At 39.4% G+C, this 115,343-nt stretch carries 85 protein-coding genes, 1 tRNA gene and 1 pseudogene (1 of these 87 only partly in view); 23 read left to right on the forward strand and 64 right to left on the reverse strand.

What is annotated here, in order from left to right; all coding sequences use genetic code 11:
- Positions 1 to 582, reverse strand: the 5' portion of a protein-coding gene (locus A3IA_RS0107205) for a carbohydrate ABC transporter permease (protein WP_018380653.1). Its footprint begins 306 nt before the window's first position; the window shows 582 of its 888 coding nt (coding positions 1-582); its start codon is at positions 580 to 582; the stop codon falls past the left edge of the window.
- A 100-nt stretch (positions 583 to 682) separates the two neighbouring features.
- A complete protein-coding gene (locus A3IA_RS0107210) occupies positions 683 to 1,951 on the reverse strand; it encodes an ABC transporter substrate-binding protein (RefSeq protein ID WP_018380654.1) in 1,269 nt (422 codons plus the stop codon).
- Positions 1,952 to 2,156: 205 nt separating this feature from the next.
- On the opposite strand from A3IA_RS0107210, the gene A3IA_RS0107215 reads away from it, so the two are divergent.
- Positions 2,157 to 3,071 carry an ArsR family transcriptional regulator gene (locus A3IA_RS0107215; protein ID WP_018380655.1) on the forward strand — a complete coding sequence of 305 codons (915 nt, stop codon included), beginning with the start codon at positions 2,157 to 2,159 and terminating at the stop codon, positions 3,069 to 3,071.
- Positions 3,072 to 3,084: 13 nt separating this feature from the next.
- Entirely contained in the window at positions 3,085 to 4,131 is a 1,047-nt protein-coding gene (locus A3IA_RS0107220; protein WP_018380656.1) for an aldose epimerase family protein, read from the forward strand.
- 261 nt (positions 4,132 to 4,392) lie between these two features.
- Here A3IA_RS0107220 and A3IA_RS0107225 read toward each other — a convergent pair whose 3' ends face one another.
- Positions 4,393 to 6,711, reverse strand: a complete 2,319-nt coding sequence (locus tag A3IA_RS0107225; protein WP_018380657.1) for a SpaA isopeptide-forming pilin-related protein — start codon at positions 6,709 to 6,711, stop codon at positions 4,393 to 4,395.
- Between the two features lie 348 nt (positions 6,712 to 7,059).
- Here A3IA_RS0107225 and A3IA_RS0107230 point away from each other — a divergent pair, with 348 nt between their 5' ends.
- Complete coding sequence (locus tag A3IA_RS0107230) at positions 7,060 to 7,506, forward strand: TetR/AcrR family transcriptional regulator (protein ID WP_156802421.1); 447 nt, start codon at positions 7,060 to 7,062, stop codon at positions 7,504 to 7,506.
- Positions 7,507 to 8,535: 1,029 nt separating this feature from the next.
- Here A3IA_RS0107230 and leuS read toward each other — a convergent pair.
- Entirely contained in the window at positions 8,536 to 11,037 is a 2,502-nt protein-coding gene (gene leuS, locus A3IA_RS0107235) for a leucine--tRNA ligase (protein ID WP_026217613.1), read from the reverse strand.
- Positions 11,038 to 11,183: 146 nt separating this feature from the next.
- Between leuS and A3IA_RS0107240 the strand changes: the two genes are divergently transcribed.
- Complete coding sequence (locus A3IA_RS0107240) at positions 11,184 to 11,546, forward strand: hypothetical protein (protein WP_018380660.1); 363 nt, start codon at positions 11,184 to 11,186, stop codon at positions 11,544 to 11,546.
- Entirely contained in the window at positions 11,543 to 11,884 is a 342-nt protein-coding gene (locus A3IA_RS0107245; RefSeq protein WP_018380661.1) for a hypothetical protein, read from the forward strand. The genes A3IA_RS0107240 and A3IA_RS0107245 overlap by 4 nt, the downstream gene beginning before the upstream one ends.
- Before the next feature lie 937 nt (positions 11,885 to 12,821).
- On the opposite strand, the gene A3IA_RS0107250 is transcribed toward A3IA_RS0107245, so the two are convergent.
- The 10 genes from A3IA_RS0107250 to A3IA_RS0107295 form a co-directional block, all read right to left on the reverse strand.
- Positions 12,822 to 13,718, reverse strand: a complete 897-nt coding sequence (locus tag A3IA_RS0107250; RefSeq protein ID WP_018380662.1) for an ROK family protein — start codon at positions 13,716 to 13,718, stop codon at positions 12,822 to 12,824.
- A gap of 111 nt (positions 13,719 to 13,829) precedes the next feature.
- Positions 13,830 to 14,267, reverse strand: a complete 438-nt coding sequence (locus tag A3IA_RS0107255) for a NanQ anomerase/TabA/YiaL family protein (protein WP_018380663.1) — start codon at positions 14,265 to 14,267, stop codon at positions 13,830 to 13,832.
- 17 nt (positions 14,268 to 14,284) lie between these two features.
- A complete protein-coding gene (locus A3IA_RS0107260) occupies positions 14,285 to 15,256 on the reverse strand; it encodes an acetylxylan esterase (protein WP_018380664.1) in 972 nt (323 codons plus the stop codon).
- A 19-nt stretch (positions 15,257 to 15,275) separates the two neighbouring features.
- Positions 15,276 to 16,781 (reverse strand): sodium:solute symporter family protein, encoded by a 1,506-nt coding sequence (locus tag A3IA_RS0107265; RefSeq protein ID WP_018380665.1) that lies wholly within the window; start codon positions 16,779 to 16,781, stop codon positions 15,276 to 15,278.
- Between the two features lie 14 nt (positions 16,782 to 16,795).
- Positions 16,796 to 17,716: a dihydrodipicolinate synthase family protein gene (locus A3IA_RS0107270; RefSeq protein ID WP_018380666.1), complete on the reverse strand. Its 921-nt coding sequence runs from the start codon at positions 17,714 to 17,716 to the stop codon at positions 16,796 to 16,798.
- 16 nt (positions 17,717 to 17,732) lie between these two features.
- A complete protein-coding gene (locus A3IA_RS0107275; RefSeq protein WP_018380667.1) occupies positions 17,733 to 18,440 on the reverse strand; it encodes an N-acetylmannosamine-6-phosphate 2-epimerase in 708 nt (235 codons plus the stop codon).
- On the reverse strand, positions 18,440 to 19,267 hold the full coding sequence (locus tag A3IA_RS0107280; RefSeq protein WP_018380668.1) for a MurR/RpiR family transcriptional regulator: 828 nt from the start codon (positions 19,265 to 19,267) through the stop codon (positions 18,440 to 18,442). The genes A3IA_RS0107275 and A3IA_RS0107280 overlap by 1 nt, the downstream gene beginning before the upstream one ends.
- Before the next feature lie 369 nt (positions 19,268 to 19,636).
- On the reverse strand, positions 19,637 to 20,596 hold the full coding sequence (mmuM, locus tag A3IA_RS0107285; RefSeq protein WP_018380669.1) for a homocysteine S-methyltransferase: 960 nt from the start codon (positions 20,594 to 20,596) through the stop codon (positions 19,637 to 19,639).
- Positions 20,597 to 20,608: 12 nt separating this feature from the next.
- The gene (locus A3IA_RS0107290; protein ID WP_026217615.1) at positions 20,609 to 21,985 is read right to left on the reverse strand and encodes an amino acid permease; all 1,377 of its coding nucleotides are present in this window, start codon (positions 21,983 to 21,985) and stop codon (positions 20,609 to 20,611) included.
- Positions 21,986 to 22,427: 442 nt separating this feature from the next.
- On the reverse strand, positions 22,428 to 23,279 hold the full coding sequence (locus tag A3IA_RS0107295; protein ID WP_018380671.1) for a hypothetical protein: 852 nt from the start codon (positions 23,277 to 23,279) through the stop codon (positions 22,428 to 22,430).
- A gap of 430 nt (positions 23,280 to 23,709) precedes the next feature.
- On the opposite strand from A3IA_RS0107295, the gene A3IA_RS0107300 reads away from it, so the two are divergent.
- The 3 genes from A3IA_RS0107300 to A3IA_RS0107310 all read left to right on the forward strand — a co-directional run bounded on the left by A3IA_RS0107300 (position 23,710) and on the right by A3IA_RS0107310 (position 32,659).
- A complete protein-coding gene (locus A3IA_RS0107300; RefSeq protein ID WP_018380672.1) occupies positions 23,710 to 27,369 on the forward strand; it encodes a S8 family serine peptidase in 3,660 nt (1,219 codons plus the stop codon).
- 548 nt (positions 27,370 to 27,917) lie between these two features.
- Entirely contained in the window at positions 27,918 to 29,918 is a 2,001-nt protein-coding gene (locus tag A3IA_RS0107305) for a site-specific DNA-methyltransferase (protein WP_018380673.1), read from the forward strand.
- A gap of 2 nt (positions 29,919 to 29,920) precedes the next feature.
- Positions 29,921 to 32,659, forward strand: coding sequence for a DEAD/DEAH box helicase family protein (locus tag A3IA_RS0107310; protein ID WP_018380674.1), 2,739 nt, complete (start codon positions 29,921 to 29,923; stop codon positions 32,657 to 32,659).
- Between the two features lie 668 nt (positions 32,660 to 33,327).
- On the opposite strand, the gene A3IA_RS0107315 is transcribed toward A3IA_RS0107310, so the two are convergent.
- From A3IA_RS0107315 to pbp2a, 5 genes are all read right to left on the reverse strand, one after another.
- Positions 33,328 to 34,323, reverse strand: a complete 996-nt coding sequence (locus A3IA_RS0107315) for an acrylyl-CoA reductase family protein (RefSeq protein WP_026217616.1) — start codon at positions 34,321 to 34,323, stop codon at positions 33,328 to 33,330.
- Positions 34,324 to 34,398: 75 nt separating this feature from the next.
- Entirely contained in the window at positions 34,399 to 34,941 is a 543-nt protein-coding gene (gene nusG, locus A3IA_RS0107320; protein ID WP_018380676.1) for a transcription termination/antitermination protein NusG, read from the reverse strand.
- A gap of 541 nt (positions 34,942 to 35,482) precedes the next feature.
- Positions 35,483 to 35,659 (reverse strand): preprotein translocase subunit SecE, encoded by a 177-nt coding sequence (secE, locus tag A3IA_RS0107325; protein ID WP_018380678.1) that lies wholly within the window; start codon positions 35,657 to 35,659, stop codon positions 35,483 to 35,485.
- An 11-nt stretch (positions 35,660 to 35,670) separates the two neighbouring features.
- The gene (rpmG, locus tag A3IA_RS12685) at positions 35,671 to 35,823 is read right to left on the reverse strand and encodes a 50S ribosomal protein L33 (protein ID WP_082785116.1); all 153 of its coding nucleotides are present in this window, start codon (positions 35,821 to 35,823) and stop codon (positions 35,671 to 35,673) included.
- A gap of 48 nt (positions 35,824 to 35,871) precedes the next feature.
- The gene (pbp2a, locus tag A3IA_RS0107330; protein WP_018380679.1) at positions 35,872 to 38,268 is read right to left on the reverse strand and encodes a penicillin-binding protein PBP2A; all 2,397 of its coding nucleotides are present in this window, start codon (positions 38,266 to 38,268) and stop codon (positions 35,872 to 35,874) included.
- Between the two features lie 109 nt (positions 38,269 to 38,377).
- Here pbp2a and A3IA_RS0107335 point away from each other — a divergent pair, with 109 nt between their 5' ends.
- Complete coding sequence (locus A3IA_RS0107335; RefSeq protein ID WP_018380680.1) at positions 38,378 to 39,265, forward strand: RluA family pseudouridine synthase; 888 nt, start codon at positions 38,378 to 38,380, stop codon at positions 39,263 to 39,265.
- Between the two features lie 506 nt (positions 39,266 to 39,771).
- On the opposite strand, the gene A3IA_RS0107340 is transcribed toward A3IA_RS0107335, so the two are convergent.
- The 5 genes from A3IA_RS0107340 to A3IA_RS0107360 all read right to left on the reverse strand — a co-directional run bounded on the left by A3IA_RS0107340 (position 39,772) and on the right by A3IA_RS0107360 (position 44,589).
- Positions 39,772 to 40,173 (reverse strand): PTS sugar transporter subunit IIA, encoded by a 402-nt coding sequence (locus tag A3IA_RS0107340; RefSeq protein WP_018380681.1) that lies wholly within the window; start codon positions 40,171 to 40,173, stop codon positions 39,772 to 39,774.
- Between the two features lie 12 nt (positions 40,174 to 40,185).
- Positions 40,186 to 40,995, reverse strand: coding sequence for a PTS system mannose/fructose/sorbose family transporter subunit IID (locus tag A3IA_RS0107345; RefSeq protein ID WP_018380682.1), 810 nt, complete (start codon positions 40,993 to 40,995; stop codon positions 40,186 to 40,188).
- Entirely contained in the window at positions 40,982 to 41,884 is a 903-nt protein-coding gene (locus A3IA_RS0107350) for a PTS mannose/fructose/sorbose/N-acetylgalactosamine transporter subunit IIC (RefSeq protein ID WP_018380683.1), read from the reverse strand. The genes A3IA_RS0107345 and A3IA_RS0107350 overlap by 14 nt, the downstream gene beginning before the upstream one ends.
- 438 nt (positions 41,885 to 42,322) lie before the next feature.
- On the reverse strand, positions 42,323 to 42,808 hold the full coding sequence (locus tag A3IA_RS0107355; protein WP_018380684.1) for a PTS sugar transporter subunit IIB: 486 nt from the start codon (positions 42,806 to 42,808) through the stop codon (positions 42,323 to 42,325).
- A complete protein-coding gene (locus tag A3IA_RS0107360; RefSeq protein WP_018380685.1) occupies positions 42,805 to 44,589 on the reverse strand; it encodes a glycoside hydrolase family 35 protein in 1,785 nt (594 codons plus the stop codon). Before A3IA_RS0107360 ends, A3IA_RS0107355 begins: the two co-directional genes overlap by 4 nt.
- Positions 44,590 to 44,731: 142 nt before the next feature.
- Here A3IA_RS0107360 and A3IA_RS0107365 point away from each other — a divergent pair, with 142 nt between their 5' ends.
- Positions 44,732 to 45,445, forward strand: a complete 714-nt coding sequence (locus A3IA_RS0107365) for a GntR family transcriptional regulator (protein WP_018380686.1) — start codon at positions 44,732 to 44,734, stop codon at positions 45,443 to 45,445.
- 59 nt (positions 45,446 to 45,504) lie between these two features.
- On the opposite strand, the gene lacD is transcribed toward A3IA_RS0107365, so the two are convergent.
- From lacD to A3IA_RS0107405, 8 genes and pseudogenes are all read right to left on the reverse strand, one after another.
- A complete protein-coding gene (gene lacD, locus A3IA_RS0107370; RefSeq protein ID WP_018380687.1) occupies positions 45,505 to 46,491 on the reverse strand; it encodes a tagatose-bisphosphate aldolase in 987 nt (328 codons plus the stop codon).
- Between the two features lie 8 nt (positions 46,492 to 46,499).
- Entirely contained in the window at positions 46,500 to 47,675 is a 1,176-nt protein-coding gene (locus tag A3IA_RS0107375) for an AgaS family sugar isomerase (RefSeq protein ID WP_018380688.1), read from the reverse strand.
- A 9-nt stretch (positions 47,676 to 47,684) separates the two neighbouring features.
- Positions 47,685 to 48,404: a GntR family transcriptional regulator gene (locus A3IA_RS0107380; RefSeq protein ID WP_018380689.1), complete on the reverse strand. Its 720-nt coding sequence runs from the start codon at positions 48,402 to 48,404 to the stop codon at positions 47,685 to 47,687.
- A 785-nt stretch (positions 48,405 to 49,189) separates the two neighbouring features.
- A pseudogene (locus tag A3IA_RS12690) lies at positions 49,190 to 49,422 on the reverse strand (IS110 family transposase); the annotation flags it as partial.
- 260 nt (positions 49,423 to 49,682) lie between these two features.
- Positions 49,683 to 50,975, reverse strand: a complete 1,293-nt coding sequence (locus A3IA_RS0107390; protein WP_026217617.1) for an adenylosuccinate synthase — start codon at positions 50,973 to 50,975, stop codon at positions 49,683 to 49,685.
- Positions 50,976 to 51,792: 817 nt separating this feature from the next.
- Positions 51,793 to 52,605, reverse strand: coding sequence for a hypothetical protein (locus A3IA_RS0107395; protein ID WP_018380692.1), 813 nt, complete (start codon positions 52,603 to 52,605; stop codon positions 51,793 to 51,795).
- Between the two features lie 7 nt (positions 52,606 to 52,612).
- The gene (locus tag A3IA_RS0107400) at positions 52,613 to 53,053 is read right to left on the reverse strand and encodes a hypothetical protein (RefSeq protein WP_156802422.1); all 441 of its coding nucleotides are present in this window, start codon (positions 53,051 to 53,053) and stop codon (positions 52,613 to 52,615) included.
- Positions 53,054 to 53,116: 63 nt separating this feature from the next.
- On the reverse strand, positions 53,117 to 53,449 hold the full coding sequence (locus A3IA_RS0107405; RefSeq protein ID WP_018380694.1) for a hypothetical protein: 333 nt from the start codon (positions 53,447 to 53,449) through the stop codon (positions 53,117 to 53,119).
- A 132-nt stretch (positions 53,450 to 53,581) separates the two neighbouring features.
- Here A3IA_RS0107405 and A3IA_RS0107410 point away from each other — a divergent pair, with 132 nt between their 5' ends.
- From A3IA_RS0107410 to dusB, 4 genes are all read left to right on the forward strand, one after another.
- The gene (locus A3IA_RS0107410) at positions 53,582 to 54,310 is read left to right on the forward strand and encodes a hypothetical protein (protein WP_018380695.1); all 729 of its coding nucleotides are present in this window, start codon (positions 53,582 to 53,584) and stop codon (positions 54,308 to 54,310) included.
- A 23-nt stretch (positions 54,311 to 54,333) separates the two neighbouring features.
- Complete coding sequence (locus A3IA_RS0107415; RefSeq protein ID WP_018380696.1) at positions 54,334 to 55,608, forward strand: toxic anion resistance protein; 1,275 nt, start codon at positions 54,334 to 54,336, stop codon at positions 55,606 to 55,608.
- Between the two features lie 87 nt (positions 55,609 to 55,695).
- Complete coding sequence (gene hslO / locus A3IA_RS0107420) at positions 55,696 to 56,568, forward strand: Hsp33 family molecular chaperone HslO (protein WP_026217618.1); 873 nt, start codon at positions 55,696 to 55,698, stop codon at positions 56,566 to 56,568.
- A complete protein-coding gene (dusB, locus tag A3IA_RS0107425) occupies positions 56,555 to 57,532 on the forward strand; it encodes a tRNA dihydrouridine synthase DusB (protein ID WP_018380698.1) in 978 nt (325 codons plus the stop codon). The genes hslO and dusB overlap by 14 nt, the downstream gene beginning before the upstream one ends.
- A gap of 176 nt (positions 57,533 to 57,708) precedes the next feature.
- Here dusB and A3IA_RS0107430 read toward each other — a convergent pair whose 3' ends face one another.
- From A3IA_RS0107430 to ahpC, 7 genes are all read right to left on the reverse strand, one after another.
- Positions 57,709 to 60,147: an ATP-dependent Clp protease ATP-binding subunit gene (locus tag A3IA_RS0107430; protein WP_018380699.1), complete on the reverse strand. Its 2,439-nt coding sequence runs from the start codon at positions 60,145 to 60,147 to the stop codon at positions 57,709 to 57,711.
- A complete protein-coding gene (locus A3IA_RS0107435; protein WP_018380700.1) occupies positions 60,147 to 60,608 on the reverse strand; it encodes a CtsR family transcriptional regulator in 462 nt (153 codons plus the stop codon). Before A3IA_RS0107435 ends, A3IA_RS0107430 begins: the two co-directional genes overlap by 1 nt.
- Before the next feature lie 246 nt (positions 60,609 to 60,854).
- Positions 60,855 to 61,997, reverse strand: coding sequence for an MFS transporter (locus A3IA_RS0107440; RefSeq protein WP_018380701.1), 1,143 nt, complete (start codon positions 61,995 to 61,997; stop codon positions 60,855 to 60,857).
- 92 nt (positions 61,998 to 62,089) lie between these two features.
- Entirely contained in the window at positions 62,090 to 63,130 is a 1,041-nt protein-coding gene (gene tsf / locus A3IA_RS0107445; RefSeq protein ID WP_018380702.1) for a translation elongation factor Ts, read from the reverse strand.
- Between the two features lie 181 nt (positions 63,131 to 63,311).
- The gene (gene rpsB / locus A3IA_RS0107450; RefSeq protein WP_018380703.1) at positions 63,312 to 64,079 is read right to left on the reverse strand and encodes a 30S ribosomal protein S2; all 768 of its coding nucleotides are present in this window, start codon (positions 64,077 to 64,079) and stop codon (positions 63,312 to 63,314) included.
- Positions 64,080 to 64,911: 832 nt separating this feature from the next.
- Entirely contained in the window at positions 64,912 to 66,456 is a 1,545-nt protein-coding gene (gene ahpF / locus A3IA_RS0107460) for an alkyl hydroperoxide reductase subunit F (protein WP_018380704.1), read from the reverse strand.
- Positions 66,457 to 66,478: 22 nt separating this feature from the next.
- A complete protein-coding gene (ahpC, locus tag A3IA_RS0107465) occupies positions 66,479 to 67,039 on the reverse strand; it encodes an alkyl hydroperoxide reductase subunit C (RefSeq protein ID WP_018380705.1) in 561 nt (186 codons plus the stop codon).
- A 419-nt stretch (positions 67,040 to 67,458) separates the two neighbouring features.
- Between ahpC and A3IA_RS0107470 the strand changes: the two genes are divergently transcribed.
- Complete coding sequence (locus A3IA_RS0107470; RefSeq protein WP_018380706.1) at positions 67,459 to 70,530, forward strand: ATP-binding protein; 3,072 nt, start codon at positions 67,459 to 67,461, stop codon at positions 70,528 to 70,530.
- A gap of 613 nt (positions 70,531 to 71,143) precedes the next feature.
- On the opposite strand, the gene A3IA_RS0107475 is transcribed toward A3IA_RS0107470, so the two are convergent.
- The 8 genes from A3IA_RS0107475 to A3IA_RS0107510 all read right to left on the reverse strand — a co-directional run bounded on the left by A3IA_RS0107475 (position 71,144) and on the right by A3IA_RS0107510 (position 81,790).
- Complete coding sequence (locus tag A3IA_RS0107475; RefSeq protein WP_018380707.1) at positions 71,144 to 72,133, reverse strand: arginase family protein; 990 nt, start codon at positions 72,131 to 72,133, stop codon at positions 71,144 to 71,146.
- 358 nt (positions 72,134 to 72,491) lie between these two features.
- Entirely contained in the window at positions 72,492 to 74,033 is a 1,542-nt protein-coding gene (hutH, locus tag A3IA_RS0107480; RefSeq protein WP_018380708.1) for a histidine ammonia-lyase, read from the reverse strand.
- A 22-nt stretch (positions 74,034 to 74,055) separates the two neighbouring features.
- A complete protein-coding gene (locus A3IA_RS0107485) occupies positions 74,056 to 75,387 on the reverse strand; it encodes an APC family permease (protein ID WP_018380709.1) in 1,332 nt (443 codons plus the stop codon).
- 265 nt (positions 75,388 to 75,652) lie between these two features.
- Complete coding sequence (locus tag A3IA_RS0107490; protein WP_018380710.1) at positions 75,653 to 76,246, reverse strand: HutD family protein; 594 nt, start codon at positions 76,244 to 76,246, stop codon at positions 75,653 to 75,655.
- Between the two features lie 21 nt (positions 76,247 to 76,267).
- Positions 76,268 to 77,941 carry a formate--tetrahydrofolate ligase gene (locus A3IA_RS0107495; RefSeq protein WP_018380711.1) on the reverse strand — a complete coding sequence of 558 codons (1,674 nt, stop codon included), beginning with the start codon at positions 77,939 to 77,941 and terminating at the stop codon, positions 76,268 to 76,270.
- Positions 77,942 to 77,958: 17 nt separating this feature from the next.
- On the reverse strand, positions 77,959 to 78,585 hold the full coding sequence (locus A3IA_RS0107500; RefSeq protein ID WP_018380712.1) for a cyclodeaminase/cyclohydrolase family protein: 627 nt from the start codon (positions 78,583 to 78,585) through the stop codon (positions 77,959 to 77,961).
- A 9-nt stretch (positions 78,586 to 78,594) separates the two neighbouring features.
- The gene (ftcD, locus tag A3IA_RS0107505) at positions 78,595 to 79,494 is read right to left on the reverse strand and encodes a glutamate formimidoyltransferase (RefSeq protein WP_018380713.1); all 900 of its coding nucleotides are present in this window, start codon (positions 79,492 to 79,494) and stop codon (positions 78,595 to 78,597) included.
- 265 nt (positions 79,495 to 79,759) lie between these two features.
- Positions 79,760 to 81,790, reverse strand: a complete 2,031-nt coding sequence (locus tag A3IA_RS0107510; RefSeq protein ID WP_018380714.1) for a urocanate hydratase — start codon at positions 81,788 to 81,790, stop codon at positions 79,760 to 79,762.
- A 401-nt stretch (positions 81,791 to 82,191) separates the two neighbouring features.
- Between A3IA_RS0107510 and hutI the strand changes: the two genes are divergently transcribed.
- The 3 genes from hutI (at position 82,192) to polA (ending at position 87,322) form a co-directional block, all read left to right on the forward strand.
- Positions 82,192 to 83,457, forward strand: a complete 1,266-nt coding sequence (gene hutI, locus A3IA_RS0107515; protein WP_018380715.1) for an imidazolonepropionase — start codon at positions 82,192 to 82,194, stop codon at positions 83,455 to 83,457.
- Between the two features lie 692 nt (positions 83,458 to 84,149).
- A tRNA-Cys gene (locus tag A3IA_RS0107520) sits at positions 84,150 to 84,220 on the forward strand.
- A 465-nt stretch (positions 84,221 to 84,685) separates the two neighbouring features.
- On the forward strand, positions 84,686 to 87,322 hold the full coding sequence (gene polA, locus A3IA_RS0107525; protein ID WP_018380716.1) for a DNA polymerase I: 2,637 nt from the start codon (positions 84,686 to 84,688) through the stop codon (positions 87,320 to 87,322).
- A 1,010-nt stretch (positions 87,323 to 88,332) separates the two neighbouring features.
- Here polA and A3IA_RS0107530 read toward each other — a convergent pair.
- Positions 88,333 to 89,286, reverse strand: a complete 954-nt coding sequence (locus A3IA_RS0107530; protein WP_018380717.1) for a S66 family peptidase — start codon at positions 89,284 to 89,286, stop codon at positions 88,333 to 88,335.
- A gap of 1,090 nt (positions 89,287 to 90,376) precedes the next feature.
- Between A3IA_RS0107530 and A3IA_RS0107535 the strand changes: the two genes are divergently transcribed.
- The 5 genes from A3IA_RS0107535 (at position 90,377) to A3IA_RS0107555 (ending at position 95,434) form a co-directional block, all read left to right on the forward strand.
- The gene (locus A3IA_RS0107535; protein WP_018380718.1) at positions 90,377 to 91,111 is read left to right on the forward strand and encodes a response regulator transcription factor; all 735 of its coding nucleotides are present in this window, start codon (positions 90,377 to 90,379) and stop codon (positions 91,109 to 91,111) included.
- The gene (locus tag A3IA_RS0107540) at positions 91,108 to 92,451 is read left to right on the forward strand and encodes a sensor histidine kinase (RefSeq protein ID WP_018380719.1); all 1,344 of its coding nucleotides are present in this window, start codon (positions 91,108 to 91,110) and stop codon (positions 92,449 to 92,451) included. The genes A3IA_RS0107535 and A3IA_RS0107540 overlap by 4 nt, the downstream gene beginning before the upstream one ends.
- Positions 92,452 to 92,992: 541 nt before the next feature.
- On the forward strand, positions 92,993 to 93,730 hold the full coding sequence (locus A3IA_RS0107545) for a hypothetical protein (protein WP_018380720.1): 738 nt from the start codon (positions 92,993 to 92,995) through the stop codon (positions 93,728 to 93,730).
- A 53-nt stretch (positions 93,731 to 93,783) separates the two neighbouring features.
- Positions 93,784 to 94,656 carry an ABC transporter ATP-binding protein gene (locus tag A3IA_RS0107550; RefSeq protein WP_018380721.1) on the forward strand — a complete coding sequence of 291 codons (873 nt, stop codon included), beginning with the start codon at positions 93,784 to 93,786 and terminating at the stop codon, positions 94,654 to 94,656.
- A 4-nt stretch (positions 94,657 to 94,660) separates the two neighbouring features.
- Positions 94,661 to 95,434, forward strand: a complete 774-nt coding sequence (locus tag A3IA_RS0107555) for a hypothetical protein (RefSeq protein ID WP_018380722.1) — start codon at positions 94,661 to 94,663, stop codon at positions 95,432 to 95,434.
- A gap of 698 nt (positions 95,435 to 96,132) precedes the next feature.
- Here the strand turns inward: A3IA_RS0107555 and groL are convergent.
- The 16 genes from groL to A3IA_RS0107640 form a co-directional block, all read right to left on the reverse strand.
- Complete coding sequence (gene groL, locus A3IA_RS0107560; protein ID WP_018380723.1) at positions 96,133 to 97,755, reverse strand: chaperonin GroEL; 1,623 nt, start codon at positions 97,753 to 97,755, stop codon at positions 96,133 to 96,135.
- A 155-nt stretch (positions 97,756 to 97,910) separates the two neighbouring features.
- Positions 97,911 to 98,195, reverse strand: coding sequence for a co-chaperone GroES (gene groES / locus A3IA_RS0107565; protein ID WP_018380724.1), 285 nt, complete (start codon positions 98,193 to 98,195; stop codon positions 97,911 to 97,913).
- 204 nt (positions 98,196 to 98,399) lie between these two features.
- On the reverse strand, positions 98,400 to 98,690 hold the full coding sequence (locus tag A3IA_RS0107570) for a DUF202 domain-containing protein (protein ID WP_018380725.1): 291 nt from the start codon (positions 98,688 to 98,690) through the stop codon (positions 98,400 to 98,402).
- Between the two features lie 19 nt (positions 98,691 to 98,709).
- The gene (locus A3IA_RS0107575; RefSeq protein ID WP_018380726.1) at positions 98,710 to 99,543 is read right to left on the reverse strand and encodes a PTS system mannose/fructose/sorbose family transporter subunit IID; all 834 of its coding nucleotides are present in this window, start codon (positions 99,541 to 99,543) and stop codon (positions 98,710 to 98,712) included.
- Between the two features lies 1 nt (position 99,544).
- On the reverse strand, positions 99,545 to 100,402 hold the full coding sequence (locus A3IA_RS0107580; RefSeq protein WP_018380727.1) for a PTS mannose/fructose/sorbose/N-acetylgalactosamine transporter subunit IIC: 858 nt from the start codon (positions 100,400 to 100,402) through the stop codon (positions 99,545 to 99,547).
- A 23-nt stretch (positions 100,403 to 100,425) separates the two neighbouring features.
- Positions 100,426 to 100,920, reverse strand: coding sequence for a PTS sugar transporter subunit IIB (locus A3IA_RS0107585; RefSeq protein WP_018380728.1), 495 nt, complete (start codon positions 100,918 to 100,920; stop codon positions 100,426 to 100,428).
- Positions 100,921 to 101,011: 91 nt separating this feature from the next.
- The gene (locus A3IA_RS0107590; protein ID WP_018380729.1) at positions 101,012 to 101,452 is read right to left on the reverse strand and encodes a PTS sugar transporter subunit IIA; all 441 of its coding nucleotides are present in this window, start codon (positions 101,450 to 101,452) and stop codon (positions 101,012 to 101,014) included.
- Positions 101,453 to 102,150: 698 nt separating this feature from the next.
- Positions 102,151 to 103,347: a protein kinase family protein gene (locus A3IA_RS0107595; RefSeq protein ID WP_018380730.1), complete on the reverse strand. Its 1,197-nt coding sequence runs from the start codon at positions 103,345 to 103,347 to the stop codon at positions 102,151 to 102,153.
- Between the two features lie 56 nt (positions 103,348 to 103,403).
- Entirely contained in the window at positions 103,404 to 104,213 is an 810-nt protein-coding gene (locus A3IA_RS0107600) for an Eco47II family restriction endonuclease (RefSeq protein WP_018380731.1), read from the reverse strand.
- Entirely contained in the window at positions 104,214 to 105,215 is a 1,002-nt protein-coding gene (locus A3IA_RS0107605) for a DNA cytosine methyltransferase (protein ID WP_018380732.1), read from the reverse strand.
- Positions 105,216 to 105,782: 567 nt separating this feature from the next.
- On the reverse strand, positions 105,783 to 107,084 hold the full coding sequence (locus A3IA_RS0107615) for an ABC transporter substrate-binding protein (RefSeq protein WP_026217620.1): 1,302 nt from the start codon (positions 107,082 to 107,084) through the stop codon (positions 105,783 to 105,785).
- Entirely contained in the window at positions 107,077 to 107,757 is a 681-nt protein-coding gene (locus A3IA_RS0107620) for a response regulator transcription factor (protein ID WP_018380735.1), read from the reverse strand. Before A3IA_RS0107620 ends, A3IA_RS0107615 begins: the two co-directional genes overlap by 8 nt.
- A 9-nt stretch (positions 107,758 to 107,766) precedes the next feature.
- The gene (locus tag A3IA_RS0107625) at positions 107,767 to 109,071 is read right to left on the reverse strand and encodes a sensor histidine kinase (RefSeq protein ID WP_018380736.1); all 1,305 of its coding nucleotides are present in this window, start codon (positions 109,069 to 109,071) and stop codon (positions 107,767 to 107,769) included.
- The gene (locus tag A3IA_RS0107630) at positions 109,071 to 110,036 is read right to left on the reverse strand and encodes a substrate-binding domain-containing protein (protein WP_018380737.1); all 966 of its coding nucleotides are present in this window, start codon (positions 110,034 to 110,036) and stop codon (positions 109,071 to 109,073) included. Before A3IA_RS0107630 ends, A3IA_RS0107625 begins: the two co-directional genes overlap by 1 nt.
- A 208-nt stretch (positions 110,037 to 110,244) precedes the next feature.
- Complete coding sequence (locus A3IA_RS0107635) at positions 110,245 to 111,039, reverse strand: Cof-type HAD-IIB family hydrolase (RefSeq protein WP_018380738.1); 795 nt, start codon at positions 111,037 to 111,039, stop codon at positions 110,245 to 110,247.
- 162 nt (positions 111,040 to 111,201) lie between these two features.
- A complete protein-coding gene (locus A3IA_RS0107640) occupies positions 111,202 to 115,125 on the reverse strand; it encodes a GH32 C-terminal domain-containing protein (RefSeq protein WP_018380739.1) in 3,924 nt (1,307 codons plus the stop codon).
- Positions 115,126 to 115,343 lie beyond the last annotated feature (218 nt).

A 115,343-nucleotide genomic window follows, 5' to 3' on the forward strand; every position in this document is an offset into this window, starting at 1 on the left:
TTGAGCGGCTTCAATCATTTCTGAGTTAACGCCATTGAGAGAGGCAACGTAAATGATAAGATTGCTCCCCATGGTCCACCAAACCGTCACCAAAGCTAGAGAAAACCAAGCCCAAGGTTGCTCACCAGTAAAGAAAATATCTAGTCCAAATAAACTTTGCGGCCCGTAAGAAATGCTGAGTAAGAAAGCCCAGATAATCATAACGGCAGAGATAGCAAACAGACTGGGCATATATAAGACAGCTTGGAAGAATCCCATAAATCTAGGTTTATTCATCAATAGCACTGCTAAAAATAGTGGTACAATGATACAAAATGGCACGGTTATCAAAGCAAATAAGAAGGTGTGTCGAAAGCCTTCTACAAACTGAGTATGCCAAATCGATGTCTTATCAAACAAGATTGTCTTAAAATTTTCTAACCCTACCCAGATGGGAGTTGAATAGATATCCCAATTAGTAAACGAAACATATAACCCCATTACTGCTGGCAGTAAGAAAAAAGTAATAAATAAAACTAGGAAAGGTGAGACAAACAACAAGGTCCACCAACTCCACTTTTTCTGAAGTTTATTTTTTTTCATAACTTTATTTCCTCATTTATAAATTAAAAGACAAGTTATTGCAGCTCATAGATTTCCAACAACTTGTCTTTCTATTAGAAGGAAAACTTTCTAATATTAATTATTTAGCAATTTGAGATTCAACGGTTTGTTGAATTTTGGTGAAGGTATCATTGATGTCTGCCTTGCCATCCAACATATCCATACCTTTTGGATCAAAGGCTGTCATAAATGGCGACATCCCTGGATCTGTATTGATTGTGATAGCTTTTTGTGCTTTCTCGTCAGTCACAAGGAATGATTGCGGAAGTTTGGTGTAGGCTTCATTATCTTGCATGGCAAGTGAGGTTGGGTTAGCTCCTGATTTTACAATTTCATCTTGATTGGATTGTAACCAAGTGAGGAAGTCAACCATCCCTTTTTCGAGATTTTTAGAACGACCGTCATTTGTTTTGAAAATAGCAAATTGTCCAGCTCCTGAAGCATTGACCACTTTGTTTTCGTCCCATTGTAACGTTAGCGTTTCGCCCCATTCAAAATCTTTAATTTCTTGATATTGACTTAACATCCAAGTTCCTTCTGGATTGAAGATAACTTTTCCGTTCATGAAGGCTTTAACAGCATCTTTTCCACTCGGTACGACATAGCCTTTGGAATAAAGGTTTTTCCATTCTCCCCAAGCCTTCTTAGCTGTTTTGTTATCAATGTTGAACTTGCCGTCACCATCACGCCATTTACCGCCCATTTGAAGGTAAATATTCATGAAGTTTTGAGATGCCCAGTCATTACTTGTTGCATAAATGCCATCTTTTTTAGCAGCTTCTCCAGCCTTTTCAACCTCTGCATAGGTAACAATGCCGTCATCCAAAGCTCCCGAAGCATATTTATCGACAAGATCCTTGTTGTAATACATTACCCAAGTATCCATCTTGTCTGGAACACCATATTGTTTTCCATCTAATGTCCCAATTTCCCAAGCTGCGGGCACGTATTGTTTGGCATTAATATCGGAATCTTTGATAAGAGAATCCCAGCTATCCAAAACGCCTAAATCTTTATAGTAAGGCAACTGTTCCGAAGCTAATTCTGCAATATCTGGCAAGCCCTTTCCTGATTTTCCAGCTGTTGTTAATTTTTGTTTCAAGGTATCAGCTTTCATTGGAACCATTTTTACTTTGTAAGCTGGATTTGTATCGTTGTAACGATTAATAGTCTTTTGATAATTTTCTAAGTCAGGTCCTGAAAAAGCAGACCAGACTGTAATAGTCCCCGTTTTATCACCTGTGGTTTGTTTAGTGTTGCTCCCTTTATCACCACCATTACCACATGCAGCCAGTAAGAATGCACTTGATAAAGCCACACCTGTCATTAACCATGTTTTTTTCTTCATTTTGATTTCCTTTCGTTTTCCATTTAAAGAAAATGATGTAATGTATTATTAGGTATTCAAAAAACGTTTTTTGTATGACCTTATTATATTTCTGAAAGAAAGCGCTGTCAACATAAAAACGTCGTTTTAAACTTTCTTTTTTTGGAAATTGACATTTAAAAGAAAGCGTTTTATAATAAAGTTATACTTCTTAAAGGAGATCCATATGGATATAGATATTAAACAGCAAAATGAAAAAGCATTATCTATCTTCCAAGCTTTATCACACGTTGATCGCTTAAAAATTATTGAACTGATTGAATTTCAAAATGTTCCTATCAATCGCTTAAAAGAGGAGTTGCAAATCAGTTCTTCGAGTCTTAGTAAACACCTCAAAGTTTTAGAAAACGCTGATTTGATTTCCTTGACTTATGGAAAAAATGAATTCTGGAAGCAAAAGTTTGTCAGTTTAAATACTGATACTATTAACATACATTTTCCGCAACGCGTTTTCCCCGAGCTCTCTAAAATCCGAGAAAGTGTCCGAATTGGACATTTCTTAGACTTTTCAGCTGCTCCCTCTTGTGGTTTAGCCACATCCCAAAAAGTAATTGGCCGCATTGATGATTCAAAATCTTTTCTCAATCAAAACAGAGTTGATGCCAGTCTTATCTGGCTTAGTCAAGGATTTTTGGAGTACAAGATTCCCAAACCTTTAAAAAACGGTGACAAAATAGAAATGCTCGACATCAGTTTAGAAGTCGCCTCAGAATTTCCCATTTCCAATAATACTTGGCCAACCAATTTAAAACTTATCTTAAACAATATCCCAATTGGTACGATGACCATCCCAGGTAATTTTTCAGATGTACGAGGTGTCTACACACCATCTTGGTGGGCAGATGAATTCAGTCAGTATGGTCTTTTAAAACATATTCGCATCAACCATTCCGATACTTCCATCGATGGTGTCAAAGTTTCTGACCACAATTTAACAGAAACTAAAATTGAAAACGAAGATTTTATCACTTTTAGAATCGAAGTGGAACAAATCGAAAACCGATATGGTGGATTAACTATTTTTGGTGAAAATTGGGGCAACCATCCTCAAGACATCAATTTTGATTTTTACGTATCATAGAAAGGAACTACAAATGTTACAAACACAACAAGTCAACACACCTAACGACACTATTAGCAAGATCACTTTATCAAATGGTAACGAAACCTCTATTGTCGTTTCAAATCTAGGTGCGACACTTCTCAATTTCAAAACGCCAGATAAAAACGGCAAATTGCAAGACATCGTCTTGGGATTTGATACTGTCGAAGAATACTTCCGTAACACTGACACCTATTTTGGGGCAACTATCGGACGTATTGCCAATCGGACAGAAACAGCTAGCTTTTCACTCGATGGAGAAACTTTCCAAATTGATAAAAATGAAGGAGAAAACAACCTTCATAGCGGTCCTAATGGCTATCAAATACGCATTTGGGAAGTCGAATCCCTTGATGAATCAAGTAATCAAGTCACTTTCAAGCTAGATAGTTCTGACGGTGATCAAGGTTATCCAGGAAATTTAACTTTAAAAATCACCTACCGACTTACTGATGACAACCAAGTCACTATCACTTATCAGGCTTTATCTGATAAAAATACCCCATTAAGTCCGACTAACCACTCTTACTTTAACTTAAACGGTCACGCTTCTGGTAGCATCGAAAATCATCTTCTTCAGCTAAATGCTAGTGCGTTTACACCTATCAAAGATTCTACATCAATCCCGACTGGACAAATCGCGGATGTCGAAGGCACGCCTTTTGATTTTAGAAAACCTAAAACCATTGGACAAGATATTGACCAGCCATTTGAGCAATTACAATTTGCCGGCGGATACGATCATAATCTTGTCCTAGATAATCCAAATTTACAAACTGCTTTTGCGACCGTTATTGGGGATAAATCTGGAATCAGGCTGGAAGCCTTTACTGATTTGCCAGGAGTCCAGTTCTATACAGGTAATTTTCTCAATAACCACCCGGGAAAAGCCCAAGCAAGTTATGGAAAGCGTCATGGTTTCTGCCTTGAAACACAATTTTTCCCAAATGCTATTAATGTCCCCAACTTCCCATCTCCTGTGTTAAAAGCTAATACACCAGCAACTTACCAGACCATTTATAAAGTAAGTATTCATTAACAAAGCATTTAAAATCAAATCGTTAACTGTAACTACAAAAAACGACTAACCATAGCATTTTAGCTCTATTATTCCTGTAGTGGGGTATCTACCGCAGAGATTGTAGGGCTTTTTCAGTGCAAAAGTGGGGCGAAAAACCGTATCATCCTTGACCAACAGTCGAAAAATGCAAAAACAAGGTTATCTCATTAATGAGATAACCTTGTCGTGAAATCGTATGGACACTAAATTGTTTTTTCTAAGGATAAACTAGAGGGAGGATTAGTCCTCTTTACGACGACGTGACACTGCAAAGCCTAATGAAGCAAGTGCAATAGCTGAACCTGCTACAACTGCTGTTGATGATGATTGTTCACCAGTACTTGGTAATTGATCGCCATTTGCAGATTTTGCTGCTTCTGGTTTTTCAGCAGAACGAGTTGCTTTGACAGATGAAGCTTTTACTTCTGATTTATCAGCAGCTTTTTGAGTGCCTTTATCTGATTTGTCAGTAGCTTTTTGGTCTCCCTTGTCTGATTTACCAGAATTATCTTTACCTTGTTCTTCTTTTGGTTGTTCTTGACTTGGTTTGTCAGCTTTTTGAACTTTATCAACAGCGATGAAGTCTTCATGGTGATCTGTGTTTGCTAGGTCAAACGCTGCTGTACGGTAGCTATTCAACTCGTAACCTTCTGGTACAGAAACTAGAGATGCTGTGTAGCCTTTACCTGGCTTCACATCTGTGAAGTTAGCGTTACCAAACTCATCTGTTGTTACTTGACGAGTTGAGCCATCTGCTGCTTTCAACTCAACAACTGCACCTACTACCGGATTGAAGCCATTATCAACAACCTTGATGGTTGCTGAAGCATTACCAACTTCTTCGTCTACTTTTGGTGCCACTTTTTGAACTTTATCAACAGAGATGAAGTCTTCATGGTGGTCTGTGTTTGCTAGGTCAAACGCTGCTGTACGGTAGCTATTCAACTCGTAACCTTCTGGTACAGAAGCTAGAGTTGCTGTGTAGCCTTTAGCTGGTTTTACATCTGTGAAGTTAGCGTTACCAAACTCATCTGTTGTTACTTGACGAGTTGAGCCATCTGCTGCTTTCAACTCAACAACTGCACCCACTACTGGGTTGAAGCCATTATCAACAACTTTAATAGCTGCTGAAGCATTACCAACTTCTTCGTCTACTTTTGGTGCCACTTTTTGAACTTTATCAACAGAGATGAAGTCTTCGTGGTGGTCTGTGTTTGCTAGGTCAAACGCTGCTGTACGGTAGCTGTTGTAATCATAACCTTCTGGAACCATGGCAAGCGCTGCTGTGTAACCTTTGCCTGGTTTTACATCTGTGAAGTTAGCGTTACCAAACTCATCAGTTTTAACTTGACGACCTGAACCATCTGCTGCCAACAATTCAACTGTTGCACCGACAACTGGGTTGAAGCCGTTATCAACAACTTTGATGGTTGCTGAAGCATTACCAACTTCTTTCTCTTCTTTTGGTGCTTCTTTTTGAGCTTTATCAACAGAGATGAAGTCTTCGTGGTGATCTGTGTTTGCTAGGTCAAACGCTGCTGTACGGTAGCTGTTCAATTCGTAGCCTTCTGGTACAGAAGCTAGGGCTGCTGTGTAACCTTTACCTGGTTTTACATCTGTGAAGTTAGCATTACCAAATTCATCAGTTTTGACTTGACGACCTGAACCATCTGCTGCTAACAATTCAACTGTTGCGCCAGCTACTGGGTTTGAAGCATTGTCTTTAACAGCAATAGTTGCTGAGGCGTTACCAACTTCTTTCTCTTCTTTTGGTGCTTCTTTTTGAGCTTTATCAACAGAGATGAAGTCTTCATGGTGATTAGCATTGTCTAAGTCGAAAGCTGCTGTACGGTAGCTGTTCAACTCATAACCTTCTGGAACAGAAGCTAGAGCTGCTGTGTAACCTTTACCTGGTTTTACATCTGTGAAGTTAGCGTTACCAAATTCATCAGTTTTAACTTGACGACCTGAACCATCTGCTGCCAACAATTCAACTGTTGCGCCAGCTACTGGGTTTGAAGCATTGTCTTTAACAGCGATAGTTGCTGAGGCGTTACCAACTACTTCATCTTCTTTTAGTGTTTCTACTACTGGCTCACTAGCTTTCTCAACTTTATTAACGTTGATGAAATCTTCATAATGGTCAGTGTTTTTCAATGAAAAGCTTGGACGGAAACCTGTTGCTTCATAGCCTTCTGGTACAGTTGCAACTGCTGCTGAATAGTTTCCTGGCTTCACATCTGTGAAGTTAGCATTACCAAATTCATCAGTCGCAACTTGACGACCTGAACCATCTGCTGCTAACAATTCAACTGTTGCGCCAGCTACTGGGTTTGAAGCATTGTCTTTAACAGCAATAGTTGCTGAGGCACTGCCGACAACGTCTTGATTAACAATTGAAGCTGCGTTGTCTGATGGAACTTGATCAGCAGATACTGCTTGAGTATTCATACCTAAAAAGGCAATACCTACCAAAACAGATGCTGTGCCTACGCTAAGTTTCTTGATTGAGTAGCGTTGTTGTGTTTGAGAACTATCATGTTTACCCTTATAAAACATATTTAATCCCATTCCTTTCTTTATGTAAAGCAAAATAATAGGTAACAGCTAAACATCATAATAACCGTTACTAGCAACTAGTTTATATTATTTAAAAATTTTAATATTTACATTTCTTTGTTTTTTGTCACCTTTAAAGAATTTTTTTCTTATATAATGTTTCGAAAATCTAAAAATATTCACAAACAAAGCAAATGTTGCCCTTTTTCCAACCTTTGTGTGTGACATCGGAGTGAAATAAAAGTGACAAAAAGTAGTTATCCGCATCATAATCAGATAACCGAACGAAGAATTATTAGGGGATTTTCTAATATTTTAAAACAGACCAAAACGATTAAATCGATTAAAGTGGCCCAAATTGCATTTGCCTCCCGCATCAGTCGACAAACCTTTTATAAATATTATGAGTCAAAAGAGGATTTTATTGAACAATCGATTACTATTATCCTCGATGATATTACTAAAATATTGACTAATGATCTCGAGTTTGGATTTGATGTCATTGTTGAAATGTTAACCTATATAAGAGATAATCATGACATCATACTCCCTTTTATTCATTATTATCCTAATATTGACAATATCTTAACAAACTATATCAGGACAACTGTCATGAACTCAAGGATTGATGATATAAAAGAACAATTAGAACAGGCTTATCAGCTTCCTTTTATTTATTCACTCGAAGTCTATATTACTACGATTAAAATTATCATTACAACTTGGATAATCAATGATGTGCAGACACCACCAGATAAAATTGCAACTTATATTCTCAAGTCTGTTAAGATTTAACGGTATTATCCCAACCCTCTAATGCAGTAGTTATAAAAAGAAACAAGCCCTGAAGGTATTCCCCACTTATTAGAGCTTGTTCCTTTTTATAACTATCTTATGTTACCAAGCTATCTGCGCTAATTGGTAATTATAGTCAAACGAATTAACTTTCAGAACAAGGAACAAACAAAGACGCAGACAGTGCTTGATACTCAATGAAAATCCAAAGCAGGCTAGCCGACACAGATAACAGATAGAACTGTCTTCATCAAATCAAGTTAACGACGTCTGCTTTTGATTTTAGAAGAGTATGAGTAGGACAAGTCGAAAGTGACCACGTATCACAGTTAATACAAAAGACTATACATAGAAACAGCTCCCCTAGCTACTTCATAAAGCAAAAAGAGGTTGTTATTATCAGAAATCAAATAGCGACAATATAGTCAAATGAATTAACTTTGAGACAAAGAACTGAGACGCGGGCAGCACTTGAGTAGGGCAAGGCGAAAGTAACGATGTCTCAACCTTAATTCAAAAGACTATAGTTTACTCGGTCATCTGCCCCAAGTTATAGCAGCTTCTATTGCTGCCTTATCCTTAAAAGCTAAAGTGGCGGTACAGCCTCTTTTAAGAACTATCCCTATGATAGCGTATGCTTATTTCGCTTTGCTAGAATGCATCAAACTATCCATATCCTTTTATAGCGTTTGGTTTACAAAAGTTATTATGACTTGTATTCAAAAATTCATTTCAGCTCAAAAATTTCTATCGCTCCACGATATGAAAAGAAAGTACGGTCAAAAAAGCATGTGTTTTTTCCCAACCTTCATAAAGCATTAGCCATAAACTAGCGATAGCCTTTTAACTCCTATAAAAACACGCCTCACTCTAAAAAGAATGAGGCGTGTTTTACGTTATGATTGCAACAATGCACAGCTTTCGCTATGTTCACCATATTGACTTTAGAAGAAGGTCAGTCAATCTATTTGTTGGGTTGAAAGGCTCACTTCTCCGACTGCTTCAGGTGAAAATGTGCGAGTGAATTGATTATTTGATAACAATATTGACTAGTTTATTCGGCACTGCGATAACCTTAATGATGTCCTTGCCTTCAATTTCAGCTTTGACTTTTTCATCTGCCATAGCTAGCGCTTCGAGTTCTTCACGGCTGGCGTCTTTTGGAACGACTAATTTAGCACGCACTTTCCCCTTGATTTGAACAACAATTTCGATTTCGTTTTCAACGAGTTTCTTTTCATCCCATGTTGGCCAAGCGACATGTGAAATTGATTGACCTGACTCGGTCAAGGATTGCCACAACTCTTCACCCAAGTGTGGTGCAAATGGTGCAATCAACTGAACGAATCCCTTGGCGTAGTCCACAAAGAGTTTGTCCTCTTTATTGGCTGCGTTCACAAAGATCATGAGTTGGGCGATAGCTGTGTTGAATTTTAGTTCTTCAATTTGTTCTGTCACAGCTTTAACGGTTTCATGATAAACCTTGTCCAAAGCTCCGCTATTTTCCGACGAAATATCTTTAGTCGTAATGAGACGGTAAACACGGTCGAGGAACTTGCGAGCTCCTTCTAAACCTTCTTCAGACCAGGCGATTGAAGCGTCAAGTGGTCCCATAAACATCTCATAGACGCGAAGTGTATCTGCACCGTACTGCTCAACCACATCATCAGGATTGACAACGTTTTTGAGAGATTTAGACATTTTAGCAGGTGCTTGTTCAAGCTCTTCCCCTGTTTCGATATTGAAGAATGACCCGTCACGTTTTTCCACCTTGTCCGTCGCAACGAGCGCTCCACGGCTATCACGATAACTTGTTCCCAAAATCATTCCTTGGTTAAAGAGTTTTTGGAATGGTTCTTTGGTCGGAACAACTCCCAAGTCATAGAGAACCTTGTGCCAGAAGCGAGCGTAAAGCAAGTGAAGAACGGCATGTTCAGCCCCACCAACATAGATATCAACTGGCAACCATTGTTTCAAAAGGTCTTCATCAGCTAATTTTTCATCGTTGTGTGGATCAATATAACGAAGATAGTACCAGCTTGAACCGGCCCATTGCGGCATGGTGTTGGTTTCACGACGCCCCTTGACACCATCTTCACGTGTCACTTCAAGCCAGTCAGTGATATTGGCAAGTGGTGACTCTCCAGTTCCTGAAGGGCGAATGTCTTTGGTTACAGGAAGGACAAGTGGCAATTCACTTTCTGGAACTGCTGTTGAAGTACCATCTTCCCAATGAATGATTGGGATTGGCTCGCCCCAGTAACGCTGACGACTAAAGAGCCAGTCACGCAAGCGGTAGTTGACTTGTTTCTTACCAAAATGATTTTCCTCAAGGAAGTCAACCATCTTATCAATAGCTTCTTCCTTGTTAAGCCCATCAAGAAATCCTGAATTAATGTGAAGTCCATCTTCGGTATAGGCTGCCTTGTCGACATTACCACCTTCTAAAACAGGAATGATGTCTAAGTCAAATTGTTTAGCAAACTCCCAGTCACGTTCATCATGAGCAGGTACAGCCATGATAGCACCAGTTCCGTAGCTTGCAAGAACGTAGTCAGAAATCCAGATTGGTATTTCTTTACCATTGGCAGGGTTGATAGCGTAAGCTCCGGTGAAAACTCCGGTTTTTTCTTTGGCTAAATCCGTACGTGCTAAATCTGATTTTAGGCTGGCAGTGCGTTTGTATTCGGCAATAACTTCAGCTTGTGCTTCTGTAGTAATGACGTCTACCAACTCATGCTCCGGTGCCATAACAGCATAAGTAGCACCAAAAAGTGTATCTGGACGCGTTGTAAAGACAGTAAATGCTTTATCTGTATCCTTGATTTTGAAAGTCACGTGAGCACCAGTTGATTTACCAATCCAGTTGCGCTGCATGTCCTTGATGGATTCTGGCCAGTCGACTTCTTCCAAATCTTCTAAAAGGCGTTCTGCATAGGCTGTGATTTTGAGCATCCATTGGCGCATTGGTTTTCTAACCACTGGATAGCCTCCACGTTCAGAAGTGCCGTCAGGCAAGACTTCTTCATTGGCGATCGCTGTACCAAGTTCTTCAACCCAGTTGACAGGAACTTCAGCTTCATAGGCTAGGCCTTTTTCATAGAGTTTGGTAAAAATCCACTGGGTCCACTTGTAATAGTTAGGGTCAGTCGTGTTGACTTCACGATCCCAGTCGTAGGAGAATCCTAACGCATTGATTTGGCGTTTGAAATTGGCGATATTTTCCGCAGTAAACTCCGCAGGGTCATTACCAGTATCCATCGCGTACTGCTCAGCAGGTAAACCAAAGGCATCCCACCCCATAGGGTGAAGGACGTTGTAGCCTTGCGCACGTTTGAAACGACTAAGAATATCAGTCGCTGTATACCCTTCGGGATGACCAACGTGAAGTCCTGCTCCACTTGGATAAGGAAACATGTCAAGGGCGTAAAAATTAGGTTTTTCGGTATCCGTACCTGTTTTGAAGGTGTGATGTTCCGCCCAGTATTTTTGCCACTTAGGCTCGATTATTCCATGATTATAGGTACTCATAGCTATTTCACTCCAATTTTTGTATGATGTCTCCATTATATCATGTTAATGGCATTTTAGCGGTCTATCTCCTTTAGAAAATTTAGAAAACCTTGATAATCATCCTTGAAAGCGCTATACTAAAGAAAAAAGCTGGAGCTACCACTATGGATATGAAAAAGAATTTCGCTTACTACTGGCAATCTTTTTGTGTCATCAATGCCACGCTCTGTCTGGTTACAGCCATTGCCAACCTATTATTTCCTGACCATCTAGCAATTTGGGATACTAATACCTTCTGCTACATGTTTTGGCTACCTTTTCTCATCAGCAATAAAATAAAACTCAAGACTCGCTATCTTTTGATTATTGCCCTTTTGCTGATCCTTGTTGTCAATCCTATTATCGAAACGCTTGTCCCCATCAGAATCTATCCAAGCACACAACAGATTTTTCTTCTTAGCTTATTCTTTGGCTTACTTACAATAGGGAATTATCGCTATCAAAAAAGAAAGAATACGTCACAATGAAAAAAGAATTCTTCTACTATTGGGAGGCTTTCTGCCTGCTCAATGCTAGCTTATGTGGAGCATTTGCCCTGACATTGCTACTCTTTCCTGATATTGTTCCAACATTCGGCTTTTCTCAGTTAAGTAACTTCTTTCTCCTTCCTCTTGTGCTTAACCATAAAATGAAAACCAAGTTTCGCTATCGCTTTTTAATCGCTATAGTTTTTATCATTATTTTATCACCCATTTGGGATTATTTTGTAACAGATAAGATTCCGCTATCGCTGTTTCCTTTATCCATAGCTAGCCTTACCCTTGGTATACTGGCTCTTATTAATCATCTTCGTGGTAAATTCTGATTGTTGACAGTATTTCTATCGATGATACAGCAAAACAATCGTAAGTGAGTTCACTAAGATTATTAACAATAGTTAACTGTCGAGTAAAAGAGCAACTAGATCATCATCTGACTAAAAAACCTCCATACCGCAGGAACTACCCATACATGCTTTCTTTTTAGACCGCCTCCAAGCTACGCGGCAAAACAGTGTCTTTATTGGTAGCTTTAATCATCATATTGAGACAAGTACCATTTAAATCTATCCCAAACGTATACTCAAGGAAAATCAAAATCAGACAAGGCAATTAGAAGCGAAGTTCATTAAATCAAGTCAACAAGCTATAAACTTGATTTTGAAGAGTCTTATCAGCTAAGAAATAGGTCATTCTTAGCAGTGTTTTCCTTTATCTAGCAGCCATAATCATCAACTTTACTATAGTCAAAGGAACTAACGTTCAGACAAGAAACTGTGACGAGGACAGTGCTTGAGTAGGGCAAGCCGAAAGTGACGAGGGGGCAAAAGGCATTCAAAAGACCATAATCTGTTTTTATCTGGCGGTAAAATAGCAAAATCACCTAAAATCAAAGGTTTAGTAGCCTTGATTTTAGGTGATTTCTGTTAGTCTGATGTCAGACGATTTTGAGTATTATAGTCAAATGAATTAACTTTCCGACAAGGCACTGAAATGCAGACAGTACTTGTGTAGGACAAGCCGAAAGTGACGAGGTATCAAAGGGAATTCAAAAGACTATAACCTCTATCAGCTGCAATCAACCTCACTCCAGCAAGGGACAGGTCAACCAAATAGGTGGAAGAGGAAGCGACGCTTTATGGATACTCAAGGAAAATCAAAATTAGAGAGGTGACCTCCATGCAGATAAAGCTGAAGTTGGGCAAATCAGGTCAGCAAGGTTTAAACTGGATTTTTTGAAGAGTTTGATAACTATTGATAGGGTCAGCCGAGTAGCTCTTTTTGTTGTAAGAGCCAGTAGATTGCTCCAATCCTACCTGCTTCGTTTCCCAACTTGGTACTTTCTAGCTCTTTTGGTAAAAACTGAGTCGCTTGCAGCGCACTTTCTAAACGCTGACTAATTCGAGGTAATAAAATCTCTGACCGAGCTAGAATACCACCTCCAATAAGTAATTTCTCAGGATTAATAAGATATAAAATTGGCAGTAAGCCCTCTACAAAATGATTGACAAATTGATCAATCACAGCACTGGCAATGTCATCGCCCCCATCATAGGCATCAAAAACAGCCTTTCCTGTAGCAGTTGGCAGGTCTTTTTGTTGACAATAATCCTTAATCATAGCTGTTGTAGAGGCTTTATTTTGCCAAGCATCATTTTGAACAGGGAGATAACCCACCTCCCCAGCCGAATGCGAAAACCCTCTCCAAACTTTTCCATTCAAAACGATGGCTCCGCCAATTCCCGTACCGACTGTTAAGCAGACCAAACTTGAAGCCCCTTTACCAGCACCTAACCAAGATTCCCCAAGAGCTGCACAGTTGACATCATTTTCGACCGCGCAGGGAAGATTGAACGTCTCTTCAACCAGTTGTTTCAGAGCTGTTCCTTTATAATCAGGAATCGTTGGACCTGCATAGACAACCTCTCCTAAAGTAGCATCAATGACACCTGCACTTGAAATACCCACTCCAGCTAATGCAATACCTCTATCAAGGTAGTCAGTAATAATATTTAAAATACAGTCGGCAATCTGATTGGTACCTTTTTCTAAGTCTACAGGCGTCTCTCTTTCTTGAAAGTATTTCTGAGAACATCCCTTTTCATCATAAATGTCACTCTTAATACTGGTACCACCAATATCAATCCCTAATAACAACATACCTTACTCCTTAGCCAAAAAAGGATGGGATAATCCCCCAAACCAAATTGAGTTTCTCATCTCATCCAAGCATTCTAGTCAATCTCTAGACAAGTATTGTCTAGAAATCTTTTACAATTTAATTTTAAAAACAATTTTTTTGATAGCGACTGAATCATTCACCATGAGACCTGTCTTATGCGCATCATTAGCATCAAGTATCAAAAGGTTTCCCGGAAATAGGACTATTTCACTAGCATGAGAACCTGTCATCTGTTGCCAGTCGCTTTCTGAATCATAATCGCCTAGCTCCATTTGATCTAGAAAATTGTGGTAAATGCGTTCTTCTCCTGAAATAATGTAGTGAACATCATATTCACGACGGTGACTCTCCCAAACGCGTTGGTCAGGAGTGGTTGAGGTGTACTCAATGACATTGTAGTAAAGGTCTTCATCCACCGCATGCATTCCTTTTTCAAGGGTCGCACCGTCTAAATCAGCAAGAATCGGTTTAATCAAATCTAGCAAGGCATGATTGTCAACGCTGTTAATTGATTGATAACATTCCATAACTTATCTCCTATTTCTTAAATTTCAAACGTAATGCGTGAACCTGTCAACCAATTAAAGACTGTATCATTTAATTGAACATTAACCGCATCATGTCCGTATTCTGGCAGTAAAAGATGTTCTTTTTCAGTTTCCAATCTATTGTAAATGGCATACTGCGTTGATGGGAAGCAAACATCATCATCTAGGCAGGTGACAAACTTCACTGGGCACTTAATCAAATGACTGAAATTTTTAATGTCAATGTAGGACAAGGTCTTCAAAATATTGTCCTCTGTTTGATGGAAAGGATCATGAAATTTGAAATAGCGGAACAATTCATCATAAGCCTCACTATGATTGCCCAACTCCAGCACACGTTTGAAATCACCTAAAAATGGATAAATGGTTACACAGTTTTTTATTCTTGGGTTGAGGGCTGCAGCCACTAAAGCTAGAGCACCACCTTGTGAACCACCATAACTAGAAAAGCGAGTTTCATCAACCTCATCAAATGTTGCTACAATTTCAATCAAACTATAAACATCTAAGTAAATATCTTTGTAAAATAGCGCGTCAGGACCATCTATCATCCCACGGATAATCTGCCCCTTGACCGTATTTCCATTAAAGACAGCATTGTCTAGGGAACGACCGGATTGCCCACGCACATCCATAGCCACGATACCGTAGCCTAAGGCTGCGTATGAAAATAAAACTGACCAGTCTGGATTTTGTCCCATATAGCCATGAAAGTGAAAAATAACAGGTACTTTTTCACTGGTTTTTGGCAAGATACAACGGGCATAGATATTCCCATCGTTCGTCCCCTTAAAGTACAGGTCAATGCAGCGAAGATTAGGTGTGTTAAAATCCTGCTCTTCAATCACATGATCAAACTGATCTGGTAGGGCTGCTATATTCTTCTGCCAAAACTCATCAAAATCATCTGGAACATCTTGCCTACCTTGGTAAGTCTGCATAGCAGTTAAGGTCATGGTATCTTTCATCTCTATATAACCTTCTTTCTTATTCGTCCATAAATTCGCCTGACAAGGTATGAATTGTTAAATCTTTGAGATCCTTGTCATCTTTGAATACCAAACTAAATAGATAACCAAAGACAACTGTTGCTACAAGAGCTATGACAGCTACAAGAAGTGCTGACATTTTCGCATTGTTGGCGAGGAAGCTAATCACTACACTGATTAAAAAGCCTAACAGAGCACCTTTTGCATTGGCTCTTGTTGTGAAAATTCCTAAAACAAAGAGTCCGACAACTGGTACACCGAACATACCTGATACGGCTAGGAAAATATCCCAAGTTGATGAAGAATTTCCTGCAATGAAGTAAAGGGTAATCAATGTACTTATTGTCCCTGCAACAATAATCACCAAGCGTGCCAACCAAACATCTGATAATGATTTGAAAGAATCGTTAAAGAAGCGTTGTTTGAAGTCAACCACCACACACGATGAAATGGCATTAAGACTAGATGAAATAGTTGATTGGGCAGCAGCAAAGATGGCAGCAATAACCAATCCTGCAAGACCAGCTGGTAGTTGTGTTACGATGAAATAAGGAACGATGGCACTGGTATTAAACCCTTCAGGTAGGGTGCCAGTATGCGTGTAGAAACTAAAGAGAACTGTCCCCATACCAAAGAAAAGTGGGATGGCAGACAAGGCTAACCAACCAGATGTCCATAATGATTGAACAGCGTCTTTGGTTGATTTAGTGGTCAAAAAGCGCTGAACGACATCCTGACTACCTGCATATTGATATAAACTGTTAGCAAATTGTCCAATAAAGATTAAAGGAATGAAATTAGCGAGGTCAGATGCCTTAAAGTTATTTCCCACTGAAATAAACTTATGATGTTCAACAGTGTCAGAAACTAAGGTTCCTAGACCACCATCAACTTTAGTGATTCCGATAACAATAACCAAGAAAGCACCGGCTAATAGAATAATGGCTTGGATGGCATCGCTCCAGATAACCCCTTCGATACCTCCTAAGAAGGTGTAAACAACACAGAGCAAACCAACAATAGCTGCAATTAAGAAAGGATTGATGTCAGTTACAGAGGTAATCGCAAGAACTGGCAGATAGATAACAACCGCCATACGTCCTAAGTGATAAACAACAAATAGAAAACTACTCATGGCACGCAATTTTGTACTGAAGCGTGACTCTAGATATTCATAAGCCGTTGTCACATCCAATTTTCTAAAAAAGGGAATGAAATATTTAGCCATTAGAGGAATAATCAAGAAAATCGTCAGCGTACCAACAGCATAAGACCAGTCTGTTAAGAAGGAACGTTCTGGTACTGCCATAAAGGTAATCGAACTTAGGGTTGTAGCATAGACACTAAGTCCTGCTGCCCAAGAAGGTACTTTACCATTTGCTTTGAAAAAAGCATCCGTACTCTCGCTAGATTTTTTTGTGAAATAGGCGCCTACTAGTAACATGATTCCTAGATATAAAAGAACCATGAACCAGTTTAAAGCTCCAAATGATACTTTATCCATAAGTTTATCCACCTTTAATTAATAAATGTCGCACGCGCTTTCGTAATCAATTCTGCTGCTTCTTTGGCAATTGCTAGATCGGCTTCTGCAAGTGGTTCTAATGGTCGTCTTACAGAACCCAAATCAAGATTTTCATTGATTCGAAGAACTTCTTTAATCACTGCATAGAGATTGGCATGACCTGAAACCATTTTATAAATGACATCGTTGATGGCATATTGTAAGGCTTTGGCTGTTTCTAAATCTTTTTCAGCAATTAGGTCATTGAGTTTCAAGAAGAGATCTGGCATGGCACCGTAGGTTCCTCCAATTCCAGCTTCTGCGCCCATAAGTCGGCCACCAAGAAACTGCTCATCTGGGCCATTAAAGACAATATAATCTGAACCACCTTCAGCAGCGAAAAGCTGAATGTCTTGTACTGGCATTGAAGAATTTTTAACCCCAATCACACGAGGATTTTTACGCATCTCAGCATATAAGCTACTTGTCAATGCTACGCCTGCCAGCTGCGGAATATTGTATATAATAAAATCTGTATTAGGAGCTGCCGCACTCATATCATTCCAATATGTCGCAATCGAATACTCTGGAAGTTTGAAATAAATAGGCGGAATAGCGGCAATAGCATCTACACCAAGCGCTTCAGAATGTTTCGCTAATTCAATACTATCGCGTGTATTGTTACAAGCTACATGGTTAATAACGGTTAACTTCCCTTTGGCAACTTCCATAACGGCTTCAATCACTTGTTTTCGATCTGAAACGCTTTGATAGATACATTCTCCAGAAGAGCCATTAACATAAATCCCCTTAACACCTTTATCAATGTGATATTGAACCAAGTCTTTCACACGCTCTGTACTAATATCGCCATTATCATCATAGCAAGCGTAAAATGCGGGAATAATACCTTTATATTTGTCTAAATTTGTCATTACAAACTCCTTTTTATTAATAATCTTTTGTTGCTTCAATAAATGGTTTAGCAATAATGAGCGGTCTTGTAATAGCCGATCCTACAACAACGCTATCAACACCTAATTGCAAAACACGTCTCACCTTATTTGGGGTGTTAATATTTCCTTCTGCAATAATGGGAGCACCCACCTTAGCTCTTGCTTGACGAATAAGGTCAAAATCACCACTTTCAATCACTAAGTGTTGACTTTGTTTCGTGTAACCAACTAAAGTAGTCCCTACAAAATCAAAGCCCAGCTGATCTGCTGTAACCATTTCATCCAAGGTCGAACAGTCTGCCATCAGTAATTGATTAGGATAGGTTTGCTTCACCTCCTTGATAAATGCTTCTAGAGATTGCCCACCAGGGCGAGTTGAAATCGTTGCATCAACGGCAATAACTTCGACACCAACTTCAACCAAGGACGCCACCTCGTCAAGAGTAGGTGTAATAAAGGCCTCTGCACCATCATAATCTTTCTTAACAATCCCAATAATCGGCAGATCTACAACTTCTTTAATCTCCTTAATATCTCTCACACTGTTAGCTCGAATGCCCACAGCACCAGCTTCCTGTGCTGCCTTTGCAAAAAGTGGCATGACACCTCCTTTTTCTGAATACATCGGCTCTCCAGGTAAGGCTTGGCAAGAAACAATCACACCTCCTTTTATTTTCTCCAAGATGTCTTGTGCGCTCTGCATTATATTTCCTCCTTATCGATAATCGTTTGTTGATAGCGCTCTTGTTTTTGCTGAACATCAATCTCAAGGTAATAGGCAAATAAGCAGTCAATCACTAGCAGCAATGGAAATTGTGGTGAAATTCGATTACCATACGCTAAATTATCCGTTGAAGCTAAGAGGACTAGCTCATCCCACGGGGAATCTTGACCAGCTTCTTTCTGCGTGGTTAATAAAATGGTCTTAGCCCCTCGATCTTTTGCTTGAAGCAAAGCATCAATAACAGCCTTCGTTTTCCCTGAAATTGAGGCACCAATCACCAAACAAGTCTCATCTGCCAACATACTCGCCCAAAGCAATTCATCATTGTCCGTCACAATATCACAAATCAATCCCAGTCGCATGAACCGCATCTTCATTTCTCTAAGAGCCTGACCTGAACTCCCTTTCCCATAAAGATAAATCCGTTTAGCGTTTTCAACAAGGCTTGTCACCCTAGCTAATTGGCTCTCATCTAAAATCGAATAGGTTTTTTGCAAGAGCTGATCATAATCAGCCAAAACTCTTTTAGTCACATCACGCTTTAAAATCAAAGAGGCGCTATCAGTATCCTCTTGTGATTCCTGATAGGAAAAAACAAATTCTCGATAGCCAGCAAAGCCACATTTTTGGGCAAAACGTGTCAAGCTAGCCTTCGAAACATGTAGCCGCTTGCAAACGCTGACGGCTGATAAATCCTTGATTTCCTGACCAGTGATAAAATATTGAGCAATGGTTTGTTCGGTTGATGTCATTGAATCTAGATAAGATTCAATCAAAGGTATTACGTTTTTTGTTAAATTTGCCATTTACTTACCTCACCTAAAAGTATAGCGCTTACAGAATTTTATTTCAACAAAATAAAAGAAATAGAAACTAGTTTCTATTTCTTTTCTCTTATCGTCCAAACAGCAAGGAAATTAAAACTAATTTCACTAGATATATCTTACTACAGTCAAATGAATTACCTGTCAGACAAGGAACAGAAAAAGACGCCGAACAGTACTTGATACTCAATGAACATCAAAAGCAGACCTTGTTGACTTACTTTGATGAACACCAGTTCTACCTGCATCGGCATGCCTAGTCTGCTTTTGATGTTCATTGAGTAGGCCTAGGGCAAGTCAAAAGTAGCGATGTATCAAAGTTAATTCAAAAGATTATATGACAGCTCATTTTTAGCTAATCGATAGACTTTCTCTTATCTTCTCAATGTCATCTGGACGCGTTCGGCAACAACCGCCAACTAAGGTTAACTGTTCGAACTTCTCCTGCCATCGCTTGTGATAAGATGCTATCTCATGCATCGCCGAATCACTCGCATGCCAGGTTTGCGTTTCACCATGGTAAACTTCACCTGAATTTGGGTAGGCTACAAGGGGCAAGGAGGTTAAATTAACGAGCTGACTCAAGACTTTTTCACAGACCGTCGGGGAGCTGCAATTCACTCCAAGCGCTACTATCTGTGGGCATTGTTGAACAAGTCTTACCATCTCCTTCAGATCTGTCCCATCTGATAGGCTTTCGCCATCTTGTGAGGTGATACTCAAGTAGACTTCTGTATCGGGAAATTCTTCTACTAACAATTCGATGAGCGCTTTTATTTCCAGAAGGTTGGGCATCGTTTCCAAAGCCAGCAAGTCCACGCCCGCTTTTAAAAATAAGGCAATTCTAGAACGATGAAAATCTTTCAATGTTTCCTTGCTAATTTGCCCGTAATCCCCTGTGTATTCAGACCCGTCTGCTAAATAGGCGGCGTACGGACCGACATCACCGGAGATTAGGGGGTAAATGCGTGTGCTTTTAGCCGTTTCTTCGATTTTTTCCCAGGCTGTCTTTCTAACTATTTTCGCCAATTCAACACTCTTAATAATCAGAGATTCCGCCTCTTTTTTGGAGATGCCAACCCCTTGCAGACTGGCTAGACTGGCCTGATAGGTAGATGTCGTGATAATATCAGCACCAGCCAAGACATAGGCTTCATGAATCTTTGTAATAGCGTCTGAACCATTAAGCAAATACTTTGCCGACCACAGCTCACCACTAATATCATAACCTCTAGCCTCTAGCTCTGTTCCCAAAGCGCCATGTAAGATAACAGCTCTTTGTTGAGATAATAATTCTTTAAACTGTCCCATTTAATACTCCTCCTACCAAGATTTAAATTTCCATTTGTGATAGCCATAACAAGCCAACATAAAAGGAATACCAAAATATAAGCCCGGTCTTTGCGCCTCATCCCAAGCAATACCAATCACTGAAATCACCAACAAGGTAATCGTTAACCACGGCAAAACAGGGGAAAAAGGAGTGCGATAAGATAATTCTGACAAAGAATGCTCTTTCAAGAATGCCTTTCTAAAACGTACCTGCGCTAGCGGAATAGATAGCCAAGTAACAACCACGGCAAATCCTGCAATGGATACTAAGGCTAAAAAGACTGTATCCGCAGCATAGACACTCGCTACTAAGGCAATCACCACTCCTACCATAGAAAGCCACATGGCTCTCATAGGAACGCCATGCTTGTTGATGCGAACGACATTTTTAGAAATCATCCCCTCATTGGCTAGAGACCAGAGCATACGGCTAGAAGCATAGAGCCCAGAAGTTGACGCCGATAAAATGGCTGATAGAATAATCACATTCATGATGTCTGCTGCGTAAGGGATACCAATCTTATCTAGAACAAGAACAAAAGGAGCTTCTGTCACACCGGCTTCTGCCATGGGCAAAAGAGAGGCTAAGACCAACATCGTTAACACAAAGAAAACAACCAACAAACCAATAGTAGACTTGATAGCCTTTGGTACAGCTTCCTTAGGATTATCCGTTTCACCGGCTGCAATCCCAATCATTTCAACCCCAGAAAAAGCATAGTTGACTGACAGCATGACAGAAACCAAGCCAACTAGACCATTGGGTAAGAAGCCGTCTGTAAAGACATTTTCAAAAAGAGGTGCTGAATGATACCCTTCAACTGGTAAAATACCAAAGATAGCCAACAAACCCAAAACAATGAACATCAAAATAGCGTAGGCTTTAATACTTGAAAAATAAGTCTCCGCTTTGGCAAACCAGCCCACACTGAGCATGTTAAGAGCAAAAACGAGGGTAGCAAAAATAGTCGCAAATACCCAGATGGGAACCTCAGGAAACCAACGTTGTGCCAAGAGGGCTGCTCCAACGAATTGCGATGCCAGGGCAACAACCCAGCAAAGCCAGTACATCCAAGCTACCATAAAACCTGTTCCAGGACTGATAAACTTAGTGGCATAGGTATGAAAAGACCCTGTGACCGGCATGGCTACGGATAATTCTCCTAAAGAAAACATCACCAAGTACACCATGACACCCCCAAATAAATAGGAAAAAATCGCCCCAAACGGTCCCGCCTGAGCAATCGTATAACCAGAACTTAAAAACAGACCTGTTCCAATCACACCTCCTATTGAAAGCATTTGAAGGTGACGGCTCGTCATTTCTCGTTTATACTGACCTTCATTTTCAAAGTGATGATTATCCATCGTCATCCTTTCTCCTTTTCCCCTTTTTGACGATTAAAAACCTTGACTAAAATTGACAGACATTTTTATCGTACTTATGATACTAACATGAATCTCATTATCTGAAACATAGTTATTTTTTAAAAAACGTTATAGGATAAACTTATAACACCTATTTTTTACTCTCCTACCCCTTTTAAATAAAAGCTTTATCTCAAATAACACATTCATACACAACCTTAACTCCTTATAAAAACTTAGGGATTTCTGGTACCGAAAGGTAGTGGTGTTTTTGAGGAATAATAAAAGACCCCCTGATGAAAAACAAAGGGGTACAGTAGGGTGTGCTTCTACACGCGCTTATTTCTATTCTTATAGTCTTTCGACTATAAGAGCCATCAACAACTTATCCCCAATGAAAATCCAAAGCATTAGCTACGAGCTCTTATTTTGGTATTTGCCTTCAATCGTCAGGGGTTATGTTTTCCCATTCCAACTTTTCATTCAGTAAATACTTTGAATAATATGAAGATTTATTTTCGTTAACAACATAATAACCTGGTTTTAACTTGCTTTTGTCAACCTTTTTAGCATAATCCACAAAATAAGAAATATCAGTATCTGTTGAAATATAGAGTGGTGTTACTCCTATTTTTAAATAGTTAAAAGGATCTAAAGTATTTATCCCTAAAAGAGGTTTTTCATCATTTTTATTGACAATATCAAGGTCATTTTTTAATTCCTTATTTAATAAACTATTATCCACATCAGAGAATTCAAAAGCTTCTTCACTCATCCCCACTTCCACATTTTTAAGACCTGTTTCTTCAAGAGACTTTTTTAATTGAGACTGGTATGAATTCATCTTTTTATTTTTAAATAAAGCAGTATCGAAAAATTCACTAAAAAGAGCACTGTCACGATTAATTTCATAGGATTCTGAATAATGACCTGTATACAAATCAACTATGTCATGAAGGCTATATTTAGGCTCTTTTTTACTCCTATCGATTCCAAAATAAAAATGATAGGTTTCTTTATTTTTCCCAGCACCTTCAGTATAAGTATAACTAATTCTTTGATTATGTGGATTCGAACGATTCTCTAAGTCACTTATTTTTCCCTTAAATCCTGCCTTTTTATAAATGGCTGGAATTCTTTTTGAATTTATTTCATAAGGGACTTCCATTGTGTCATTAAGTCCATAAAATATCAGTCCAATCACACCGAAAACAGTTAAAATGTTAACGACACCGAAACAAATCAAAAAAATCAAAAAATACTTCTCAATTTTTTTCCATACTTTTTTATTCATTTTTAAATCCTACTATGTTTTTATATATTTTTGATTGTAGCATATTCAATCATTGAATAACACCTTACCTAATACTCCCATAGCTTAACTAGCTGTCGTAGTCGTTCTGACACACCGTCTCTAATAGTGCAAATTTAATAAACACATGCAATTTTAATGAACACATCCGTATAAATACCTCCTACAAATATCAATAATATTACTCAAAAAATACACGGGTGCATCCTTCAATAGAAATGCAGATAAGCTCAAATGAACACTGTCACAATGCAGGTTTTTGCTACTTTATTCGGCAACTAACACATCGATTTCTGTACAAAAATACACCTAACGATTACTTAACTTCTTTCTAACATTGAACAATTTTATTATTTATTATACAATACTACATGGATATGAAAAAAATATTAAACAAAATTTGGAGGATGATGTGAAAAAACATAGTCAAAAAAAGCAGTTAGTTGCTGTAGCATTAATAACGACAGGTACACTAATGATGTACACAACACAAATAGAAGCTCAAGAGGAGACTCCGCTTAACACCTCAACGGAAATACCATTAAACACTGAAATAGACAACGAGCATGCTCTATCAACTGTCAATAAGCCTGAAACTGTGTCAGAAAGTTATTCTTCAGAATCAGAAATACCTTCCCAAAACCCAGAAACAACTCTTGATTCCGAGTTAGACAGCACTAATGTCACCAAAATTTGGGAAGAAAGTCAGCAGGGAGCAGGTACCATAACAGCGGTCCTTGACAGTGAACTAAATAGTAATCATGAGGCTTTCTCAAACACAGATCTTAAAACACCCAAAGTAACAAAAGAAGAAGATTTAAACAGATTGAAAGATGCCGCAAACATTGATTACGGTAAGTGGATTTCACCTAAAATTATTTTTGCCCATAACTACCTTAAAAACAATGATGACGTAGCAGGAACAGACACACATGGAAGCCATGTGTCTGGTATTGCCGTTGGGGAAAGTACACAACCTATGGAAAACGGGTTGAAAATGACCGGCGTCGCCCCTCAATCTCAACTCATTTTTATGAAGGTAATTGGAGGTGCTGATGAATTAAGAGCCAAAGCTATTATTGATGCCGTGCATTTGGGCGCTGACAGTATCAATATGAGTTTTGGAAAAGGCGCAGATTCTAAACATCATTTGCACCCTGATATGGTTAAAGCAATCCAACTAGCAAAAGATAAAGGGGTTTTCTTAGTTGCAAGTGCGGGCAACGATCATGCTTTTGGGGAGGTCTCAAAAAAACCTCTAGCAACAAATCCCGACTTTGGGGTCGTTTCTTCTCCAGGTTTATCAGAAGATGTCATCAGTGTAGCTGCTTATCAAAAACCTTACATATACAGCGAATATTTAACAACATCAACACATCAAAAAATTGCCCTCTCAACCAGTCAAGGCTTACTTACCGAATTTGATAAAACGAAACAATACCAGTTTGTTGACGCTAAATTTGGCAGAGAAGAAGATTTTAAAGCCATTGATGCAAAAAATAAAATTGTTTTAATTCAACGTGGAGAGATTGGATTTGCCGATAAAATTACTAATGCTATCACAAATGGAGCTGCAGGGATTCTCATTTATAATAATACGGCAGGAGAGAATCTAACACTACCATTGCCTAAAAATCTTGCTACGATACCTTCTGGCTTTATTAGTCAAAAAGACGGGCAAGCGCTATTAAACAATCAAAATCAGACATTAGCATTCACTAAGCATTATCACATTTTCAAAAATCCTGGTGGCAATCAGATAGGCGACTTCTCCAGTTGGGGGCTTACTGCGGATGGTCATTTAAAGCCAGACGTTGCAGCCCCAGGAGGATTCACCTACTCAGCTGCTTTCAAAGGAACTAATCACTATGAATTGATTAACGGTACTAGTGCCGCAGCTCCCCATGTAGCTGGCTTAGTAAATCTCTTAAAACCTATCTATCAAAAACGTTTTCCACAGAAAACACCTAAAGAGTTGGCACTATTCATAAAACAGATTATGATGAGTTCGGCAACTGCTATTTTTAATGAGCAAGAAAATGCTTATGTTTCACCACGACAGCAAGGGGCAGGGCTCGTAGATGCCAAAAAGGCTGCTTTTGCTACCGCCTATGTAACAGATCAGAACAATAATAGTAAAATACATCTTGGCGATATAACAGATACATTTCATCTAGTGGCAAAAGTTCATAATCTAAGCTCCTCTCCTACTAAATTTTATTATACAGCGCATGTAGGAACAGATAAGGTTGAAGATCAACACTTTGCACTAGCACCAAGACATTTGTTATCAACCGAAATTAAAACAGTTACTGTTCCAGCTAATACAACACTAGACATTAGCATACCAATTAATGTCACTCAGTTTCATAACCAGCTGAGCAAACTGATGCCTAACGGCTACTTTCTGGAAGGCTTTATTCGCTTTATGACGTCTCCAAATAATTCTGAAGTGATGAGCATTCCTTTCATTGGTTTTCGTGGAGCAGGTAAGTTTGCCGATTTAAATGCAGTAGAAAAATCTATCTATGAAAATCCAAATAAAACATTTTATTATGAACGTCCTAATCATTTACAAGATGGAGAATTTGAAGTAAATGAATTCAAAGAATTTAAAGCACAAAATTTCACAGCTCTCCTTAGCCAATATGGTTCATGGGGATATGTACAAGAATCTAAACGTCCAGATTTCAATGAAGAAGAAGCCTTAGAATTTCGCTCAACTACTGTTTTAGGTGCTTATGATAAAACAGGGGCTCAAAATATCAAAAAATTAGTCTTCAAAGATGGAAAACCTTACTTAGCACTTTCACCAAATGGAGATGGTGTTATGGATACAGTTGAGTTTAGAGGAACACTGTTACGAAATGTAAAAGATTTAAAAGCCAAGGTCTATCGACCATCTGACCTTACAAATGCGATTTGGGAAAGCTCCGAATCCTCAATAGCTGATAAACATTACAGCGAATCACTAGAAAAATCAGGGGCTGCAACTACCTTTGAAAAGACGAGATGGGACGGAAAAGATCAATCCGGTCATTATGTCGGTGATGGTCATTATATCTATCGTATCGTATTTACTCCTATTTCTGAGGGAGCAAAAGAACAACATATGGATTTTGATTTGACACTCAATACTACCCCACCTGTACTACCGCCATCAGCAAGCTACGATCACACTTCTCGACTTGTCAGAATAGTACCTACTCAACAATCAAAAGCTAACGCTCCTATTTTTCGAACACGTTTAGCCTACACTGATATGGAAGAGGGCTTCCCAGTTATTCGCTATATAGAACCTCATCAGGACGGAACTTTTACCATTCCAGACACTTTCCTCAACGAATCTGAAGAAACCACTGAACTGACACCCGAACAACTAACGTATGTTGTTGAAGATTTCGCGGGTAATTATTCTCATGTCAAACTTACCGAAATTCTAAATAAAGAAAATCAGCTACCTGATGTCCCTGAAAAAGAGGAGACTGGAAAAGACGCTACTGAAATAGAAGCCACTGAAAAAGAAGTTCCAGAAAAACAAGCGCCGAAAAACGAGAATCCTAAAAAGGAAAATACTGAAAAACAAGCACCGCAAAACGAGAATCCTAAAAAAGAGAATTCGGAAATAGAGGATACTGGAAAAGACGCTACTGAAATAGAAGCCACTGAAAAAGAAGTTCCAGAAAAACAAGCGCCGAAAAACGAGAACCCTAAAAAAGAGAATTCGGATAAACAAGCGCCAGAAAACGAGAATCCTAAAAAGGAGAATTCGGAAATAGAGGATATTAGGAAAGATGCTCTTGAAAAAAATATTCCAAAAAAAGAGGATAATCCAAGAACTCAGTTAGCAAGTGTAAATAAAACTTTAAAGAGAGCTCCTCACGTTTCTCCAGAAAATCCACTCAAGTCTAAAACAAATCAGCAAGACAAAGGTACAGAAAGTAAAACGTACTATCAAAACCCTAACCTTCCTAAAACAGGCGATTCAACTAAGCATACAACGCTATTGGGCATCTTAAGTTTATCATTCGGCTTTATACTAAATTTAGTATCTTATCGCAAAAAAAGATAGTCAATAATGCTGTGCTGCTTCCAAAAGTTGAATAAGAAATGATTGAAAGGATTTAGTTCTGTATTGTACAGGGCTAGGTCCTTTTCTATTATTCGTCAAGTATATAAAGATTTAAGAAATGGTAAATCTGCTGTCCTATTGTGTCATTAAATCCATAAAACATCCGTCTGAAAACAAGTAACCTGTTAACGACACCGAAACAAATCAAAAAATACTTCTCACTTTTTTGATATAATAGAACTATTAAAAAAGTAAAGGAAACGATTGGGATGAACGCAATCACAGCTCACAGCTCACAGCTCACAGCTCACAGCTCACAGCTCACAGCTCACAGCTCACAGCTCACAGCTCACAGCTCACAGCTCACAGCTCACAGCTCACAGCTCACAGCTCACAGCTCACAGCTCACAGCTCACAGCTCACAGCTCACAGCTCACAGCTCACGCTGATTATGTAATCGGACGTGTTTTTTGTCAAGCTCTAAAACTGGCTTTTTCACATTTTTGTGGAGGGGCCTTTTCTATTGATTTGGAGAGCGAGGTGTTGGCATGAGTCAATCGTATGAAACAAAGATTCAGAAAGCCTTGCGAGAAGTGGTTGAAAGATTTGATGACCGATATATTTTGGATGGATTGTTGAAAAAAGATGCTATTATCACAGCTTTAGATAATTACCAGCCTGAGCTAATCGAACAACTTCTAGTAAATCCAATTCTAAAAGATGCTTTCACAGAAGCAATTGCTGGTGCTACTATCTTAAAAATCAATGCCATTATCCAAGCGCTTGAAGTTGATGAGTATTGGTCAAACTCCTACACGCGTTACAGTAACAAAATCGGGCTGACGTCACACAATCGCTATCTTGATGAGATTTCTGATGTTGTCCTTGATTTTCCATACAAAGATACCGTTTTAAAAGCTGGTATGAGCAAAGAAGATGTAAAAAAAGAGGATGCTCAAGAAACATTCTTAAATGAAATCGTTGCTCGTGAGGAAATTGACGTTCTACTGGATCATAAGATTTTCAAAAATGCTAGGAAATATGATGAAACAGGAACTTCAGAAGTTTCAGAAATCAAGGATACAGATAATCTGATTATCAAGGGGAATAACCTACTAACACTTCATAGTTTGAAAGAACGGTATGCAGGAAAGGTAAAATTGATCTATATTGATCCACCATACTATTTCATCAAAGATAAAAAAGAAGACACATTCGCCTATAATTCCAATTTCAAACTATCAACCTGGTTGACATTTATGAAAAACAGGCTTGAAATCGCTAGAACCCTATTGGCTGACGATGGGGCTATCTTCATACAGATTAGCGATGATGGTGTTGGAGAGTTACATGTATTGATGAAGGAACTTTTTGGTAAAGAAAACTTTATCAATAAGATTACCTTGAAAACTAAGTCTCCTTCAGGTTTCGCAAGTGTCAATCCGGGAGTATTTGAGACAGCAGAATATATCTTATCATTTGCCAAAGATAAGTCTAAATGGAAATATAACCCTCAATATGTTCGTTCTGACTATGATACTAATTATAACCTCTATATTACCAACAAAAATGATGACCATTCAAAGTGGCAAATTGAAAATATCGGCGAACATATTGCCAAAAGACAGGGGTACGAAAACAAGCGAGTAGCTATTAAGGAATTGGGACGGTCTTTTTTTAACCATTTAGTTGCAGATTTTGCTTTGGAACATGCTGACTCCGTTTTTCGTTATACGCCTATCAACAATAATGCTAGTAAGGTCCTCATTGAACTAAGAGATAAGTCAAAAGAAAAGCCCGAAACAGTATTTTTTCAGACCAGAGACGAAAACTATGACGTTTATGTAAAAAATGGACAGGAAATCGCATTTTATTCCAAAAAGATTAGAAACATTGATGGTGAACGTGTTCCAAGCATTCAACTATCAAATATCTGGATGGATACTCCTTATGAAGGAATCGCTAAAGAAGGCGGTGTAACTTTAAAAGGTGGGAAAAAACCTGAAAAGCTCATTCGAAGAATTATTGAGCTAGCCACAGACAGAGGCGATTTAATTCTTGACTATCATCTAGGTTCAGGCACAACCGCAGCTGTTTCACATAAGTTAGAACGCCGATATATTGGACTTGAACAGTTAGACTATGGAGAAAACGATAGTGTGGCAAGGTTAAAAAGAGTTATTGAGGGTGATAAAACTGGTATCTCCAAGGCTGTCAACTGGTCTGGTGGTGGCTCATTCGTCTATGCTGAGTTGATGGACAAGAATTCAACCTTTATTGAGGCTGTCCTTAATTCTAAAAACTCGGATGACTTAAAAGCTGTCTATGATGAGATGAAAACCACGCTTGATTTTGATTTCAGAGTGGATTTACAAGAAGTATCAAAATCTCTTTGGGGTGAAGAGTTTGATGTTCAGAAGAAAATTCTGGTGAAGATTATTGATAAGAACCAGTTGTATCATAATTATTCTGAAATTGATGATGAGATGATTCAAGCTCAACTTGCTAAATCAGACATTGCTTTCAATAAGAGCTTTTATGGGGAGTGAACATGGCTAACAAAACAAAGAAAAAAGAACTAACTTTTGAACTCTATGATGAGCTAAAACAGCTGGATATGGATATTTTGCATGAGCAACATGGTTGGGAGTTACCGCAGTATATCGTGGAAAATCTCAAGCATCACCCACGTCCTTATCAAAATGAAGCTATTCGCTATTTTCACTATACACAGACTTCGGAAGCATTTAAGTTCCGAAAGCCTAGACAGCTCATGTTTAACATGGCGACTGGTTCAGGAAAAACGGATTTAATGGCTGGATTGATACTCTATCTCTTCAAGGAGAAAGGCTATCAAAATTTCCTCTTCACGGTAAATACCAATGGTGTTTTGAGTAAAACAGTTGACAACCTGACGGATACTCAATCCACCAAGTTTCTTTTCGATTCGCACTTGGAAATTGATGGAGAGCGCCTCTCTATCAATCAAATTTCTGGAAAATTTCCAGATTTTCCCAACAAAAACGACATCAATATCAAGTTTGTTTCTATCCAAACGTTGACAAATGAACTCTTTACTCAGGCAGAAAATGTGATGTCCTTAAAAGATTATCAAAAGGCGAAGCTGGTTATTCTGGCAGATGAAGCCCATCACTATTCTGCTTCCACAAGAAGGAAAAACAAGGTTGAATTGAAAAAAGCGTCGTGGGAAAAGAGCCTCCTATCTCTTCTTCACACACGTGCTGATAATCTTTTGCTAGAATTTACGGCAACGCTTGATTTTGATGATGAAACCATCTATGAAAAATATCGAGATAAGATTATTTATCGTTATACACTGGATTCATATATCAAAGACAGGTATTCGAAAAATGTTAGACGCATTCAAACAGGAAATTCCAATGAAGAAAACATGCTTAGCACCGTACTTCTAAGTGAGTATCGAAGAAAATTTGCTTTGGAAACATTTGGCATTGACCTCAAACCTGTTATCCTTTTCAAATCGCATAAGATTGACGCTTCACATGAAGCTAATAGACTATTCAACGAAATGATTGACAGTCTGAATGTTGACTACTTGCAACATTTCTTGCATTCTCAGACGAGAAACTTAACAGACGAGCAGAGTCATACCCTGCAACTGGCATACCAGTATTATCTTAAGCAGGACGACCTTTCCATTATTGTACGAGACATCAAGCGTGGTTTCTCACCAGCTAGGATTTTGAATGCGAACGATACAGATAGCAGTTCAAAAGGACTATTAGAAACGGGGCAGTATCAAGCACTCAATTCTCTCGAGTCGCCAAGTAACCTTTATCGTGTTGTCTTTGCCGTTGCTAAATTAACTGAAGGTTGGGATGTGCTCAACCTTTACGATATTGTAAGGATTAGCAGCCTAGGTAAGACCAATGATAAAAAAGATGCAAAAGCGACCAACTCGGAAGCTCAACTCATAGGGCGTGGTGCAAGGTATAATCCTTTTTCTCTAGGTAAAAAGATTTCCTATCAGAGACGATTTGATGACGACAATGAAAAAGCAAGCCTTTTATTGGAAACTCTGCATTATCATACTCTCAATGAACCACAATATCTAAAAAATCTCATGTCATCGCTTGATAAGATGAATCTAGCAACGGGTACGGATGGGAAAAATCCTCCAATTGATATTAGGCTAAAGACATCTTTCAAGAAAACTCAAATCTATAAAATGGGGAAACTTTATTATAATGAAACGAAAGAAATCCCTGATAGTCATTACGTCAATTTACGTGCCTATGGCATAGATATTTCTAAAATAGCAACCGTACCTTATTTCAAATCAAGTTATGAAGCCTCTTACCGTTCAACTGAAACAAGAGCGTTAAAAACTTCTCCATTAAAAGGAATCGATAGTCGTTATTTCAAAAAGGGAGTTAGCCGTTCAACTTTTTTCCGATTTAACAATCTCAAAAAATACCTTCCGAATCTCAAATCTATGAACGACTTTTGGGGAGAAGAGTGGCTCGATTTAAAAAATCTCATTTTATCCGTTGAAACCGAAAAAGAAACGGTGGTCGAAGATTTTTCAGCAGTTGAAAAGATGAAAATTGTAGATCGTTTTTTGGACATTCTTGCTGGTAAAATAAAGTCTGGGTATCGCAAAGAAAAAGGTACAAATCGCTTTGTGGGCTATCCTATTTCAGAATACCTTGCTGATTACCGAAAACGAGTCCCTAATTACGATACTGCCAAGCAGAGTGATTCATTCATCGAACAAAAAGTATCTAATATTCCTTTTGGTCAGTATGATTTCTTTGCTTATCAGTCCGCAATCATCAATAAAAACGAAGAGCATCTAGTTGATACCATAGCCAATCATGTAGATGAACTTAGAGAAGAATATGGCGAGGTTTTTCTAATCCGAATGGACGAAAACATGCTTAAAGGAACAGATAGAGTCGAGCGCTTAAAGCTACATCAGTTCGAAGAAAATCCGAGAGAAATCAACTTAGCAGGTTTTCAACCAGATTTCATTCTACTGCTTCAAAACCAAGAATTTTATCTACAAATATTCCTTGAGCCAAAAGGAAAGCAGCTAATGGAAAAAGATAGGTGGAAGGAAGAAATACTCACCTACATCAATGAACACCAAGAAGATTTAGTTTTTGAAGATGAGGTTGATGGTATCCTCATAAAAGGACTCAAGTTCTACAATAGAGAAAATAGCAAGGTGACGATTGACCAATTGGCAGAAATTGCCCTTGATAAACCAAGTTTTAGTGGGAATATCGAATTGAATCTGTTCTAATGCTCAAAGGGCAACTTCCGTTTGGAAGTTGCCCTTTTTGATAATTTCGCAAACGCTATACCTTATGATTGGTGACCGTTCCAGTTTAGCCGCACAAAAGAAGGAAAAAGGGTTAGCGACCATTTTCCAAAATGCGCTAAACATTCTCTAAAATTGAAAAAACTTGGTCATTGGTAATTGGAACGTGACCGAAGGCTTTAATATAGGCTTTTCAATTAACTTTGTGCATCATCACTTTCGACTTGCCCTACGCATACTCAATGACAAGCAAAAGCAAACTAGGCGACACAGATAGCAGATCGAACTGTCTTCACCACATCAAGTCAACAAGGTCTGCTTTTGATTTTCGAAGAGTATCATGTACTGTCCAGCGTCTTACCTTCCTCGTCTGAAAGTCAATTCATTTAACTAGATAAAGGGCTGAAGAGGCTTTGAGACATAACATAAACCCACGGCTCTTTCCAACATCAAAAAAGCTAGCCATGCTAGGCTAGCTTAGATGATACTAATGTTAAGTGAGATAGCTTGGTTACTTTCTTTCTCATTTTATAGTCTCTTGAATTAACTTTGCTACATGGTCATTTTCGACTTGCCGTACTCAAGTACTGTCCGCGTCTTAGTTCCTTGTCTGAAAGTTAATTCATTTGATTATATGATAAAAATGAGTGCTAATCTGTTAGTCTGACGATGGTTCGTCCTAAATGGCTGCCTGTTTTGAGCATTTCCAAATGCTTAGGAACCTCCTCTAAACCAATCGTATCTGTTTGTAGGTTATCAAGCGTCGTCCGATACTGTGCTAATTCTGCCCAGGCTGCTAGACGGTCTTGATGGCTGATGTTAACAGAGTCTATTCCTAACACATTAACCCCTCGTAAGATAAAGGGTAATACAGTCGTTTGTAAGCCGATTCCTCCCGCATTGCCACAGAGGGAAATCGCTCCTCCATAAGCGAGTTGGGGAATCAGGTGGCTTGCCACATCACCACCCACAGTATCTAGGACAAAATCGTATTGTTCTTTCAGTAGCAATGGCTTTTCTTTGATAAAAAGATCTTCTGGTCGAATGACTTGTTGAGCGCCTAAACGACTGACGAGTGCTTCTTGATAATCTTTACGAACTAGAGCTGTTACATTGCTGTAGCCACGTTCTTTTAAGAGTGCTAGAGCAATTGAGCCTACACCACCACTAGCTCCCGTTACTAAAACACGCGCCTCTTTCTTCTCAAACAGACCAGCATTTTCCAAAGCCAAGATAGACAACATGGCTGTTAAACCTGCTGTACCATATACCATTGCTTGCTCAGGCGATAGCTCTTGTGGCAGAGGAACAACCCACTCCTTAGGAACACGTGCGTACTCTGAAAAGCCTCCTGTATGCGACATGCCCATCTCGTAGCCTGTCACTAAAACTTTTTGACCAATCTCAAAGGCATCACTTTTTGAAGACACAACTGTCCCGGCTAAATCAATCCCTGGAATCATAGGATAATGGCGAATCACTCCACCCTTAGGCTGAATCGCCAACATATCCTTATAATTTAAAGACGAGTAAAGTACCTTGATGATTACATCGCCTTGGCTAAGGTCATTAAGCGTGATATTCTGAAGTCCAAAGACTAATTGTCCATTGACATCCTCTAAACGCATTGCTTTAAAAGTATCCATCATTTTCCCTCTTTGTATGCTATCCAAAAAGACCCCATCATAGGCGGAGTCTTTTTTGATTACTGTGTTCTTTGATTAAGACAACTCCGCAATTTGGTATAGTTCAAGATCGGCCTGTGTCTCCGTGCCAAACATGTTAATCATTAATTTGACCTTATTACCATCGATCTCAACAACGCGTCCTTCTTGCCCCATAAAGGCACCATCGACGATTTGTACAACATCACCAGCTTTGATGTTGGTATCAAACACATCAACAGTTTGTCCCATAGAGATAAGAATGGCACGAATTTCCTCTTCCAAAAGTGGCGTTGGTTTGGAACGGTTACCGTGTGAGCCCACAAAACCAGTAACGTTTGGAGTATTACGTACAACAAACCATGCTTCATCTGTCATTACCATTTCAACCAAGACATATCCCGGGAAACGATTTTCTTCGATTTCTTTGGTTTTACCATTTTTCTCAACGTTAACCGTTTGTGTTGGGATTTCAACGCGTAGAATGTTGTCTAACATGTTATAAGTTTGTGCGCGTTGCAAAAGGTTTTCTTTAACTTTATTTTCATAACCTGAATAAGTTTGAAGGACAAACCAGCCCTTATCAAATGAGTCTAACATGACTATTCTCCTTTTTGATTGATTGCTAATCCTGCTGTGAGCCTCTAGCTAGCTGACCGTTTTTAGTGATAACTTGTGACAAGAAACTGAGAACCAAAAAGAGCCCTTGATAAAGATACTATCAATTTCTTAAGACCTTTCTTCATCACAACAGCTAATCGCTTTTTAGTCACTTTATATCTCCTAAACTCTTGCAACGACTCCATAGAGAGTACTGCTATCACTTGTTAAGAGACGCATAGATAACACTGATATGCTGACAAACTAACGCAACGATTCTCCCCTGAGATGACTGACAAGTATCAACAAATCAGAATAAAAAAGATCTTAAGGTCTGGCAAACGGCTGCTCAACCTTCTGTCATAGCAAAACGGCATAATAAAAAGCCTCCATGGCTACGTCTACGACTTCATTATACCATACTAGAGAGCTCTATGACCACTGAAAATCAAAAAAACAAGTCAGTTTTCGCACTCCATTTCAATCGCTAGACGTCGTCTCTAGTTGTTGAAAATCCGTACATTTACTGACTTGTTTTTGATTAAAACATCTTCAAGATAGAAAGAATGCCTGTTGAAATCAACTTATCAAACAAGAAGATGACAAGCGTGAAAAAAACAGTGTATTCTAAAACAGCAAGAAAATCTTTCCATCGTTGTTTTCGATCTGGCCATGTTGTATCTTTTAAAACTTTAAAAATACCTGGAATAAATGTCACTGTTTTTTCTCCTATCTTGTTTCTTTGTGTAGTGTATATTTTTGACAATGTTTACAAAATTTATTAACTTCTAGTCGTGTTGGTTTTGGATTACTTGAAACTCCGATAGAGTAATTTCGACTTCCACACTCTGCACACGCTAGGCTTGCTTTTTTCTGTGCCATAACGCCTCCGTAACCTTTACTTTACCATAATTCAGAGATTGTGGCAAGCTAGTTCAACCAGCCTTCGATGGTATTCCACACTTGTCTAGCCTTGTCTTCTAGATTAGCATCTTGAACCGCCCGATCAAAGGTATCTTTTGCAGACTCTGCTCCTTTTTTAAGGTCATCAAAAATATTCGAAACTTTAGGTGCGGTGCTTTCTTCTGCTTCTTCTGGATTTGCCGTGTAGGTTGGTACAAGACCATCTGAAATATAGGCATTTTCCGCAGTAAAGCTTGTGCCAGCGGTATAAGGTAGGACATTGCTTGCAACGGCACTGAAGATGGTAGAAGCCGTTCCAGAACTTGCTCCAGTCAGATAGTGTGTTTCATCAGTCTTTTCAAAACCAATCCACTGACTCAAGACAACATCTGGCGTGTAGCCAATAACCCACTGGTCACTGGTTAAATCAGCATTAAACTCTGTTTCTGTTGTCCCAGTCTTACCAGCCATGGTATAACCATAGGCATTGGCATTAACCGCTGAACCATTGGAGAAAGTTCCCAACATCATGCTGGTCATTTTCTTGCTAACACTTTGGCTAATGACACGTTGATTCGATTCTTTAAACTGCTTGATGATTTTTCCACTAGCGGTTTCAATTCGGGTAATCAAGTGGGCTTTGGGCATGACGCCATCGTTAGCAAAAGCTGAATAGGCTTGAGCCATTTCAAGTGGGCTTGTCGTTACACTTCCCCCAAGAGCAACTCCAAGTTCATGATTGACACCTGACATTTTAAGACCGAATTTTTTACCATAGCTAAAGGCTTTAGACACACCCATTTTATCTACAAGATGAACTGCTGGAATGTTATAAGAATTCGCCAAGGCTTGGTACATGGGAACATCCTCAGATTCATAACCACCAAAGTTTTCAGGTCGATAACCGTCATAATCAATCGGCGTATTTGGCAATAATTTATTAATAGAATAACCATTAGCGACTGCTGGGGCATAGGCTACAAGCGGTTTTATCGCAGATCCTGGACTGCGTTTTGCTTGAGTCGCATAGTTGAAACTTCTAAAGGATTGACTGGTACTAGAAACACGCCCCACCAAACCTCTAACCGCACCTGTCTTAGGATCCATAGCAACACTTGCACCCTGTGATGATTCACCGTCTTCTGCAACTGGGAAATAGGATGGTTCGTCATAGACATACTGCATCCCTACCTGATAGTTCTGGTCTAATTCTGTGTAAACCCTGTAACCCTTATTAACAATATCATCTTCGGTTAAGCCGTATTTTTGCGTGGCTTCTTGAATAACGGCATCGAAATAGGATGGGTATTGGTAGGTGTCTGACGTTCCACTGTAATTATCGACAAGTTCGCTTGAAATATCAACGCTGGCAGCTTGTTCTGCTTCTGCTTGACTGATAGCCTTAGCATCTACCATAACGCCAAGAACTGTATTTCGACGGTTGGTCGCATTTTCAAGGGAATAAATCGGATTGTAAATTTCTGGTCCCTTGAGCATACCTGCTAAAATAGCCGACTGCTCCAAGGTCAACTCTGCCGCACTGACACCAAAATACTTGTGACTTGCATCTTCAACCCCCCAAACGCTATTTCCAAAATAAGCATTATTGAGATACATCGTGAGAATCTCATCCTTACTATATTGTTTGGTCAACTCTAACGCTAGGAAGAATTCTTTTGCTTTACGAGTGATAGTCTGCTCTTGAGACAAATAGGCATTTTTAGCTAACTGCTGAGTGATAGTCGAGCCACCCCCAAATTTCCCCATGGTAACAATCGCTAAGGCAAACCGAGAGAAGTTAATCCCATTGTTTTTATAAAAGCTCCTATCCTCTGTTGAAATGACTGCCTTTTTAAGGTTATCACTGATGGCATCTAGCTCCACATAAGTTCCCTTTTGCCCAGACAGACTACCTACCTGCTCTTCATTCTTGTCATAGATAAGAGTGGTCGCTTTCAAGGCTGACTGTAAATCTTCCACATCGGCTGTCTTAGACAAATAAAAAAGATAAGAACCGACAACCAAACTAAAAATCGCTCCCATCAAGAGGATAATCTTTCCAATGTGGTAACGGCGCCAAAAGCGTCGAATCCAGGAATCGCGCGCAGGGATAATCTTACGCAAGATTGCTAACTTAGGGTATCTCTTAACCAACCTATCCAAGAGACTCACCCTATGTCCTTGACCATGGTATCCTCGTTCTTTATGGCGGCTTGACCTATCAAATCGCCTTGATTTTTCTTTGTTCTTTTTAGAGCTACCCCTTGTAAACCCTTGATAAACTTGCGTTTCATCAGTGTTCTTATTGTTAGAATAATCCTCAAGATCATCCAAATCATAAACATCTGATTCAGGATTATCAATCTGTTTATCGGTCGAAAGAAGATTTTTTAAGCTCTTTTTCCATTTATCAAATATTGTCATAAGCCTATTATATCAATTTTCCAAGAAGATTTTCCTAAAAAAACTGTTACTGGAAGGTACAAGTAAGGTTCAGTTAAGCATTCCCTTGCTAAGATGTTATAATATCTCTATGACATTTACGGTAAGCATTCAAAACCCTTATTCCGAGACAACGGTTAAGGAACTCTTAGAAGAACATTTTTTAATCCCGCGTAAGATAAGACACTTCCTACGAACCAAAAAACACGTTCGTGTTAATCATGAATTGATCAATTGGCAAAGTCCAGTTGAACTGGGAGACACCGTTGAACTCACCTTCGATGAGGAGGATTATCCCACTAAAGAAATTCCTTTTGGGGAGGCTCAACTGGTTGATTGTCTCTATCAAGATGAGCATATCATCATTGTGAACAAGCCTGAGGGCATGAAAACACATGGCAATGAACCAACTGAGATTGCTCTTTTAAATCATGTTTCTGCCTTTGTAGAACAGACCTGCTATGTTGTTCATCGCCTAGATATGGAGACCAGTGGTGCCGTGCTTTTCGCTAAAAATCCTTTTATTCTTCCAATCCTAAACCGACTTTTGGAAAATAAGAAGATCAAGCGCCAGTACTGGGCATTGGTCCAAGGGCATTTTTCTGACAAAAAACTGACCTACCGCCAAGCAATCGGTCGTCATCGTCACGACCGGCGCAAGCGAGTGGTGGATAGACGAAAAGGGCAAAAGGCTGTCACTCACGTCCAAGTCCTCAAAGCTTTTGGCACAACGAGCCTCATCAACTGTCAGCTAGATACAGGACGCACCCATCAAATCCGAGTCCATCTCAGTCATGACGATCATCCCATCTTAGGTGATCCCCTCTACCACACAAAGTCAAAAGGACGGCTGATGTTGCATGCACACGAGCTATCTTTTACACATCCACTAACTCTTGAAACAGTCCGTGTTTCAGCTAAGTCAAAAACGTTTGAAGACTGCCTAGCAATAGCCAGTAAACATAGTCAAATGAATTAACTTCCAGACAAGGAACAGAAAGCCGCGGACAGTACTTGATACTCAATAAAAATCAAAAGCAGACTAGGCGACACAGATAGCAGATAGAACTGTCTTCATCACATCAAGTCAACAAGTCTGCTTTTGCTTTGCAAAGAGTATGGGCAAGTCGAAAGTGACAAGGTATCAAAGTTTATTCAAAAGACTATTCAAAGAAACCACCTAACCTCTCTGTTAGAAGCTCTATCATTTCTGTAGTGGTAACACCACTGCAAGGGTTATGGGGCTTTTTCAGTACGAGCAAAAGGTTTCATATGACTTCTAATGAAAAACGACAAAACTCACATCAGAAAGCCTCAATACTCCTTGCTGTGCATAGGCAAAATGAGAGAACCAATAGGATTCTCTCACACTTAACGATAAGTCACCCGCTACAGTTGACAAAAAGCCTAAAAGCCCTTCTCAGTTCAAGTTCACTAATCGCTTAGCTTTGTCGTCACTAAAACAGTCCCATAGAAGGGACTGGATTACTCATCTTCATCATCTGTCATAGCTAAGAGATCATTGACATGATGGATATTTTCAGCACCGAAGATTTTTAAATCAATGCTTTCACCAATAAGGTAGCTGTTAATGAAACCGACAACCATTGGCATATTCATGCCGGCGTACAAGTCATAATGATAGCCCTTCATCAGAAGTTGTCCTGCCACATTACAAGGAGTTCCTCCCATCAAATCTGCTAACATAACGAACTCATCAAGCCCCTCAATAGTTTGCAAAAGTTTTTGTTCAAACTCTTTTGGCCCCTCTTCTGGAAGCAAGCAAACAGTGTGGATATTTTCTTGCGGTCCCATAATCATCTCGGTGCTTTTTTTAAGTTCTTCACTAAAATGACCATGACTTATTAAAATTAAATCTTTTGCCAAATTTACCTCCTATTAAACACCTAAAATCTTGAAGTATGACATCAAAAGGGCAAAAATGATAATAATCAAAATAGCTTTTGTTGAACTCATACCTTTACGGCCTAGCAACCAGAAGACTAATCCTGTGAACAATGCTGGTACCAAACGTGGGAAGATTTGGTCGAATAGATCTTGGATATTGATGACCTTATCTCCAATGTGCGGCTCAGCAATGAATTTGAAATTAATCATCGTTGCAATTAAAGCACCAACCATGAATACCCCCATGACAGATGCCGCATCAACCAAGGCACTCAACTTGTCACGCATAGTCGTTACCAGCTTGGTACCTTCTTTATAAGCGAATTCCAGTTGTTTCCAACGAAAGACCATAATCGCAATGTTGACAGCTACCCAGAGGAATACCCCAATTGGGTTACCATTTGATGCTAGTGAAGCTGCAACAGATCCCATAATTGACGGAACAAGTGAAGCAAAAAGTGAGTCACCAATCGGAGCAAAAGGTCCCATCAAACCTGTTTTAACCCCATTAACCGCATCTTTAGACGACACCCCTTCATTTTCTTCCAAAGCTAGGTCGATACCAGTAATGATGGTATGGAAGAAATTTGACGTATTAAAGAATTGAACATGTGTTTTCATCATTTCTTTCAATTCTGGTGTGCCATCTCCATAAATTTTGCGCAGTTGAGGCAAAATAAGATAAAGATAACCTGACCCCTGCATACGCTCATAGTTCCATCCCCATTGGAAAGTAAAGAGACTACGTTTATTAATTTGATTAAAATCTGCTTTTGTTAATTTGTAATTAGATTTCGTCATCTTCGATTTCCCCACTTTCAGAAACTTGTGTTGTATGTTCAACAACTGTCACATTTTGTCCATTTTTATAGTGTATTGTCGCAAGAGCGGCACCGATAATAGCAATACCAATCATTGGAAGACCTTTGAATGGCGATGCATCGAAAACAGTTTCTTTAAGCCCTGATTCACCAATGATACCACCCAAAGTTGTAGAAACAGTTTGTAAGTTACCATAAATCGTTGTCAACATAGCAGTCAAGCCGAAACCAAGTACCAAATAGTGTAAGTTTTTCTTGACTGGCAAGTAATGAAGCAAAATAGCAAACCCAAGACCTGGAAGCATTTTACCAGCCAGTGTCAAACCGTCGGCAATCCATTGGTAATCAGCAATTGTATTTACCATAGTTTCAACAGCACGACCACCAAGAGCGAGAGCGAGGAAAACAGGAAGCGCACGAGAAAGAGCCCATGGCACTGCACCTAAAAGATAGTTGCGTTCAATAGCCTTGTAGTTGAAATTATCAACGTGTTTATCGATACGATGTGCGAAATAAGTTGTTGAAAAACGTCCTAGAATATCAGTGTAAACCAAGAGAGCTGCTACTGGAACGGCAATCGTTGAAACGGCCAGTTCCGGTTTAATTCCTTGTCCAACAGAGAAAGCCGTTGCCAAAACCGCACCTGATGTGGCATCAATACGTGAAGCCCCACCAAAAGTACCAACACCTAAAACTAATAACTGAAGACTACCACCGATAATCAGACCCGTTGTCATATCTCCCATAATCAATCCAGAAATAAATCCGGCAAAAACAGGGGACCCAGCAGAGGAGTTAATGGTCAGCTCGTCTAAGATTTGATAAGCTGAATATAAAGTAAGTAATAAAATTTGCCACCATTCAATCATGATGAAACCTCCTAAATAAAATGCCAAAGGCAGAAATAAGCACTGAAAACAAAAGGATAACCCTAAAAAAGATATTGTTGCCATCCAAGGCACGACAAACAACAGTTAGGCATTAACCAGTGATAGCAAAAAATCCTTCAAATCGCCCAAACGCCTACGATGAGAAGATGGGCAACAGGCGTTCACTTCAGTTTCAACTCATATTATAAGCCTGTGTTTGATGTCAAAGAGAAGCATTCCCCTGAAACGGAAAGAGAAGCAACAAGAACAATAAAAGTCTCTAGAGAGTTGAACCTTTAAAATCTTGCAAGACAGGCTCGTGAGGCATTGTCCTTGCTTCCCAGAAATGAATGAGCGTGTGCCACCTCAAAACCATTGACTTTTTTCATAATCCCTTTAGATGAATGCCTTTAGAAAAAACAATACTTCTACTAATCCCTATCTTACTTTTTCAAGCAAAATCATGAAATCCTGAGCACTGTCATTTGGAACCATTTGATGAATGATTTTCGTTCCTTTAGCATGAATCGCTTCAAAGATTTCGATATCCTCATCCACTACATTAACTGAACGAGAAACTGCACGTGTTTCTGGTGTTTGTGACATATTTCCAACATTGAGTTCCGGGATAGATACGCCTTTTTCCATCAGTGCTAAAAAGCGATCTGGTCGGCGCGCAACAATCAAGAGACGCTGTGAATCATAACGCCCTGCTAAAATATTGGCAGCCGCTTTTTCCTCTGTTAAAATTGATAATTTAACACCGGCTGGCGTTGCTAATTTCAAACCTGTTTTTTCCAAGTCATTATTAACAATATCATTATCAACAACCATAATTCGGCTGATATTTAATTTCGTTGTCCACAGATTAGCCACCTGACCGTGAATTAAACGACCATCAATACGAGCTGCAACAATTGTCATAAGTTTTCTCCTTCCATTTCCTTATAAATAGGGTGATTTTTTAAGGATAAGCGATTGTGATAGATGCCTTCTGTTTCGAAGACGGTAATAATATTTCGACCTTTTTTAATGAGAACACCCGGTAGATAGAGTGATAAGGTTGGACCAACTTGCCAAAACCTTCCCAAATGATAGCCATTGATAAATACGACACCCTTACCAAATGACGACAGATCAATGTAAGTATCTTTAGGACTTTGACAGTCAAATTCAAACTCATAGAAGCTTGGAAGCCCCTCCTGCCACTGTCCCTCATAGGAAATCTTTTCAATGTTATCAAGAGGTAGTGGATACTGCTCCCAACCACCTACAAAATGCAAATCCGCCATCAGACCACGACCAAGCCCCTTGCTCTGTGTTGAGGCTTCTAACTTGTGTCCGTAAGTCACACGCCCCATATTTTCCACTAAAATATCAATCCGACTGTCACTTGTTTCTTGCTTAATCATGATGTCAGCACCAATTTCGTCTTGATATTGAGTCGCCACTTTCTGATCATCTAAGAAAACATGGATTCGATCTCTAGCATCAATAACACGAAGTCTTTCCTCTTCATGGTCACGAGGTAAACGAGTTCGATAAAAGATATATCCTGTTGCCTGCCCCAATGCTTCCATGTTTTGAGGATAGAAGCTTTCCCGTGAAGTCGATAAGTGGGCTAAGGTATCTTTTAAAGTCACCTTTCGTTTTAAAGAAATATCAGCTAGTGCCATACTTTCTTTCACCAGAGGCTCTTTATAATCTAAATCAGGATAAGCCACTTTCAAGCGTTTTTGAAGCGCATAAAACTTGGGGCTAGGATTACCAGCTTCATCTAAAATAGCGTCATAATCGTAAGATGTTACCTGGGGTAAATCCCTATCTCGTCTCGCAGATGCGCCATTCATAAAACCAAAGTTGGTTCCGCCATGGAACATATAGAGATTAATGCTTCCCTCTTCCAAGACCTCCATAACCGAATCCGCCAATTCTTCTGGATCACGCCGTATCATTGGTTCTTTCCAACGATTGAACCAACCGTCCCAAAACTCCATACTCATTAAAGGCCATTTTTTCCCATGTTGCTGGAAAAACGAACGCATCCTAGCAAAGTTCAGTTTCGCTTTTGAGCCAAAATTTCCGGTAACAAGAACATCGTCATCGATCAAGCTGCCAGCTCTCATCGTCGCTTGCCAAGCACCGTCTGATGTGAAGAATGGAGCCGATAAACCATTTTCCTCCATTAGTTTCTTCAAAGCCCGAAGGTAGCGTTTATTCTCCCCATAGGAGCCATACTCATTTTCAACTTGGAACATCAAGATATTTCCGCCCTGTTCAAGTTGATGCTTTGCCAACTTCGGTAGCAACACCTTATAATATCTTTCAACATAAGCTAAAAATTTAGGATCATCTGAGCGCACTTTAACTTGTTTTTCAATCAGCCAAGCGGGTAACCCTCCAAATTCCCATTCTGCACAAATATAGGGACTTGGTCGGACAATGGCATACAACCCTAGTTCCTGCGCCATAGTTAAAAAAGCATCTAAATCTAAATTTTTTGAAAAATCATATTCGCCTTCTTTAGATTCGTGTCTATTCCATGGAACATAGGTTTCAACAGTGTTAAACCCTAGAGCCTTCAGGTTGTATAAGGAGTGGTACCAGCTAGCTTTTGGAACTCTAAAATAGTGTATTGCGCCAGATAGTATTTTAAAAGGACGACCATCTAGGTAAAAGTCTTCCCCAATCGTGAACTTACTCACCGAGCACCTCCTTGATTTGTAATCGCTTTCTTTTTATTGATATAATAGTACATCCAACTTGTCATATCAAGTTAGATGTACTATTTTTTTAGATTTTTTGCTATAATTGAACAGATTATTTGAAACACAGGATGAAAAGGATATGAAACTAAGCAAAGAACCTAAATATCTAAAGCTCAAAAAAAACTTACAGAACCAAATTTTATCTGGTAACTTTCAAGAAGGTGACAAATTTCATACCGAATCTGAATTAGTCTCTGCTTTTAACGTTAGCTCGATCACTGCTATCAGAGCCTTAAATGAGTTAGAAAAAGAGGGGTTGGTTAAACGCAAACAAGGGGTGGGAACCTTTGTTTCACGCTCTCGTTTAGAAACGCTGGTCAAGTTTTCTGATATTGAATTATTTCACCCATCGCAAGATGACACCATCGTTTTAAGTGTGACTAAAGGAAACCATCCCAAGTATTTAAGCCGGTTAGGTCTACATAAAACCGAATACTACTACCAAGTCATACGTCTAAGAACGGCTCAGGGAAATCCATATATCTACCACCACACCTACTTGCCTCATGATTTTGTTAAAGAGGCTCATGCAGACAAAGAGCAGTTTAAATCGATATACCAATTGTTCAAAAAGGATTTCAATATCATTATGAGTGACGAAGCTTTCGAAGAAACCAACGAAATTTGTCTGTCTTATCCAGAAGCAGTAGCGGAACAGTTAAAACTCAATGCGAAAGAGCCTGTTGTCTTACAAATTCGTACGACACGTCAAAAGAAAAGTAATCGCATCTTAGAATATATCGAAACCTATAAACGTTGGGATTATTATAAATTCAAAATTTCCTCTCATTAACTCGTCTAATGATGCGTCCTGTTCTATTATTATTCATCCATCAGAACATCAAGGTAGAACTACTTCACTTTATCTTCCCATGAGGTAGCCGTTTCTTGAAGAACTTTATTGAGTTCATTGATATTTTTTAAACCTTCAGTACGAAGCCATTCTCGAGCTGCCTCTGGACCATCTGTAATGTAAACAGGAACCGCTCCAGACCATGTAGCACGACCACAAAGAACGCCATTAAATTTAGCACCTGATTCCGCCGCAAACTTAAGGGTTTCTTGGAAGAGCTTAGCGGACACACCCGCACTCAAATAGATATAAGGAAGCTCACTAGCTGCCTCTTGTTCACGAAAGGCTTGCTCTGCCTCCTCTTTCGTATAGACAAACTCTCCCTCTGCAAATCCTTCCACAAAATTCATATTGACAGGAACTTCTACTTTTAACACATCAACACCAAAGCGTTCTTGTGAAAAGATTTTCATTGCACCGTTAACTTTATGTGCCTTCACTTTGGCAAAAGCTGCGCTATTATTGTCTGAAATTCCTTCATCATAAGTGAGAATTTCCAAGTAAAAAGGAATGTCTTCAGCCTTGCATTCTGAACCGATACGTTCAATATAAGCCTTCTTCTGCTCGTTAACAGCTTCGTCACCATCCACATCATAGTAAAGCAAAAATTTCACCGCATCAGCGCCAGCTTCTTTGATGCGTTTGGCTGACCAAACATCAAGGCAGTCTGGTAAACGGCTTGTTGTTGTCACATCATAACCTGTTTTTTCATAAGCTAGAAGCAATCCTGCATCTTCGTGACGGACTTTTATCGCAGGAAGTCCATATTCAGGATCAAGAAGGATTGAAGAAGCGTATTGTGTCAATTCTTCTGAAACCAGACTTTTAAGTTCTTCTATTTGTTCAATCGTTGGCTCCTGCGCTTGATGTTTTGCCATCATGCGTTTAAGAGCTCCCCGTTGGTCAAAAGCAAGAGCAGAAATGATACCATTATCACTCAGCTGCTTCATTGATTGGTATTTAGTTTCCGTTAATGTTAAAGCCATAAGACCTCCTACTGTTTATAATCATGAATCGTTACCCCTTTAACGACACGGTTAACTGTTCCTGTTGCAGATGGGGTATCAGGAAGATTGTTTACTTTGATAGAAGATAGTAGAGCAATCGTTTGAGCTACCAAAATATATGGCAAAGCTAGATAGGCATCTGGTAATATCTCATGAGCGGCAAATGTAAACGCATCCCCTGAAAAGGCTGACCCATCTCCTTGGATAAGCGCCAAGGTTTTAACGGCAATATTATCCGCATAGACTTCTTCTAAAATATCCAAATCATACTGACGAACATAAGGATGATTGTTGACAAACCCAATCACAATCGTCTTGTCATTGACAAAGGATTTTGGACCATGACGGAAGCCCATCGAAGAATCGAAAACGGTTACAATTTTCCCTGCTGTTAATTCTAGAAGCTTCAATTGAGCCTCCCTAGTTAAACCAGACAGGCTACCTGAACCGATATAAACGACACGATCAAAGTCTACGTCAACTAAAGCCTGTAATTCTGCTTCACGTTCAATGACAGATTCAGCCAAGATTGACGCTGTTTTAACATAACTTCCTTTAGCATCATCAGACAAGGACCGATCAAACACCAATAAAGCTGATAACATCATACAAGAAAAACTTCCTGTCATGGCAAAACCAGCATCATTGGAACGGCTCGGTTGTAATAAGAGGTAATGATTGTCCTGACTTTTAGCCGCTTTTGCTAATTCACCATCTTCGGCACAAGTAATGCTGAGGTGAAAAATATTGTCAATGAATTGATTTGCCAAATCTACTGCAGCCAAACTTTCAGGACTATTACCACTTCGAGCAAAGGATACTAATAAAACCGTATCTTCAGGATAAAAATAATAGTGCGGTGCTGCTACAATATCGGTTGTAGCGACACTTGAGAATAAAAAGTCTTCGCGATTTCCCTTAGTCTGCAAGTAGCTCACAATACTATTTCCAACGTATTCTGATGTGCCTGCTCCTGTAAAGATGACTTTAACTGGCTGACCATTGCTTGAAGCAAGGACGCTTTCTAAAAACTTATCAATAGCGTCTTTCTGATGCTTGTAATTTTCAAAGGCTTCTAGCCACAGTTCTGGCTGCTGCTTAATTTCACGAGTAGTGATAGCTGCACCTAATTTTTCTAATTCTTCTATGGATAATTGAAACATAAAAACCTCCTAAGATGGTTGATGAGTAATGTGATAACGAAATTGATCGGCGCGTGCGGTACTCAACGTAAACTCAATCATAATATTTTTATCATTGTAAGTTCTACGGGTTATCTGCAAAACAGCTGAACCTTTTTTGATGTCTAAAAGGTCAGCCTCGTAATCTAGTGCAATACTAGCTGAAAATTCCTCCTCTGCAACTCTAATGGTTTGCTTAAAATCTTGTGCAAAAATGTCATAAAGCGGTTTTTTCGGTAAATTTTCCTCAGACAAGCCTTTAAAGAGAGCCGCAGGCATATAAGTCCTTTCAAACATGAGAGGTAGCCCATCTGCCAACCTCAAGCGTTCTAACTCAAATACTTCGCTTCCCAATTCCATATTGAGATAGGTAGCTAGATAGGGGGTCACCTGCACTTTTTCAAAGGACAAAATTTTCGTTTCCGGCTTTTTCCCTAACTTTTTCATCTGTTCTGTAAAGCTGTAAGCTGATGATAAGTCTGTTTTGACATTCTCAATACTGGAAACGAAGGTTCCCTTACCCTGCTTCTTATATATAAAACCTCTAGCTTCCAATTCCTTCAAAGCTTGACGAACTGTAATACGACTAACATCAAAGGACTCGCTAAGTTCACGCTCAGATGGCAGTTTATCATGTGGCGCCATTGAATCTCTAATCATTAATTCAAGAGTATCTACCATCTTAAGATACAAAGGCTTATTAATAGTCATGAAAAGTTCCTTTCTAACTTGTTATAACCAGTTTAAGTATATAATATATTTTGTCGCCTTGTCAAGCCCAAAAATGGAATCACTAGGCATAGGATAAGCAGTGAAGCTACGCTTATTATCAGACCAGCTGTAAAGATAAACATCCATAAGGAAGACAAACCGGTCAAAATACAGTAACAATCTAGGGCTAAGCCTTACATAAAAGCATAGAATGCGCCCTTTTTTTTGAAGGGAAACTTATCGGTTGTCAGTGACTTATCACTAACTTTGAAAAATCAACTTGATGTTTTCTTAGATTGACGAAACTTGTTTAAAATAGAACTTGTCGTCAACCTTTTTCACTTTCTTGGAGAAAAGAAAACTGTCAGAACGTTTACTAATACTTTTCGAAAATCACGTTCCGACCTTATTGACTTGATGGCCTTCAGTTCTATTTGCATAGACGTCACCTGGTCTGATTTTCATTGCGTATCAATCACCATTTCTAAGAGTATGTTTTTCTTGCTTTGATAGTTTCAAAAGTGCCTGCAAAAACAAGACCCAGCTTGAAGAAAAAGTCTATTTTGGACATTTTCCTCCAATCTTTTTTCTTAGTAGCCAAAAACAAAAAGTCTCAAAAACGCTGTTATTTCAACGTTTTTGAGACTTCAATTATTCCCCATTTCCCTGCGAGATGTTCCGAAATATCAAAGTTTCAGGGGTTTGTCTACGTTCTGCACCTTATGTTGAATTTTTTTGATAGGTAACACAATAATATGGCATAAGTAAGTCTATTGATTTTTGGCTCATTTATAATCGTCGACTGGGTTATACGTAATGAGGTAATACATTGTCTTGATGAAACGATGCATAGAGGCGATCGTGTGTGGCTTGGTTGAAGGCATCTGCGATTGTCTTTTCCTTTCTCATAGAAATCTGCGATAGGGCAAGGCTTGGTGTCGTTAGCAGAAGCGATCTTATGAATACACTTGAAAAGAATCTTTCTGGCGTAAGGATTGCCACGCTTGTTGATGTGTTTATTTACACTTTTCAACTTCTCATCGTTTAGAAGTCTTGTCTATAGTCTGGAAAACCAACTTTGTTTTCTTTTTTATTTTACCACTGGCAAAATGTGACCACTAAAGAACTCCTCACTTTTGAGAACTAAAAAAGAGGCCTGAAACATTAGTTCCAGCCTCCAATATATGATTAATTTTAACACTTAAAAGCAACTATCCTTTAAAGAGGACAACGGTGTCCTACTCTAATATCTGCCTATTGTCTTCAGCAGATTAGGATTTAACTATTAGCCCAAACAGATTCCAAGATATTAGTTTGCTCACGTCCTGGACCTACTGAGAAAGTAGAAATACGAACACCTACCAATTCGCCAATTCGGCGAACATAGTGACGAGCATTTTCTGGAAGCTCTTCTAGGCTGCGTACGCCTGTAATATCTTCAGACCAGCCTGGAAGCTCCTCGTAAATTGGTTTGCAACGTTTGAGTTGTTCAAGACTTGCTGGATAGTGATCAATGCGTTCACCATCAAGGTCGTAAGCGACGCAGATTTTAACCGTGTCAAGTCCTGAAAGGACGTCAATTGAGTTAAGTGAGAGATTTGTAATTCCTGACACACGACGGCTATGACGCATAACAACAGAATCAAACCAGCCAACACGACGTGGGCGACCAGTTGTTGTGCCGTATTCTTTACCGACTTCACGAATACGGTCACCAACAGTATCAAAAAGCTCTGTTGGGAAGGGACCGTCACCAACACGACTTGTGTAGGCTTTACATACCCCAACAACTTTGTTGATTTTAGATGGACCTACACCAGAACCGATAGTCACACCACCAGCAACTGGGTTTGATGACGTTACAAATGGGTAAGTTCCTTGGTCAATATCCAGCATAACCCCTTGTGCACCTTCAAAAAGGACACGTTTCCCACCATCAAGTGCATCGTTAAGAATAACAGATGTGTCTGTGACATATTGCTTGATTTCTTGACCATATTGGTAGTATTCTTCGAAAATATCTTCAAATGCCAATGGATCTGATTCATACATTTTTTCAAAGAGACGATTTTTCTCTGCTAAGTTCGTCTTAAGGCGTTCCGCAAAGATGTCTCTGTCCAAAAGATCTGCGATACGAATACCAACACGCGCAGCCTTATCCATATAGGCCGGACCGATTCCTTTGATGGTTGTACCGATTTTGTTATCACCTTTAGCCTCTTCTTGAAGTTGATCAAGCTTGATGTGGTAAGGAAGAATAACATGGGCGCGGTCTGAGATACGAAGATTATCAGTTGTTACCCCTTCTTCGTGGAGATAGTTCAATTCTTTGACCAAAGATTTCGGATTAACAACCACACCGTTACCGATAACTGAGATTTTTTCCTTGAAGAAAATCCCTGACGGAATCAAGTGAAGCTTGAATTTCTTACCATCAATCACAATTGTGTGACCTGCATTGTCACCACCTTGATAGCGAGCGATGACTTCCGCATCTGATGATAAGAAATCCGTGATTTTACCTTTACCTTCGTCACCCCATTGGGTACCAACAACAACTACTGATGTCATATATTTGATTCGGATCTTGCTCAATAGCTGAGCTAAACCCTGCTCCTTTTCTGAAAAACTATTGGCAGGAATCTCACCTGCAAGTTTATCTTACACCCCATTATAGCAAAAACCGAAAACTTTTTCCACAAAACATAAAAAATCGAGTAATTTCTATTAAAGAATGCCTCATCCACTTAAAAAACAAGACAATTTCCGAATTTTATTAGACACAGGATTAGCTTTCAAGTCCCTAACTATAGCGGCTCCCTCCTAACATACAATTATAATGTTTTGAATTAACTGTGATACACCATCACTTCGACTTGCCGTACTCAAGTACTGTTCCGCGCCTTTCTGTTCCTTGTCCAAAAGTTAATTCATTTGACTATAAAATAGACAATGACTATTTAAAAAACCACAATGAGTTATGATTTGCACGCAGACAGACCCATGAAATGTGATATCTAGGGAGATATAGCAGGGAGGCAGATAATATCGTCTTTTGAATTAACGTTGATAGATCGGTACTTTCGACCTGCCCTACTCATGCTCAATGAAAATCAAGAGCAGACTAGGCGACACAGATAGCCGATAGAACTGTCTTCATCAAATCAAGTCAACAAGGTCTGCTTTTGATTTTTGAAGAGTATCAAGTACTGTTCTGCGTCTTTTCTATTCCTTGTTGTGAAAGTTAATTCATTTGACGATAATGAAAGGTTTAGAAACACTGTTATTTTAATGTTTTTAGTGTTTTTTTAGTTTTGGCTAAAAAGAAAAAAGATTGAAAAAAGTCTATTTTGGGTATTTTCTTCAAACTGTCCACAATGAGTTGTGGTCAATTTTTCTTTTCAACAGGCTGTATCGTCTTATACTCCAAACGATAAACACTGTCTTTTGCTTTTTTAAAATTAAGAGATATATTTTGCTGACCACCTTCAAAAGGGTAATGAAAGAAGATGCTATCCCCGTATCTGGACGGTATAAAGCGTGACCAGCTGGGTTTACCAAAACTTTGATAAACATCATCAACCGATACCCCTTTCACACTTTTAGAGCTATCTTCAACCCTTAGAGCTAAATAGTCTTGATGCGTCATAACATGTTTCGACCCTCTAGCGCCAGCTTCTGGATAATTTGGGTGTGGGAGCCTTGTTATCTGGTCATCTAGGTGATAAACACCATTTACTCTAGAAAAAAACAAGGCAATATCTGTCCGACTATGCTTATCTGTAAAGGCATCTTTGTCATAAATAACCAAGATACCATCTCTATCTGAAGCCCTATCATCAATAGTCACATCAGAAGGCTTGCCATGTTCTTTCAAGACCGCTTTGAGAGACGTTCCTAGATGACCATCCTTAGTGTAGACTAGCCGTTCAACATCTGATACTGTCCAATCAAACCGATAATCGAAGATTGACTTCGCCTTTAAAGAACTAACATAGGCTTTGAGTTCCTTTGGCGAGTAGTCCCTCCTCAGCCAGCTCTGATAAGCCAGATAGCCACTGCCAATCATCACAGCTAGCAGTAACATCGCTAAAAGGTAACGATAGGGAAAAAGAAGCGCTCCAATTTGTCGTTTCGTTTGATCTTTTTCCAAGTCACTAGCTAGCTGCTCAAAATCATGTCCTTTCCCATTTTCTGTCATGTTTCGCCTACTTTCTCACCTTGACACCGTCAAATACCGCTGTAATCATACTCAAATGGTAATCCTGATCTTCAGGGTACTTTTGAAACGCCATCACCACATAATCATCTGAATGCCATGTTTCAGCCTCAGGATGATAGTAATACCAGTGCATATCTGAATTCAGCTCAGACATGTTGTAATCAATACTATTTGGTTTACCAAATTGCGCTAGGATGCTCTGTGCTGTCGGATAATTTGAGGCATCAACGCCCATGTAGCCTGTCTTTAAATCAGCAATGTCTTCTTGGGTCAAGTCAAAAACATGTCCCCAATCTGACTGATAAGTCGTCATCTTCAATTGAGCTTTTTTAGCAAACAAGCGAAAATCCCCATCAATTTTTTTAAAGGACAACTCGACCATCTGATAAGGAAGGGATTGGTCAAAATAGTTCTCTTGATAAATCAACCTAAAACCATCAGCGCTAGCTTCTTCAGGAATGACTTTCGCATCTGTAGCTTTACCATATTTCTAATAAATGGTTGCCAAAGTTGTACTCTTTGGGCTATTTTTAGCCACTAACTTCTCAACTCTTTGTTCCGTCCACTGAAAACGAAAGTCAGAAGACCTAGACGCTACATACTCTTGTACATGCTTTCTCAAAGCCTGTTCAGACAAATCGCGATTCTTATAGAGCTTAAGCGCAAAAATTAACACTAGCACCCCCAAGACAAGAGTGACACTAGCGATCAACCATCGATAGCGCCTCTTACTGCTCCGCAATCGTCTCGTAAAATAATCTTGAGCTAATTGGGTCGCTAACTGGTCAAAACTGACCTGTGATGTCTTACTTTTCTCCCCCATTAAGTCCTCCTCATTTAACTATATCATATTTTCTAGCATCTTTTAACGCCGCTTTGAGTTTAGAATTGTATTCAAGGGCGCTTTGGAGTACAATATTATTACATTCAAAAGATTAGAAAGTGATTGGTATGCATGGAATTCCTTCTCATCCTTATCGTTTTAATTACTATTTCTGGACTTGGTACTTACTATATAACAAACCGTCCAACGGCTCTCCAAAGGCGAAATACAAACCTACGTTTGCAAGATTTAAAAGATACCATTCAGCAAGCCGACCGTCAAGTGAGGCTCTTGGATAATTACTTAGCCGATCAAGATTACACACAATATAGCATTGTTGCCCGCCAGTTATTACCCAAATTAGACCAGATTACAGCTGAATCAGAAGTTTTAAAAAATAACATGGATCTTAAAATCTATCGTCGGGTTACCAAAAAAGCCAACGATGTCAAGGCAGATGTCACCCTACAATTGGAACGCCTTCACATCGCCACTGACTTGGAACCGGCTAGTGAAGAAGAGACAAAACTTCTAAAACGTGCCCCAGAACTGACGACTATTTACCATAATATCCAACGTGATCACCGCACCATTATGGATAAAATCAAAGAAGCTGATAATCGAGCTGAACTGACTGCCCTGCATGAAAACAACATGCGACGTTTCGACGATATTCTCACAGGCTATCTTAAAATTAAAGAATCACCCAAAGATTATTACAACGCAGAAGAACGGTTAGCAGAAGCCAAAGAAGCACTGCAACAGTTTGACTTAGAATTAGATGAGACCCTGCGTCAACTCAACGAATCTGGACTCAAAGACTTTGACGTCAGTCTACGCATGATGCGTGATAAAGTATAAAATAAAAAGAAAAGGAAACTCACATGGCCGAATTTAACTTTGATATTGATAAAATTGCTAATAGTGCTGTCGCCAAAACAGACAAAACCACTGAAATTATCGCTTCTGAACCAGCAACAACCACAGGACAAATTGCCTTTTTAGAAAAATTATCACCCGAACAAAAATCAGCTATCGAAGCTAAAGCTCCTGCTCTTGTCGATGCCTTTATAGATGACCAAAACTACCTCTTGGACTTTGGAACTTCTGCTGTTGAAGAAGTCAACAAGACAGTGAATCACATTCTCTCTGAGCAGAAGAAATTAGAAATCCCACAAGTGGATGACCTACTTGCTGCTACTAATCGTGAGCTCAACGGTTTCATCGCTAAATACAAGGACGTCAAACCTGCTAAATTAGAGAAAAAACCAAACTTTATCGAAAAGATTTTTAACAAAAGCAAATCTAGCTTACAAGAATTCTACTTCGACTCAAAAAATATCGAGCAAAAAATGGATAGCATGGCCGCTACTGTAGTCAAGCAAGAAGAAACTTTAGCACGTAATATCGTGTCCGCTGAAATGCTCATTGAGGACAACACCGAATCTATCGAGAACTTAGTTGGTGTCATCGCCTTCCTAGAAGCCACCCAGAACGAGGGAGCCAAACGTGCGAGCGAGCTGCAAAAGCAAGTCGCTCTATTGGACAATGCTGACCCAGAATTTCACGCTAAGACTGAAGAATTGGCTCGCATGACTGAAGTTGTCAACACTTTGGAACAACAACACACTGAATATATGAGCCGTCTCTACGTAGCATGGACGACGACGCCCCAGATGCGTAATCTGGTCAAAGTATCATCTGACATGCGCCAAAAGCTCGGCATGCTCCGTCGCAATACCATTCCAACTATGAAGCTCTCAATCGCTCAATTGGGAATGTTGCAACAGTCTGTTAAATCTGGCGCAACTGCAGATGCCATTGTTAACGCTAATAATGCCGCTCTTGAAATGCTAGCACAAACCAGCAAGGAAGCTATTCCTGCACTTGAGCGCTCAGCACAGAGCCCGACCATGTCTATCGAGTCAGTCACTGCACTGGCTGAAAGTCTCGTTGAACAAAATAATGGCATCATTGCCGCCATTGACAACGGCCGTAAGCAGAGAGCTCAACTCGAAACAGCTATCGTCAAATCAGCTGAAACCATCAACGATTCTGTCAAACTCCGCGACCAAAAGATTGTCCAAGCCCTCCTTAATGAAGGAAAAGAAGTGCAAAAAGACGTGGAATCAGATGATGTTGCACCAGATAAGCCGTAAAAAACCATCTATTTCAAGACCTGAACTCCTCAATTGAGGAGTTTTCACTTGCCCAAAAATGCTGATAAATATGGTAAAATAAAGCCTATGGATAAATTAATCAAATCAATTTCAGAGTCAGGTGCCTTCAGGGCTTACGTCCTTGACAGCACTGAGACTGTTAGACAAGCACAAGCTAATCACCAAACCCTATCATCATCAACGGTTGCCCTTGGGCGTACCCTCATTGCCAACCAAATCTTAGCTGCTAACCAAAAAGGCGACAGTAAAATCACCGTCAAAGTCATTGGTAACAGCTCTTTTGGTCATATCATCTCCGTAGCAGATACTAAAGGAAATGTTAAAGGTTATATCCAAAATACCGGCGTTGATATTAAGAAAACAGCCACTGGCGAAGTTCTCGTCGGTCCTTTCATGGGCGCTGGTCAATTCGTTGTCATCGTTGATTATGGTACTGGAAATCCCTACACATCAACAACCCCTATCGTCTCAGGTGAAATCGGCGAAGACCTAGCCTTCTACCTAACAGAAAGTGAGCAAACCCCTTCTGCTGTAGGCCTTAACGTCCTCCTAGATGAAAATGACCAAGTCAAAGTCGCAGGTGGCTTCATGCTTCAGGTCCTTCCAGGTGCGACTGAGGAAGAAATCAGCCGCTACGAGAAGCGTATCCAAAACATGCCAGCCATTTCAACGCTCCTTGAATCGAAAGACCACATTGACGCCCTGCTATCAGCTATCTACGGTGATGAACCATATAAACGCCTTTCAGAAGAAAGCATCGGTTTCAACTGCGACTGCTCACGCCACCGCTTTGAATCAGCCCTCGCCACGCTACCAGTTGCTGATCTAGAAGACATGAAAGAAAAAGACCGAGGCGCTGAAATTGTTTGTCAGTTCTGTGGCACAAAATATCAATTTAACCAAGATGATTTGGAGGCTATTATCCGTGACAAAGCTTAATTCATCATTTATGATTGGAAACGTCGAAATCCCGCACCGTACGGTCTTAGCACCTATGGCAGGGGTTACTAATTCTGCCTTTCGTACCATCGCTAAGGAGTTTGGAGCAGGACTTGTTGTCATGGAGATGATTTCTGAAAAAGGATTGCTCTACAACAACGAAAAGACTCTCCACATGCTCCACATTGACGAAAATGAACACCCAATGTCAATCCAGCTCTTCGGTAGTGATGCCGAAGGCCTAAAACGTGCCGCTGACTTTATCCAAGCCAATACTAAAGCTGATATTGTTGACATCAATATGGGGTGTCCAGTTAACAAGGTCGTCAAAAACGAAGCCGGTGCCAAATGGCTCAAGGATCCAGACAAGATTTACCACATCGTTAGCGAAGTGACATCTGTCCTTGATATCCCCTTAACTGTGAAAATGCGTACAGGCTGGGCTGACAGCTCGCTTGCTGTGGAAAACGCCCTTGCTGCGGAGTCTGCTGGCGTCTCTGCCCTTGCCATGCACGGTCGTACGCGCGAGCAAATGTACCGCGGACATTGTGACCATGAAACACTGGCTCGCGTTTCCAAAGCTATCACAAAAATTCCATTTATCGGAAATGGTGATGTCAAAACTGTTCATGATGCAAAATTTATGATTGAAGAAATCGGCGTTGATGCCGTTATGGTTGGTCGTGCTGCCATGAACAACCCGTACATCTTTACACAAATCAATCACTTCTTCGAAACCGGCGAAGAATTACCAGAATTACCATTTGCTAAGAAATTAGACATCGCTGAAGACCACCTCAAACGCTTGGTTGAGCTCAAAGGTGAAATGATTGCTGTCCGTGAATTCCGTGGACTTGCCCCTCACTACTTGCGTGGTACAGCAGGCGCAGCTAAAGTCCGTGGCGCCGTTTCACGTGCAGAGAGCTTCCAAGAAGTTCAAGACTTATTCAATACGATTCGATAAAAATAAGGCTCCTTATCAACTGTAGTGGGTGACTTATATTAAGCACGAGAGAGAATCAGGTTGGTTCTCTTTTTTTGGGCTCATTGTCAACCCACTACAGTTGACAATGAGCCATTCTTTTGGCTATATAAGCATGCGAAAAGTCTCTGAATCAATCAGAGACTTATTAACAACAATTAAACAATATCAAATTTAAGTTTCCCTTGTTTGACACCGACTTTGAGAATATTACCAGCAGCTAGCTGTCCTGAAAGAACTAGTTCTGCCAAGTGATCTTCCACTTGTGTCTGAATGGTACGGCGTAGTGGACGCGCACCCATTTCAATATCATAGCCATCCTCAGCCAAGTGTTTAAGAGCTGACGGCTGAAATTTAAGAACAATATCTTTTTCAGCTAACTGTCTGATTAATGGTTGAACCATAATCTTAACCACTTCTCTCATATGCTCTTGTGTCAAGCTGTGGAAGACAACTTTTTCATCAATACGATTGATGAACTCAGGGCGATAAGCCTTTTTAAGTTCTTCCAAGATACGTTTTTCCATCGCCTCATGATCCTGCGATAAATCTTGCGCTCCAAAACCAACCGTCTTATCATCACGAAGTGCTGTCGCTCCAAGGTTTGATGTCATGATAATCAGGGTATTTGAAAAATCAACTTTGCGACCACGAGAATCTGTTAAAACACCATCATCAAGCACTTGTAGAAGCACATTGAAAATATCAGGATGCGCCTTCTCAACCTCATCAAACAAGAGGACCGAATAAGGCTTCTGACGAACTTTTTCTGTCAATTCGCCTCCCTCATCGTAACCGACATAGCCTGGAGGGGCACCGTTAAGACGCGAAGCAGCAAATTTCTCCATGTACTCAGACATATCAAAACGAATAAGGGCAGATTCATCATCGAAAAGAACTTCTGCCAATGCCTTAGCCAACTCTGTCTTACCAACCCCAGTTGGACCTAAGAACATGAAAGAGCCGATTGGACGTTTACCCGTCCGAATACCAGACTGATTACGACGGATGGCACGACTGATAGCCGAAATCGCCGTATCCTGACCAATAACACGCTTATGCAATTCTTTTTCCAGATTGAGGTATTTCTGATTATCTGCCTGCGTCATTTTTTCCACGGGAATCCCTGTCAGACGGCTAAGGGTAGCCATGATGTGGTCTTCACTTACCTTGACGACTTTTGGAGCAACAAGTGATTTTTCCTTCTTCAGTAAACGCGAAACGGTTTTAAAATCTCCGTCCAAAAGAGCTTCATCAATTGGGGAAAGTTCTGCTTGCGCTTCTTTCTTAACCATGGTCTGAACGGTCGCACTAGCTTCGTCTATCAAATCGATGGCTGAATCAGGAAGATTTTTACTAGTCATATAACGGTGAGCAGATTTAACAGCTGTCATAAGCGCTTCATCAGAAATCGTTACATGGTGATAGGCTTCGTAACTGGGACGAAGCCCTTTGAGAATCTCAAAGGCATCTGCAACCGAAGGCTCTTCAATAATAATTTTGGCAAATCGACGCGATAGAGCGGCATCTTTTTCAATATGCTTTTGATATTCTTCTTGAGTGGTTGCTCCAACCATATGGAGTGTTCCGCGTGAAAGAGCTGGTTTAAGAATATTAGCCGCATCTAAGGTGCTGTCCATCCCACTGCCAGACCCCATGATAGTGTGCATCTCATCTACAAAGAGAATGATATGACCATCCGCCTCAATATCATCAATGATTTGATTCATACGCTCTTCAAAATCACCACGAAAACGGGTTCCTGCAACCACGCTCATCATGTCCAGTTCAAGAACACGCATATCACGCAGTTCATAAGGAATTTCACCACTGACAATACGCTGGGCTAGCCCATATGCCAGAGCCGTTTTACCAACACCTGCATCACCAACTAGGACAGGATTGTTCTTAGTTTTACGACTGAGTACCTGCACCATGCGAGAGACTTCTCTGTCGCGTCCTACAACCGTCTCTAAAGCGCCAGCCTGTGCCATCGCCGTCAAGTCACGCGTAAAATCAGATAATTCACCAGCCGTTGATGGTGGTTTCATCATATCGGTAAAATTATTAGCCTTAGGGCGTTTTGGTTTTTTCAATTCATGGATAGCTTTTACATGATCCTTGGTAAAACCAGCATGTTTCTCCAAACTTTGACGAAGGCTAAAAATCGAAGAGCCTTCTCCGTCATTTTTAAGTTTGAAACCAGCTAATTCCAAGACACGAATGGGCATCATTTGTGGGTTTAGCAGCATAGCCATCAGGACATGCTCAGTACCCACCTCATCATCTCCTGTGATATGACTAATTTGCTCCGCAAAAGCAAGTATATCAGCTGTCGCCACCGATTGCTCGTGCAGGTCAAACTGATCAATGCTATCATCAAAAGTTTTGTCTGACGCTAAAATAGCGGCTGCAAAATAATCATTTTCACCAGTTTCATTATCGAATTCTCTGAAAGTTAATCCTGCAATGGTTTCATCACTGGAAATTAAGCCAAGTAAAAGATGCCAACTTTCTAACAATTGGCAAGAGAATCGTGTTGCAATAATTTGTGACAGGCCAAAAACTTCCTGCATTTTTTGTGAATACTTAACCATTATGATTCCTTTTTCCTATCCAAACGATGGAGGAGTTTCTTTAACATTCTAGTTCTAATAAAAGGGGCTTCTTGTCCCAATACTGCATCAGACGTCATTGATAGCAGCATGTTGCCTTCTCGCTCTGTGATTACCTTTTCTTCAAATAAGAGTTGAATAAGATCATCAAAAACCTGTTGGCTAACTCGTTCACCAATCGTTGCCATCAAAGAACCGAGTAGTTGGTGATTATCTGAAAACTTAACCTTAACAATGCGGATGTAGCCACCACCGCCACGCTTACTCTCAACTAAATAACCCCGACTCTCTGTGAAACGCGTCTTTATAACATAGTTAATCTGACTAGGAACAACCTGAAAAGACTCTGCCAGATGAGATCGCTTAATTTCGGTCATACCTGACTGAGCCAACAACTGTTTGATATACTCTTCAATCTGATCCGAAGTATTTTTTGACGACATTAAGGCCTCCCTTTCTTACTTTGACTATAACTGACTATAATTATATCAAATTTTCAGGACATTTTAAACTTTAAGCTTTAGACCTAAAGAATCCTTATACTCAATGAAAATCAACAGCAGACTAGGCGACACAGATAGCAGATAGAACTAAAGTTTATCAAATCAAGTCAACAACGTCTGCTTTTGATTTTCGAAGAGTATTAGACAGCTGAAAAACGCTAGACAATAGACTCAGCCCTTTTCAAGTTATTTTTTTAAGATTTGATAAATCCCCAAGGCAATCAGCATCAAACAGCTTGTTAGCATGAAGGGGGTTTGATACTGTTCTAAACCAAGACCTTGAATAGCTTTAGTTAACAGCAATGGTGTCACAATAACACCGATATTGCCTGCTGTGATAGCCATACTGGTGACAAAGGTGTGATAAGTCATGTCAAAAGATTTTGCAATGCTTTCAAAAATAGATGACATGCCACCCACAAAACTAGCACCAATCAAGAATGAACCTAGGTAATAGAAAACAAGATGATGACCAAAAGCGAAGAAAAGACTTCCCACCATCATACTAAAAAGCATGAGCGTCAAGGTATTTTCTTTGAAACGTTTATGCAATTGTCCAAAAATAAGTCCCATCAAAACACCAGAAAAAGCCATAATTGTCAATATCTGACTGCCTAGTAAATCAGAATAGCCTAAATGACTGACTAAGAGCGTTGGTACTTTTACCGTTGCTCCGATATAACTAATCCCAATGAAGAAGGTAATCAGCATCCATAAGATAACGTCTTTATTGAAAATAGTCATCTGAGATAAGGATTTAATCTCACGTTTGGTATCAGGAACATTTTTACTAAAAAGATAGAGAACAGGAAGAACCAAGAGGTAAACCAAGTAAATATACTGTGGGCCGATAAAAAGGGCGTATCCAACCAAAAAGGTGGTCAGCGTTTTACCAATGTTCAAGGTCGCCGTACGCCAGCCAATCATACTAGCGCGTTTATCCCCATCAAAGTATTCTGAAATAATGCTAATAGACAAAGAATTATAAAGTCCAATCCCTGCACCGAGAAGAAGGCGTGAAAACAGGGCTAAACCAAAGCTTTTGGAGAGGAATGAAAAAATACCTGACACTAAAATCAAAAGGAGACCGAGTTGAACCGTCTTTTTCTGACCAATCCTTCCCACAATAAAATTACTCAAAATTACAACAATGGTAATGGTCATGGCTGGAATCGTAACCAAGGTTTCCACAGAAGCCAAGCTAAGGTGTGGATTTTGAGCTTGGTAATATTGAGATAGTTTGGGAATGGCTGGTGCAATCGCTAGATGCGACATGAGAAATAACGAGATGGATAGTAAGGAAATTTTTAAAAAGGGTGATTTTGTCATTTTAGACTTTCTAATAGAATTCATCATCAAAAAAGCACCCCTATTTACCTAGGAAAAGGAAACAGAGGTGCCGTAGATTAGAGATTAATCAATTATTTACCAAGAGCTGCTGCCATTGTGGCTGCAACTTCGTTTTCAAAGTCATTTGAAGCTTTTTCGATACCTTCACCAACTTCGAAACGAGCAAATGCGACAACTTTAGCATTTACTGATTCTAAGTATTGCTCAACAGTTTTGCTGTCGTCCATGATGTAAACTTGTGCAAGAAGTGTGTACTGTTGGTCAACTTTAGTGTTGTCAAGCATGAAGCGATCCATTTTACCTGGAATGATTTTGTCCCAGATTTTTTCTGGTTTACCTTCAGCAGCAAGTTCTGCTTTGATGTCTTCTTCAGCTTTTGCAATCACTTCGTCAGTCAATTGAGCTTTTGATCCATACTCAAGGTGTGGAAGAGCTGGTTTGTTAACCATAGCACGTGATTCGTTGTCTTGATCGATAACGTGGTTCAATTGTGCTAGTTCATCTTTAACAAATTGCTCATCAAGTTCAGTGTATGAAAGAACTGATGGGTTCATTGCAGCGATGTGCATTGACAATTGTTTAGCAAGTGCTTCGTCGCCACCTTCGATAACTGAGATAACTCCGATACGTCCACCATTGTGTTGGTAAGCACCGAAAACTTGATCATCAGCTTTTTCGATAACAGCGAAACGACGGAATGAGATTTTTTCTCCGATTGTAGCTGTTGCGTTAACGTATGCTTCTTCAAGCGTTTCACCTGAAGCCAATTTAACTTTAACAGCTTCATCATTGCTAGCTGGTTTAGCTGCGGCAAGTGCTTTTGCAGTTTCGTTTACCAATTCAACAAATTGTGCGTTTTTAGCAACAAAGTCAGTTTCAGCGTTAACTTCAACAACTGCTGCAACGTTACCATCAACGTAAACGCCAGTCAATCCTTCAGCAGCTACGCGGTCAGCTTTTTTAGCTGCTTTAGCCATACCTTTTTCGCGAAGCAATTCAATCGCTTTGTCGATATCGCCATCAGTTTCAACAAGTGCTTTTTTAGCGTCCATAACACCAGCACCTGATTTTTCACGCAATTCTTTAACGAGTTTTGCAGTAATTTCTGCCATGAGTAGATCTCCTTAAAATATAATCTGAGAAAACAATTCCTGACTATCAGGCTTGTTACTCTTTAATAACTAAATAAAAACAAAAGGGACTAGGGCTTAGCCCTGCCCCCTTCGCAAGCAATAGCCATTCTTGCTAATCAAGCTCAAATGGTAAAGTGGACAACTGTCCTTGTTATTTTTCTTAGTTGTTGTCGCCTTCTACAACTTCAACGATTTCTTCGATTGATTCTGCACTAGCTTCTTCTTGGAAGTCAACGCCAGCATCTTCGCCTTGGTTACCTTCGATAACAGCATCAGCTAATTTAGAAGTAATCAATTTAACGGCGCGAATAGCATCGTCATTTGCTGGGATGATAACATCAATCTCATCTGGATCAGCGTTTGTATCAACCATAGCCACAACTGGGATACCAAGTTTTTTAGCTTCTTTAACAGCGATTTGTTCTTTATGTGGGTCAACAATGTACATCACATCTGGAATACGAGGCATGTCTTCGATACCACCCAAGAATTTTTCAAGACGTGCACGTTGTTTGTTAAGTAATGCAACTTCTTTCTTAGGAAGAACTTCGAAAGTTCCATCTTCTTCCATGCGTTTGATCTCTTTCAATTTAGCGATACGTTTTTGGATAGTATCCCAGTTTGTAAGAGTTCCACCCAACCAACGGTGGTTGATGTAGTATTGACCAGCACGCGTAGCTTCTTCTGCTACTGCTTCAGCTGCTTGTTTTTTAGTACCAACAAACAAGATAACTGCATCGTTTGCTGCTGCATCACGAACAAAGTCGTAAGCTTGATCAGCCAATTTTACAGTTTGTTGAAGGTCGATAACGTGGATACCGTTACGCTCAGTAAAGATATACTTAGCCATTTTAGGGTTCCAGCGACGAGTTTGGTGACCAAAGTGAACACCAGCCTCAAGAAGTTGTTTCATTGAAATTACTGCCATGAGTAGTTTCTCCTTTATGTTTTTTTCCTCTTCCAGCCGTCAACTTGCAAGACCACCACGAGGGCAACAGTCTCACAATGGAGCCAGAATGAGTATTTATTGCCTAAGCAACTAGTACATAGTATCAAAAATCATACCAAAAAGCAAGTCATTATGTACCGAATCATTCTCCTTGCCATGAATTTCTTCACCATTTTTAAACGTCACCTTGACTGTGCTATCAGCCTTTTTGTCTTGGAGATTGTGTGACTGTTTCTAAATAAGCATTTTTGCTTGAACACCTAAAAAGGAGTGTCATAGAACTTTGGATTTTCGGTTTATTTTTCTAATCATATCAGGCGTTTAAGCCTCTACGCTTATCTTGTTTTTTGTGTTTTGGCATAGGGTGTCGCATAGCTTTCAATGATTTGATAGTCTTTTGAATTAACTTTGATTCATGGTCACTTTCGACTTGCCTTACTCATACTCAATGAAAATCAAAAGCAGACTAGGCGACACAGATAGCAGATAGAGTTGAAGTTCATCACGTCAAGTCAACAAGGTCTGCTTTTGTTTTTCGAAGGGTATCAAGTACTGTTCTGCGTCTTTCTGTTCCTTGTTTCTGAAAGTTAATTCATTTGACGATACTAGATAAAGATTTATTGTTCCGATTATGTTTAGTGTTTTCTTTTTAATTCTAAAGAATGTCGCTTAATCCACGCTTTTTAAGTCGACTAATAACAATTATTCAAAATTAATAATATCACTTCCAAAATAACACAAAGAAGCAGGAAGTACCTTTTAAGAGGTATTTTTCCTACTTCTTAGAGCTATTTACATATCCTCAACTAACTTAGTTGGAGATGGGATTTCGAATAAGATAATCAAAGGCACCAATAGCTGCCGTGGCTCCAGATCCCATGGAAATAATGATTTGCTTGTAAGCAGAATCCGTACAGTCACCCGCCGCAAAAATGCCTGGGATGTTAGTTGCGCCTTGTTTATCCACAATAATTTCCCCTCGTTGGTTCAACTCAATATCACTATCGCTCAACCAAGAAGTGTTTGGAAGAAGGCCAATTTGTACAAAAACACCCTCCAAGGAAATGGTCTGCTCTTGACCAGACTCACGATCACTATATCGCAAACCTGTCACTTGAGTATCTCCAAGAATTTCCTGAGTAGCAACATTCTTAAAAACAGTTACATTGGAAGTTTGTGCTATTCGTTCTTGCAATACTTGATCTGCCTTAAGTTCTGGTAAAAACTCTAAAACATACACATGCTTAGCCAAACCTGCTAGGTCCAAAGCAGCTTCAAGTCCAGAATTTCCACCACCAATCACAGCAACATCCTTGCCCTCAAAAAGAGGTCCATCACAGTGCGGACAGTAAGTGACTCCTTTGTTGCGAAATTCAGCTTCACCCGGAACGTTAATATTGCGCCATTTTGCACCAAGGGCTAAAATGGCTGATTTCGTTTCTAAGACGGCACCATTTGACAAGGTTAAGGCAATGACATTATCTTTTTCAACAGAAACCACCTTTTGAGCTTTAATGATGTCAACATCGTAACTCTTGGTATGTTCCTCTATTTGCGCCATTAACTTAGGACCTTCTGTATAGAGATTTCCTATCATGTTTTCAATGCCGACAGTCTCCATCACTTGTCCACCAAATGTTTCAGCTACTAAGCCCGTTTTCAAACCTTTTCGTGCAGCATAGATGGCTGCACTGTTTCCAGCTGGACCGCCTCCGACTACTAGGACATCATAGACGCCTCTATCAGCAAAGGCTTCTTCTGACAATGGACCTGTCACTTTGTCTACCAATTGTTCAATGGTTGCGCGACCTGATGACCACTCCGAACCATTCAAATACACCGTTGGAACGGACATGATTCCTTTAGAGGTCACCTCATCTTGAAACATCCCTCCTTCAATCATAGTATGTGAGATGTTGTCATTTAGTACAGACATGATATTTAAGGCTTGAACAACATCTGGACAGTTGTGACACGTTAGGCTAACATAGGTTTCAAACTGAAGTTTTTCATCAATGGCTCTAATACGATCCGCAAGGTCTGGTTCAATTTTAGGAGCACGACCAGAGACTTGCAAAACAGCCAAAATAAACGATGAAAACTCATGCCCTAATGGAAGTCCTGAAAAAACGATACCACTAGTCTCTCCTTTTTTTGAAATCTGAAAACTGGGAGTTCTCTCCAAATTTATCGGCTCACGGCTGATACGATCTGACATATTCTCAATTTCCGTGATAAACTCATCCATCTTTTGAGAATTCGCATCATCGCCAAGACAAACTTGTAATACAATATCTGACTCCAGTAAACCTAAATAACTTTGAAGTTGGGATTTGATGTCATTAGATAAGGTCATAAACATCCTCCTCGTCTTTTGATTATATTTTTCCGACTAAATCTAAACTTGGTGTCAAGGTCTCAGCGCCTTCTTTCCACTTAGCAGGGCAAACTTCTCCTGGGTGCTTGCGAACATACTGAGCTGCATGAATTTTATCAATCAAGGTGCTGGCATCGCGTCCAATTCCATCAGCGTTTATTTCCATCATTTGAATGATGCCATCAGGATCTACAATAAATGTTCCTCGTTGGGCAAGTCCATCCTCTCCTAACACATCAAAACCTTGTGATAAAACGTGAGAAGGGTCACCAATCATTGGGAAAGTGATTGTTCCTACAACATCAGACTCATCATGCCACGCCTTGTGGACAAAATGCGTATCTGTTGATACTGAATAAACTTCCACACCTAGTGATGTCAACTCTTCATACTGATCTTGTAAATCCCCTAGTTCCGTCGGGCAAACAAATGAAAAATCAGCTGGGTAGAAGCAAAAGATAGCCCATTTACCTTTTATATCGTCACTGCTAACCGTGATAAATTCACCTTGATGATAGGCTTGTGCTTGAAAATCAACGATTTCTTTTCCGATTAAAGACATATTTGTGTCCTCCTTAGTTTTTGTAATTAGGGTCATTATATAATAATAATTCTAAATAAGCTTTCGAAAAGCTCAAAAATTGGTTGCGTTTCCATCTCTGTTATGATTGGTTTTTCGGCTCCATCATATTTAGGACAATATACATTAAAATGACAGAAAATTTGTAAGCAATTAATTGCTCTTTTGCTGACTGCTATACAACACTTATTATCCTGTTTCGTCCTAGATAAGCTAACTTCTACGCATGCGTTTATTAAAGATTACAAAAATCAACAATTTGATTAAAGCTGTCATTTTAGACAGAAATTGCTGATTCAAAAAAAGTAAGAACGCACAAAAGTTGTTTGCTAAAATTGCCTTGCTAAAAAGAAAAGATTACGTTATAGTGAAAGCGACTAGATTTTGGAGGCGTTTACAAAATGACGAAAATCAGATTAAAACTACTTGGCAGCCCAAAGATTTTTTTAAATGAACAAGAACAATTTTTCACATTTTCCAAAGTAAATGCGCTCCTTTACTACCTAGCGATAAATGGTCCTGTCAATCGCGAAACCATAGCTAGCTTACTCTGGGAACATAAGACTACCCAGACAGCTAAAAAGAATCTTCGAAATACGATTTATCAAGCCAATAAGGGCACGAAAACAGACATCATTATTTGTCCCAATAGGAACACTATTACTCTAAATCCTGATTTAAATATCAAAATTGATGTCGAGCTTTTTTTAAAGTCTCCTAAACACCATTTAAATCTTTATCAGGGAGATTTCTTACAGGGGTTTTATCTAAAAAACTGTGAGGAATTTGAGTTGTGGATGTCTAAGCTCCGCCTGCAGTATGAGCAAATCTTTTTGAAAGCCTCCTATCAAAAGGTTGAAGAAGGTCTCTCTCTTGGTAACGAAGAAGATAATGAACAATACTTAAAACAACTCATTGAACGTGACGAATTTGAGGAACGAAATTATCAGTTATTGATGCGTTTCTACCAGCAAAAAAAACGTCCTAGTAAGGCTATTGAAACCTACTATCAATTGACCAATCTCCTTGAGAAAGAACTTGGCATTCGACCGAGCAGCCAAAGCCAGCAGATTTATCAAGAAATTCTAGCAAATCATCGCAGCGAACGTACGGTTAGTCACTTTCTCCATACTAGTGATACCTTTTTAGGACGAATCAACGAAATTCGACAATTAGAAACATTTTTATCGAGTTGTTTGAGTAACCACGATGCAGAAATCTTGCTCTTAATTGGAGACACTGGAATAGGAAAAAGAACTTTGGCGAGACAGGTTCTAGCTACTCAAAATTCACGTTTTCAAATGATTACAACGGAGTGTTTCCGTGAAGAATACGAGAATCCTTTTCAACTATGGCGCAATCTGCTAAATCACCTTGGGGATTTGGTCATTCAACATCGGTTGTTAACTCCCAAAGCTTGGAAGATGTCCTTGAAGCAACACTTTACAGCTATTTTTATGCAGACAGAGGATTGTGATAACTCGATTTCGCCTAAGCAAATAAATGCCCTTATCAAGTTCCTTGTAGACATCTTACAACAACTGGCTACCATTAAACCAATGGTTATTCTGATTGAAGATATACATTGGATTGATAAAGGAAGTTTATCGATTCTCCAGCAGGTTGTGCATCAAGTCACGGCTAGCCCTTTAGCTTTTATCTTCACCAAACACCTTGGAACACCGCTTCATCTAGAGAATTATTTGAATACCTTAACGAGCCAGAAGAAATTACATACAATCTTATTAAAGCCGTTTACACGCCAAGAAAGTTTCGATTTTATCCATAACCAGCTGATTGAGCAGACAATCAATTCTGAAGAACTTGATCGGCTCTATCAAGTCAGTCAGGGTATCCCTTTCTTTTTATCGGAATACACCAAGCTCCTTGTTAATAAAGAAAAGTTTATTCCTCTCACACCAGCCATCAAAGCCAAGTTGGGGCTTAAACTAGCAAATCTAGATAGTTTAGCTAATGAACTATTAAATCTTTTAGCCTGCTGTCCTCAAGCCGTCCCACTTAATATCTTGGCACAGATGATGTCTGTTTCTTTAGAAGAAATCATAACTATCGTTGACAATCTTTGCAATTATTATATTTTAATTGAATCTAGTTGTGGCGATGATGTCGTTATCAATTTTCGAGAGCAGATTGTCCGACTTTATTGCTACGATAGATTATCCAAGTCTAGGAAACGACTTCTTCACGGACAAATTGCTAAACGCTTAGAAGAAAGCCTTACCATTTTGCCACCTACTCCACAACTTTTGCAAGAAATAGCCTACCATTTTGACAAATCCCATCAAGAGATCAAAGCCTTAGAATATAACCTAAATTATCTCGATAGTACCTTGGGGCATCAACACGAACTATTTCCGATTTATTCTAAATATTCAGCACGAAATGAACTTTCGACAGAAGATAATCAAAACATCATCGAAAAGCAGTTTAAAACTGTCCGACAACGTATTGACTCTTTGGAAATGACTTATAAAAATAATCGGGATTTTCAAGAATTGCTGGTTCGTTTTTCTTACTTAGAAGGACGCTATGATATTCGTATTGGTCGCTACCAAGAAGGGATTCGACATATTCAAAAAGTCATCACCTTGGCAACTGATCTGAATCATCCCTCTTTTTTATTAGAAGGTTATCGGCAACTCATCCATTATTGCATTCAAGTGGAAAATAAAGCCGAGATGAAATACTACTCCGAACTATCCTTAGAAGCTGCTGTCTCTGCCAATCATTTCGAAGCTATCGCTATTAGCTTGAGATTTAAAGGTCTCTACCATCTCATCATCGGAGACTTAGATGAGGCAAAACGACTTCTACTGCAATCCATTGACTTTTTCAAGGTCACTCCCTCTGTGGAATCTCAATACACGATTCAAATAGCCGCTGCTTTAGATTATTTAGCGGAGATTTATCAAATCAGACAAGAATTTGATAAGGCAATTCACTACCAAAAAATGGCTATAAAATTAACAGAAAAAATAGCTGCAGAAGTTCCTGCAAGCGTCTTTTATATCGGATTGGGTATCTCTTACTTCACAATCGGTCATCTTGACACTTCCTATCAGATGTTAACGATTGCTAAACAAGGACTTAAAAAACATCTGCGCCCTTGGAAGGAAATTCAGTTGGAAATTTACTTGGCGATCATTCAATGGAAAAAGGGTATCACTGCTCCTGTTATGGACCTACTAAGACAAAAAGATAAGCTCGAATCTAGATATGGCAATCCTAGAGATAAAGGCTTTATTTACTATGTTATGGCGGTTGTTAAATACCATTTGTTAACAGGTGAGCATTCTTTAAGTCAATCCGATGTCTGTTATTTAGAAGCGGCACTTGTCGAATCTTTTGACTCTTATTACGAAGTTGCTATAGTCAACCTCAATCCTTATCGTGATAGTCATCTATGTTCTGAATTAACAAACTTACGGCAAAAACTATCTTATCCTCAATGACAGGCAAAATCAGACGAGGTGACGGCTAATGCCAATAAAACTGACGTTCATCAAATCGGTCGCATGTGATTTTCAAAAAGTCTAAAACAAGCTAAGAACAGATTGTTGCCAACACCTAAAAAAGGCTCTATAGTTTCTGTAGTGGATAAACCACCACAGAAGTTATAGAGCTTTTTGTGAGTTTGGAAAAATGGTGAAACTGGGCTGAGAGATAGCAGGAATGATCCAAATGTAGTCAACTGAATTAACTTTCAGACAAGAAACAGAAAAGACGCAGACAGTACCTAAGTACGACAAGTCGAAAGCGGCGATGTATCATCGTTAATTCAAAAGACTATAAAAACCTAAAATACTCATCGCTTCAGACACAAAAGAGGGAATCACTCTGATTCTCTCGCTTAGCTATAAATCACCCTCTACAGTTGATCATAAAGCAAGATAAAACTCCCCATAGAGAAACTTATACTCTTCGAAAATCAAAAGCAGACCTTGTTGACTTGATGTGATGCACTTCTGTTCTGTCTGCTATCTGTGTCGCCTAGTCTGCTTGTGATTTCATTGAGTATTAATATGGGGAATTTTTTGTGATTCGGCTATGAAACCACTAAGTTTTTTAACTGTGCTGCTGTGCCATGATTTGAACCAAATAGAAAATAAAAGTTGCAGCGAGATTAGCTGTGTGCTTATCAATATCATGTGGCGGGGATACTTCAACAATGTCAAATCCCACTATTTTGCCACTGGCAGCAATATACTGTAACAACAAAACTGCTAGATTGGGATCAAGACCAAGTGACTGAATGGCACTCACCCCAGGGGCTGAACCAACCGCAAAGCAGTCCATATCAATGGTTAGATAGACTCTTGATTGATTTTCTAAAAAGTCATCAATCTTCTGGCACACTTGCTGATAACCCATTTTATAAATATCCTGACCGGTTAAAAAACGGATTCCTTTCGATTTTGCCACAAAGTCAAAGAGAAACAGATTATTATTATGTTCTTGAATACCTAATGCAAGGTAGTTGAATACCCTGTTGTCGAGCAGGGCATCATCGAACATTTGACGAAAACCTGTCCCAGAATTTGGACCCGTATGATTGTAAGGTCTCAGATCAAAGTGAGCATCCATATTGACTACAGCCAAATCATCGTTAATATCCAATGTTTGTCGCAATCCATGGTAGTGTCCATAAGCAGTTTCATGTCCACCGCCTAGTACAATCGGCGTGAGATTGAGATCACACATACGTTTGATAGCTTTGGATAAGCTCATTTGTAGTTGTTCCAAAGAACGGTTCGGGCCATCAATATCTCCCACATCATATACCATGACCTTATTTCCCAAATGCCACGGTAACTTAGCCAATTGACTACGAATAGACTGCGATCCTTCAACCGCGCCGACACGTCCATTGTTGATGTAAACGCCCTTATCGCTTTTAAAACCAATTATTGCAAAATGCCTTCCCTTAAAAGGGGTCAGGGAATCATCATTGAGATCAAGAAACGTCATGACCATCCCCCATTTAGCAGTGTAGAGATCATCTTCTATGGCTCTGTGGTAGTAACTTGTGTTTGATGGGTAGTAGTCTTCTAACACACCTATCACCTCCTTATCTTTTTGCAAGCAAGATGACTAACTAAGCAGACCCAACGACTATTTGTTATAGTCAAACGAATTAGCTTTCAGTCAAGGAACAGAAAAGACGCAGAACAGCACTTAATACTCTTCGAAAATCAAAAGCAGACCTTGTTGACTTGCTTTGATGACCTTCAGTTCTGTCTGCTATCTGTGTCGCCTAGCCTGCTTTTGATTTTTATTGAGTATAAATACGGCAGGTCGAAAGTGACGAGGGAGCAAAGTTAATTCAAAAAATTATACAAAGCTAACCATAAATCTTTTATAAGTATTGTGGCTAAAAAGGCTCTGACACTTGTCACAGCCTTTTATGAATAGCCTAGTATTGAATGGCGAGGTCAACGACATCTTCAATTTTTTCAAGGAATTTTGGATTCTCTATAATAGCGGAAGCCTTGTTTAGTTCCTCGTAAATTTCAATATCCTTATCATCTTCAATCAGCTTAACTTCTTGTCGGAAGAGATCATAAGCAATTTTGGTTCCCTTACCTAGTTCGTGATTTTCTGGTTTCAAATCAAGAGCCTGGCAAGCCGCCAAGATTTCGGTTGCCACAATGCGACGAGCATTTTTGAGGATTTCTCCAGCCTTTCGAGCGGCTATTGTTCCCATGCTGACAAAGTCTTCTTGATTTTCACAAGATGGGATGGAGTCCACACTGGCTGGATGAGATAGAACCTTGTTTTCAGATGCCAAGGCAGCGCAAGCATACTGTGTAATCATAAATCCAGAATTCAAGCCTGGATGCTTGACAAGGAAGGACGGCAATTTGCTGAGTTGACTGTTGACTAGACGCTCTACACGACGTTCAGAAACATTTCCGATTTCTGAAATGGCGATCCCTAAGAAATCAAACGGTTGAGCCATTGGTTCACCGTGGAAGTTTCCTCCTGAGATGACATGACCGTCTTTGCAGATGATTGGATTATCAGTCACAGAGTTGATTTCAATATCAACTTTGGTTTTAACATAGGCGATACTGTCTTTACTTGCTCCATGAATTTGAGGCATACAGCGAAGTGTGTAAGGATCTTGAACCCTGGATTGTGTAGCTACTGTTGTATTTCGGCTATCTTTCAAAAGATTGCGGATATTTCGTGCGGTTGCCAGCTGACCACTTTGCGGGCGAATGGTATGAAGATTTTCTTCAAATGGACTGGAAATACCATTGTGGACTTCAAGTGAGAGAGCCCCTGCTATATCTGATAATTTCAGTAACTGTATCGCATCGTAGGTTGCCAAAGCACCTATTGCCGTTAAGACCGTTGTCCCATTAATCAAAGCAAGGCCTTCTTTTGCGGCTAGGGAAATTTTGGAAATTCCAGCTTTATCAAGAGCTGCTTGCCCTGAGAGTAATTCTCCCTTGTAGTAGGCTTTCCCTAGACCCAGCATTGGTAAAACCATGTGAGAAAGTGGGGCAAGGTCTCCAGAAGCACCGAGTGAGCCTTTTTCAGGGATAAATGGGTGAACCCCCTTATTCAATAATTCTAACAATTTTTCGATGGTTGACAATCGAATACCTGAATAACCTTTTACCAAAGAGTTAATCCGGATAAGCATAATAGCTCTGACCGCATCTTCTGCCAAAGGATCTCCATAACCACTGGAATGCGTACGAATGAGATTTTCTTGAAGTTGTACGGTATCTTCTGTCGAAATGCTGACATTGCAAAGTGAGCCAAATCCTGTTGTAATGCCATAAACAACTCGCTCTTCTTTGACAATGTCGTCAACAATTTTCCGAGACGCCTTCACCGCTTCTGCGGCATGATCATCGATTTGGCAAGTCACGCCCTGACGCGCAACGGCAATCACATCTTCAAGGGTAAGGCTTTCGCCGTCTAGTTTTATAACTCTTGTCATATCTTTTCTCCTAGTTCTATTTTTAAATAACATGATGATCTGCGTGTTTCTTTCGTCCATGCATCACGTAATAAACGCTACTTGCAATGACAATTCCTATGGCACCACGAACGAAGTGCATTGGATTATCACCCCAAATCATTAAAAGACTAATCACTACCGCTAATACTGGGATAACTGGGCCAAATGGTACACGAAATACTACTTTTGCATCTGGTTCCATCTTCCGTAATTTCAAAACTGCTAGGGCAGTTGGGATGTATTGGAAGAAACGGAAGACTACGCTCAAACCTGCCAAGGTTTCAAAAGAGCCTGTTAGTAGCAGGGCAATCGCAATTGAACTAGAAATAACAACTGCTACAACAGGAGCTGCATTTTTATTTTCTTTGGCGATTGATGCTGGAAGCAAACCTTCTTTAGCAATCGCAGCACCAAACCGCGGTACCATGATAGATTCCCCCATATTTAATCCAGTAATTGAAATTAAAGCTCCAATTGAAACCATCCAAGCGCCAACAGGGCCAATCATTTTAACAAATGCATCTTGAACAGGGGCATTGGTATTCATAATACCACCACCAAGCATGGCAATGGTTCCACCAATAATCAACATGTATAAGACAGAAACAATACTAATTGATCCTAAAATAGCACGTGGAACATTTTTTTCTGGTTCTCTCATTTCACCTGCAACGATTGAGAGGGTTTCAAAACCAATAAAGCCATAGAAAATATAGACAGCAGTCTTTGATACGGCTCCTAGCAAATTCGTTCCTGGTTCCAATTGGACAAAAGGAGTGAAGTTGGGTAGACCATTTTTGATAAAGAATAGGGTACAAGCTGAGAAGGCAACGATTGGAATCAATTTAGCAATTGTTGCTGTAATGGTAAAAATTTTAGAAGTTTTCAAGCCTGCAATGTTCATCAGAGATAAAAGGATAACCAGAGTAATACTCAAGGGAATATTCCATCCTTCAAATGCTGGGAAGGTAATAATAAACATCTTAGCAAAACCTGCCGCCATGGCTGCCCAAGCAAAGATGGTAACTGCCCAACCAAGAAAACCAACATTGAACCCAATGAAGTCACCAAAAGCGCGTTTCGAGTATTGAAAAGCGCCACCGTTTTTACCAAAATAACCCGCAACTTCTGCAAAACAAACGGCTAACATGATGGTCAATATCGCTGTTCCAAACATGACAGCGATGGAAGCTGGACCAAGACCTTTATAAATTGACTGTGGCAAGAGAAAAATACCTGAACCAATAACGGCGTTTATCCCATAAAGAGTCGCACCACTCAAGCTAAACTTAGCTTTTTCTCTTTCTTGTTCATTCATATGATTTGACGCCATAATAATACTCTCCTTTTTTGTACATTTTGCGTTCAAATTGTAGCAATAAAGTCATCAGGTGATTCTCCAAATGGATGACTGGATTTCTCTACCTGACAAAAGGGATGCAATAAATAAGTAGCGATGAGAAACTAAGTAGTCATAGTAAAACGTTTAAACAGACTTCGCTAAAAGGAAATAATAACAAGGCTCACTCTTTAAAGCTAATCAATCATAGCTGAGAAAGAAATCTTAATGGGATGACTAGTACCATTTCAAAGCCAATTTACTTTTTCCACAATCCAGCCCAAACGGCAATAGGGCGTTGATATTCCTGTTTCTGATTGTGGTGGATTTGTAAGTCTAACACTGAAGAATTCGCTTCAATAATGGCTAAATGATTCTCTGCCAATCTTAGTTCTTCTTGCTTACCCAAATAAATCGTAAGCTCACTAAGTGCATAAATCAGCTGAATATCAGCTCCTGTCAGCTTAAAAGGAACATCTGACCCAATCGCTTGTAAATCGCCTTTATAGTGATCATCAAAAATGAGATTCATATCTCGACAGGTACCCTGACTAATGATTCGGCTATTTCCTTCAAATGCGTAAGGCTTGAAAGGAACCACAGTTGTTTCACGATTGTCGTGAATGTTACTGAGAGTTATCGGCTTATCCAAAGTCATGATAATGCGATGATACCCTTCTAGTGATGTAAAAGTTGTTTGTCTTATGGCTACTGTTGCGGTAGAAAGACGATAGGAAAACTGTCTTTTTCCATAATCGCCAGTTTCAGGATAAAGGTACAATTGTTGCGTTTTTCCACCTGACCAATCCGATAAAATATAGTCAGAAGGTTTTCTAACAGTTACGATTGTCATCTTTTATCTCCTAGTATTGTCTTAGAATAATCCGGTGATGTTGCCCTCCTTATCAATGTCAATTTTTTCGCTAGCTGGCACTTTAGGCAAGCCTGGCATGGTCATGATAGCTCCCGTCAGAGCGACTATAAAGCCTGCACCAGCAGATACCTTGAGGTTGCTGATTTTCACGGTAAAGTCCTTAGGAGCGCCAAGTTTTTTCGCATCATCGGAGAAAGAATACTGCGTCTTCGCCATACAAATTGGGTAATGTCCAAAACCTAGACGTTCTAACTCAGCCATTTCTCGCTTGGCAGCTGGCGTTAGGCTGATGCCTTTGCCTCCGTATACTTTGGTCACAATTTTAGTTAGTTTTGTTTCAATACTATCATCTTCATCGTAAACAAAGTTAAAATGATTGTCCTGTTCAGCTAATTCAACAACTTTTTGAGCTAATTCCTGGCCACCTTTACCTCCATTTGCCCAGACATCTGAAATGACTACATCGACACCGCGTTTAGCACAGGCATCGTAAACAGCTTGTAATTCACCATCTGTGTCCAGAGGGAATTTGTTAATAGCAACCACAGCGGGTAAACCATAGACCTCTTGAATCGTTTCCAAATGTTTGTCTAGATTTGGAAGACCATCGATAACTGCTTGAACATTTTCAGTTTCTAAATCTGCTTTGGCTACACCTCCGTGCATCTTCAAGGCTCGTATGGTCGCTACTAAAACTACCGCTGAAGGACGTAATCCTGACATGCGACATTTGATGTCAATAAATTTTTCAGCACCTAAATCGGCTCCAAAACCTGCTTCTGTGACAGCATAATCTCCGTATTTCAAAGCTAGCTTTGTCGCAAGAACACTATTACAGCCATGGGCGATATTGGCAAATGGACCTCCGTGAATAAGGGCTGGTGTGTGCTCCAAGGTCTGAACAAGGTTTGGATGAATGGCTTCTTTAAGCAGAGCTGCCATGGCTCCTCCAGCTTTCAAATCTTTAGCAGTAACTGGATTGCCCTCATAGTTATAACCAATAATAATCTTCTCTAAACGTGTCTTCAGGTCAGCTATATTTTCTGAGAGGCAAAGGATAGCCATGATTTCAGAAGCAACGGTAATATCATAACCATCTTCCCGAGGAACGCCATTGACCTTTCCTTGCAATCCATTGACAATATGGCGAAGTTGGCGGTCATTCATATCTACGACACGCTTCCATGTAATGCGTCTTGAATCAATTCCCAATTGATTGCCTTGATGAATATGATTATCAATTAAAGCAGCCAATAAATTGTTCGCGATACCAATGGCATGGAAGTCGCCTGTAAAGTGAAGGTTGATGTCTTCCATCGGAACAACTTGAGCATGCCCTCCACCCGCTGCTCCACCTTTTATCCCAAAAACAGGACCTAGGGAAGGTTCGCGAAGGGCGATAACAGCTTTTTTACCGATAGCAGTCAGAGCATCAACCAAACCAACTGAAGTAGTTGTTTTTCCCTCACCGGCTGGTGTTGGAGAGATGGCAGTGACAAGAATCAGCTTGCCATCTGGTTTATCTTTAAGAGACACAAGTTGCCGAGCATCAATTTTTGCCTTGTATTTACCGTAATGACAGAGCACTTCTTCATCAATACCTAGTCGGTTGGCTACCTTGCTGATCGGTTCCATAGTGACTGAATTTGCTATTTCAATATCTGATAAAACCATGTTTTCTCCTTTATTTTTTAAACGACTTCGACGATTGTGTCGTAAATGTTATCTGCTAAGTCACAACCTTTTTTAAGCAGTTCTTCTCCTTTTTGACGATAAGTTGTCACAAAGGATTCATCCTTAATACCAGATAAGTTTATGAGAACGTTCAACCATGCTCCTTGTAAGCCCGCTTTGAGGTTTAAAGCCGCAACTCCCAAGTCACTAGCTGCGTTGGCGTTTGATTTTCCGACAGCCTTTTGGGTTGTCTCTAAAGCTTCCACCATCAAGACCATCATGTCGTAAGGAGACTGTGCAGCTTCTTTCAAAGCACTTTGCATGGCAGTCCGTCTGGCTGCTTTTTCATCATCCGTTTCCTTAGGCATTTCAAAGACTGCTGAAACTAAATTGAAAGCTTCGGTATCCTTATCAATGGCTGCTAAGAGTTTATCTTGTAGGGAGCTACTCTTGTTGTGAATGTCTTCAATCACATCTTGGAAGTCGGCATATTTTTTCTTTCCTAAAGTCAATTCACAGACCATTTTAGTTAAGGAAATGCCATTAGCTCCTGACATTGCTGCGGCTGAGCCGCCTCCTGGTGCAGGAGCATCTGACCCTAGCACTTTTGCAAAGTCTCTTAAACTTAAATCAACTAATCCCATCGAACCCTCCTATCCAAGTAGATGATTTTCCAAAACTTGTTTATTGTAATCAAAATCTTCAACTTGCAAGTAGTATTCAGCAACATCAATCAACGCCTTGGCTGGAGCAAGTCCAATCACTTCTGAACCAATAATATTTACCCCATAGCGTTTGGCTTCAAAACGAATGGTTTCAAAGGTTCGATAAAGTGGGCATTTTTCAAAATTAACCATATTCATAGACACTTGAGCAATATTGCGGTCTTCTAGCATGACACCAATACCCTTACAGTATTTGTAGCCACCACCTGAACCACGGATAATCTTGGCAATTTTATTGGCAATTTCAACATCGTCCGTATCCAAGTTAACATTGAAAGCTACAAGTGGCATACGCGCTCCTACTGCCGTCACTCCAGCTGTAGGATGAATTTTTCTATCACCGTAATCTGGAGCCCAGTCATCTTCCAATAATTTTTCTGGCATCCCTTCAAACTGACCTTTACGAACCTTGGCAAGATTTTGACGCTCTGGACGTGTTGCTGAATCTTCATAAAGGAAAATGGGAATGCCAAGCTCACTGTTTATACGTTCAGCAACTTTTTTAGAAATGTCAACACATTCAGCTGTTGTAATATCCTTGATTGGTACAAACGGGCAAACATCTGTCGCTCCCATGCGAGGATGTTCTCCCTCATGTTTAGTCATATCAATATGTTCAGAAGCATATTTTACCAGCTGAAAGGCAACTTCTTGAATCGCTTGGTCATCGCCAACAAGAGTAAATACGCTGCGATTATGACTAGCGTCAGAAGAGTAATCTAACAGGGTTACCCCAGCAATGCTTTTAGCTGTCTCAACCAGACCATCAATAACGTCTTGATTACGTCCTTCAGAGAAGTTGGGAATACATTCAACAATTTTTGCCATAGTAATTTCCTTTCAAGTTATTGAATTAATATAGTCTTTTGAATTAACTTTGCGACCTCGTCACTTTCGACTTGCCCTACTCATACTCAATGAAAATCAAAAGTGGACTAGGCGATGCCGATACAGATAGAACGGAAAGGCATCAAATCAACGACGTCTACTTTTGATTTTCGAAGAGTGTCAAGTACTGTCCGCGTCTTTGTCCCTTGTTCTGAACGTTAATTCATTTGACTATAATAAGCATTTTTAGATAACGCTTACATTTTTACTTAAATAATTTTGCAACGGCTGATGAAACAAGGTCGTCATCAGCGAGGTATGGAATCGTAATGTGATCAGTGTCTCCATGCAGACGATTGTACTCAATAGCCGTTTCAATAGCATGGTCATTTCGAGCCCAATTACGTCTTGCAACACCACCCATGGTATCCCAAGAAATAGCTGACTTGATAATCTCATCAACACGCTCACTGCCATCTAATACTAAACCAAAGCCACCATTAATCGCCTTACCAATACCAGTACCGCCACCATTATGAAGGGCAACCAAACTCATACCACGCGCAGCATTTCCAGCATAACACTGAACCGCCATGTCGCAAGTAACGTTTGAACCGTCTTTAATATTTGATGTTTCACGAAATGGTGCATCTGTTCCAGATACATCGTGATGGTCTCGACCAATCATGACAGGGCCAATCTTGCCTTCACGGACTAATTCGTTAAATTTAAGCGCAACGTTGACACGTCCCAGACAGTCTTGATACAAGATACGCGCCTGTGTACCAACAACCAATTGATTTTTCTCAGCGTCACGAATCCAGTTATAATTATCACGGTCTTGGTAACGACGATTTGGATCAATCGCTTCCATGGCAGCATGGTCAGTCGCAACCAAATCATCATGATTACCACTCAAGCAGACCCAACGGAATGGACCGTAACCATAGTCAAACAACATCGGACCCATGATGTCTTCTACGTAGGATGGCCAAATGAAACCATCTTTGTCATCAATACCATTTTTAGAAATTTCTTTGACGCCTGAGTCGTAAACAGATTTCATAAAGGCATTACCATAGTCAAAGAAGTAGGTGCCTTTTTCTGTCAAGGTCTTAATCGCTTCATAGTGACGCGCCAACGTTTCATCAACCAAGCGGATAAAGGTTTCCTTATCCTCAGCGAGTAAACGAGTGCGCTCATCAAAGCTGATACCCGCAGGGCAATAGCCACCATCGTAGACATTGTGGCAAGACGTCTGGTCAGATAGGAGATCAACGTGGATACCTTCTTCATTTACATACTCAAGCAAATCAACGATATTGCCATGATAAGCAATGGAGGTTGTTTCTTTTTTATCTAGATATTCCTTAGCCATATTCATAGCTTCTTCTGGTGTTTCAGCAATCTGGCTAATCCAGCCTTGTGTATGACGTGTTTCAATCCGTGACGCATCTACTTCAGCGATAATGGACACAGCATTGGCAATTTCTGCAGCCTTACCCTGTGCCCCACTCATACCACCTAGACCAGATGAAATGAAGAGTTTACCGGTCAAATCACCATCGTCTGGTACCCCCAATTTCAAACGACCGGCATTCAACAAGGTATTAAAGGTTCCGTGGACAATTCCTTGTGGGCCGATATACATCCAACCACCAGCGGTCATTTGTCCGTAATTCGTAACCCCCATTTCTTCAGCGATTTCCCAATCCTGCATATTATCATATTCGCCAACTAAAAGACCGTTGGTAATAATAACGCGGGGAGCTTCTGGTTTTGAATGGAACAAGCCGACAGGATGACCTGATTCCACAACTAGAGTTTGCTCTTCAGTCATCACCTCGAGGTATTTTTTGATGAGTTGGTACTGCATCCAGTTGGCACAGACAGAACCAGTTTCACCATAAGTGACCAATTCATAAGGATAAAGGGCAATTTCAAAACTCAAGTTATTGTCAATCATGACCTGCATGGCTTTAGCAGCCGTGCAATTTCCCTTGTATTCATCAATCGGCTTGCCATAAATGCGTTCTTTTGGTCTCCAGCGATAGCCATAAATACGACCTCGCGTTTTGAGTTCTTCCAAGAATTCTGGAATCACTTCCTCATGAAATTTTTTAGGAACATATCGTAACGCATTTTTCAAAGCGAGTTCTGTTTGCGCTTGAGTTAAACGAAAACCTCTATCAGGTGCACGTCGAATACCGTCTTGAAATACCGTCTTTTCAGGTAGCACATCATCTAATTTAACTGTCATTGCAGCTGCAATGTCTGCTTCACTAAAGTATGACATAAAAACGCCTCCTTAAAATATTATTGTTGATGGTAGTTTAACAGTAAACAGTCAATAAAAAGTCTTTTTACCTGAAACTTAGCAAAAAAGATAAAAAATGATGATAGTCAGAAATTTTTGACTAAAATTTGACGTTTTATGAGTAATCTGATTGTATTGAATAATAGAGTCAAATGAATTAACTTTCCGAACAAGGAACTAAGACACGAACAGCACTTGATACTCTTCGAAAACCAAAAGCAAACCTTGTTGACTTGATTTGATGACCTTCAGTTATGCCTGCTATCTGTGTCGCCTAATCTGCTTTTGATTGTCATTGCGTATGAGTAGGGCAAGTCGAAAGTGACGGTGTATCAAAGTTAATTCAAAAGACTATAGAATCCACTATACGGAGGTTTTATATGATTGCTGATAGTTTACTCACACATTTCAATCAAGTCTTCTGCCCAAATGACCCAGGACACCCTCTCTTTGGTCAGGACATGAAGGACGCTCAAATCCTTGAAGACGGTTATATTGCCGTTAAAAATGGGCTTATTCTAGCAGTAGGAACAGGTGAACCTGACGCATCTTTGATTGGCGAAGAAACCATTGTACGTTCTTACGAAGGTAAAATTGCGACCCCGGGGATCATTGATTGCCACACTCACCTTGTTTATGGAGGTAGCAGAGAACATGAATTTGCTAAAAAATTAGCGGGGGTTTCTTATTTAGACATTCTGGCACAAGGTGGGGGCATCTTAAGTACCGTAAAGGCGACTAGAGAGGCAAGTTTTGATAATCTCTATCAAAAATCCAAGAGGCTATTGGACTATATGCTACTTCATGGCGTTACAACAGTCGAAGCTAAAAGTGGCTATGGCTTAAACTGGGAGACAGAAAAACGCCAACTTGATGTTGTCTCAGCCCTTAATAAAGACCATCCGATTGACCTCGTTTCTACCTTTATGGCAGCGCATGCTATTCCAGAGGAATACAAAGGCAAGAGTCAAGCCTATTTGGATCTCATTGTTGAAGAAATGCTTCCAGCGGTTAAAGAAGACAATCTAGCGGAATTCTGTGATATTTTTTGCGAAAAAAATGTCTTCACTGCAGAAGAATCTCGCTATTTATTAAGCAAGGCTAAAGAAATGGGCTTTAAGCTTCGTATTCATGCTGATGAGATTGCTTCCATTGGTGGCGTAGATGTGGCGGCAGAACTGGGTGCAACCAGTGCAGAACACCTGATGATGGCAACAGATGAAGGTATCGCTAAAATGAGTGAGGCAAAGGTTATTGGTAATTTGCTGCCGGCGACAACCTTTAGCCTCATGGAAGACACCTACGCTCCCGCTCGCAAAATGATTGAAAAGGGCATGGCTATTACACTTTCTACCGACAGCAATCCTGGTAGCTGCCCAACAGCTAATATGCAATTCGCCATGCAACTGGGTTGCTTCATGATGGGGCTGACTCCCGTAGAAGTTTTAAACGCTGCAACCATCAATGCAGCTTATTCTGTTAATCGCCAAGAGAGCATTGGCAGCTTCACGATTGGAAAAGAAGCAGACATTGCTATTTTTGATGCACCAAACATTGACTACCCATTTTATTTCTTTGCTACGAACTTAATCCATCAAGTTTACAAGAAAGGTAACTTAATGGTAGACAGAGGACGGATAGTTTAACCGAAAATCAAGCATAAAAAGGAGTTTAAGAAATGCCTAAACTCCTTTTTTCACACTTAATTTTCAAAACTTCAAATCAATCTTGTAGGCACTATCAAGATACCGTCAAATGAATTAATATTCAGACAAGGAACAGAAAGATGCGGACAAAAATTGATTTTCGAAGAGTATGAGTAGGGCAAGTCGAAAGTGACTGTGTCTCAAAGTTAATCCAAAAGACTATAGCATCAGTCCCACTGTCTCTCAGCTCCGTTCTACAGTTGTTTACCAAGTCCACAGCCACGAACAGTCTTCTAGAAACAAGTCTATTTGACGATTTAAACGTTAAGCGAGGATATGTCTGTAAAGATTAGATAATCCGGTCCTACTTCATTGTGCATACCCTAAAATAGTTCTTCATAAATCAGCCTTTGCTTGGTTTGTTGAAGATGGAATAGTCAACTGCCTTACATTTGTTGAGTTAAACGCTACAATGTGATATTGACAATGGCACTACCAGATTAGTTCCTACCCCATCTAAATCTGCCCATTCACGCTTTATTCAAATCTTTTCATTTTACAAGTGTAATAAACAAAGATATTGTCATCTTCGACTTAACTAGGACATTATCACTTTCGAATGATACGGGAATGATTCCCGTCAATTTCAACTTGACTCAAAAAGAGTTTTAAGGTAGAATATAGTTTGTTATGGCGGTATAGCCAAGTGGTAAGGCACGGCTCTGCAAAAGCTTGATCGTCGGTTCAAATCCGTCTACCGCCTTTCAATACCTGATTTAACAGGAATTAACCGAATGAAAAGCCCGATTTTACGGGCTTTTTTGATTTTCTATCAGGTTGAATTCGGATAAATAGGGATAATTTGGTGGGCAATGCTACCTTTCTAAAAGATAAAAGAATAAGTTCACTAAAGCAGACTTTAGGCGATATGTCCGTTTAAACGCCCAAAAACACTCTACCTGCATGCCAAAGCACTCGTTTCCGAAGTGCTCAGGTTGAAGAAAAAGTCTATTTTAGACATTTTCCTCCAAGCTTTTTTCTTAGTAGCCAAAAACAAAAACTCTTAAAAACGCTGTTATTTCAACATTTTTAAGAGTTTAATGATTCCCCTTCTCCCTGCGAGATGTTCCGAAATATCAAAGTTTCAGGGTTTTGTCTACGTTCTGAACACTTCGTTTCTGAAGTGCTTTTTTCATTTTTATCACCCCTTTTCTGCTATAATAGAAGCATGACAAATGCGAAAAATAAACTACTTTTAATCGACGGTTCTTCCGTTGCTTTCAGGGCTTTCTTCGCCCTTTATAACCAGATTGATCGTTTCCGCAACCCGAACGGTCTCCACACCAACGCCATCTATGGTTTCCACCTCATGCTAGACAATCTCATGGAACGTGTACAGCCCACTCACATTTTGGTGGCTTTTGACGCGGGTAAAACTACCTTCCGTACCGAGATGTACGCCGACTACAAGGCTGGTCGTGCCAAGACTCCTGAGGAGTTCCGCGAGCAGTTTCCTTACATTCGGGAAATGCTAGCAGCGAGAGGCGTTACTTATTATGATTTGGCTAATTATGAAGCTGATGACATCATCGGAACACTTGATAAAATGGCTGAGCTAGAAGATTTTGACGTCACGATTGTATCTGGTGATAAGGACTTGATTCAATTAGCTGACCATAATACGGTGGTCGAAATTTCAAAAAAAGGCGTAAGCGAGTTCGAAGAATTTACCCCAGCCTACCTTATGGAAAAAATGGGCATCACGCCTGAACAGTTTATCGACCTCAAAGCTCTCATGGGGGATAAGTCGGATAATATCCCTGGTGTTACTAAAATTGGTGAGAAAACTGGTCTTAAATTGCTTCTTGAACATGGCAGTCTGGAAGGGATTTACGAAAATATAGATGGCATGAAACAGTCCAAGATGAAAGAAAACCTCATTAATGATAAAGAGCAGGCTTTCCTATCCAAGACGCTAGCAACCATCAACACCAAAGCGCCTATCACTATCGAGTTATCTGACACTGTTTACATGGGGCCAAAAGTCGACGATTTGGCTAAATTCTACGATGAAATGGGCTTTACTCAATTCAAAAATGCCCTAGTGGGAGAGGCTGAAACACCTACTTTTGAAAGTCAATTTGAAGAAGTCAATACGGTTTCTGACAAGCACTTCAGTAACCAAGATTTCTTCTACTTTGAAATGCTCAATGATAACTACCACGTCGAGGAAATTATTGGCTTTGCTTGGGGAACTAAGGAGGCTATCTACGCATCTACTAATCTGGATTTACTACAAGCACCAGCCTTTCAGAAAGCACTTGCTAAGCCTATGCAGACCTTTGACTTCAAACGAGTCAAGGTTCTACTGAGCCATCATGGGATTGACATTCCTGCCCCCAGCTTTGACAGTCGTTTAGCCAAATACCTGCTTTCAACCGTTGAGGATAATCACCTATCAACCATCGCTCGTCTCTACACAGCTCTGCCTTTGGAAAGCGATGAAGTCGTCTATGGAAAAGGCGCCAAACGCGCTATTCCTGAAAAGGATAGTCTACTCAGCCATTTAGCCAAAAAAGTCCAAGTCCTTATCGAAAGTAAGGAACCTATGTTAGCCAAACTAGAGGAAAACGACCAAATCGACCTCCTCTTTGACATGGAGCAACCCTTGGCAAATGTTCTGGCTAAAATGGAAATCGCTGGTATCAAGGTCAACGGGGGAACCTTAGCTGAAATGGCTTTGGAAAACCAAGTGGTCATCGACAAATTAACCCAAGACATCTACGAGATGGCTGGGCAAGAGTTCAATATCAATTCGCCAAAACAGTTGGGTGTCTTGCTCTTTGAAACTATGGGATTGCCCCTCGAATACACCAAGAAAACCAAAACTGGCTATTCAACAGCTGTTGATGTTTTGGAGCGACTTGCACCAATTTCACCAATTGTGTCTAAGATTTTGGAATACCGCCAAATCGCTAAACTGCAATCAACGTATTTGATTGGTTTGCAGGAATACATCCGCGACGATGGCAAAATCCACACACGCTATGTTCAAGATCTAACGCAAACTGGCCGCCTCTCATCAACTGACCCTAACCTGCAAAACATTCCGATTCGTCTGGAACAAGGTCGCCTCATCCGTAAAGCCTTTACCCCTTCCACTGACAATGCTGTTCTCCTTAGCTCCGACTATTCACAAATCGAACTTCGTGTCCTTGCCCACATTTCAGGTGACGAGCATTTGATTGATGCCTTTAAACACGGTGCGGACATTCACACGTCAACAGCCATGCGTGTCTTTGGCATTGAAAATCCAGAAGATGTGACGAGCAACGACCGTCGCAATGCCAAGGCTGTCAACTTCGGTATTGTCTATGGCATCTCAGATTTCGGTCTTGCCAATAACCTGGGTATTCCTCGTAAATTAGCCAAAGACTACATCGAAACCTATTTTGAACGCTACCCTGGTATCAAGAATTACATGGAAACCGTCGTTCGTGAGGCTAAGGATAAAGGCTACGTTGAAACCCTCTTCAAACGCCGTCGCGAATTACCAGACATCAATTCACGCAACTTCAATGTGCGTAATTTCGCTGAGCGGACAGCTATAAACTCGCCTATCCAAGGGAGTGCTGCGGACATTCTCAAGATTGCCATGATTAACCTTGACAAAGCACTAGTAGACGGCAACTTCAAGACCAAAATGCTCCTTCAAGTGCATGATGAGATTGTTCTAGAAGTTCCTGAAGATGAAATCCCAACTATCCAAAAACTAGTCAGAGAGGTTATGGAAGCGGCAGTTGAGATGACTGTTCCCCTTCTAGCTGAAGAATCATACGGAAAAACTTGGTACGAGGCTAAATAGATAAGCATTACTATCTCACTACTTTTTGCGAGGTTCAATCTACTCAATGGCTTTTTAGCAATCATGCTGGTGATGGCTTTAGAGGCTAGGTTTTGGTCAGTCACGCTTACATCACCAGCCGAGACCCCCTCTACAAAGTCTTTCTTTTCATGGGTTATCACCCTAGACCTGAGAAAATCATGATTGGTAGTGCTGATCGAGGGATTGAGTTTACCGTCTTTCCCAAAATATACCTGCTTAGTTATCCCTATAGGCTCAAGGGGCAAAAAATTCCCAAAACGCTAGTTTTTTCCATCAATGAACCTTTTACGTCTTTCTTCTGCTATTTGCTATCATAAATAAAGCATCGGCTTCAAACTTATCGACATCAGGTTAACAAGCCTATCTAGTAGCATCTGGTACCAACTTTAAGTTAGTTTTCTTAATCCTTCCCATTCACGGATTAAGCATTGACATGGGAATTGTTACAGATAAACAGCAGGCTTAATCAGACACTGAACAAACTTCCTTTTTGGAGGTTTGTTTTTTTTGTAATATAGGCAAATGATACTCATCCAAAATCAAAAACAAACTTTCTGTAACCATTGTCTGTTGACGATGGTTTATAATACTCTTCAAAAATCCAAAGCAGATCTTATTGATGTGATTTGATGAACTTTAGTTCTATCTGTATCGGTGTCGCCTAGTTTGCTTTTGATTTTCATTGAGTATGAATTAACTTTTAGACAAGGAACAGTAAGACGCAGACAGTACTTGAGTAAGACAAGTCGAAAGTGACGATGTATCAAAGTTAATTCAAAGAACTATAATTAGAAGCTCAAAGCCTTGTTAGGAGTATGGGACAAAACATAAAAACTCCCCAAAATGTTGAAACAACAGCGTTTTAGGGAGTTTAGTTATTATCCGTCTTCCAGCAAGAGTTCCTGAAGTATCAAATTTTCAAGGGGTTGTCGCGCTCTGAACTGGCTCGAAGTCATAATCAAAAAGCCTAGACAAACTAGGCTTAATCACTATTTTTCAATATGGATAGAAAGCTCATCCGCATCTACTGTCACCCGCGCACCAATGGTGATGGTAAATAAAGGTTGCGTGTGGGCAAAATCCGTATCGTAAATGACGGGAATCTCTTTTAAAACAGGATGCTTATCTAAAATATAAAGCAAGAGTTCTGGTGTCATTCGACATTCCTTAGGAAAACGTCCTAAAACAAGTGCCTGTGGATTAGGGTATGCCTGCAGAATTGCTACCAGATTGCGGTCAAATTCGATATAATCGTCTTCTTCTGCTTCTTCCAAAAAGAGAACGTAACGATCAGGCTTAGGAGCGTAGGGGGTTCCCCTCAAGAGACCAAAGGTTGATAAGTTGCCACCAATTAAGGTACCGCTTGCTTTACCAGAATTGTATCGTTTCCAATCTGTCGGCATGAAATGACGTGGCTGGCTCGGATCATACCAAGGATCGCTAGACCACTCAGGACTTGGTTCCAAATCATAAGCCTTCTGACCGATAGCCTTTAACCAAGAAGCTGTTTGATAGGGTTGACCGCCCTCCATCTTAAAACTAGAATAGGATGGTCCCATATAAGTTTGCATACCCGTTTTAGCGTAAATAGCATTTAAAATCGCAGTGGTATCCGAGTAACCACAGATAAGTTTAGGATTTTGGGCAATTAATTCATAGTTCAAATAGGGCAAGAGTTCATTAGAATTAAATCCACCAATAGTGGCTAAAATTCCATCAACCGACACATCCCCAAAAGCCGCATGCAAATCCGCTACCCGACTCGCAATCGATGCCGAATCCAGCATATCATGCTCATCATAGTGCTCTGAAAAAGACAGGGAAAACCCTAATTTTTCCAAAGCCTTCTTGGCAGATAGGTTAGCATCAAAGCCACCAATGCGCGCAATTGAAGATGATGGGCTAAGAATACGTAAATGACTTCCTGGTTTTAAATCTGGCATGGATTAATCCTCCTAAAGCTTTTCATGATTATAGCACAAATATAGGAAATAAGAAAACGACTTCAAAACCTATAACATCAAAAGAGACGGATGGTGATATAATCTTCTTATAGTGGGCAGTGAAAAAACAGAAATTCACTAGAAACTACCCAACACCTTTGCCTTACTTGTAATATAAAATTCCATTAAATCAACGATTTATGTCCTAATGAAAGCATAAACAACATCTAGGTAGAAATATATTCATGAAAAAACTTTATTCTCAAGTTTTTGGCTTATCCCTCCTTTTCGTTCTAAAAATAACTTTCCAATAATCACCTTCAAGACGTTAAATGTCTTATCGTCTCATGCTCCTTACTTAATAACTTCTGTCAATACATCATTATAAACTCAATAAGCTGGGTAATATCCTTGTGTTTTAAAATCTTAACAATAACACCTAAATCGGTATCATTAAGCTAAAGATAGTCCTATAAGTACGACAAGTACTTTAGTAGTAAGTAGTAACCGAATATCTATCTCTAACTACATGCATTTCATCGCCTTGTTAACAGTTGCAATATCTGGTATCCCTTCTCATAGCTAAAGTATTGGAATACCATGTTATTGAGATTTTGAATTGTTTTCGGATAGCGAGCGCGTGACAAAACCAGCTCATTTCAAGTAGAAAAACGACTATCATATATGATAAAGTGAAGTGTGTTTATATAGGCTTTTGAATTAACTTTGATACATCGTCACTTTCGACTTGCCGTACTCAAGTACTGTCTGCGCCTTTCTGTTCCTTGTCTGAAAGTTAATTCATTTGACTATAGTAGAAATAGCACCATCGTGCTAAGCTGCAAGATACTATTTAAGAGTGATTGACAATAATCTTCCTCAGCACTCGATAGAGGGACTATGAGTAAGTGCTGGATAATTAAGATAAATCATGTTTTTTCAAAAATGGTTGTTCTTAATTCCAGCAGAAAAGAGATTACATCAATGCCTTGTATCACGACCAGTTAATCATTTGCCACGAATGATTAGGCTTTTGCGACTCGCCACATTTTTAGTATAATAGACAAAAAGAAATAGGGGAATTAGGCAAATGTTAAACATCTTTGTGTTAGAAGATGATTTTGTGCATCAAGCACGTTTGGAGCAAGCAATTCAAGATTGTGTTCGAAAGGGTAATGTAGACTATAAGAGTTTAGAAATTTTTGGTAAGCCTAAGCAGCTGCTTGAGGCAATTCAAGAAACAGGAAACCACCAATTTTTCTTTTTGGATATTGATATCCATGGTGAGAAAAAGAAGGGAATGGAAATCGCGCGTGACATTCGATCAAAAGATCCAAATGCTAGTATTGTTTTTGTGACAACGCGTTCAGAATTCATGCCGATTACTTATAAGTATCGCGTATCCGCTTTAGACTTTATCGATAAAGGATTACCTGACGAGGAATTTCAAGTAGCTATACGCGATGTCTTGACTTATGCCTATGAAAATATGGATAGTGAAGTAGCAGACGATGCCTTTGTCTTTCGGACCGAGCAGTCTAATTTTCAAGTACCCTTTTCAGATATTCTCTACTTTGAGACTGCTCCAACCGCTAACAAACTTATCTTGACGACCAAAAAAGGACACATGGAATTTTACGGAAAATTGTCTGAAATTGTAAAATCAGATAATAGACTCTACCAAACTCATCGCTCCTACGTTGTCAATCCGAGAAATGTTGTCAGTGTAGACCGTACCAAATTTACAATCTATTTTGAAAATGATGAAACATGCTTCGTATCGCGGTTGAAGCTAAAAGGTTTAGTGGAGAGAATTGAGAAATGATGAGTTTATCAACCTTGCCATGGGACATCTTGAGTTATTTAGAATGGCTTATCAAGCTCTTTTTCCTACAAGAGATTAGTGGTCTAAAGCTGGGCTGGAAACGGTGGCTAGGCTATCCTTTAGTGTATATCCTTTTGACTTCCATCACTCCTTTTGTTGGTATGCTAGTGGATTTATTGCTTGCCCCTTTTTTATTGATAATCGTTTTGCGCAGTATTTCGTATCAAGGACCAAAGTCTAGTTTCATCTTCTATGGCATGCTACCTCTGGTAATCTATGAGGTGTTCAATTGGCTGATTGGTGCCTATCTTCAATTTATCCTCGGTTGGAATTTTGGACAGTTATTAGATAGTCCAGGGTTACAATACCTCATGTTACTGTTATTATTGCCCTTTTATTGGCTTATGATGAGAGGCTTACGAATTGATTTTAAAAAAATTCAAGCCGGTCTACGCCAAAGAAAGTTGTACAATGTCGTCTTGATATTAAACATTTCTATGATTGTTTATAGTCTATTGATTCGTATTTTCACACGGATTACCGAGGTCAGTGTAGGAGAGACGGAGATGGATATGTTGAACTTGAATGTTCGATGGCATGTTGTGATTGTCTACTTTTTTATCTTTATGGGTCTGTTATTCTATTTAAATTATACGATCAAAGAGTGGCAAGAAGAAGAATTAAAGCAGGCAAAAGATAGCCAGTTACAAGCGATGAACGCTTATAGTCACCATATCGAATCGCTTTATAAAGAAATTCGTAGTTTTCGTCATGACTATACTAATATTTTAGTCAGCCTACAAGAGTCAATCAAAAATCGTGATATAAATGCGGTCGAATCGATTTATCAGACAGTCATTGCAGAGTCCGATAGGCGATTTTATGACAACAAGTATGATGTCGCTAATCTGGTAAATCTCCAAAACGATGCGATGAAAAGTATTATTTCTGCTAAACTCATTGCAGCGCAAAGCCAAGGGATTGATGTGTCAGTAGAAATTGCAGAATCGATTGATATACCCCAGATTGAGCCACTTGAGATGATAACCATTTTATCAATTTTTCTTGACAATGCCATTGAAGCAGCTGTTCAGGCAGAAAAGCCAAGTTTGAGTCTCGTCTATTTTGAAGAGCAAGGGAAGAAAATTCTTATCATTAAAAATAGTATCAAAGAAGAACGCGTCAATACCAAAGAAATCTATGGATATGGCAAATCAAGTAAAGGAACAGGGAGAGGAATAGGTCTTGCCAATGTAAAAAATATCCTCCAGCACTACCCTACTGTATCCCTCATGACTAGTAGCGAAAATTATACATTCTCCCAAAAAGTAGAGTTTTGAAAATGAGATTAAAATGACAGATACGAAAGAGTCTGGACAGACATCCATGATGGCTATGCCCTCACTCACAGAACAATGAAAACGAGCAGAAAGCCACACATCAACTTTTAAAAATCGCCTATATACTCTTAAAAGAACAAATAACTTACTCTAAATACAAAAAATTTCACTTTGGTTATATCATAGGAGGGGATTTTTGCATTCTTTGTAGTTTTCGTATAAAAAAGATTTTGATTTTTGAAATTCTTTATCATCCATTCTTTAAATTGATAAATTAGATATAAAAAGCGAACAAGACAGAATTCTGAGTGTCAGAAAACTAATTTTGTTCGCTTTTTATATTTAGGCTTGGATTGTTATCCCAGACTCTTTTTTATCGTGTTGTAGTGTTTTATAGCACGACAACTACCATTCAAGACATCTGAGCACCCATTCAGGATATGGGTGAAAAAATGGATTAGTTTTAAAATATACTAGTCTCATCAGTAAGGGAGAACCTTAAAAGTTATGATTATTTCACATAAGAGGAGGACAGGTGTCCATGTTTCAACCTATTTTCAAATCTATCGTCAATCGGCGAGATGTCAAGATTTTCCTATCATTCAGCCTTTTACCATTTATTATAACCATTATCACCCCCTACATCAGGATAGAAAATACAGATATTACCCTTAGTTTTCTAGGCTTTTTACGGGGAGTCTTGGAAACCCAGTACAGCATCTTACTGCCGGTCTTGGTCTTTGCAATTGTCATCTCGTCTGTATTTCGCGATGAGATTGACGCAGGAATTCTCTTTCTTTACAAAGACATCAGTAGGAAACGGATTTTCAATCTGAAGATTGCGGGTCTCTTTGCAGTCTACGCTCTTTACGCTGCACTCAGTAGTTTTGCGACCTTGATTGTCTACTACGCTTTCCTCGTTCCTAAAATGGGCTACGGAATGGCTCTTGTCTCTGGGAATCCTGCTACCTTGCAGGCCAATATCCTTGGAATTATTGGGATGATATTGATTAACCTTATCACCATTGCAGTGGTAGCCATGGTAGCCATCAAGTCTAAAACCATCAGCGCTGTTCTGGCAGGAATTTTCTTTAATCTCTTCATCATGACAGCTCCACTTTGGATTGGGCTCAGATATCTTGGGCCGACGTCGTATATCAAAATTCTAGCTGGTATGGGCTTTGCCCCACCATTTCTGGCCATGACAGGTTTATCTATTGTCTATTTTGCCTATTTTTACATTAAGGGAATCAAGAATTTCCAAAAAATTGAATTTTAGTAGACTTTGAATCGTATAAAAATGAACTGATTATATCAATAAAGGAGATTATCATGCTTAAAATCGAACAATTATCTAAAAAATTTGCAGGAAATGACTTTTATTCTTTGGACAATGTGTCTATGGAAATCCAAAAGGGAGAAATCGTTGGGTTAATTGGAAAAAATGGTGCAGGAAAATCCACTCTCATGAAAATGATGGCAAAATCCCTCAAACCAACGGGCGGGAAAATCACCTATCATGGTGAGGATATCAATAGTCGTGACAACGTCTTGACAGATTTTGGTATTATGATTGATCCTGTGTTTTATCCTGAAATGTCGGTCATTGATAACTTAAAATTCTATCTCAAGCTACATGGTAAGACAGACTTGTACCCAAATATTAAAAAGACTTTGAAATTGGTTGAGCTTTGGGAAGCGAGAAATCGCAAGCCCAAAGGCTTCTCATTTGGGATGAAACAGCGGACTGCTCTTGCGATTGCCCTAGTAGCAGAACCGGATTTCTTGATTTTGGATGAGCCTTTTGTTGGCCTTGACCCTATTGGAGTACAGAAGTTGATTGACATTTTGAAAACATGGTCGAGCGAGCGTCAGATTTCGATGTTGATTTCTAGCCACCAGTTAGGAGAGCTTGAGGCCTTGTGTAATCGCTATGTCTATATCGAAGATGGAAAATTGGCTGACGCCTTTGACGGAAAAGAACATCCGAGTGTCTTAGTTAACCTAAACCCAGCAGGTGATTACCGTGTGCTTGCGGACTATCTATCTGAGGAAATTACCTTGGATGGTCAAGTTCTTGAGATTTCGACTGCAACAGATAAGGAATCTCTCAATGCTATCTTTGGTCTGCTAGCGCGTCACAACTTGATGGGCTCACTTGCTATTAAGGAAAATCACCTTAAAGAAATTTTTATGAAAGGATAATTCTATGAAAAACCTATTTTCAGCTATTTTTGACTCGATATGGAAACGCAAAGAAACGAAGATTTACCTCACCTTTGCATGCTTCTCTCTTATCTATTTGGTGGCTTCTTTTTTTGGAGATTCTAATTTTTATCAGATAAAAATGGAGGAGGGGTTTAAATTATCCTTTATCGGATTTTGGATGTTGCTTTTTGATTCAATAGATACTCTAATTTTACCAACCTTGGCTCTCTTTTTCTTAACCGTATCAGTCTTCAAGCGAGAAGTGGATGACCATACCCTCTTTCTCTACAAGGACATCAATCGCAAGCAAATTTTCTGGGCTAAGTACTTGAGCTTGATTGCGATTATCTTGATTTTTCTTGGTATCAGCTTTGTGGTATCACTCGGTGTCTTTTATACTCGTGTTATTCACATGGATTTTGCGACAGCAGCATTTTTTGATAGTGATAAAACAGAAACATTAGCAAGTATAACGGCACTTGTCATCGTTACTTTAAAGGCTATTGTTTTGATGACGATTGCGAGTGTACTCTGTCTTCACTGGAAAACGGGTGCAACTATAGTAGCAGCCATTGTACTGAGTCCCATCATGTCGATTACGGGGGCAGTTGGTGGTCCAGTTAGTCTGCTCTTTCCGACAGGGTATCAGAAAATGGCGTGGTCAGGAACCAAAGAAGCAGGTATTGCTATGGTAGTTGCCAGCCTTGTCACTCTTTTCTATGTTCTCCTCTTTACCTCTATGGGTAGTAAAAAATTTGCTCAGTTGGAGTTTTAGATAAAATACCTCTCCTAAGCTTGAGAATTTTTCTAGGCGAGGTTTTTTTTATGATGACATAAAGTAGGAATATTACAAAATCCAACTACGCTTAAATCGGTTATTGTGACAAACCGGTCTAAGCTGTCAAGAAAGGAAATATCAGGCAAATCTTCCAATCAATGCTTTTGAACATTATCACTAGTATTGACATTAAACATGTAACTTTCTTTCCAATTTCGAATAATGAACATTGTTATTAATCGAAATATTTTTCGCATAGATGACCTAAAGAGCATTTCAACTAGAAACCCTCCTAAATAGTCAAACCTAAAAACTATGCATACTTCAACGGAATAAAACGAACGGCTATAAACCCTAAAAATCCGAGGCATTATTACCTCAGTTTAAAATGTAGACAATCCTATAAATGACAGAGAACTTGAGACTATAGGACCTTATTGTCAATCAAGCAAACTCTTAGAAACGTTGATTGGTACTCAATGAAAGCAAAATCAGACTAGGCAACACAGATAGCAGATAGAACTGTCTTCAACAAATCAAGTCAACAAGGTTTGAGTTTAATTTTCGAAGAGTATTAGTAAGCTTTCTGAGAGTTTTTTTCTCCAAGAAAACGCAAAAGGTTGAAGAAAAAGTCCATTTTGGACAATTTTCTTCAACCTGATTTGAGACACTTTGTCTCAGATTCTTTTTAAACCTTACATCATGCCACCCATTGGATCCATGCCTGCTGGCATCGCTGGTGTTTCTGGTTCTGGTTGGTTTGCTACAACAGCTTCTGTTGTCAAGATAAGGCTGGCAACTGAAGCTGCATTTTGAAGAGCTGATCGTGTCACCTTAACAGGATCAATGATTCCTGTTTCAATCATGTCTACCCATTCACCAGTTGCTGCATTGAAACCTGTTCCAACTGGGCTATTTTTCAACTTATCGATGATAACTGAACCTTCATAGCCTGCATTGTAAGCAATCTGACGAACTGGTTCTTCAAGCGCACGAAGAACGATATTGCGTCCTGTTGCTGCATCATCTTCAAGCTCAAGAGCTGCTACTTTTTCAATAACATTGACAAGAGCAGTTCCACCACCGGCAACAATACCTTCTTCCACTGCCGCACGCGTTGCATTAAGGGCATCTTCAATACGCAACTTCATTTCTTTCAGTTCGGTTTCGGTAGCCGCACCAACCTTGATAACGGCTACACCGCCTGCTAATTTAGCAAGGCGTTCTTGTAACTTCTCACGGTCAAAGTCTGAAGTTGTTGTCTCCAATTGAGACTTAATCAAGTTAACACGATTAGCGATTAAAGAAGCATCACCTGCACCCTCAACAATGACAGTGCTATCTTTGTCGACCGTGATTTTCGCTGCTTGTCCAAGAGCTTGCATCGTTGCGTCTTTAAGTTCAAGTCCAAGATCTTCTGTGATAACAGTTCCGCCAGTCAAAACAGCAATATCCTCAAGCATTGCCTTACGACGGTCACCAAAACCTGGCGCTTTGACTGCAACAACGTTGAAAGTTCCACGAATCTTATTAAGAACAAGGGTTGGAAGCGCTTCGCCATCAACATCATCAGCGATAATCAGAAGTGGACGATTTGTTTTAAGAACTTCTTCAAGAAGTGGCAAGATGTCCTGGATATTTGAGATTTTCTTATCCGTAATCAAGATAAATGGATTTTCAAGATCAGCAACCATTTTCTCATTATCAGTTACCATGTATTGTGACAAGTAACCTCGATCAAACTGCATTCCCTCAACCACTTCAAGCTCTGTTTCCATGCCACGAGACTCTTCGATAGTGATAACACCATCATTGCCCACGCGCTCCATAGCTTCAGAGATGTATTCTCCGACTTTTTCAGATCGTGATGATACCGCTGCAACTTGAGCGATGGCTTCTTTACCAGAGACAGGTTGAGCAATCTCTTTAAGATCTGCAACTGCTGCTGCAACTGCTGATTCAATGCCACGACGAATCCCAATTGGGTTAGCGCCTGCTGTCACATTTTTAAGTCCTTCACGAACGATAGCCTGTGTCAATACGGTAGCTGTTGTTGTACCATCTCCGGCAATATCGTTAGTTTTTGAAGCTACTTCAGAAACTAATTTTGTTCCCATGTTTTCAAAATGGTCTTCCAGCTCAATCTCTTTAGCAATGGTCACACCGTCATTGGTGATGAGTGGTGAACCAAAAGCTTTTTCAAGAACGACATTACGTCCTTTAGGACCAAGTGTTACCTTCACAGTATCTGCTAAAATATCAACACCGCGAACCATACTTTCACGTGCATCTGCTGAAAATTTAATATCTTTTGCCATAATTTAAGATATAAAGGGCGTCAAACGGACAATAGCAAAATAGGGAGCCTACTTAGACGCTAGCGTCTAAATAGTGTTCCTCTTTTTGCAGCCGTCCGTAGCCCGTATTCAGTTTCAACCAATACGGACTAACCCTCTCTCCTTCCTATTCTTTCTTATTCTACAATCGCAACAATATCTGACTCACGAATGATTGATAGCTTATCATCACCGTCTTTGACGTCAATACCTGCACCATTTTCAACTAAGATTTTATCGCCTGCAGCAACACTTGGTGCTACTAAGTCGCCGTTAAGTGTACGAACACCTTGTCCTACAGCAACAACAACTGCTGTTTGAGTTGCCTCGTGAGAGGCTCCCGCGAGCACAAAACCGCCAACTGATTTCTCTTTTGCTTCTTCAAAAGTCACGACCACACGATCGCCTAATGGTTTTAACATAATACGCCTCCATAAGGATTATTTTCATAATAGCGTTGAAATAAACTGCATTAGCACTCTGCTATATAGAGTGCTAGCTATTACAAAAACTATTATAGCACTTGGTCAAAAATAGTCAAAACAAAAAACACCCCAATCGTTAGATTTTATGTCTAACTGTTGAGGTGCAGATCAAAACAAGAATGTTTTCAATGTTTTATTATCCTATCTTGATTGACTAAGTTTGAATTCAAAATCTTCAATGACTTTGGAGACATTTTTCTTACCACGATAGATACCATAACCGAATAATATCATACCTAGACTACCGATAATGATTAAGACGAGACCCAACACCATTACCCATAGATTAGTATGGTGAAAAAGGGAAAACAAGACCACTCCAATACTTGACACAATAAAGAAGAGAGAAAACCACCGTCCTAAATTTTCAATCATATGTTTTTGGTAGGCTATTTCTGTCTCATAACCTTTAATCATTTTTTGATTAGTCATCAGATTTTACTCCTTCTAACTAGTAAGAAAGACCTGGATCAAAGAAGCCGACAAGTACACCGACAAAAGCTACAACTACCAAGAGAAGCATTACCTTGATAGGTGACATGTTTTTCTTTGCCATCAACCACCAGCAAAGAACGATAAAGATAGCTGTCAACAATCCTGGATACACAGCATCCAACTGATCTTGCAAGACAAGGTAAGGTTTCTTAGCGCTACCTAGACTAAATGATGTCTTCACAGATACCCAAGTCGCAGCAACCGCACCGATAACCATACCGCCGACAATTCCGATGGCTTTACGAATAGCAATCCCTTGAGGTCCTACGAGGAATTCTACCGCCTTATCACCAAGTTCATAACCTTTAAAGTAGGCAAAACGCATACCAAAGTAAGCCAACAAATTCCAAACAATGATATAGAAAATTGCACCTGCTGGAGAGCCGCCTGTTGAAAGGCCAAGCGCAATCCCTAAGAGAACTGGGATTAAAGTTCCGACAATTAGCGAGTCACCAATACCTGCCACCGGTCCCATAAGACCTGCACGCATGCCATTGATAGCTTCATCATCAACTGGTTCACCGTTAGCACGTGCCTCTTCAAGCCCCGCTGTTACACCGACAACCACTGTTCCAAGCTGTGGTTCTGTGTTGAAGAAAGCCGTATAGGTTTGCATGGCATTCTTTTGAGATTCCTTGTCATCATACAGTTCTTCAATAATTGGAAGCATTGATGTCAAGTAACCAAAAGTTTGCATGTGCTCTTGAGAGAAGCAAGTCAAGTGTCCATAATACCAATGATGGAAAGACTTAGTCAAAGTCTTCTTAGAAATTTTTTTCATATCAGCCATCTTAAATATCCTCCTCTTCTTCGTCATCTTCTAACTCTGCTACAGCTGCAACTAGACGAGAATTTGCCTTCAATTTTGCCATGTCAATTTCATAGAACAAGAGAGCAAAGATGAGAGAAATAACCGCACTTGCTACCAAGTTTAAGCCCAATGAAGCGGCCAAAGTAAAGCCAACAAAGAATGGAATGAAGTCTGTAACTTTTTCAACTAATTGTTTCAGTAAGATAGCAATCCCTACACAAGGAAGAAGTGCCCCAACCGTGAAAAGAGTTTTCATTGCAATACCATCCATAGGGAGCGCTGATTGGAGAGCTGTTACAGCTGATGCTCCCAACTTACACATGATAAGTGTTGGTAAGAATGAAAAAAGAAAATGTGAAATCCAAGGAAGTCCCCAGTCAACCATGTAAAGTTTTTTGAAGTTCCCTTCTTCAACAGCCTTCCAACCAATATGTTGCCAAGCCAAGTTCATAGTTGCTGTTCCATAGAAAAGAACTGTACCAATCGTTCCTACGAGTGTTCCCATTGATTTAGCAAGGTCCGCGGCCTCACCTGAGCTAGCAGAAATACCTTGTGCGGTAATGGCTACCATAGCAAGTGGGATACCGATATAAGACACGGCACGCACGTCAGCAGATACCGTACCACCTGGCGTTACCAAGGCGATATAAACCAACTGCATCGCTACGCCACAAACAATCCCCAATTTCAAGTCTCCTAAAATGAGACCGCAGACAAGTCCTCCAACTAGGGGACGACCAAGAGTGTAGTTACCAATACTTGAACCACCCATCCCTGGCATAGATGCTAGACTAGCAAATAGCCCAAGTAAGGCAGCTTGAAACCATGATATTGTCATTGTTTATCTCCTTCTTACAATGATTAATAACCGAATTTACTTCTAAAATCTGACCAATATCCGATAGAAACATCCGGTAGCAGTTGGAATTTTACACGATAGCCAGCCTTTTCAATTTCTTCTATTGCCGCTGCTTCTTCAGGAGTAATAGATTGATTATTACCAAGCTTGATAGCACCTGGACGATCATTAGCTGGACCGATGATAATTTCTTTAACATCTCCTGGGACAAACCCTTGATCTACCAGAAGTTTTTTCATATCTAATGGATTTTTGGTAATCACAAAATAACGTGTATCTGAATCCAAAACTTTTTGCGATTTTTGACCAAAAGCATCAACTGTCCACACAAATGTTTTCTTATCAGAAGCTCCTTTATACGCTTGTGTAAGGACTTTATTAGCTGCTGCTGCATCATTAACGGCAATGAGACCATCACATGGGTATTCTTTCGCCCAGCGGGTTACGGTTTGACCGTGAATCATACGGTCATCAATGCGTACAAATGAAACTGACATAATCTTTTCCTCTTTTCTTTTTATCCTCAAAAATAGACCAAACAAGTCTGAGAAATTTTTTTCATCATATTACAAAACAGTCAACTGACTATCAAATATCATCATCTTCGTCGTCATCAGTGAAAGTTGTGGCAACTTTGAATTCCTGTAAAGCTGTCTGTGCTTCTGGCAAAACAGCTGCGACAAAATCATCGCCTTCAAGAGCGTCTTTCATGACGACTGACGTGACTGCCATAGGAAGGTTCATTCCCCCTAGAACGGTCGCTGTTTGGAGTAATCCTTTTTCTTCTAAAACACCTAATGCTGTCGTCAGTGGACTACCACCAACAATATCTGCAAGAACAACTACTTGATCATCTGCGGTAAGCTGATGAACCGCTTGATGAAAGTCTTTCGCGAAATCATCAACCGAAGAACCATTTTTTAAACCAACTGCGATAACTTGGTCCATTTTATCTTCAGCAAACATAGCTAAGGAGGATTTCAAACCTTCTGCAAATCCACCGTGACTGACAAGAATTAAGTATTTCATAGCTTTCTTCTCCTTTTTCTTCCTTTATTCTAAATCTTTTGAAAGCGGTTTTGAATTGTCAGATGTCATGATTCTTTGTGGAAGATTGTCATCATAAAAAATGACATTTGTCATATCAGTCGCATATGTACTCAAAACAGGTACTATAATTTCTATCTAATGTGACCTATTCATCTACGCCTGTAGGTGCAATACCGCTAGGCAAGCTGGTGTGCCATTAAACATCATTTTAGAAATTCTCACTCAGACTTAGTCTGAAACATCTAAAAGCTACGTAATATCATCAATACAATTCCAAAAACAATCGGAAAAAGACATCAGAAACTCTTCCTAAAAACGACCAAGGCAAATATCAGGGCAGTTGTTATGATTTTTGAACAAAAACCATCAAAACAGTACAGTTACACTGCTTTTACTGGATTGTGAGATAATGACGCTTTAAAGCCTTAATCGGCTTAACAAATAGTAGAAAAAGGCATCCAAGATAAATCTTGAATGCCTTGAAATACTGATGTAACAGCTTATATTAACATTTTGAGGATTTCTATATTGAAAGCTATGAATACTCAAGTCTTACAAATCCCTTTACATCCACATTTTGGAGAATGTGACTTCTATGAAAATGGGATAAAATCCACTTGTTTAGATAAAAACACCATAAAACAGACTAGTCAACTATCTCATAATTTGAGATGCTTTCATTTCGATTTAATCTGAGAAAATGCCATCTTTAATTCATGAATATTGCTAAATCTTTTATTCAAATTTGGATTTGTTCCTTTGTTGATAAATTCCTCTAAATTACTATATTCGAATTTCGTAAAGTCTTTATATCTCCCTGTTAAAACAAAATACAATAATTTTGACAAAGCAAAGCCTTCAAAATAAAAATTATAATTACTGTATCCTACTCGTTGAAGCCCTGAATAGTCATTAAACGCCCCCCTTATTTCTGTATCTAAAGATGTTAATACACTATCGCTCAACTTTACATTCCCTAAATCAGCAATTTTAATAATCTTTGTATCCTCATATTCTTTTATCAAAATATTTTTAGGTGAAACATCTCTATGAAGTATATCTTTTTCAGCTAGATACTCAAATCCTCTTATAATCTGATAACATAGAGACTTTCTCTCATCAAAAGTCAATTTTTGATTATGAGTTGTGATGTATTTTAAAAGAGTAGTATTAGCATACTCCATAACATACTCATTTTTCACTTTATCAATAGAGTAGACTTCAAGTATATAGGGAGAATGTAACCGCTTCATCGTATCAAACTCTAAGTAGAACCTATCTAAATCTTTGGGTGAGATTGTTTTACTCGCCCGTTTTAATGCAAAAGTTTTGTTGTAGTTCTCATCAAAGTAACTAAAGACAGTTGCATAAGAACCATCACCAACTGGCTTCAATTGAAATTTCTGTGATGAATTATTAGGTAACTGAACCACATCAGATACCTCAAAAATCGGGAGCTCATAGTATATCTCAACCTCCATCATATCATATGGCACTGAGCTTCCACCAGATGACGATAGAAAATCATTACATCTTTCCATTATCTTATCATAGTATTCAACAATTTTAATATTATACCCACAATCCTTAAGATTGTTGACAAATCTATTTGATAACGAGATGACTTTTATCAAATCTCTACTAGGGTCAGCCCAGAAATGCTTTCCTCCATTTATACTATCATTTAATATTCTTAATGTTTCTACTAGCTGATAGTGCAAGCTAGAACTTAATTGACACAATCTGTCATCAAACTTCCCTTTGTAGAGATGCTCATAATCTATAACAAACCCTTTACCAAAGTAATCCAGATAATCTCTTTCAATACTTACTACACCATTCAATAATTTTGCATTGTTAGTCACAGAAATCAATTTAACCTATCTCCTATCGTCATGTCTTTATTTTACATAAATCAATTCAGGCTATGTTATTCAAATCCTAAATAACTAACAAAACCTAGTAAATAAAAAGCCATTGCTATAGATAAATCTTCAGAATCGTAGTTTTGTTGAGAAGCAATCATTCTAATTTCATCAAATACTGTATCATTTGGAATAGTAGAAGAATCTAGCTCGGATACTGCTTTACTAATGACCTCTGGCAAAACCATACACATCTTATAGAAAGCATCTTCCTCTCCTGTCACAAGAGCATAAAATTTATCTAAACTGACACGTCTAATGTATTTATGTCCCATTTTTTGACCATCAACTTTTGGCTCCCATTTAATATTTTGAGAATTTTTTGCGATTGCTTCAACCAAAAAACAGGCACAATCATCATCTTGCAACAATTGATTTTGCATTTTGATAAAAGTTTTACCAGAAGAAGCAGAATTCATTGTGTTATGTTTATTTTTCATTTCCACATAGACACGACTAACTCGAGAACCGTCTGGCATTGTTATTCCATTTGGATTTTCAAAAATGACATCCCAACCACCTTCTTCTCCATTATTCGGAACTCGACAGTTCTCAATATATTTAAAGATAGTCTGATGAAAGTAGCCAATATCATTATTATTTGATTTATCACGTTGTCTAAAAATTTCATTACTTATAATTTGTTCCCATGAACTTCTATAGACAGATTTATCAAAAATCAATTTTATCGGATCAACAATATTTTTATTAAATCGTTTCAAATCAAAAGATTGTAGTTTCTCACCATACTTATCAATCGTCAATTGCACATGGTTATAAAAATCGTCCTCACTAATAAATGATAAATTCCACATTTATAACACCTCCAAACTCTCTTTTATCTTTAATCCCACTTCATAAGCTAGGTTCACTGGAACAGCATTTCCCACTTGTTTGTATTGATTTCCTATGCTTCCTTTAAAATCCCAATCATCCGGAAAACTTTGAATGCGGGCATTTTCACGAACTGTAAAGGGGCGTGCCTCCAAAGGATGACACCGCTCTGTCTGCTTTTGAGACGGAGATGTCAAGACAGTCAGTGATGGCTCGTCAAGACTCATTCGCCGTAAAATACCTGTACGCCCCCCTCCCATGTCCCAAGTTGATTTCATATATTCTTTTGCAATGTCCTCTGGAATATCTCTCCAATAGCCACCTGGAGGTACTAATTCAAATATCTTTCTCTTTTGCTCTGAATATTGCATTCCTTGACTTGGCGGACAATCCATCAAAATATCTCGTAATACAGGTTTATAAGCATGAGTTTCTGGATATTCAAAAGAAGTCTTATCTATTAAATCATTACGAATTCCAACCATAATCATTCGTTCTCTCTTTTGGGCAACACCATAGTCCCAAGCATTTAGAACTCTTGATTGTACAGTGTACCCTTCAGATTCAAAGACATTTAAAATAGTCGCATAGGTCTTACCCTTATCATGACTTGTCAATCCCTTTACATTTTCGAATAGAAACATCTTAGGTTGTAACTTTTCCAAGAAAACGGCATAGTGATAAAACAGAGTTCCTCGTGTATCTTCCAAACCTAGTCGTTTTCCTGCATAAGAAAAAGACTGACATGGAGCACCTCCGCTCAGCAAATCTAATTCGCCTTTTTGGATTGAAAAATACTCTTCCAAGTCTAATTTTGATATATTTGCAATATCATCATGTATAACGTTCCAATTTGGACGATTATATTTTAATGTTTCAGCAGCAGCATTATCAAACTCTACTAGTCCAATGGTATCAAATCCCGATTTTTCTATGCCAAGCGCCAAACCTCCAGCACCCGCAAATAATTCAATTGATTTCAATTTTTACTCCTTAATTTATTTTTAACCTCTCTACTTTTATTCTAACAATAATAGTTGCTCTCACAAAAATTTCGTTCCTACCTTGTTATTATATCATTATTTTAGTGAGGTTATATTTTCAAAGTCATATAGATATTTATCGATACTGTATCTCCCTCTTTGATTTTCTGCACACTCTAAATCATAAAAATCTTCTAACCTCTTGACTTTGAGACGAATGTTCACCGTGGAAAATTTCTTGGAATTACTACTCATCACTTTGAACAAGCAAAAAGAGAGAACCGTATGATTCTCTCTAGCGCTCAGCTATCGGTCACTACTACAGTTGACAATGAGCCGGAAAATAAGGCTGGGAGTAAGTCATCCTCTTCAACTTTTTCTAGTCCAATCAAGCTGACGTAGTACTTGCTTGTCATGGCGTTCATTTTTTAAGCTCCAAAGACAACCTCATCAGCTGTACTAGGGTAGGAGTGTAAAATAGCCTAGCGGATCCTTTTAGCCTGAGCCTAGAAACCAGAGAGCGAGACCTCTTTTTGTTTGTCAGTGTTCTTTGCCACTCCTCCTTACCTATCTTAAACTTTGCAATAGTTTCTTCTCAATAAGAGCTAAATCAGTGTCTACGGTTTCTTCTGACAAGGATTTGGTTAAGAGATAGTCAGCTTCTTCATAAACAGCATTAAAGCGTTTAAATTTGGGTTGATTAAAACCATCCGTCATCATGTGATCTACTGTCGAAACTCTTAAAGAATCACTGCCAAAATTATCCTCTTGTAAAATATCACTCGTCTCTTCTGAAGCCATAACACCCTTTAGAACCGATATTCCTTGAGACTGCTTGACGAGTTCTTGTTGGGAGTGCTCATCATAGGTCAACATTTTCAAGAGTTCCCAAGCTAATGTCGTATGCTTGGTTTGAGAAGATAGGGCAAAAAGGGAGCTATCAACTTGCGTGGCTTTAAAGTCTTTATCAGCACTCGGCATGGGGACACAGGTCCATTCAAATGTTGAATATTTGGCGATATGATAGGGGTAGGGCTTATAGGTGCGATATTCTGCCATCGTCATCGGTCGAAAAACAACCTTTCCTTGGTCAAAATCTTGTGATGTAACCTCTTGTGTTCCAGATAAAGCATCCAATTTCATCATTAAATCCATCGCACTTTTTGTCTTATTAGTATTCAAATGAATCTGACTACCATCTTCAGAAAACATCTGATTACTATAGGCAGCCATAGCATTTTTCCAATTGTAACCCACGATACCAAACTGGTTCAACTGCCCATCGCCATCGGTGTCTTTGGTTGCTGATTGTGCTATCTTGTAAAAGTCTGAGATAGACCAGTCGGCATCAGGAACCTCAAAACCACTTTTCTTCAAGAGGTCCTTATTAATACACATCATAATAGGATTACTCTCAAAAGGGAGGGCGAATTGCTTATCATGATACTGTCCTGCTTGATAAGAAACATGGTAGAAATCAGTTGTGTTAATGTCCTGTTTCACTAAAGCGTCTAGACTCTTCAAAGAACCTATAGACGTTAAGAGGTTAAAATCATTTTCTGGAACCATAAAAACATCTGGCTGCTGACCAACTACTATTTTTCCAGCCAACCAATCCGAATAATCTGATTTTCGAATACCACTCTCATAAACAACATCAACACCTGGATGAGCCTTTTCAAACCGTTTGATAATGTCATCTAGCACACGATTATTTTGCCCTTGAGGGACATCCCAACTTGAACCTTCATGGATTCCTAAATGGAGCGTAACCTTTCTTGGACGCTCCATCCATGACAGCAGTAAAAACAAGCAAGGTAGCATGATTACAAAAATCACTGCCAGATTTATCCGTCTTCTCCTAGTCATCTAAATGCTCCAACTGTCTAGTAGTTACACCTGTTTGAACCGCCCAGATAGCCAATTGGGTACGATCACGTAGCGCTAACTTAGATAAGACATTTGATAAATAATTTCTCACTGTCCCTTCTGAAAGAAACAACTTTTGCGCAATTTCTTTATTCGATAAACCAAAGCCAATTTGTTGGATAATCCGCCATTCTGCTTTTGACAAATTCGAAAGCTCTGTTTCATCGACTTGTATCGTATTTTCATGCTGGGGCATTTGAGAGAAGGCTTTAAACACCTTAGTAGCAATATCAGGATTAATCATAGCGCCACCATTATGAACCGTTTGAATGGCTTGATATAGGTCATCCATGGAAACACCCTTTAAAAGATAACCTGAAGCGCCGTATTTAAGCGCAGAAAAAATAAATTCATCATCGTCAAAAGTCGTTAAAATGATAATTTTTACATTAGGAAACTGTCTTTTAACTTCTTTGGTACAGATGACCCCGTCCATCTTTGGCATACGAATATCCATTAGAATAACATCAGGAAGCTCTTCGTTAATCTTCTCCAAGACTTCAAAGCCATCTGCCACCGAAGCCACAACATTAATATCTTCATGAGCAGATAGAACAATCTTTAAAGATTCTCTAATGAGCTCTTGATCGTCTGCAATCATTACCTTAATCATAGTAACTCCTTATCCTTTGGGAATATGAATGATTGTCTTGAAACCATCATTTCCATTAAAAGCAATCCGACCTCCAATAATAGCCAGACGTTCCCGCATCTGCATCAAGCCATAACCAAATGTAATCTCATCAGCTCCAACACCGTTATCTTGAATGCACATCACAAAATCCTCTTCTTCGTAGAGATGGATGGTCACCTTGCTGGCATGACCATGCCGAACAGAATTGGTTATGGATTCCTGCACCACTCGGAAAATAATATCCTCTACAGCAACGCTCAAATCAATAGTCTCCCATTCATAGGAAAATTCAATATCAATCTGAGAGACCTCTTGATACTCTTTGATAACCTTCCCTAAGGCATCCTTGAGCGTACGACCTTCTAAAGCATCTGGACGTAATTTGTTCAAGGACCGCCTTACATCAACTATCCCCTCCCTAACAACCTCCGACACACTGCCTAGTTGTTCCTTAGCCTTACTAGGATTAATATCAATCAAAACTCTAACAGCATCAATCCCTGCAGAAATACCCGTCAGCGCATGACCGAGCGTGTCATGGATTTCACGAGAAATACGTTTTCGCTCCCTATCTTCTGTGATTTTTTCTGTCAAAGCCACATAGCTATTTAACTCGGCATTAACCTGAGAAACCATACGAACTTCCTCTTCCAGATTATGCTTTTCACTGATGGCAAACATAATGTAGGAAATTAAGGAAATAATAAAGACGATAAGATTTAAAGATGTTAGTAAATTTTTGATGAAAATCAACGAAATCCTTAAATAAACAGGTAAAAAACTAATGTACGTATCAATAGCTGGTAAAGGCATAATGGTCGATAAAACATTGACATCAGTCACCAAGAGAAGACCAAAGCTTAATAGGATAAAGACAAGCCAATACCGCTTCTCTAACAGGGTATACATGTCTCTGGAATGGTAAAAAACATCCGCAAAAACCAATAATAGAAAACCATTATAGGAAAACTGCAAACTGACCAGTAAAAACAAGGTTACCAGCAATTCGCAAGCTACCCATTTATCCCAAAAGTCAGTTGTCTTCTGAGTTCTTAAATAATCTCTGTAAAAAATCAACCCCATCAAAATAAAAAACAAGGATACAGCTGAAATAAAGATAAAATCCGGCCGGTAAGGGATACTCACCAGTTGCTCTAACAAAGCATGGCTATCACCGTGATTCGTGATGAGTTGCGTGGAAAAAAGGTAAACCGAAGCGTAGAAAATAACGGCAATGAAGTTGATAAAGACAAGTAAGTACTTACTGATTTGAACTAGTTTTAATCGTCTCACTACTGCCACCCTTTTAAATCATAATCATCTATTGATTTTTTGGTAATCAATGTCACAGGAATAACAACCTTGGAAGCAACTGTTTTTCCTTTTGAAATCATCAAGGCTAGTTGAGCAGCCTTATGCCCCATAGCCAAAGGAGACTGGGCTACCGTTGCAGTAACGTCATCTGTCGTTGCCAATAAATTTTTCATGTCAGGGGAACCATCGACACCGTAGATAAGAATTGGCTTTTCGATGTCGTTTTTATCCAAGGCGGCAACAGCTCCGATTGCAGCAAGATCATTTAATGCCATCACCACATCAAAGGATTTTCTAGATTGTAACACACGTTCAACGACTGGCATGGCAACTTCCGTCTGTCCCAGACTTTCTTCTTTTGAAACAATCCTAAAGCGTTTATCAGACGCAATGTTATCCGTAAAGCCCTTAATTCGTTGATTTCCCGACACTGCATCTCGATGTTCTAACATTAAAATATCTGCTTTATCTTTTCGAGTTTTTAAATCTTCTGCCAGTAAAGCGCCTGCCTGATAATTGTCTGACACGATTGTTGAAGTGACAGCTACCTTATCAGATAGCTGGCTATCAACAACGATAACCTTGATACCAGATTTTTCAGCTTTTTGAACCATCCGCTTAGTGGCTACATCGTCACTTTTGACAGGATTCAGGATAATAACATCCATTTCTTGGTCAATAAAATACTGAATCTGCTCAACTTGTTTCTTACTACTTAGGGCAGGGTCTCTTGTGAAAACAGTACCACCTTGTTCAGTAATTTCTTTTTCAATTTCCGCATTAATCACTTCATAAAAAGGATTATTCATGGTCATATAGGTCGTTCCGACCTTTAAACGACTATTATCCGTAGCACTAATCTTTTGATTAAGGTACATCACAACCACTAAGACTAATAATATCAGAGCAACCAAAAGCCCTAAAATCTTCCGAATCGAACGCATATAGCTCCTTTATCAACGAGTACATCCTAAGCAATACTTAACAAAACTTTCATAAAAAGTATAGCTTTTTAAAAAAAGATTGTCTATAACTCTCTAATCTCTTATGACAATCGCAACTAAAAAGAGAGAAGCAACTCCCTCCTCATCATGATAATAAGCAACTCCAGAAATATCCGGTCATATTCAAACCTTATCAAGCAATTGAAGGCTAATTCAAATGCTCTTCTAGTACATCTGCGATACCGTCATTATTATTATCGGCAGTAACCTTTCCGATAGCTTGTCGAACCGCCTCTGGCCCATTTGCCATAACATAGCCATTACCTACCGCATCTAACATGTCAAGATCATTGAAATTATCTCCAAAAGCATATGCCTCTTGAATATTAGCGCCATAGTGGTCAGCCAAGCGAGCAACCGCTCGTCCTTTCTGAATTCCCGCTGCCATAATTTCTAAATAATAAGGGTAAGATTTTGAAATAGAAAGTTCTGGATAGCCTTGTTTCAAAACCGCCTCGACTGCTAAAATCTCTTCCGGTTCTCCCATCAATAATAATTTATGAATCTCCCTAAGTGAGTTCAAATCATCAAGTACCGCCTCTTGAGAAGAAATACCCACAACATCTTCTTCCCTAGAAATCCATTTATTGAAACGATCTTGTGATAACCATTTTTCACCACTATAAACATTCCAAGCAATATCTGGATGCTCTTTTTCTAAATACCGACAAATAGCGATTCCCATATCGGTTGCCATCGGTGAAGAAGCAATCTCTTGACCATTTTCATCTTGAATATAGGCACCATTGTAAGAAATTATTGGTGTTTTTGGTAAGAAATCTCGAATAATCGGTTTAATGGCTTCAGGCATTCGGGCTGAAACAGGAACAAAAAGATTACCATTTTCGACAGCAGACACAATCGCATCTCGAGTGCGCTGCGTTACCTGTAATTGATCATTAATCAACGTTCCATCAATATCACTAAAAATAATCTTGACCATATGGTAAAAACCTCCTGAAGCTCTAAATTTTTATTTCATTATATCATATATCATTAAAACTAATACTCTACCTTAGCGTTGCCAAAAAGCAAAAAGATAAGCCCTCACTTGAGGTGAAGTCCCCCTACAGTAGTTCTTATCTTTTGCTAACACCTGACTGAGTTAACGATTCTTATCTTTCTTTTTACGAATATCAAATCCTACAAGACAAAGCAAAGCTAAACCAAGAGCTGTCAATAGGTTACTGTCCTTAGATGCTGTTTCAGGAAGCTCTGCTGAGCGAGCAACTTTTGGTATACTTGTTGCCGAAGCAAGCAGGTTTTCCTCAACACCTGTACTGAGAGTTCCAGATTCCTCTTTTTCTCCCCATACATTAGATGATAACCCTGTATCAGCTACATTTGCAATTGATTCTTGCACTCCTTCAGCATCAACCCTTACTTTTGGAATATCCACTTCTGGTTTAACTGTTGTTTCATCCTCTGGAACAGTTGCTTTAGGGAAATTAAGCCATAGATTTTGCACCTCCATTGCACCATCCCAAATTCCCAGTCCAACATAAGCATCTGTATAGTACGAATCTACAAGATCAAACTGATGTTTCAGATAAGATACCCCATCGACAATAACTTCAACACTATTTTCACCTTTCACCACTTCTATATGGTGATAATTATTATCATTAAGAGCTGTTGGAATCGGATTCTCTGCTATCGTATCGCCATAAAAGCGGAAAAGTCGAATGTTATTGTCGCCTCCAAGCTGAATCGAATAAGCCTGAGCTGGATCAACTTTCTCAGAAGCAAAGAAGAGGTTAACTAGTCCACGTTCAAACTTAATATCCGCTGACAAAGTATAGGTAGGACTAGGCACTTTCTCCCCTGACATATAAATATCATTGGAACTTCTATTGTCAACAGATAATGTTTCATCATCAACCAACCAAGCTCCAGATAAAGCTTTCAGGTCTTTAAGATTTGTATTAAAGTTGTTTGCAAAACTATCAACAACCATTTTCTTAACTAAATCAGGATTCTTTTTAGAGCTAACGGTAATTGTAACTTTTCCTTTAGCAAGACTTGTCAACTGAGCCCTGTTACCATTTACATCTAAAGACGCAATAGCTGCATTGTCTAGCTTCCATACCAATTCTTCACCTTCACTAAACGGAATTAGATAAGCCGATAAATTAAGTTGATCGCCTACATTTATGCGATTATAGTCTGGAGTTGTAGAACTTATGGCTACTGGCTCTTTAGGAGTCATTTTTTCTTTCCAAATGGTGTTCATTGGATAGATAGCAATATCTGCATTGGTACGCTCACCTTCAACAAATACTTTAGCCGCTAAACTATCCGGAGCGGGGAAAATTTGATTAGCTCCAGCAACGGTATTACCTTTAGCAAAAACTTCTACACTTGCTCGGTCAACAAAGATATGAAGGTCAATACTACCATCGGCATTTTTCTTAACAGCTTGCTGATTAATTTCTGCGAAGCTACTATTCAAAATAACCCCAGATTGACTGCGATCAATTGACAATACTTCCGTTTCAAGGTCATAGACAATTCTAGTTAATTCACCATCACCAACACGAACATCAAATCCAACTTTTTTCGTTCCTTCTCTAGGTCTAAAAGTTGAGACAATTTCATAACTGTCACTTTCAAAGCCATCAAGCAAATTGTTAGTTTCACTAACTTCAACATTTTCGAAATGCAAAGCCTGATCTATATTACGAAGAGAAGTATAAGCATCAATTGGTGTTTGCGTTAGACGATAGGCATCTCCGTCTTTAACGAGACCTAGTTTCAAATTAAGATTATAAGTCCCATTAAATTCTTGAGCTAGGGTCGTTCCAACAATACGGCAATAATCCCAAGTATTCATCCAGTTTTCTTCAATCAATTCTGGAATAGTCGGATTTTCAGACGATCCAAAGCTCTGGATATAGTAAGTCATCGCAGCATAGGAGTCCTTACCAAAGTTCATCATTTCATCACGGTTTTGATACTCAGCATCAGGAACAAAAGTCCATTTCCCATCTACTGGAGTAAAGTTACCTACCTTGTAGTATCGTCCACCACGTGATAAGACCCACTTCAAACTACCGTCGTCAGCTTGCAAAGGATAGAGATCTGGACACTCCGTATGAAGATCGGCATAAGTGCTTTCCACAGTCCAGTCTTTTAAATTATCAGATGAGTAAATACGCAATGGTCCACCTGCAATAACCATAAACCATTTATCTTCCCAACGAAAAACTTTTGGATCACGGAAATCTCTGTTATTTAGGGGATCCTCAGACCAATCGACCGCTATGTCATCTACTTTATTCCAAGTTTTACCTTCATCATTACTATAAGCTACTTTAAGACGCTGTCCCTCGCCATTTACAGTGATTAATGCGACAAGACCTCCTTCTGGACTCTCAAATAAACCAGAGGTATTTTTATCATCTACAACAATACAGCCTGAGAACATCGTCCCGTTTGCATCTGGATATAGGGCAATTGGCTGCTCTTCCCAAGTCATTAAATCCTTACTCGTCAAATGTGCCCAGTGCATTGGTCCCCAATTAGTATCATCATAAAACTGGTGGAACATATGATAGGTACCTTTATAGTAAACCAAACCATTCAAATCATTACCCCAACCATCTTTGATTGAATAATGGTATTGACTACGGTGTGGTTCATTATAGTAGATGCCATCAGCTTGTCTACGATGAACATTAAGTCTGTAGGTTAAGGTAACTGGCTTCCCAGCTTCAGCAATAAACGTACTTTCAATCGTCAAATCATTTCTACCTACCTCAATTGGTATAGCATCTTGAAGGCTATAAACTTTACCCTTAGCATCAATGATTTTGATTTGACTATTATCATTCTTAAGGGAGATATTTAATTTGACAGTATCAGCACCATTGCTAACATATTGAATATGAGTAGGCTCTTCTGGGAAAAATTGGCCTTTTTTCTCAACTTTCCCATTTTCAGAAGTTACCCCTATATCTAAAATTAGAGGAATATCTGTGTCATCTAACTCAGTGTAATAGGTGTTTTGGAAAACCATTTCACCGTTCCAATTGAGCAAGCCAAAATAACCAGAAGGAATATAAGTGTTTTGTCCTCTGTCATCGTATTGTAAAATGTGATCACCTAAATTAGCAACCAAAACATCATTAACATAGTATGACAACCAGCCATTCACTGCAGTCACTTTTAGATGATATTTATTATTCGGTGCCAAAGGTACTTCTTTTTCCTCAGTTAAATGCCCCTCAGCCCAGCGCCATAATTTAGCTTTACGGCTATTCGCATCAAGGTTGACTGTATAATTGCTTAAATTTTCCATGTCATTATTAGAACGGAAAATTAGAGAGGCTGCCCCTACATTTTGCAAAAAAGTAACATCAGTCTCAAATGTAAAATTTTTCCCAAATGAGGTCGTCTGCAAGAAATTATCACCCGCTCCGATAGCATTAGTATATAAGCCGTCTGCTCTCTCTTCCCATATACCACTAACCGGTTCTAGGTTTTGGAGATTGGTTCTATATCCGGTCTCTGCGGGCACCGATTTAGAACGAGTGCTTATTTCAATTGATTCATTCGTTTCTTTTACAGTTGTACTTGAGTCAGAATCTTGAAAACGAGATTCTTCTGATGCTAACACGGATGTGTCTGGTGAAGCCGATGAGGCAGGAGACTCAAGTGTATTAACAATCGATTCATCTACTGTTACCTCTTCATCAACTTCATCTAGGAGCGATCCGTTAGTAGCATTGACTAATTTAGGTAAATCAATCCTTTCTGATTCCAATGCTAATAAAGATGTTTCTATTGGATTAGATGCTACTTGATTTGTCTCAGACGTTGGAGAACTAGATATAGCAGGGCTTGTAACTGATTCTGACCCCATCTGTTCAGTAACCGGAACGACCTTACCAGAAGCTTCCTCTGCTAAAACAGAAGGAGCTGCCAATACGAGTGTTGTTGCAGCTACCGTAGCACAGCCGTATAACCAATTTTTACCACTTTTCCTCATAAACCAATTTTTACACGTTACCTCTTCACTGATAGCCATTGTCTTTCTCCTCATGTTTATTTGCCACATCACTGGAATGTTAGGTACCTTCACATCTTTTTTGTACGCGCTTACACAAATAAGTCTACCAATACAAATCTAAAAAACAATTGGCAAATGTCATTAAAACATATGACATTTATCAAATTCTGTCTGCATTTTAACGCTTTTAAAATCAGAGACACTTGTCATAGTACTCATTAAATTCAAGAAACTAA

It is taken from the genome of Streptococcus thoraltensis DSM 12221, assembly GCF_000380145.1.
Taxonomy (GTDB): domain Bacteria; phylum Bacillota; class Bacilli; order Lactobacillales; family Streptococcaceae; genus Streptococcus; species Streptococcus thoraltensis.

Excerpts from the sequence above, each read along its gene's own strand:
- A3IA_RS0107210 (WP_018380654.1), bottom strand. The coding sequence starts at position 1,951 with ATGAAGAAAAAAACATGGTTAATGACAGGTGTGGCTTTATCAAGTGCA.
- A3IA_RS0107215 (WP_018380655.1), top strand. The coding sequence starts at position 2,157 with ATGGATATAGATATTAAACAGCAAAATGAAAAAGCATTATCTATCTTC.
- A3IA_RS0107220 (WP_018380656.1), top strand. The coding sequence starts at position 3,085 with ATGTTACAAACACAACAAGTCAACACACCTAACGACACTATTAGCAAG.
- A3IA_RS0107225 (WP_018380657.1), bottom strand. The coding sequence starts at position 6,711 with ATGTTTTATAAGGGTAAACATGATAGTTCTCAAACACAACAACGCTAC.
- leuS (WP_026217613.1), bottom strand. The coding sequence starts at position 11,037 with ATGAGTACCTATAATCATGGAATAATCGAGCCTAAGTGGCAAAAATAC.
- A3IA_RS0107240 (WP_018380660.1), top strand. The coding sequence starts at position 11,184 with ATGGATATGAAAAAGAATTTCGCTTACTACTGGCAATCTTTTTGTGTC.
- A3IA_RS0107245 (WP_018380661.1), top strand. The coding sequence starts at position 11,543 with ATGAAAAAAGAATTCTTCTACTATTGGGAGGCTTTCTGCCTGCTCAAT.
- A3IA_RS0107250 (WP_018380662.1), bottom strand. The coding sequence starts at position 13,718 with ATGTTGTTATTAGGGATTGATATTGGTGGTACCAGTATTAAGAGTGAC.
- A3IA_RS0107255 (WP_018380663.1), bottom strand. The coding sequence starts at position 14,267 with ATGGAATGTTATCAATCAATTAACAGCGTTGACAATCATGCCTTGCTA.
- A3IA_RS0107260 (WP_018380664.1), bottom strand. The coding sequence starts at position 15,256 with ATGAAAGATACCATGACCTTAACTGCTATGCAGACTTACCAAGGTAGG.
- A3IA_RS0107265 (WP_018380665.1), bottom strand. The coding sequence starts at position 16,781 with ATGGATAAAGTATCATTTGGAGCTTTAAACTGGTTCATGGTTCTTTTA.
- A3IA_RS0107270 (WP_018380666.1), bottom strand. The coding sequence starts at position 17,716 with ATGACAAATTTAGACAAATATAAAGGTATTATTCCCGCATTTTACGCT.
- A3IA_RS0107275 (WP_018380667.1), bottom strand. The coding sequence starts at position 18,440 with ATGCAGAGCGCACAAGACATCTTGGAGAAAATAAAAGGAGGTGTGATT.
- A3IA_RS0107280 (WP_018380668.1), bottom strand. The coding sequence starts at position 19,267 with ATGGCAAATTTAACAAAAAACGTAATACCTTTGATTGAATCTTATCTA.
- mmuM (WP_018380669.1), bottom strand. The coding sequence starts at position 20,596 with ATGGGACAGTTTAAAGAATTATTATCTCAACAAAGAGCTGTTATCTTA.
- A3IA_RS0107290 (WP_026217615.1), bottom strand. The coding sequence starts at position 21,985 with ATGGATAATCATCACTTTGAAAATGAAGGTCAGTATAAACGAGAAATG.
- A3IA_RS0107295 (WP_018380671.1), bottom strand. The coding sequence starts at position 23,279 with ATGAATAAAAAAGTATGGAAAAAAATTGAGAAGTATTTTTTGATTTTT.
- A3IA_RS0107305 (WP_018380673.1), top strand. The coding sequence starts at position 27,918 with ATGAGTCAATCGTATGAAACAAAGATTCAGAAAGCCTTGCGAGAAGTG.
- A3IA_RS0107310 (WP_018380674.1), top strand. The coding sequence starts at position 29,921 with ATGGCTAACAAAACAAAGAAAAAAGAACTAACTTTTGAACTCTATGAT.
- A3IA_RS0107315 (WP_026217616.1), bottom strand. The coding sequence starts at position 34,323 with ATGGATACTTTTAAAGCAATGCGTTTAGAGGATGTCAATGGACAATTA.
- nusG (WP_018380676.1), bottom strand. The coding sequence starts at position 34,941 with ATGTTAGACTCATTTGATAAGGGCTGGTTTGTCCTTCAAACTTATTCA.
- rpmG (WP_082785116.1), bottom strand. The coding sequence starts at position 35,823 with ATGGCACAGAAAAAAGCAAGCCTAGCGTGTGCAGAGTGTGGAAGTCGA.
- pbp2a (WP_018380679.1), bottom strand. The coding sequence starts at position 38,268 with ATGACAATATTTGATAAATGGAAAAAGAGCTTAAAAAATCTTCTTTCG.
- A3IA_RS0107335 (WP_018380680.1), top strand. The coding sequence starts at position 38,378 with ATGACATTTACGGTAAGCATTCAAAACCCTTATTCCGAGACAACGGTT.
- A3IA_RS0107345 (WP_018380682.1), bottom strand. The coding sequence starts at position 40,995 with ATGACGAAATCTAATTACAAATTAACAAAAGCAGATTTTAATCAAATT.
- A3IA_RS0107350 (WP_018380683.1), bottom strand. The coding sequence starts at position 41,884 with ATGATTGAATGGTGGCAAATTTTATTACTTACTTTATATTCAGCTTAT.
- A3IA_RS0107355 (WP_018380684.1), bottom strand. The coding sequence starts at position 42,808 with ATGACAATTGTTGCAGCTCGTATTGATGGTCGTTTAATTCACGGTCAG.
- A3IA_RS0107365 (WP_018380686.1), top strand. The coding sequence starts at position 44,732 with ATGAAACTAAGCAAAGAACCTAAATATCTAAAGCTCAAAAAAAACTTA.
- lacD (WP_018380687.1), bottom strand. The coding sequence starts at position 46,491 with ATGGCTTTAACATTAACGGAAACTAAATACCAATCAATGAAGCAGCTG.
- A3IA_RS0107375 (WP_018380688.1), bottom strand. The coding sequence starts at position 47,675 with ATGTTTCAATTATCCATAGAAGAATTAGAAAAATTAGGTGCAGCTATC.
- A3IA_RS0107380 (WP_018380689.1), bottom strand. The coding sequence starts at position 48,404 with ATGACTATTAATAAGCCTTTGTATCTTAAGATGGTAGATACTCTTGAA.
- A3IA_RS0107390 (WP_026217617.1), bottom strand. The coding sequence starts at position 50,975 with ATGACATCAGTAGTTGTTGTTGGTACCCAATGGGGTGACGAAGGTAAA.
- A3IA_RS0107395 (WP_018380692.1), bottom strand. The coding sequence starts at position 52,605 with ATGACAGAAAATGGGAAAGGACATGATTTTGAGCAGCTAGCTAGTGAC.
- A3IA_RS0107405 (WP_018380694.1), bottom strand. The coding sequence starts at position 53,449 with ATGGGGGAGAAAAGTAAGACATCACAGGTCAGTTTTGACCAGTTAGCG.
- A3IA_RS0107410 (WP_018380695.1), top strand. The coding sequence starts at position 53,582 with ATGGAATTCCTTCTCATCCTTATCGTTTTAATTACTATTTCTGGACTT.
- A3IA_RS0107415 (WP_018380696.1), top strand. The coding sequence starts at position 54,334 with ATGGCCGAATTTAACTTTGATATTGATAAAATTGCTAATAGTGCTGTC.
- hslO (WP_026217618.1), top strand. The coding sequence starts at position 55,696 with ATGGATAAATTAATCAAATCAATTTCAGAGTCAGGTGCCTTCAGGGCT.
- A3IA_RS0107430 (WP_018380699.1), bottom strand. The coding sequence starts at position 60,147 with ATGGTTAAGTATTCACAAAAAATGCAGGAAGTTTTTGGCCTGTCACAA.
- A3IA_RS0107435 (WP_018380700.1), bottom strand. The coding sequence starts at position 60,608 with ATGTCGTCAAAAAATACTTCGGATCAGATTGAAGAGTATATCAAACAG.
- A3IA_RS0107440 (WP_018380701.1), bottom strand. The coding sequence starts at position 61,997 with ATGACAAAATCACCCTTTTTAAAAATTTCCTTACTATCCATCTCGTTA.
- tsf (WP_018380702.1), bottom strand. The coding sequence starts at position 63,130 with ATGGCAGAAATTACTGCAAAACTCGTTAAAGAATTGCGTGAAAAATCA.
- rpsB (WP_018380703.1), bottom strand. The coding sequence starts at position 64,079 with ATGGCAGTAATTTCAATGAAACAACTTCTTGAGGCTGGTGTTCACTTT.
- ahpF (WP_018380704.1), bottom strand. The coding sequence starts at position 66,456 with ATGACCTTATCTAATGACATCAAATCCCAACTTCAAAGTTATTTAGGT.
- ahpC (WP_018380705.1), bottom strand. The coding sequence starts at position 67,039 with ATGTCTTTAATCGGAAAAGAAATCGTTGATTTTCAAGCACAAGCCTAT.
- A3IA_RS0107470 (WP_018380706.1), top strand. The coding sequence starts at position 67,459 with ATGACGAAAATCAGATTAAAACTACTTGGCAGCCCAAAGATTTTTTTA.
- hutH (WP_018380708.1), bottom strand. The coding sequence starts at position 74,033 with ATGACAAGAGTTATAAAACTAGACGGCGAAAGCCTTACCCTTGAAGAT.
- A3IA_RS0107485 (WP_018380709.1), bottom strand. The coding sequence starts at position 75,387 with ATGGCGTCAAATCATATGAATGAACAAGAAAGAGAAAAAGCTAAGTTT.
- A3IA_RS0107490 (WP_018380710.1), bottom strand. The coding sequence starts at position 76,246 with ATGACAATCGTAACTGTTAGAAAACCTTCTGACTATATTTTATCGGAT.
- A3IA_RS0107495 (WP_018380711.1), bottom strand. The coding sequence starts at position 77,941 with ATGGTTTTATCAGATATTGAAATAGCAAATTCAGTCACTATGGAACCG.
- A3IA_RS0107500 (WP_018380712.1), bottom strand. The coding sequence starts at position 78,585 with ATGGGATTAGTTGATTTAAGTTTAAGAGACTTTGCAAAAGTGCTAGGG.
- ftcD (WP_018380713.1), bottom strand. The coding sequence starts at position 79,494 with ATGGCAAAAATTGTTGAATGTATTCCCAACTTCTCTGAAGGACGTAAT.
- A3IA_RS0107510 (WP_018380714.1), bottom strand. The coding sequence starts at position 81,790 with ATGTCATACTTTAGTGAAGCAGACATTGCAGCTGCAATGACAGTTAAA.
- hutI (WP_018380715.1), top strand. The coding sequence starts at position 82,192 with ATGATTGCTGATAGTTTACTCACACATTTCAATCAAGTCTTCTGCCCA.
- polA (WP_018380716.1), top strand. The coding sequence starts at position 84,686 with ATGACAAATGCGAAAAATAAACTACTTTTAATCGACGGTTCTTCCGTT.
- A3IA_RS0107530 (WP_018380717.1), bottom strand. The coding sequence starts at position 89,286 with ATGCCAGATTTAAAACCAGGAAGTCATTTACGTATTCTTAGCCCATCA.
- A3IA_RS0107535 (WP_018380718.1), top strand. The coding sequence starts at position 90,377 with ATGTTAAACATCTTTGTGTTAGAAGATGATTTTGTGCATCAAGCACGT.
- A3IA_RS0107540 (WP_018380719.1), top strand. The coding sequence starts at position 91,108 with ATGATGAGTTTATCAACCTTGCCATGGGACATCTTGAGTTATTTAGAA.
- A3IA_RS0107545 (WP_018380720.1), top strand. The coding sequence starts at position 92,993 with ATGTTTCAACCTATTTTCAAATCTATCGTCAATCGGCGAGATGTCAAG.
- A3IA_RS0107550 (WP_018380721.1), top strand. The coding sequence starts at position 93,784 with ATGCTTAAAATCGAACAATTATCTAAAAAATTTGCAGGAAATGACTTT.
- A3IA_RS0107555 (WP_018380722.1), top strand. The coding sequence starts at position 94,661 with ATGAAAAACCTATTTTCAGCTATTTTTGACTCGATATGGAAACGCAAA.
- groL (WP_018380723.1), bottom strand. The coding sequence starts at position 97,755 with ATGGCAAAAGATATTAAATTTTCAGCAGATGCACGTGAAAGTATGGTT.
- groES (WP_018380724.1), bottom strand. The coding sequence starts at position 98,195 with ATGTTAAAACCATTAGGCGATCGTGTGGTCGTGACTTTTGAAGAAGCA.
- A3IA_RS0107570 (WP_018380725.1), bottom strand. The coding sequence starts at position 98,690 with ATGACTAATCAAAAAATGATTAAAGGTTATGAGACAGAAATAGCCTAC.
- A3IA_RS0107575 (WP_018380726.1), bottom strand. The coding sequence starts at position 99,543 with ATGGCTGATATGAAAAAAATTTCTAAGAAGACTTTGACTAAGTCTTTC.
- A3IA_RS0107580 (WP_018380727.1), bottom strand. The coding sequence starts at position 100,402 with ATGACAATATCATGGTTTCAAGCTGCCTTACTTGGGCTATTTGCTAGT.
- A3IA_RS0107585 (WP_018380728.1), bottom strand. The coding sequence starts at position 100,920 with ATGTCAGTTTCATTTGTACGCATTGATGACCGTATGATTCACGGTCAA.
- A3IA_RS0107590 (WP_018380729.1), bottom strand. The coding sequence starts at position 101,452 with ATGAAATACTTAATTCTTGTCAGTCACGGTGGATTTGCAGAAGGTTTG.
- A3IA_RS0107600 (WP_018380731.1), bottom strand. The coding sequence starts at position 104,213 with ATGTGGAATTTATCATTTATTAGTGAGGACGATTTTTATAACCATGTG.
- A3IA_RS0107615 (WP_026217620.1), bottom strand. The coding sequence starts at position 107,084 with ATGACTAGGAGAAGACGGATAAATCTGGCAGTGATTTTTGTAATCATG.
- A3IA_RS0107620 (WP_018380735.1), bottom strand. The coding sequence starts at position 107,757 with ATGATTAAGGTAATGATTGCAGACGATCAAGAGCTCATTAGAGAATCT.
- A3IA_RS0107630 (WP_018380737.1), bottom strand. The coding sequence starts at position 110,036 with ATGCGTTCGATTCGGAAGATTTTAGGGCTTTTGGTTGCTCTGATATTA.
- A3IA_RS0107635 (WP_018380738.1), bottom strand. The coding sequence starts at position 111,039 with ATGGTCAAGATTATTTTTAGTGATATTGATGGAACGTTGATTAATGAT.
- A3IA_RS0107640 (WP_018380739.1), bottom strand. The coding sequence starts at position 115,125 with ATGGCTATCAGTGAAGAGGTAACGTGTAAAAATTGGTTTATGAGGAAA.